The organism is Tunturiibacter gelidiferens (genome assembly GCF_014201335.1).
In the GTDB taxonomy this organism is placed as follows: Bacteria; Acidobacteriota; Terriglobia; order Terriglobales; family Acidobacteriaceae; genus Edaphobacter; species Edaphobacter lichenicola_E.
Genome location: NZ_JACHEB010000004.1, coordinates 112,775 through 228,117, shown reverse-complemented (window position 1 = coordinate 228,117; position 115,343 = coordinate 112,775). Strand labels below are relative to the sequence as shown.

General features: G+C 57.0%; 98 protein-coding genes and 2 tRNA genes (2 of these 100 running past the window's edge). 50 read left to right on the top strand and 50 right to left on the bottom strand.

Annotated features, from left to right (window positions below):
- The 3 genes from HDF14_RS09785 to HDF14_RS09775 form a co-directional block, all read right to left on the bottom strand.
- A protein-coding gene (locus tag HDF14_RS09785) for a carboxypeptidase-like regulatory domain-containing protein (protein WP_183975953.1) crosses the window boundary here: on the bottom strand, positions 1-1,743 show its 5' end (the start). The gene continues 2,187 nt to the left of window position 1, outside the view; 1,743 of the gene's 3,930 nt are visible here — the first part of the coding sequence; its start codon is at positions 1,741-1,743; its stop codon lies beyond the left edge, outside the window.
- 355 nt (positions 1,744-2,098) lie between these two features.
- Complete coding sequence (gene dcp, locus HDF14_RS09780) at positions 2,099-4,264, bottom strand: peptidyl-dipeptidase Dcp (RefSeq protein ID WP_183975951.1); 2,166 nt, start codon at positions 4,262-4,264, stop codon at positions 2,099-2,101.
- A gap of 241 nt (positions 4,265-4,505) precedes the next feature.
- On the bottom strand, positions 4,506-5,762 hold the full coding sequence (locus HDF14_RS09775) for a cytochrome c3 family protein (RefSeq protein WP_183975949.1): 1,257 nt from the start codon (positions 5,760-5,762) through the stop codon (positions 4,506-4,508).
- Positions 5,763-6,277: 515 nt separating this feature from the next.
- Here HDF14_RS09775 and HDF14_RS09770 point away from each other — a divergent pair.
- The 6 genes from HDF14_RS09770 (at position 6,278) to HDF14_RS09745 (ending at position 11,591) form a co-directional block, all read left to right on the top strand.
- On the top strand, positions 6,278-6,667 hold the full coding sequence (locus tag HDF14_RS09770) for a YidH family protein (RefSeq protein ID WP_183975947.1): 390 nt from the start codon (positions 6,278-6,280) through the stop codon (positions 6,665-6,667).
- 212 nt (positions 6,668-6,879) lie between these two features.
- On the top strand, positions 6,880-7,176 hold the full coding sequence (locus HDF14_RS09765) for a DUF503 domain-containing protein (RefSeq protein ID WP_183975945.1): 297 nt from the start codon (positions 6,880-6,882) through the stop codon (positions 7,174-7,176).
- Positions 7,173-7,685 (top strand): 30S ribosome-binding factor RbfA, encoded by a 513-nt coding sequence (gene rbfA, locus HDF14_RS09760; protein WP_260698155.1) that lies wholly within the window; start codon positions 7,173-7,175, stop codon positions 7,683-7,685. The genes HDF14_RS09765 and rbfA overlap by 4 nt, the downstream gene beginning before the upstream one ends.
- Positions 7,682-8,680, top strand: a complete 999-nt coding sequence (locus tag HDF14_RS09755) for a DHH family phosphoesterase (RefSeq protein WP_183975943.1) — start codon at positions 7,682-7,684, stop codon at positions 8,678-8,680. Before rbfA ends, HDF14_RS09755 begins: the two co-directional genes overlap by 4 nt.
- Positions 8,681-8,707: 27 nt before the next feature.
- Positions 8,708-10,540: an ArnT family glycosyltransferase gene (locus HDF14_RS09750; protein WP_183975941.1), complete on the top strand. Its 1,833-nt coding sequence runs from the start codon at positions 8,708-8,710 to the stop codon at positions 10,538-10,540.
- A gap of 61 nt (positions 10,541-10,601) precedes the next feature.
- On the top strand, positions 10,602-11,591 hold the full coding sequence (locus tag HDF14_RS09745) for a GNAT family N-acetyltransferase (protein ID WP_183975939.1): 990 nt from the start codon (positions 10,602-10,604) through the stop codon (positions 11,589-11,591).
- 37 nt (positions 11,592-11,628) lie between these two features.
- Here the strand turns inward: HDF14_RS09745 and HDF14_RS09740 are convergent, their stop codons facing one another.
- A complete protein-coding gene (locus HDF14_RS09740; protein WP_183975937.1) occupies positions 11,629-11,898 on the bottom strand; it encodes a DUF2277 domain-containing protein in 270 nt (89 codons plus the stop codon).
- A 36-nt stretch (positions 11,899-11,934) separates the two neighbouring features.
- Positions 11,935-13,461, bottom strand: a complete 1,527-nt coding sequence (gene guaB / locus HDF14_RS09735) for an IMP dehydrogenase (protein WP_183975935.1) — start codon at positions 13,459-13,461, stop codon at positions 11,935-11,937.
- Between the two features lie 347 nt (positions 13,462-13,808).
- Between guaB and rimP the strand changes: the two genes are divergently transcribed.
- The 4 genes from rimP to HDF14_RS09715 all read left to right on the top strand — a co-directional run bounded on the left by rimP (position 13,809) and on the right by HDF14_RS09715 (position 20,934).
- Positions 13,809-14,390 carry a ribosome maturation factor RimP gene (gene rimP / locus HDF14_RS09730; protein WP_183975934.1) on the top strand — a complete coding sequence of 194 codons (582 nt, stop codon included), beginning with the start codon at positions 13,809-13,811 and terminating at the stop codon, positions 14,388-14,390.
- Between the two features lie 92 nt (positions 14,391-14,482).
- Positions 14,483-16,078, top strand: a complete 1,596-nt coding sequence (nusA, locus tag HDF14_RS09725; RefSeq protein WP_183975931.1) for a transcription termination factor NusA — start codon at positions 14,483-14,485, stop codon at positions 16,076-16,078.
- Between the two features lie 136 nt (positions 16,079-16,214).
- Entirely contained in the window at positions 16,215-19,409 is a 3,195-nt protein-coding gene (gene infB / locus HDF14_RS09720) for a translation initiation factor IF-2 (protein WP_183975929.1), read from the top strand.
- Between the two features lie 352 nt (positions 19,410-19,761).
- Positions 19,762-20,934, top strand: a complete 1,173-nt coding sequence (locus tag HDF14_RS09715; RefSeq protein ID WP_183975927.1) for a M24 family metallopeptidase — start codon at positions 19,762-19,764, stop codon at positions 20,932-20,934.
- Positions 20,935-20,981: 47 nt separating this feature from the next.
- Here HDF14_RS09715 and HDF14_RS09710 read toward each other — a convergent pair whose 3' ends face one another.
- Positions 20,982-22,616, bottom strand: coding sequence for a tetratricopeptide repeat protein (locus HDF14_RS09710; RefSeq protein ID WP_260698154.1), 1,635 nt, complete (start codon positions 22,614-22,616; stop codon positions 20,982-20,984).
- 189 nt (positions 22,617-22,805) lie between these two features.
- On the opposite strand from HDF14_RS09710, the gene HDF14_RS09705 reads away from it, so the two are divergent.
- The 5 genes from HDF14_RS09705 (at position 22,806) to HDF14_RS09685 (ending at position 25,638) form a co-directional block, all read left to right on the top strand.
- Positions 22,806-23,219, top strand: coding sequence for a DUF6677 family protein (locus HDF14_RS09705; protein ID WP_183975925.1), 414 nt, complete (start codon positions 22,806-22,808; stop codon positions 23,217-23,219).
- Positions 23,216-23,392, top strand: a complete 177-nt coding sequence (locus HDF14_RS09700; RefSeq protein WP_183975923.1) for a hypothetical protein — start codon at positions 23,216-23,218, stop codon at positions 23,390-23,392. The genes HDF14_RS09705 and HDF14_RS09700 overlap by 4 nt, the downstream gene beginning before the upstream one ends.
- Positions 23,393-23,496: 104 nt before the next feature.
- Positions 23,497-23,580 (top strand) — tRNA-Leu (locus HDF14_RS09695).
- A gap of 42 nt (positions 23,581-23,622) precedes the next feature.
- Complete coding sequence (locus HDF14_RS09690) at positions 23,623-23,940, top strand: DUF3467 domain-containing protein (RefSeq protein ID WP_183975921.1); 318 nt, start codon at positions 23,623-23,625, stop codon at positions 23,938-23,940.
- Positions 23,941-23,943: 3 nt separating this feature from the next.
- Positions 23,944-25,638 carry an ArnT family glycosyltransferase gene (locus HDF14_RS09685; RefSeq protein ID WP_313899535.1) on the top strand — a complete coding sequence of 565 codons (1,695 nt, stop codon included), beginning with the start codon at positions 23,944-23,946 and terminating at the stop codon, positions 25,636-25,638.
- Between the two features lie 109 nt (positions 25,639-25,747).
- Here the strand turns inward: HDF14_RS09685 and HDF14_RS09680 are convergent, their stop codons facing one another.
- The 4 genes from HDF14_RS09680 to HDF14_RS09665 all read right to left on the bottom strand — a co-directional run bounded on the left by HDF14_RS09680 (position 25,748) and on the right by HDF14_RS09665 (position 33,665).
- Complete coding sequence (locus HDF14_RS09680) at positions 25,748-28,918, bottom strand: NACHT domain-containing protein (RefSeq protein WP_183975919.1); 3,171 nt, start codon at positions 28,916-28,918, stop codon at positions 25,748-25,750.
- A 161-nt stretch (positions 28,919-29,079) separates the two neighbouring features.
- Complete coding sequence (locus HDF14_RS09675; protein WP_183975917.1) at positions 29,080-31,941, bottom strand: DNA polymerase; 2,862 nt, start codon at positions 31,939-31,941, stop codon at positions 29,080-29,082.
- Positions 31,942-32,245: 304 nt separating this feature from the next.
- Positions 32,246-32,827, bottom strand: a complete 582-nt coding sequence (locus tag HDF14_RS09670; RefSeq protein ID WP_183975915.1) for a hypothetical protein — start codon at positions 32,825-32,827, stop codon at positions 32,246-32,248.
- A 70-nt stretch (positions 32,828-32,897) separates the two neighbouring features.
- A complete protein-coding gene (locus HDF14_RS09665; protein WP_183975913.1) occupies positions 32,898-33,665 on the bottom strand; it encodes a hypothetical protein in 768 nt (255 codons plus the stop codon).
- Between the two features lie 149 nt (positions 33,666-33,814).
- Between HDF14_RS09665 and HDF14_RS09660 the strand changes: the two genes are divergently transcribed.
- The 8 genes from HDF14_RS09660 (at position 33,815) to HDF14_RS27180 (ending at position 44,709) form a co-directional block, all read left to right on the top strand.
- Positions 33,815-34,447 carry a CRISPR-associated endonuclease Cas1 gene (locus tag HDF14_RS09660; protein ID WP_183975911.1) on the top strand — a complete coding sequence of 211 codons (633 nt, stop codon included), beginning with the start codon at positions 33,815-33,817 and terminating at the stop codon, positions 34,445-34,447.
- The gene (locus HDF14_RS27515) at positions 34,437-35,384 is read left to right on the top strand and encodes a CRISPR-associated endonuclease Cas1 (RefSeq protein ID WP_406707209.1); all 948 of its coding nucleotides are present in this window, start codon (positions 34,437-34,439) and stop codon (positions 35,382-35,384) included. Before HDF14_RS09660 ends, HDF14_RS27515 begins: the two co-directional genes overlap by 11 nt.
- A 185-nt stretch (positions 35,385-35,569) precedes the next feature.
- The gene (locus HDF14_RS09650) at positions 35,570-39,226 is read left to right on the top strand and encodes an NACHT domain-containing protein (RefSeq protein ID WP_183975907.1); all 3,657 of its coding nucleotides are present in this window, start codon (positions 35,570-35,572) and stop codon (positions 39,224-39,226) included.
- A 155-nt stretch (positions 39,227-39,381) separates the two neighbouring features.
- Positions 39,382-41,103, top strand: coding sequence for a tetratricopeptide repeat protein (locus HDF14_RS09645; protein ID WP_183975905.1), 1,722 nt, complete (start codon positions 39,382-39,384; stop codon positions 41,101-41,103).
- Positions 41,100-42,416 carry an NfeD family protein gene (locus HDF14_RS09640; protein WP_183975903.1) on the top strand — a complete coding sequence of 439 codons (1,317 nt, stop codon included), beginning with the start codon at positions 41,100-41,102 and terminating at the stop codon, positions 42,414-42,416. The genes HDF14_RS09645 and HDF14_RS09640 overlap by 4 nt, the downstream gene beginning before the upstream one ends.
- A gap of 78 nt (positions 42,417-42,494) precedes the next feature.
- Positions 42,495-43,178 (top strand): outer membrane beta-barrel protein, encoded by a 684-nt coding sequence (locus HDF14_RS09635; RefSeq protein ID WP_183975901.1) that lies wholly within the window; start codon positions 42,495-42,497, stop codon positions 43,176-43,178.
- Positions 43,179-43,255: 77 nt separating this feature from the next.
- A complete protein-coding gene (locus tag HDF14_RS09630; protein ID WP_183975899.1) occupies positions 43,256-44,035 on the top strand; it encodes a slipin family protein in 780 nt (259 codons plus the stop codon).
- A 2-nt stretch (positions 44,036-44,037) separates the two neighbouring features.
- Positions 44,038-44,709: an SPOR domain-containing protein gene (locus tag HDF14_RS27180; protein WP_183975897.1), complete on the top strand. Its 672-nt coding sequence runs from the start codon at positions 44,038-44,040 to the stop codon at positions 44,707-44,709.
- On the opposite strand, the gene HDF14_RS09620 is transcribed toward HDF14_RS27180, so the two are convergent.
- The 8 genes from HDF14_RS09620 to HDF14_RS09585 form a co-directional block, all read right to left on the bottom strand.
- A complete protein-coding gene (locus tag HDF14_RS09620) occupies positions 44,688-45,422 on the bottom strand; it encodes a lysophospholipid acyltransferase family protein (RefSeq protein WP_183975895.1) in 735 nt (244 codons plus the stop codon). The genes HDF14_RS27180 and HDF14_RS09620 overlap by 22 nt on opposite strands.
- 41 nt (positions 45,423-45,463) lie before the next feature.
- On the bottom strand, positions 45,464-46,897 hold the full coding sequence (mpl, locus tag HDF14_RS09615; RefSeq protein ID WP_183975893.1) for a UDP-N-acetylmuramate:L-alanyl-gamma-D-glutamyl-meso-diaminopimelate ligase: 1,434 nt from the start codon (positions 46,895-46,897) through the stop codon (positions 45,464-45,466).
- Between the two features lie 16 nt (positions 46,898-46,913).
- Positions 46,914-47,858: a S66 peptidase family protein gene (locus tag HDF14_RS09610; RefSeq protein WP_313899534.1), complete on the bottom strand. Its 945-nt coding sequence runs from the start codon at positions 47,856-47,858 to the stop codon at positions 46,914-46,916.
- Positions 47,855-48,658 carry a diaminopimelate epimerase gene (gene dapF, locus HDF14_RS09605; RefSeq protein ID WP_183975891.1) on the bottom strand — a complete coding sequence of 268 codons (804 nt, stop codon included), beginning with the start codon at positions 48,656-48,658 and terminating at the stop codon, positions 47,855-47,857. The genes HDF14_RS09610 and dapF overlap by 4 nt, the downstream gene beginning before the upstream one ends.
- 45 nt (positions 48,659-48,703) lie before the next feature.
- The gene (locus tag HDF14_RS09600) at positions 48,704-50,323 is read right to left on the bottom strand and encodes a glycosyltransferase family 39 protein (protein WP_313899533.1); all 1,620 of its coding nucleotides are present in this window, start codon (positions 50,321-50,323) and stop codon (positions 48,704-48,706) included.
- 73 nt (positions 50,324-50,396) lie between these two features.
- Positions 50,397-51,341: a PfkB family carbohydrate kinase gene (locus HDF14_RS09595; protein ID WP_183975889.1), complete on the bottom strand. Its 945-nt coding sequence runs from the start codon at positions 51,339-51,341 to the stop codon at positions 50,397-50,399.
- A gap of 74 nt (positions 51,342-51,415) precedes the next feature.
- Positions 51,416-52,282: an S-methyl-5'-thioadenosine phosphorylase gene (gene mtnP / locus HDF14_RS09590; RefSeq protein WP_183975887.1), complete on the bottom strand. Its 867-nt coding sequence runs from the start codon at positions 52,280-52,282 to the stop codon at positions 51,416-51,418.
- A 36-nt stretch (positions 52,283-52,318) separates the two neighbouring features.
- Complete coding sequence (locus HDF14_RS09585; RefSeq protein WP_183975879.1) at positions 52,319-53,851, bottom strand: hypothetical protein; 1,533 nt, start codon at positions 53,849-53,851, stop codon at positions 52,319-52,321.
- A 97-nt stretch (positions 53,852-53,948) separates the two neighbouring features.
- Between HDF14_RS09585 and HDF14_RS09580 the strand changes: the two genes are divergently transcribed.
- The 4 genes from HDF14_RS09580 to ribF are packed head-to-tail and all read left to right on the top strand — an operon-like array spanning position 53,949 to position 57,413.
- Complete coding sequence (locus HDF14_RS09580; protein WP_183975877.1) at positions 53,949-55,013, top strand: YgfZ/GcvT domain-containing protein; 1,065 nt, start codon at positions 53,949-53,951, stop codon at positions 55,011-55,013.
- 2 nt (positions 55,014-55,015) lie between these two features.
- Positions 55,016-55,630, top strand: coding sequence for a DUF1844 domain-containing protein (locus tag HDF14_RS09575; RefSeq protein ID WP_183975875.1), 615 nt, complete (start codon positions 55,016-55,018; stop codon positions 55,628-55,630).
- A 2-nt stretch (positions 55,631-55,632) separates the two neighbouring features.
- A complete protein-coding gene (locus HDF14_RS09570; protein WP_183975873.1) occupies positions 55,633-56,433 on the top strand; it encodes an MBL fold metallo-hydrolase in 801 nt (266 codons plus the stop codon).
- Positions 56,433-57,413: a riboflavin biosynthesis protein RibF gene (gene ribF / locus HDF14_RS09565; RefSeq protein ID WP_183975871.1), complete on the top strand. Its 981-nt coding sequence runs from the start codon at positions 56,433-56,435 to the stop codon at positions 57,411-57,413. The genes HDF14_RS09570 and ribF overlap by 1 nt, the downstream gene beginning before the upstream one ends.
- Here the strand turns inward: ribF and HDF14_RS09560 are convergent.
- From HDF14_RS09560 to HDF14_RS09550, 3 genes are all read right to left on the bottom strand, one after another.
- Positions 57,364-59,979 (bottom strand): penicillin-binding protein 1A, encoded by a 2,616-nt coding sequence (locus HDF14_RS09560; RefSeq protein ID WP_313899532.1) that lies wholly within the window; start codon positions 59,977-59,979, stop codon positions 57,364-57,366. The two genes, ribF and HDF14_RS09560, sit on opposite strands and share 50 nt — an antisense overlap.
- A gap of 75 nt (positions 59,980-60,054) precedes the next feature.
- Positions 60,055-61,290: a S41 family peptidase gene (locus tag HDF14_RS09555; protein WP_183975869.1), complete on the bottom strand. Its 1,236-nt coding sequence runs from the start codon at positions 61,288-61,290 to the stop codon at positions 60,055-60,057.
- Positions 61,291-61,436: 146 nt separating this feature from the next.
- A tRNA-Met gene (locus HDF14_RS09550) sits at positions 61,437-61,513 on the bottom strand.
- 120 nt (positions 61,514-61,633) lie between these two features.
- Here HDF14_RS09550 and kdsB point away from each other — a divergent pair.
- The 4 genes from kdsB (at position 61,634) to HDF14_RS09530 (ending at position 63,610) form a co-directional block, all read left to right on the top strand.
- Complete coding sequence (kdsB, locus tag HDF14_RS09545; RefSeq protein WP_313899531.1) at positions 61,634-62,356, top strand: 3-deoxy-manno-octulosonate cytidylyltransferase; 723 nt, start codon at positions 61,634-61,636, stop codon at positions 62,354-62,356.
- A gap of 63 nt (positions 62,357-62,419) precedes the next feature.
- On the top strand, positions 62,420-62,782 hold the full coding sequence (locus HDF14_RS09540) for a VOC family protein (RefSeq protein ID WP_183975867.1): 363 nt from the start codon (positions 62,420-62,422) through the stop codon (positions 62,780-62,782).
- Between the two features lie 18 nt (positions 62,783-62,800).
- Positions 62,801-63,220, top strand: coding sequence for a VOC family protein (locus tag HDF14_RS09535; protein ID WP_183975865.1), 420 nt, complete (start codon positions 62,801-62,803; stop codon positions 63,218-63,220).
- Between the two features lie 39 nt (positions 63,221-63,259).
- On the top strand, positions 63,260-63,610 hold the full coding sequence (locus HDF14_RS09530; protein WP_183975863.1) for a hypothetical protein: 351 nt from the start codon (positions 63,260-63,262) through the stop codon (positions 63,608-63,610).
- Between the two features lie 352 nt (positions 63,611-63,962).
- On the opposite strand, the gene HDF14_RS09525 is transcribed toward HDF14_RS09530, so the two are convergent.
- From HDF14_RS09525 to coaD, 5 genes are all read right to left on the bottom strand, one after another.
- Positions 63,963-64,628 (bottom strand): HAD-IA family hydrolase, encoded by a 666-nt coding sequence (locus tag HDF14_RS09525; protein WP_183975861.1) that lies wholly within the window; start codon positions 64,626-64,628, stop codon positions 63,963-63,965.
- Positions 64,625-66,076: a phosphoglucomutase/phosphomannomutase family protein gene (locus HDF14_RS09520; protein WP_183975859.1), complete on the bottom strand. Its 1,452-nt coding sequence runs from the start codon at positions 66,074-66,076 to the stop codon at positions 64,625-64,627. The genes HDF14_RS09525 and HDF14_RS09520 overlap by 4 nt, the downstream gene beginning before the upstream one ends.
- A 57-nt stretch (positions 66,077-66,133) precedes the next feature.
- Positions 66,134-67,297 carry a mannose-1-phosphate guanylyltransferase gene (locus HDF14_RS09515; protein ID WP_183975857.1) on the bottom strand — a complete coding sequence of 388 codons (1,164 nt, stop codon included), beginning with the start codon at positions 67,295-67,297 and terminating at the stop codon, positions 66,134-66,136.
- A 67-nt stretch (positions 67,298-67,364) separates the two neighbouring features.
- On the bottom strand, positions 67,365-68,561 hold the full coding sequence (locus HDF14_RS09510; protein ID WP_183975855.1) for a pyridoxal phosphate-dependent aminotransferase: 1,197 nt from the start codon (positions 68,559-68,561) through the stop codon (positions 67,365-67,367).
- A 58-nt stretch (positions 68,562-68,619) separates the two neighbouring features.
- The gene (gene coaD / locus HDF14_RS09505) at positions 68,620-69,114 is read right to left on the bottom strand and encodes a pantetheine-phosphate adenylyltransferase (protein WP_183975853.1); all 495 of its coding nucleotides are present in this window, start codon (positions 69,112-69,114) and stop codon (positions 68,620-68,622) included.
- Positions 69,115-69,241: 127 nt separating this feature from the next.
- On the opposite strand from coaD, the gene HDF14_RS09500 reads away from it, so the two are divergent.
- From HDF14_RS09500 to HDF14_RS09490, 3 genes are read left to right on the top strand one after another with little or no spacing between them, the layout of a single operon-like run.
- Positions 69,242-69,853 carry an RNA polymerase sigma factor gene (locus tag HDF14_RS09500; RefSeq protein ID WP_183975851.1) on the top strand — a complete coding sequence of 204 codons (612 nt, stop codon included), beginning with the start codon at positions 69,242-69,244 and terminating at the stop codon, positions 69,851-69,853.
- Entirely contained in the window at positions 69,850-70,362 is a 513-nt protein-coding gene (locus tag HDF14_RS09495) for a hypothetical protein (RefSeq protein WP_183975849.1), read from the top strand. The genes HDF14_RS09500 and HDF14_RS09495 overlap by 4 nt, the downstream gene beginning before the upstream one ends.
- 1 nt (position 70,363) lies before the next feature.
- Entirely contained in the window at positions 70,364-70,951 is a 588-nt protein-coding gene (locus HDF14_RS09490; protein WP_183975847.1) for a Spy/CpxP family protein refolding chaperone, read from the top strand.
- A gap of 398 nt (positions 70,952-71,349) precedes the next feature.
- On the opposite strand, the gene recA is transcribed toward HDF14_RS09490, so the two are convergent.
- The gene (gene recA / locus HDF14_RS09485; RefSeq protein WP_183975845.1) at positions 71,350-72,417 is read right to left on the bottom strand and encodes a recombinase RecA; all 1,068 of its coding nucleotides are present in this window, start codon (positions 72,415-72,417) and stop codon (positions 71,350-71,352) included.
- A gap of 116 nt (positions 72,418-72,533) precedes the next feature.
- Positions 72,534-73,991 (bottom strand): DUF5666 domain-containing protein, encoded by a 1,458-nt coding sequence (locus tag HDF14_RS09480; protein ID WP_183975843.1) that lies wholly within the window; start codon positions 73,989-73,991, stop codon positions 72,534-72,536.
- Positions 73,992-74,272: 281 nt separating this feature from the next.
- Between HDF14_RS09480 and HDF14_RS09475 the strand changes: the two genes are divergently transcribed.
- Entirely contained in the window at positions 74,273-74,569 is a 297-nt protein-coding gene (locus tag HDF14_RS09475) for an RcnB family protein (protein ID WP_183975841.1), read from the top strand.
- A gap of 101 nt (positions 74,570-74,670) precedes the next feature.
- On the opposite strand, the gene HDF14_RS09470 is transcribed toward HDF14_RS09475, so the two are convergent.
- Positions 74,671-75,579, bottom strand: a complete 909-nt coding sequence (locus tag HDF14_RS09470; RefSeq protein ID WP_183975839.1) for an alpha/beta fold hydrolase — start codon at positions 75,577-75,579, stop codon at positions 74,671-74,673.
- Positions 75,580-75,758: 179 nt separating this feature from the next.
- Between HDF14_RS09470 and HDF14_RS09465 the strand changes: the two genes are divergently transcribed.
- Entirely contained in the window at positions 75,759-76,691 is a 933-nt protein-coding gene (locus tag HDF14_RS09465; protein WP_183975837.1) for a LysR family transcriptional regulator, read from the top strand.
- A gap of 25 nt (positions 76,692-76,716) precedes the next feature.
- Here the strand turns inward: HDF14_RS09465 and HDF14_RS09460 are convergent, their stop codons facing one another.
- Positions 76,717-78,291 carry an FAD-dependent thymidylate synthase gene (locus HDF14_RS09460; RefSeq protein ID WP_183975835.1) on the bottom strand — a complete coding sequence of 525 codons (1,575 nt, stop codon included), beginning with the start codon at positions 78,289-78,291 and terminating at the stop codon, positions 76,717-76,719.
- A gap of 74 nt (positions 78,292-78,365) precedes the next feature.
- Here HDF14_RS09460 and HDF14_RS09455 point away from each other — a divergent pair, with 74 nt between their 5' ends.
- The 7 genes from HDF14_RS09455 (at position 78,366) to HDF14_RS09425 (ending at position 87,589) form a co-directional block, all read left to right on the top strand.
- Complete coding sequence (locus HDF14_RS09455; RefSeq protein WP_183975826.1) at positions 78,366-79,127, top strand: YqjF family protein; 762 nt, start codon at positions 78,366-78,368, stop codon at positions 79,125-79,127.
- A gap of 62 nt (positions 79,128-79,189) precedes the next feature.
- Positions 79,190-79,936: a 3-oxoacyl-[acyl-carrier-protein] reductase gene (gene fabG / locus HDF14_RS09450; protein WP_183975825.1), complete on the top strand. Its 747-nt coding sequence runs from the start codon at positions 79,190-79,192 to the stop codon at positions 79,934-79,936.
- Between the two features lie 391 nt (positions 79,937-80,327).
- Positions 80,328-81,479 carry a hypothetical protein gene (locus HDF14_RS09445; protein ID WP_183975823.1) on the top strand — a complete coding sequence of 384 codons (1,152 nt, stop codon included), beginning with the start codon at positions 80,328-80,330 and terminating at the stop codon, positions 81,477-81,479.
- A 62-nt stretch (positions 81,480-81,541) separates the two neighbouring features.
- Positions 81,542-82,327, top strand: a complete 786-nt coding sequence (locus HDF14_RS09440) for a class I SAM-dependent methyltransferase (protein WP_183975821.1) — start codon at positions 81,542-81,544, stop codon at positions 82,325-82,327.
- Between the two features lie 257 nt (positions 82,328-82,584).
- Complete coding sequence (locus HDF14_RS09435; RefSeq protein WP_260698189.1) at positions 82,585-82,932, top strand: helix-turn-helix domain-containing protein; 348 nt, start codon at positions 82,585-82,587, stop codon at positions 82,930-82,932.
- A gap of 72 nt (positions 82,933-83,004) precedes the next feature.
- On the top strand, positions 83,005-83,472 hold the full coding sequence (locus tag HDF14_RS09430) for a GAF domain-containing protein (protein WP_183975819.1): 468 nt from the start codon (positions 83,005-83,007) through the stop codon (positions 83,470-83,472).
- 535 nt (positions 83,473-84,007) lie between these two features.
- Entirely contained in the window at positions 84,008-87,589 is a 3,582-nt protein-coding gene (locus HDF14_RS09425) for a TonB-dependent receptor (protein WP_183975817.1), read from the top strand.
- A gap of 102 nt (positions 87,590-87,691) precedes the next feature.
- On the opposite strand, the gene HDF14_RS09420 is transcribed toward HDF14_RS09425, so the two are convergent.
- The 8 genes from HDF14_RS09420 to HDF14_RS09385 form a co-directional block, all read right to left on the bottom strand.
- Positions 87,692-88,519 carry a rhomboid family intramembrane serine protease gene (locus HDF14_RS09420; protein WP_183975815.1) on the bottom strand — a complete coding sequence of 276 codons (828 nt, stop codon included), beginning with the start codon at positions 88,517-88,519 and terminating at the stop codon, positions 87,692-87,694.
- 125 nt (positions 88,520-88,644) lie between these two features.
- A complete protein-coding gene (locus HDF14_RS09415) occupies positions 88,645-89,109 on the bottom strand; it encodes a hypothetical protein (RefSeq protein ID WP_313899530.1) in 465 nt (154 codons plus the stop codon).
- A gap of 133 nt (positions 89,110-89,242) precedes the next feature.
- A complete protein-coding gene (locus tag HDF14_RS09410; protein WP_183975810.1) occupies positions 89,243-90,310 on the bottom strand; it encodes an MBL fold metallo-hydrolase in 1,068 nt (355 codons plus the stop codon).
- Positions 90,311-90,381: 71 nt separating this feature from the next.
- Positions 90,382-90,621 carry a hypothetical protein gene (locus tag HDF14_RS09405; protein ID WP_183975809.1) on the bottom strand — a complete coding sequence of 80 codons (240 nt, stop codon included), beginning with the start codon at positions 90,619-90,621 and terminating at the stop codon, positions 90,382-90,384.
- A 20-nt stretch (positions 90,622-90,641) separates the two neighbouring features.
- Positions 90,642-91,097, bottom strand: coding sequence for a MaoC family dehydratase (locus HDF14_RS09400; protein ID WP_183975807.1), 456 nt, complete (start codon positions 91,095-91,097; stop codon positions 90,642-90,644).
- A gap of 27 nt (positions 91,098-91,124) precedes the next feature.
- Entirely contained in the window at positions 91,125-91,979 is an 855-nt protein-coding gene (locus tag HDF14_RS09395) for a hypothetical protein (RefSeq protein WP_183975805.1), read from the bottom strand.
- Positions 91,980-92,004: 25 nt separating this feature from the next.
- Positions 92,005-92,865 carry a 3-hydroxybutyryl-CoA dehydrogenase gene (locus HDF14_RS09390; RefSeq protein ID WP_183975803.1) on the bottom strand — a complete coding sequence of 287 codons (861 nt, stop codon included), beginning with the start codon at positions 92,863-92,865 and terminating at the stop codon, positions 92,005-92,007.
- Between the two features lie 9 nt (positions 92,866-92,874).
- On the bottom strand, positions 92,875-93,789 hold the full coding sequence (locus HDF14_RS09385; RefSeq protein ID WP_183975801.1) for a PP2C family protein-serine/threonine phosphatase: 915 nt from the start codon (positions 93,787-93,789) through the stop codon (positions 92,875-92,877).
- A gap of 101 nt (positions 93,790-93,890) precedes the next feature.
- Between HDF14_RS09385 and HDF14_RS09380 the strand changes: the two genes are divergently transcribed.
- On the top strand, positions 93,891-94,793 hold the full coding sequence (locus HDF14_RS09380; RefSeq protein ID WP_183975799.1) for a DNA-methyltransferase: 903 nt from the start codon (positions 93,891-93,893) through the stop codon (positions 94,791-94,793).
- Here the strand turns inward: HDF14_RS09380 and HDF14_RS09375 are convergent.
- From HDF14_RS09375 to HDF14_RS09355, 5 genes are all read right to left on the bottom strand, one after another.
- On the bottom strand, positions 94,753-95,319 hold the full coding sequence (locus HDF14_RS09375) for a DUF4870 domain-containing protein (RefSeq protein ID WP_183975797.1): 567 nt from the start codon (positions 95,317-95,319) through the stop codon (positions 94,753-94,755). The two genes, HDF14_RS09380 and HDF14_RS09375, sit on opposite strands and share 41 nt — an antisense overlap.
- Before the next feature lie 174 nt (positions 95,320-95,493).
- Positions 95,494-96,045: a hypothetical protein gene (locus HDF14_RS09370; RefSeq protein WP_183975795.1), complete on the bottom strand. Its 552-nt coding sequence runs from the start codon at positions 96,043-96,045 to the stop codon at positions 95,494-95,496.
- On the bottom strand, positions 96,042-96,305 hold the full coding sequence (locus HDF14_RS09365; RefSeq protein ID WP_183975793.1) for a hypothetical protein: 264 nt from the start codon (positions 96,303-96,305) through the stop codon (positions 96,042-96,044). Before HDF14_RS09365 ends, HDF14_RS09370 begins: the two co-directional genes overlap by 4 nt.
- 70 nt (positions 96,306-96,375) lie before the next feature.
- Positions 96,376-97,101 (bottom strand): hypothetical protein, encoded by a 726-nt coding sequence (locus tag HDF14_RS09360; protein ID WP_183975791.1) that lies wholly within the window; start codon positions 97,099-97,101, stop codon positions 96,376-96,378.
- Between the two features lie 24 nt (positions 97,102-97,125).
- Complete coding sequence (locus tag HDF14_RS09355) at positions 97,126-98,067, bottom strand: metallophosphoesterase family protein (protein WP_183975789.1); 942 nt, start codon at positions 98,065-98,067, stop codon at positions 97,126-97,128.
- Between the two features lie 117 nt (positions 98,068-98,184).
- Here HDF14_RS09355 and HDF14_RS09350 point away from each other — a divergent pair, with 117 nt between their 5' ends.
- From HDF14_RS09350 to HDF14_RS09330, 5 genes are all read left to right on the top strand, one after another.
- Complete coding sequence (locus tag HDF14_RS09350; protein WP_183975787.1) at positions 98,185-98,643, top strand: vitamin K epoxide reductase family protein; 459 nt, start codon at positions 98,185-98,187, stop codon at positions 98,641-98,643.
- Between the two features lie 114 nt (positions 98,644-98,757).
- Positions 98,758-99,156: a hypothetical protein gene (locus HDF14_RS09345; protein WP_183975785.1), complete on the top strand. Its 399-nt coding sequence runs from the start codon at positions 98,758-98,760 to the stop codon at positions 99,154-99,156.
- Positions 99,157-99,376: 220 nt separating this feature from the next.
- Positions 99,377-100,330, top strand: coding sequence for a radical SAM protein (locus tag HDF14_RS09340; RefSeq protein ID WP_183975782.1), 954 nt, complete (start codon positions 99,377-99,379; stop codon positions 100,328-100,330).
- 334 nt (positions 100,331-100,664) lie between these two features.
- Positions 100,665-102,167 carry a glycosyltransferase gene (locus HDF14_RS09335; RefSeq protein WP_260698187.1) on the top strand — a complete coding sequence of 501 codons (1,503 nt, stop codon included), beginning with the start codon at positions 100,665-100,667 and terminating at the stop codon, positions 102,165-102,167.
- A gap of 83 nt (positions 102,168-102,250) precedes the next feature.
- Entirely contained in the window at positions 102,251-102,631 is a 381-nt protein-coding gene (locus tag HDF14_RS09330; protein WP_183975781.1) for a hypothetical protein, read from the top strand.
- 117 nt (positions 102,632-102,748) lie between these two features.
- On the opposite strand, the gene HDF14_RS09325 is transcribed toward HDF14_RS09330, so the two are convergent.
- The 7 genes from HDF14_RS09325 to HDF14_RS09295 all read right to left on the bottom strand — a co-directional run bounded on the left by HDF14_RS09325 (position 102,749) and on the right by HDF14_RS09295 (position 114,656).
- Complete coding sequence (locus HDF14_RS09325; protein ID WP_183975780.1) at positions 102,749-103,741, bottom strand: hypothetical protein; 993 nt, start codon at positions 103,739-103,741, stop codon at positions 102,749-102,751.
- 265 nt (positions 103,742-104,006) lie between these two features.
- Positions 104,007-107,741 carry an Rne/Rng family ribonuclease gene (locus HDF14_RS09320; protein WP_183975779.1) on the bottom strand — a complete coding sequence of 1,245 codons (3,735 nt, stop codon included), beginning with the start codon at positions 107,739-107,741 and terminating at the stop codon, positions 104,007-104,009.
- Between the two features lie 588 nt (positions 107,742-108,329).
- A complete protein-coding gene (gene rodA, locus HDF14_RS09315; RefSeq protein ID WP_183975778.1) occupies positions 108,330-109,430 on the bottom strand; it encodes a rod shape-determining protein RodA in 1,101 nt (366 codons plus the stop codon).
- 15 nt (positions 109,431-109,445) lie between these two features.
- Complete coding sequence (gene mrdA, locus HDF14_RS09310) at positions 109,446-111,377, bottom strand: penicillin-binding protein 2 (RefSeq protein ID WP_183975777.1); 1,932 nt, start codon at positions 111,375-111,377, stop codon at positions 109,446-109,448.
- Between the two features lie 81 nt (positions 111,378-111,458).
- Positions 111,459-111,983 carry a rod shape-determining protein MreD gene (gene mreD / locus HDF14_RS09305; protein ID WP_183975776.1) on the bottom strand — a complete coding sequence of 175 codons (525 nt, stop codon included), beginning with the start codon at positions 111,981-111,983 and terminating at the stop codon, positions 111,459-111,461.
- Between the two features lie 25 nt (positions 111,984-112,008).
- Positions 112,009-113,298 (bottom strand): rod shape-determining protein MreC, encoded by a 1,290-nt coding sequence (mreC, locus tag HDF14_RS09300; protein ID WP_183975775.1) that lies wholly within the window; start codon positions 113,296-113,298, stop codon positions 112,009-112,011.
- A 197-nt stretch (positions 113,299-113,495) separates the two neighbouring features.
- Positions 113,496-114,656, bottom strand: coding sequence for an alpha/beta hydrolase (locus tag HDF14_RS09295; RefSeq protein ID WP_183975773.1), 1,161 nt, complete (start codon positions 114,654-114,656; stop codon positions 113,496-113,498).
- 60 nt (positions 114,657-114,716) lie between these two features.
- On the opposite strand from HDF14_RS09295, the gene era reads away from it, so the two are divergent.
- A protein-coding gene (era, locus tag HDF14_RS09290) for a GTPase Era (protein WP_183975771.1) crosses the window boundary here: on the top strand, positions 114,717-115,343 show its 5' portion. The gene runs 423 nt beyond the window's last position; 627 of the gene's 1,050 nt are visible here — the first part of the coding sequence; its start codon is at positions 114,717-114,719; its stop codon lies off the right edge, out of view.

Here is a 115,343-nt window from a genome sequence, read left to right as displayed (position 1 = left end):
GATGCCCGTGCTGACTAGCCCATGTTGTTCTCGAACGCTCTCGCCAAGCACATCGACTATCGACACACCAGGAAAATAACTCGACCCAAACTCATTGATCGAAACCGTTCCCAGCGAACCTCCCGGAATCGCATCCGGCCCAAATGGCTGCTCGTTATCCACCCACGTCTTCTCCCGAATGAACCCCAGGCTCTCCGTCGTACTCAAATTCGACTTCACCAGATAAGTGTTGATGATCGAAAAAACCTGCGCGCCGGAGTCGAGATGTTCCGTAAATCCCGGCACGCTCGAGTAGGCATAAGGAGCAAGCGTAGGATCGTGCTGATAGAAATACTTCAGCGACAGCGTGTCTTTGCTATTGATGTTGTAGTCAAGATTAGCCACCGCCATATCAGCCTTGAAGCGACCAGTGCCCGGAATGAAAGCATTGTAAGGATGCGAGGCGGACATGCTCGACGATCCCGTGTCATTCGGCACAAGCCACTTGCCCGGCTGACCAGGCAGCGAAGGCGAGTTGAACAAAGCCAGCGCAGTCCGGTCAATATTCGCAGCGGTAAGAGTCGTCCCAAACGGGCCATTGATCATATTCGCAAAGCCAGCCGCATCGCGATTGGTATCAGAAAGCCCAACCGGTACATTGATGAAGTTGTCCCCGATCTCCTGATCCGAAACCTGCAGATGCTGGTACGACACAAACCCAAAGAGCTTGTTCTTAATAATCGGGCCACCAAAAGTCCCGCCCGCGATATAGCGGTGCAGCTCAGGATTCTCGTCCTTCGGATCATTCGCAAGCAGTGGATTGTTCTTGAAGAAGAACGGCGCCGCATTGATCCAGTTCGTTCCACGACGTGCATACGCCGTACCGTGATAAGCATTCGTGCCCGAAGCTGTATTCACATCGATGTGCGCACCCGAAGTAGAGCCTTGCTGCGCGTCATACATCGACGCGTTCACCCGCACCTCCTGGATCGTCTCCGGCGCAGGCGTAGGAATCGCATTACCGATCGAAAGATAAACCGATGCGACCGTCTGAATCACCCCGGCCCCGCCCTGCGTAGTCGAAGCGCCCGTACTGTTAATCACGCGCTGAGAGCCAACCTGGCTTGTGCTCTTCCCATTGAAAAGACTGCTGGCATCCACGCCGTTGATCGAGAAGCTATTACTCGTATCGCGTTGTCCATTCGCCCAGATCGGCAGATTCCCCAAGCCGGACTGAGCCCCAGTACCACCCGACAACTCCGCATTCACACCCGGCGACAGAATCGCCAACCCCGTGAAACTCCCCGTCGGTTGCGGTATCGACTCGATCTGCGCTTTATCCAGAACATATCCATTCGTCGTGTCCACTGCGTTCATCAGCGGCACCGCGTCCACGCTCACCACGGTGTTCACCGCTCCCACGCTCAACTGAGCATTCACCGTCCCCGTCCGGTCGCTTTGCACAGGAATCCCCTGCATCTTCTGCGACTGAAACCCGTCCTTCGTAAACGTCAGCGTGTAAGTCCCAATCGGCAGATTCGCAAAATCATAAAATCCATTGCTTCCCGCCGTCTGAGTCCGCGTCAACCCCGTCTGATCCCCCACCACGGTCACAACGGTCCCAGCCAGAATCCCGCCTTGGGCATCGGTCACCACCCCCGTCAGGCCGCCGAGCGTCTGCTGCCCAAACACGGGACACACCAGAAGCAGACACGCCATCTGGCACACAACGACAAAGAAGAAGGAACGGAAACACCTACTCATAATCTTGCTCCTAAGTGTTGCAGCGCATTACTTAAAACAAGTCGTCCTTTGCCTGAAAGTAGGCATTTGCAAAGACACAGATGCAGCACGGCCAATCCGCGGGGACGACGCCGAGGCAACTGCGAACTTAAACTTCGGAACAGGTGAAATTCAGTTTGCTATGTGAACTTGGAATGAAAATGAGCATATCTGAAGTTGTCAAAATTGCGAAGAGAATTCGACGTCTGCACGCAACTTCTCATCGACGCTTTTGCAGCCACGTAAACCGCGCAGTCGACCCATAGGAAAAAGCCGCCTGCATCACCCACGCAAGCGGCTCATTCCCTAACCTCGTTTTATTCTTCGCTGACGCGGCCTACTTCGCCGTCTTCACCAGTCCGCGATACTTCAGCATCGGCTCGACGTTCGGCGCGCTCCCCAGCCACGCCTCATACATCTTCGCCAGATCCTCCGTATTCCCACGCGACAGAACCATCTTCCGGAACCGGTCCCCATTCGCCCGAGTCAGCCCGCCATGATCCTGGAACCACTGGAACGCATCATCATCCAGCATCTCGCTCCAAAGATACGCATAGTACCCGGCCGCATATCCCCCGCCCCAAATATGCGAAAAGTAGCTCGACCGGTACCGTGGCGGAACATAGCTCAACGTGAATCCCTTCTTCGCCAACGCCGCCTTCTCAAACGCATCCGGCTCCTGCAGCCCATCGCTCACCGGCAATGTGTGCCATTGCATATCCAGTTCAGCCGCAGCCACCAGTTCCGTCAGCAGATAGCCCTGATTGAAATCCGCTGCCTTCTTGATCTTCGTAGCCAACTCCTCCGGCATCGCAGCGCCCGTCTTATAATGCTTCGCATAGTGCGCGAACACCGCCGGATACGTCGCCCAGTGCTCATTGAATTGCGACGGAAACTCCACAAAGTCCCGCGGTACCGATGTCCCCGACAAGCTCGGATACTCTGTATCGGCCAGCATCCCATGCAGCGCATGCCCAAACTCGTGGAACATCGTAACCACATCACTAAAGCTGATCAGCGCCGGCTCACCCGCAGCAGGCTTCGGCAGATTCGCAACGTTATAAATCACCGGCAGCGTGCCCATCAGCTTCGACTGATCGACGAAGCTGCTCATCCACGCCCCACCGTTCTTGTTATCGCGCTTGTAGTAGTCGCAATAGAACAACGCCAGCGGCTTCTCATTCCCGTCGAACACCTCGAACACGCGAACATCCGGATTCCAAACTGGAATATCCTTCCGCTCCTTGAAGCTCAGACCATACAACTGACCCGCCGCATAGAACACGCCATTCTCAAGCACATTGTTCAGCTCGAAGTAAGGCCGCACCTGCGCGTCGTCGATGTCATACTTCGCCTTCCTCACCTGCTCCGAATAAAACTCCCAGTCCCACGGCTCAACCGAAAACCCACCCTTCTGCGCGTCGATCACACCCTTAATATCCTTCGCCTCATCCGCCGCATTCGCCGTCGCAGGAGCCACCAGCGCATCCATAAACTTCAGCGCATTCTCCGGCGTCTTCGCCATCTGGTCTTCCAGCTTCCAGCCTGCGTAGGTGTCATGCCCCAGCAGCTTGCCCTTCTCCGCACGCAACTCCGCCAGCCTCGCAATCGTCGAACGCGTGTCATTCGCATCGCCGCGCTCAGTCCGCGTCCAGGAGTTCTCAAATATCGCCTGCCGCGTACCCCGCACACTCAACGAAGAAAGAACGGGCTGCTGCGTCGTGTTCTGCAGCGGAAGCACATACCCATCCTTCTTTCGCTCCTTTGCCGCCGCCTGCGCCCCGCCCAAATCTCCCGCCGTCAAACCCGCGAGCGCTCCTTTATCCGTCGTCGCATACGCCGAGTCTTTGGTCGCCGCCAGCACTTTGCTACGGAAGCCGTTCGACAACGTCGACTCCTCCGCATTGAGCTTCTTCAGCTTCTCTTTATCCGCATCCGACAGGTTCGCACCGGCGTGCACAAAATCCCTGTACCTCACCTCCACCAGCCTCAGGCCCTCCGGACTCAGGTTCAGCGAAGCCCTCGCCTCGTACACCGCTGCCACACGACGAAACAACTTCTCATTCAGAAAAATCGCATCCCGGTGCGCTGCCAGCTTCGGAGCCAGCACCTCCTGCAACTTCTCCAGCTCAGGATTCGTGTTCGCTCCCGTCACGCCATCGAACGCAGCCTGCGCCCGCTGAAACAGCTGACCGGTCTTCTCCATCGCGACAATCGTGTTCTCAAACGTAGGCGCAGCCGGATTGTCCGCAATGGCCTGAATCTCCTTCAACTCCTCCGCCATCCCCGCTTCAATCGCCGGCTCGTAGTCGCTGTCCTTGATCTTGTCGAACGGCGGCGCCTCAAACGGCAGCGTACTCTTCGCATAAAACGGGTTCGACGGCCCAAACCCGGCATCCTTCGCGCTCATCGCCGCGCCCTGTACACTACTCACACTCACCCCCACCAACGCTCCGAAACTCACCGCCAAAGACACACGCCGCACCACATCCGCTCGCCTCATCCATATCTCCGTACTTCCTCAATCGCAATCCAAACCCAAATTGTAGAGGATTTCCCCTCCTCCAACATTCGCAACTCCGCGCACCCCCCTGCCGTTGCCGTTGCATTTCTAGTTGTCATCCCCGCAGGGGATCTGCTGTTGCTGTTGCCTTTCTCGTTGTCATCTCCGCAGGGGATCTGCTGTTGCTGTTGTTCTTGCCGCTGCATTTCTTCTTGCATCCAACCGGCGACCCCCTCAACAACTAATTCGCCACCCGCCACGGCGAAGTAGTCTTCCACCCCCTCAACTCCTTCGTAGCCCAAGCAGTCGACTTATCCGTATGGCAAGAAGTACAAGGATTCGGAATCCCCGACTGCTCCGTCTCAACCGGACTAATAAACCGAAACGTATGCGCACTCACGGCATTGTCCTTGATCGTCTGCTCAATCTTCGGCATATGGCACGCCACACACTCGCTCCCTTTGCTCCCCGCCGCATGATGGGTATGTTCGCTCACCGTCCCCTTCAATCCCGCAGGATTATCTTTCGTGTGGCACGTCAAACAAACCGCATTCCCCCTCGCAATCAGGTTCGACGCATTCTCGTTACTGTGAACCTGATGGCAGTCAAAGCATCGAATCTGCCGGTGATACATATTGCTCTGCACAAAATCATTCCCCTGCATCCTGTTCTTGTGCGCCGTCAGGTCCGCGTACTGGAAGAAGTTCGTCGCCCCCGGCTTCAACTCCTCCAGCCTCCAAAAATCGGCCAGCCTCTCTCCCGGCACAAATCCCACCGGCCAGTCGAAGTACTTCCGTTTAATCGGATTCGCAAGCGGCCGCCCCTGACTGTGGCATTGAATACAGGTGTCATTGCCCCGCGCGTAATCAAGCGTCCCTGGGTTCACAATGTTCTGCGTCGTCGGATGCGCCACATGTAGACTGCCCGGCCCATGGCACTTCTCGCACCCCACATTCCACTCCGTCACCTGCTTGGTTTCCACGTTGTAGTTCACCGAGTGGCATCCATCGCATGTCGGTCCCGTCGGACGATCGAAGTTACTCGGCCCGTAAAACGGCAGCCACCAGTCTGTGCCCGTCTCCGCGTGATACGGCAGCCATCGGCCCTTCTTCACATCCCACTGCGCCGGCTCCGGATAGTAGTCATCTCCCCGCTTGGTGAAATACCTCTGCTTCCATCGGCTCCCATACACAAAGGCCACATCTCCGATCCCGAACGTAACCAGCGGATCAGCATGGCTGAAATCCCCAAGCACCGCATCCGGATGTACCTTCGGATCACGCACCACATTCGCCATTCGCGTCTGCTTCCAGCTGTTGTACGTCGCAGCGTGACACTTTTCACAACTCTGCGACCCCACAAAATGAGCCGCTGGCCCCTCCGCCCGAGCCGCCTCAGGCAGCAAAACTGCACAGAGAAGTCCGAAGACTATCAACCCAACGGCCGCCGCCCATCTCCTCGCGCAAACCTCAACTCTTCGCCGATCAAATTCCCGCATGGTCTGCAAATATAGGCAAAGAATGCAAGAAAGTTGTCACAGACTTTCCGCACCCGGTTCCGACGAGATAAAAAAAGGCCCCTCGCATGAGGGGCCAAGCTGCCTTGGTTCTCTCTGGTTAGGAGAGTTTTTTATGAGAGCGATCTTTGTCGCATCCCAACAAAACTTGTGGGCGGGCGGCACCTTGAGCGACTTCGCTGAGCCCATGCCGCCGCGGGGGAGGGCTTGTTTCACCCGATTCAGAGAATTAGTGATTCGCAACTCTCTGATCCGTCTTCTGTGCTCGATACTGCTGAAGTGAATATGAAGGAAGACTCGGAGGATTGCATCCCGCGAAGGAAGGTATTTTCAATGCTAGTGACTGGTGTGCTTCCGATACCACTATTGGGGGGATCTGATGCCCACATTCCCCTCCGTCACCACAAACCGACCACAACTTACCACCAAGAAAACCACAACTTGCGACACCCTGCGCCACTGACCTGAACTCGCTGCCGCTGCCTTACAATCCCACCATGCCCAATCCAGCCCAGCCCGCCGAACAGGACCCTCGCGTCTACTTCGCCGCCGAGCGAACTTTCCTGGCCTGGATCCGCACCGGCCTCGGCCTCATGGGTATCGGATTCGCTGTCAGCCGCTTCGGCCTCTTCCTCCGCCAGATCACCGCCGCCGAGTCCCACCTGCCCCCCCGCACCACTGGACTCTCCCTGTGGTCCGGCGTCCTTCTGGTAGCGCTCGGAGTCATCGTCAACCTCAGCGCCGTCTACCGTCACTTCCAGCTAATCCAGGAGCTAAGCTCCGGCACCTGGCGCCCTGGCCGCGTCTCGCGCGACGCCGTCGTCCTCGGTCTCCTGCTAGCCGCTGCCGGAGTAGCCATGGCCATCTACCTGATGCTCATCCGCTAAAGAAAAGAGGGGGGACTGGACAAAAACGATCGCCAGAAAACGGTCAAAAAACAGCAACCAAAATCAAACATCCGCACCAAACCGTTTATTTTCAATATTTTGCACGTAAACCCTTTAGATGGAATATTTTGCAACCACTAACCCTCCGCAGATATAACAAAACAAAAGACTTCCATGCAAAATACACTAAAGGGGGGAGGGGTACCAAGAACATGCCCGTAGCCAAACTCACCATCGAACTCGAAATTCCCCACGCCCAGTCCCTAAAAGACCGCCGCCAGGTCCTACGCTCCATGAAAGATAAACTCCGCCACAGCTTCAACTTATCCATCGCCGAGCTGGACGACGGCATGGTCTGGAACCGCGCCACACTCGGAATCGCCACCATCTCCTCCTCCACCAGCTATCTCACCGGCCAACTCCACCAGATCGACCACGCAGTCCACCGCATAGCCGCCGCCCTAAGTGCTGAAATCACAGACTCTTACGCCGAAATCCTCCCCGAATGAAGCACAATCCACAGGAAATCCTGCCGGAATCCTCCTCAAGCACTAGGTGGAACAACCCAACTCTGATATCCTCAACCGTTCGCCCCAGTCAAAACCATATGCCCGAGCAGCGCGCCAGAACCTACCATCGCAACCGTGTCGCCAACACCTTCTCCGAGGAGATCGGAGCCATGCTCGAAGGAGAACTCTCCGATCCACGAATCGCCCCCAGCTACGTCACCGAAGTCGTGCTCGCGCCAGGCGGCAAGTCTGCCCGCATCTTCGTAGCCGTCCACGGTAACGAGGAGGAGGAGGCCTCCACCCTCGAAGGTCTCACCACCGCCCGGGCCTACATCCGCTCCCAGCTCCGCGACCGCATGGGCGTACGCCACGTCCCAGAGCTGACCTTTGCCATCGACCGATCCGAGAAGATGACTGGGCGCATGGACGAGCTTCTCGCCCGTACCCGCAAGCGTGAGCAGAAGCGCACCGCCTCCGAACCGGTCTCAGGGGCGCCTCCCAAATCATGACCCCTCACGCACAGCTCCTCGAGCCCAAGCCCCACGTAGCCCGGATTGACGATCTTCTGACGATCTTCCGTTCCCATCCCCGCTTCCTCCTCGCCTCGCACACCCGCCCCGACGGTGACGCCATCGGCTCCGTCCTAGCCCTCGCCGAGGTGCTCGACCAACTCGGTTGCCAGGCCGATATCGTCTTCGCCGACCCCATTCCCTCCTCCTACAGCACCCTCCCCAACATCGGACGAATCCATCACACTCCCTCCGCGAACGATGTAGACCCCTCCGGCGCCACCCCCGCCATCCTCCTCGAATGCGACGGCATCGTCCGCACTGGTCTTCTCGGTCTCGAAGGCCGAACTCTTATCAACATCGATCACCACGCCAGCGGCCGTCCCTTTGCATCAGTCAACTGGATCGATGAGCACGCCTGCGCCGTCGCCGCCATGGTTTACCACATCGCCGTCGCTGCAAACGTCGAGATCACGCCTTCAATGGCCACTTGCCTCTACGCGGGCATCCTCTCGGACACCGGAACCTTTACCTACTCCAGCACGAACGCCGACACCTTCGCCCTGGTTCATCATCTCGCCGCCTGCGGAGCCGATCCCAGCCAGATAGCTCGCGACATCTACCTCTCGAACCCCGCCAGCAAGATCCGCCTGCTCGGCACCGCCCTCTCCAATCTCCAGTGCGACGACGATCTTGCCTGGACCTGGGTCACCAGTGAAGACATGGACTGCGTCGGCGCCACCGCCGAGGACTGCGAGGGAGTCGTCAACTACCTCATCAGCATCGCCGGCGTCGAATCAGCAGTCTTCCTCAGGGAGGTCCCTAACGCCGACCAATTTCGCCTCAGCATCCGCAGCAAAGGTAAAACAGACGTCGCCCGTATCGCCGAACTCTTTGGCGGTGGCGGCCATCGCAACGCCAGCGGATGCACCCTCGATGGCCCCCTCCCGGTCGCTCTCGAGCAGATCCTAACCCAGCTTCGGACAGGACTCTGATAGCCTTGTCTCGCTCCTCTTAGGAAAATGGACGATATTCAACAGCCCGCCGAGTCCGGCGCAAGGAATGGCAGCGCCACTGCGATGTGGCTCCGGCAGTATCTTCAGCTACCCTCCGCCACAACGGTTCGCGAATTCGTCATCCTCTTCATCGTCACAATTTTTCTTTTGCTCTTCGGTCTGGTCCCCGGGTTCGGAGGCGACCAACTCGGCCTGGTAGGCGCGGATGAGCCACGGTATGCCCAGGTAGCCCGCGAAATGCTCACCGCCCACTCCCAGGCCTGCCACGACGTCGACGCCAAGATGGTCCCGCGCAGCCTCCGCCTGGAAGACATTCGCAACTCGTTCCACTGCATTGCCGGCGGAACGGTCACTCCCATCCTCTACGGCAAACCATGGCTTGAAAAACCCGCCCTCTACTACTGGCGCGCCATGAGCTTCTTCAAAGAGTTCGGCGTCTCCGACTGGACCGCACGCCTCCCCTCCTCCTCGGGAGCACTTGCCCTTGTCGTGCTCATCTTCCTCCACATGCGGCGCTTCCGCCCTGGAGGGCACCTCGACGCAGCCTTGATCACCGCCTCCTGCGTCGCCATCGTCAGCTTCGCCCGTGGCGCCTCCACCGACATGCAGCTGGCAGCACCCTTCTGCATCGGGATGCTCGGCTGGTACGCCTGGTACGAAACCGGAAAAAAATTCTGGCTCTTCGATCTCTACTTCTTCGGAGCAGCCGCAACACTCGCAAAAGGCCCCGTAGCCCCCTTCCTCGCGTTGGCAATCATCCTTCTCTTCGTCGGCCTTCGTCGCGAGTGGTCGGTCCTCCGCCGCACCATTTGGATCCCAGGTGTCATCCTCTACCTGATCATGGTGCTGCCCTGGTACATCGCCGTCCAAAAGCGCAACCCAACCTTCTACCGCCTCTTTTTTCTCGAACATAATCTCGAGCGCTTCGCCACCAACCGTTACCAACACCACCAGCCGTTCTGGTACTACGTCGCAATTGCTCTCGTTGGCCTGATGCCCTGGACCGTGATGGCCATTCGAGCCTTCGTCGACTCGATCGAAGTCTCTATTGCCGAATGGAAGGTACGCCACAATCCGCAGCGATACCTGGGACACACTCGCGCCGGCGACGCCTTTCCCGAGTTCCTCGTCCTCTGGGCCCTCTTCCCCATCGTCTTCTTCTCGTTCTCCGGCTCAAAGCTTCCCGGCTACATCCTTCCGTCGATTCCGCCGCTGACCATCCTCACAGCCGACTATCTCAACCGAAACCGCCGCACCGGCCTGCCGCAATGGCTTATCTGGGCGCACGCTGCCACCTGCGCTCTCCTTATCTTCGTGCTCGCCCTCGCGCCCCAGCACATGAAGTACGAGACCCTCGTACCCTCCACGCAATGGCTGCTCATCGCAGCTACCGCGGCCATCGCTTTCGGAGCCGTCGTCTTCCTCACCATCCGTCGCTGGGGTATCCCGCAGGTCTGCAACGTAACCCTGCTTCCCATCCTCGCGGCCCTCGTCTTCCTCCTCGGCTTCTATGGCAAAGAGCTAGACGTAAACTACTCCGCCCGTCCACTCGCCCGCGAAATTCAACAGCAGGCGCCCGACGTGAAGCTCGTCGCAACTGACATCAAGCGCGACATGGACTACGGCCTCGCCTTCTATCGCAACCAGCCCATGATCCACTACAGCACCGACGGCGTTCCAGACGCGGAACACATCCTGGTCATTCGCGCCAGCGATGCCGCAGACCTCGACCATTGGCTCTCCGGGCGAGTCTACAAACCCCTATTCCTCTACGAATCGCAGGGCATCGAAGTTTACCGCGTCTACGCCAACCCCCAGGCAAGCACAATTCAGCCCTGACCGGGTGCCCGACCTAACACTCACCCATCCCTCGAAAATTCCTATAAGCTCGACGAAAGGTATGGCCGTCGCAACCCAACTCGAGATACTGGACCTTCGCCACTTCTCGGCGCGCCAGCTTCGTCCTCTGCTCGAAACCGAGTCACGCGTATGGGAGCAGCGCCTTCGCTGGAACTATCAAAGCTCCACCGAACTCCTCCTGCAATATCTCGACTCTCGCATCCTGCCCGGCTTTGTTGCGCTTGACCGCGGCCGCATCTGTGGTTTCACCTTCTGCGTCTACGAAGGCCAGAAAGCTGTCGTCGGTGATGCCTTCGCCGTCGGAAACGATACCGCGCAGATGCTTCAAACAACACAGACGCTGCTCCACCAGCTACTGCAGCTCCTGCAACACTCCCCCGGAATCCAGCGCATCGAGTCGCAGCTACTCCTCTACGACGCTGGTTCAATCAACGACGCCTTTCTCGCCGCAGGTTTCTCCATGTATCCCCGCCTCTTCATGGAATACGACCTCGATAAGACTTCAAATTCGCCACAGACGCGAAACGAACTCAATCTCCCACCAAACATCGATCTGCTGCGCTGGTCTGCAGATCACTATCAGGCCGCAGCCGAACTAATCCACGAGTGCTATCTAGGCCACATCGACGCCCGCATCAACGATCAATACTGCTCTCTGCACGGCTCACTTCGCTTCCTGCATAACATCGTCCGATTCCCCGGCTGCGGCGTCTTCGAGCCAGATGCCTCATGGGTCCTCCGCGATCGCAGCAACGGTGCCCTGGTCGGAATGTTGTTATGTTCCCGCGTAGCCAGCGATGTCGCCCACATCACCCAACTATGCATCGCACCAGGCTGGCGCGGACACGGGCTTGGCCGAGCCGTGCTCGATTACTGCTCCAACCATCTCGCCCGCGCCGGCTTTGCCGCCATCACGTTGACAGTCACCGAGGCCAATCAGCAGGCGGTCAAGCTATACCAGACTCGTGGATTCTTCATCCGTCATCGCTTCGACGCCATGGTCTTTGACCGGACCAACCCGACACCTTAAGTCTGGCGCACAAGCGTCATGGACAAGCACACAGGGATCAAACAGCAAATCTCTCAGCAGAGCGAGCCTTCTTCTTGGCTGCCTCTTCCTCTCGATCCTTCGGTGGCGCATTGGTCTCAAGTGATGCCAGAAGGCGCGCCGAAATCAGCGATATCTCATGCACAGCAGCATGAAAAGGAATTTCATTCGCTTTCGACGGTTTAGTAAAGCCGCTGATCTTTCTCGCAAACTGGAGCGACGCGTCGCGGATCTCATCTTCCGTAACAGGCGGATCGAAGTTGAACAGGTTTTTGATATTCCTGCACATAAGCTCACCTCAAAATAGGCACCCACCAGTCGAATCCTACTCGACATGATAGTTCGGCGCCTCACGCGTGATGATCACATCATGAACATGGCTCTCTCGCAAACCGGCATTTGAAATCCGGATGAATCGAGCATTGGCCTGCAGTTCCGCGATCGACCCGCATCCCAGATAACCCATCCCCGAACGCAACCCGCCGACCAGTTGATACACCATCCCCTCAAGCGGTCCACGATGCGGCACCCGCCCCTCAATTCCCTCCGGCACAAACTTCGCCAGCCGATTCGAGCCGCCGTTCTCCCGAGACGTCAGCGACTGACGCTCCGTACTCGCAGCATCCTCCATATCGCCTTTGCCCTGGAAGTAACGCTCGCCAGACCCCTGCGCCATCGCCGACAGCGAACCCATCCCGCGATACGCCTTGAACGAGCGCCCTTGATAAAGAATCGTCTCCCCCGGACTCTCGTCCACGCCGGCAAACAACGATCCCATCATCACCACGCTCGCGCCCGCAGCAATCGCCTTGGTCACGTCACCCGAGTACTTAATCCCACCATCCGCAATAATTGGAATCCCCCGCTCCTGCCCCGCACGGAAAGCCTCCGAGATAGCCGTAATCTGCGGCATCCCGGCGCCCGTCACCATACGCGTAGTGCAGATCGAACCCGGCCCAATCCCAACCTTCACCGCATCGGCTCCCGCATCCATCAGCGCGATAGCACCGTCGTACGTGGCGATATTTCCCGCCAACAAATCAATCTGCGGAAACGCCTTCTTCACCGCAGCAACCGCCTCCAGTACCCGCGAAGAGTGTCCATGCGCCGAATCAATCGCGAGCGCATCCACCCTCGCCGCCACCAACGCCGCGGCCCGCTCCAGAAAATCCCCCGTAGCTCCAATCGCGCCCGCCACCCGCAGCCGCCCCTGGCTATCCTTCGACGCATTCGGATACTTCAACTTCTTCTGAATATCCTTGACCGTAATCAGGCCCTTCAACTCATAGTCGTCATTGACCACCAGCAGCTTTTCGACGCGATGCTGATGCAGAATCTGCTCGGCCTGCTCCAGCGTCGTGCCCACCGGCACCGTAATCAGGTTCGCTTTCGTCATCACAGAATCAATCGTCAGATCGGTCCGCGATACAAACCGCAGGTCGCGATTCGTCAAAATTCCCACCAGCTTCTTGTTCTTCGTTACTGGCACGCCGGAGATCTTGTACCGCCGCATCACCTCAAGCGCATCTGCAATCGTCTGATCGGGCACCACGGTCACCGGGTCCACAATCATCCCGCTCTCCGACCGCTTCACCTTGTCGATCTCGCCCGCCTGCTGCTCGATCGTCAAATTCCGGTGCACTACACCCAAACCACCCTGCTGTGCCATCGCAATCGCCAGCCGAGCCTCGGTCACGGTATCCATCGCCGCCGACATCAGCGGCGTACTCAGCGTGATATTGCGTGTCAGCTGCGTCTGCGTGCTCACCTGGGTCGGAACAACGTCGCTATAAGCAGGCACAAGGAGAACATCATCAAACGTAAGGGCTTCAGGAATCGGGGAGATAATCATAGTTTTTGGGTTCCAGGCGACCAGCCGGGCTTACAAGGAAGCCTGAATTTCGCGGGATTTCATTGATTGTAGAGTCGCATTCGACCCATAGCAAATTAGATGGCCTGATTTCACCAAAGTTTCGCGGCTACTCGACTCTCCCCCCTATGCCACCAGCCAACAAGGCCATTGAATTACCGGAAAGGTAGATGTATCATCGGAGGTGCAGACGATTTTGTTCCGTCGTAAGAATGAGAGCCGTGACCTCACCGGTGATTTGACGGAAGAGATGAGTGGGCTAAAGCCCACTTTTTATTTGCTCTAAAGACGTCTGTGCATACGGGACCATTGCACCGGAAATAAGGCTTATGGCAGTCCAGCTAGACCAAATTCGAGCAACCGCGGAGCGCGTCGCCGCCTCACACAACCTGGAACTCGTTGATGTGGAGTTTCAGGGCGGCGTCAAATTTCGCACCTTGCGCGTCTTTGTAGAAAAAAATGCGGTAGAACGGGCGAAACTTGCCGAACTCGCCGCCAGTGAAGCTGAATCGAATCTCCCGAAAGGTGTTCCGGTAGAACAACTCTCCGGTGTCACCCACGAGGATTGCGCTGTATTTGCACAGGATTTTGGCACGGTACTTGACGTAGAGGATCTCATCCCAGGGGCCGAGTACACCCTGGAGGTCTCCTCGCCAGGACTCGAACGGAAGCTGTTTTGCCCCGAGGACTTTACCCGGTTTCAAGGCAGCCTGGTCAAACTCCAGACCTTCACACCGGTGAACAAGAATAGGCAGTGGCAAGGCCGTCTGACCAAATTTTCAGACGGAGTACTTACGATCGACCTTTCTGCCGTCAAGCAGAAGGGCAAGGCAAAGAAAGCTGTGACCGAATCGACCGTCGACATCGCATTAGCAAACGTCGAAAAGGCAAATTTGGTCGCGGAGATTTAGAACTGTTTGCACAAACAGTAGCTCCAAATTGTCACACCAACAAACAAGAAACAAACCCCGGAACTCGGGGGAAGAGCAAGGAAGAGTGAGCGATGGCAAGTGTTCTGTATCAATCGATTGAGACGTTAAGCCGCGATAAGGGAATCGAACCAGCCGTAGTGGTAGGCGCCGTCGAAGACGCCATCGCGCTCGCAACACGCAAGTACTACAAGACCCAGGAAAACATGCGCGCCGAGATGGACCGCGAAACCGGCGAGATCCGCGCCTACGTCTTCAAGACCGTAGTCGAGACTCCCGAACAGGTCGAAGACGACGTAAACCAGATGACCCTAGAACAAGCGCGCGAACTCGCCCCCGAGGTCGAAGTCGGCGGCGAACTGCGCTTCTACAAAGACACTACCCCCCTCGGCCGCATCGCCGCCCAGATGGCCAAGCAGGTCATCTTCCAAAAGGTTCGCGAAGCTGAGCGCGACACCGTCTTCAACGAGTACAACCACCGCGCCGGCGAGGTCCTCAACGCCACCGTGAAGCGCCTCGAGCCCATGGACGTCATCTTCGACCTCGGCAAAGCCGAAGCCCGCATGCCCAAACGCGAACAGTCCCGCCTCGAGCAATTCGCCGTAGGCGAACGCGTCCGCGTCGTCCTCCTCCGCGTCGATCGCGCCGCCAAGGGCCCACAGGTTATCGTCTCCCGCGCCGCCCCGGGTCTGGTTCAGAACCTCTTCCAATCCGAGGTCCCCGAGATCTACGACGGCACCGTCAGCATCAAGGCCATCGCCCGCGAAGCCGGCGAACGCACCAAGATCGCCGTGATGAGCCGCGACAAAGATGTCGACCCGGTCGGCGCCTGCGTCGGCATGAAGGGCATGCGCGTCCAGTCCATCATCCGCGAGCTGCGCGGCGAGAAGATCGACATCATCGAGTACTCGGAGGAGATCACCACCTTCGCCGAGAAGGCCCTGCAGCCCGCAAAAGTCAGCCGCGTCTCCATCACCGACCTCGCCGATAAACAAATCGAGGTCATCGTCGACGACACCCAGCTTTCGCTCGCCATCGGCAAGAAGGGCCAGAACGTCCGTCTCGCTGCCAAACTCCTCCAGTGGAAGATCGACATCAAGAGCGAAGAGGAGAAGCGTCAGGAGGTCGAGAGCCAGATGCAGGCTATGAGCGGCGGCCCGACCACCCCGATCGAGCAGGTCTCCGATCTTGGCGAAGCCATCCTCGAGAAGCTCATCGCGGCCGGCATCACCACCGTCGAAGCCCTCGCCGACATGACCCCCGAGCAGCTCGAAGAGGTCCCCGGGATCGGCGAAAAGACCGTCGAAAAGATCTCCGTCGCCGTTCGCCACTACTTTGGCCAGTACGAAGAAGGCGAAGAGCGTCCAGCCCCCGCTATCTCCGCTGTATTTGAAACCGAAGCTGCAGAAGCAGAGGAGACATCAATGGAAAAGACACCTGAGGCGCTTCTCGCAGAAGAAGCCGGCGTTGGCACTGCACACGAAGTCAACAACCTCTCCGCGGAAGACATCGCCGACGCCGAAGAGGCAGAATCGGCCAGCGACGCCTTCAGCGACAACGACGCACGCGAAGAACAAATCGAGTTGGATAACGACACCGTAGACAGCCTGGTTGACGAAGCCCAGGAGCACTCCGATGAAGGTATCGACGATGGAAACGATCGTGGTTAGTCAGCACAACCACGCGCCACAGCATTCTCTGGATCGTGAAGTCTCGAAATCCAGTGAGAGCACTTACAATAAAGACTCCTGCAACGATGAGGCTGCTATGAAGAGCTAACCGCGCAGGGCAAGCGAAAAGGGACGGATGAGCAAAGTTCGAATTAACGATCTGGCACGTGAACTGGAAGTAAAGAGCAGGCCTATTCTGGACGCCCTCGAAGCAATCGGCGTGTCTGGAAAGACCCATTCCAGCTCCATTGAAGCCGATCAGGCCGAAAAGGTCCGGGAATACTTCAAAAACGGCGGAAGAAGCGGTGCAAGCCGGCAGCAACAGGCCGACAACAAGCCCAAGTTCGACCTCTCCAAGGTCTCTAAGCCCGGCGACGCACTCAAGGCCATCCTCGAGCGGAAACAAGCCGAGGCAACCGCGAAAGCCGCGCCACCACCGCGCCCCACTGCCGTCGTTGCCGCTCCACCGGTAACCGTCGCCCCAGCCGCGACCACGCCGCCACGTGTTGTTGCAGCGCCAGCGCCGCCTTCTACGCCGCCGGTCTCCTCAGCAGCGCAGCCTCAGGCAGCACCGCCCCGTCGCATCGTCGTTCCTCTACCTCGCCAGGGCGCAAACATCGTCGCGCCTGCACCCGCCATCGCGAGCAGGCCACCCGCTGGTCCTGTCATCGCGCGCCCACCAGTGGCTTCTTCGTCTGCGGTTCCACCGGCCGACAGGTCGGTCGTAGCTGCCGCCGCTCCAGTAATTGTCGCTCCGCCGGTTGCGAAACCCGTACCTCCGCCCCCCTCGGCCTCCGAAGTCACACCGGCACCGAAACCTCCAGTCCTGGCAACTCCGGTAGTAGAAGCCGCGCCCCACGCACCGGCCGCAGAAACCCCAGCGCCCGCCGCGGCAGCTGAAACTGAGACCGAAACCGCACCTGCAGCACCGGCGACACCTCCCGCACCCCCAGCACGTCGTGTCATCATGCCGCAGACCGGCCCGCGTCCCATCTACACCGCACCTCCTGTCGCTCCCGGCACCCCACAGCGCGGCCGTCCCATCTTTGAACGTCCCCGTCCTCAGTCGCCCGGCGCTCCCGGCTCCCGTCCGATGTCCTCGACGGCTCCCGGCGCACGCCGTCCGATGCATCCCACCCGCACTTTCCCCGGCGGTCCAGGAGGCCCCGGCGGTGCACCAGGCCGTCCCGGCTTCACTCCCGGAGCACGTCCAGGCTTCCCTGCTCGTCCCGGATTCGGTGCCCGTCCCGGAGGCGCACCAGGCGGTGCCCCTCCCGGCGTAATGCCTGGCCCTGGCGAAAAGCCAGGAATGCGTCCCGCAGCACGCCCCGCATCACGCCGCGGTGGACAGCGCTACGAAAAGACCAAGGAAGGCCCGATGAAGGGCTTCCAGCCGCCACCACGTTTCGGCGGCGCTCAGATCTCTCGCGAGCCGGTGCCGATCACCCGCACCATCACGGTCACCGAAGGCATCAGCGTTAAAGATCTCGCCGAGAAGCTAGATGTTCGTGGCAAGGATCTCATCGCGACCCTCCTGATGAAGGGCGTCTTCGTCACCGTCAACCAGTCTCTCGAAGGCGAATTGGTCAAAGACGTCGCCCGCCAGTTCGGCGCCGACGCAACCATCATCTCCGTCGAAGAGCAGCTCGAAAACGAAGCCATCGAAGGCTTCCTCGAAGACACCACCGGCATGGTCGAAGTCGTCCGCTCGCCTGTGGTCACCGTCATGGGCCACGTCGACCACGGTAAGACCTCGCTCCTCGACGCCATCCGCTCCACCGACGTCGCAGGCGGCGAAGCCGGAGGCATCACCCAGCACATCGGCGCCTACAAGGTCAAAATCACCAAGCCCGACTCTCCCGCCTTCGGTCGCGAGATCGTCTTCCTCGACACCCCTGGTCACGAAGCCTTCACCCGCATGCGTGCCCGTGGAGCCAAGGTCACCGACATCGTCGTCATCGTCGTCGCAGCAGACGACGGCGTTATGCCCCAGACCCTCGAGGCCATCGACCACGCCCGCGCTGCCAACGTGCCGATCATCGTCGCAGTCAACAAGATCGACAAGCCCGAGGCCAACCCCTCCAAGGTCATCCAGCAGCTCACCGCGCGCGGCCTTCAACCCTCCAACATGGGCGGCGACACCGAGTTCGTCGAAGTCTCTGCGAAGAAGCACATCAACCTCGACAAGCTCGAGGAGATGATCTGCCTCGTAGCCGACGTCAACGAACAGAAAGCCCAGCCTGACCGTCCCGCCGTCGGAACCGTCATCGAAGCCAAGCTCGATCGTGGTCGCGGCGCCGTCGCCAGCATCCTCGTACAGAACGGAACCCTCCGCACCGGAGACAGCTACATCGTCGGCAACACTTTCGGCAAGATTCGCGCGATGTTCGATGACCGTGGTCGCCCCATCACCGAAGCCGGTCCCTCAACACCAGTCGAAATCCTCGGCCTCGAAGGCATGCCCGATGCAGGAGACACATTCCTCGTCATGGCAGACCGCGACAAGGCCAAGGGCATCGCCCAGTATCGCAAGATGAAGGAGCGCGAAGCTCAACTCGCCAAGAGCTCCCGCGTCTCGCTCGAAGGCCTCGCCGAGCAGATCAAGCAGGCCGGCATGAAGGACCTCAACCTCATCCTCAAGGGCGACGTGCAAGGTTCGGTCGAGGTCCTCGCAGACTCGCTCCAGCGCATGTCCACCGAGAAGGTTCGCGTTCGCGTCCTCCACTCCGGTGTCGGCGCTATCACCGAGTCGGATGTCCTGCTCGCCTCTGCTTCGAACGCCGTCGTCATCGGCTTCAACGTCCGGCCTGATCGCAAGGCCGGTGAAGTTGCCGAGCGCGAAAACGTCGAGATTCGTCTGCACTCCATCATCTACGAGCTGCAGGATGAGATCACCAAGGCGATGTACGGCCTCCTCGAACCAGTCTTCAAGGAGAACTACGCCGGCCGCGCCGAAGTGCTCAACGTCTTCAAGATCACCAAGGTCGGCCAGATCGCCGGCTGCCGTGTCACCGACGGGCTCATCAAACGCGATCAGCAGGTACGTCTGCTCCGCGAAGGCGCTGAAGTATGGAAGGGCAAGATTGCCTCCCTCAAGCGCTTCAAAGACGATGTCTCCGAGGTCCGTCAAGGCGTCGAGTGCGGTATCGATCTCGCAGGACACAAGGACATTCGTGTCGGCGACGTTATCGAGTCCTTCACCACCGAAACCCTCGCTGCTGAACTTGGCCAGAACTCTGCCGCAGCCCGGAAAGCAGAGAAGGCCGAGAAGGAACGCGAAGCCGCGGCGACCGCAGCAGCAGCCACCGCTGAAAACTCAGTCAACGCATAACTCATCGCTTCAAACAACGAAGAGGCCGGGAGCAATCCCGGCCTCTTCTGCTTTTGAGGTCGAGAAAAACCTGTTTGCTTACGAACTATTTTTTCCTGTGGTGGTGAATTGACGTTTTTACAGGGGGGTTTTACGTAATTGGGGTGTTTTAACGTGGTGTTTTTTGGTGTAAGTGTGGTGGATTGCGTGGTAAACGTGGTGTTGTGACACCGCATTTTTGCGAGACATAAAATGCGCCACGGATTTGAACTTTATTTTTGGCCGCTCTAATTTTTGCGTGGATTTTGTCCCTGCGTGTCTCTGGGCAAGCGGCGCTCCACTGCCGCGGGCTCGACGGATTAGGATTGAGGGCATGAACCTTACGGCAATTCAGTCTGCCCTGCGCGACGCCGACCTCAACGGCTGGCTCTTCTACGACCACCACCACCGCGACCCCCTCGCCTACAGCATCCTCGGTCTCGACCCGAACGCGCACGTCACCCGCCGCTGGTTCTACTTCATCCCCGCTCAGGGCGAACCAAAGAAACTCGTCCACCGCATTGAAGCTGGCCGTCTCGACACACTGCCCGGCACCAAGTCCGTCTACTCTTCCTGGCAGGAGCTTGAATCGCAACTCGAAACGCTCCTCACCGGCCAGACGAAGATTGCCATGCAGTACTCCCCACGCAACGCCATCATGTACGTTTCGATGGTGGACGCGGGCACCATCGAACTCCTTCGCAGTCTCGGAAAAGAGATCGTCACCTCCGCAGATCTGGTCAGCCACTTCGAAGCTGTTCTTACCGATGACCAGCTCGCCACACACTACATCGCTCAGCGACACATCGACGAGATCCTCGCCGCCGGCTGGAGTGAGATAGGCACGCGCGCCCGCTCTGGCGGCACCGACGAACACGCCATGGTTGAATACCTACAGGAGGCCATGGATCGCGCGGGTCTCATCTGGGAGCACGGCCCCAACGTCAGCGCCGGTCCCAACTCCGCCGACTCGCACTACGAACCCACCGCCGCCAACTCCCGTCCCATACGCAAAGGCGACTTCGTCCTCATCGACATCTGGGCCAAACTCAAAGACAACCCCGCTGCCGTCTGGTATGACATCACCTGGACCGGCGTAGTAGACCGCGAGCCTACCGAGCGCGAGCACCTCATCTTCAACACGGTCCGCGACGCGCGTGACGCCTCCATCAAAGTCGTTCAACAGGCCTTCACCGCCAACCAGCCCATCGCCGGCTGGCAAGCCGACGACGCCTCACGCAACGTCATCCGCACAGCTGGCTTTGGCGAGTGGTTCACGCACCGCACCGGCCACAACATCGGCACCGTCCTCCACGGCAACGGAGCACACCTGGACAATCTTGAAACCCACGACGAACGTCTCCTCCTGCCCAACACCTGCTTCTCCGTCGAGCCTGGCCTCTACTTCCCCGGCGAGTTCGGCATCCGCAGCGAGGTCGACATGATCGCCCGCAGAGGCAAAGCCGAAGTAACAGGCCGCATCCAAACCGAACTCGTTCGAGTTTGAATGCGGCTGCTTCACACATTCGTTGGGACAATTGGCAGTCGGGTGCATTACATCGCGCCAGATGATGCTTTCAGCAGAAAGTTTCTGGCATAGATGACTTCCGAGCGCTCTGAATGCTCGCCACGATCGGTTGTCTTCATCAGCTGCTGGAAATAGGTCCTGGCTTCCTCCGGCTTCCCTGCTTCCTCAGCCGCGCGGCCAGCGTTGTAGAGCGCGTTGAACCGATTGGGGCTAAGCTTCAAGGCCGTGCGGTACTGTACGAGAGCTTCAGCGGGACGGTTGTCTGTAAGCAGCATGTCCGCGTACATCTCCCGTGCGGGGATGTCGACTTCGGCCTGACCGACGCGGTCCTGGCTGTCGGCTGCGGCGCTAATCAGACGAAGAGCTTCCTCGTCATTTTTGTGCGCGAAGCTCTGCCACGCTTTGATGGTGCCCTCGGCAGCCTCTCTTTCCGCCGCAATCGGGCTGTTATCGCTCGCCATTTGATCGTAGAGAGCCTGGGCGCCGGCGGCGGCTTTATCTGCAGCGGCGGCATCTCGCAGACGTCCCGCGGCGATGGCCTGCTCCCAGAAGCGATAGTATCTGGCGGCAAGGATAGATCCCGCAGGCTCCTGAATGGCGAGAACAGACTTCCATTCGTGGAGTTCCATGTAATAGATCCCGGGCATCTCCACCTGGAAGTAAGTGATGAAGAGAGCCATGCCGTCATCCTGAATGCCCGGCAGTGAACGAAGATGTACGACCAGGGGTTCCAGGCGATCCAAAACCTGCCGGGCATCGGCATCTTTGCCCTGCTGGAGATAGGCGTAAAGAAGAAACTCGTCGGCGTGCAGTTGATGCCCCACCCCACCCAGGTTGTGCTCTTCGGCATACTCCGATGCGCGCACGGAGGCCAGATTGGAGTCGACATCCTCCTGCCACATTCCGCGCCGGGCGAAGAGATGTCCGGGCATGTGCAGAGCATGGGCGGAGTCTGGCGCGATAGCGGCATATTTTTCAGCAGCCGGTAGGCCCTCCTCAGCGTATTGCGGGCTATCGGCCGCGTGAATGATGTAGTGTGCGAATCCGGGATGATCGGGATGCGCCTTGAAGCCTGGTTCGAGCACGTCGAGCGCCTTGCGTGGTTCGTTACTGGCAACGAGAGCAAGGCCGTAGAAGGCAGTCGCCTCGACGTCGTCGGGATAGGCGGCGTGCAGGGCACCGATTGCGTCGGCATAGGCGCGCGTGGCCTTGTCATTCTGCGCAGGATCGGAGTGGAGATAGTCGCTGAGAGCAGCAATATAGCGGCGCTCCCGGTCGGTCCTGGCGTGAAGGGCCGTCGCCTTGTCGATCTCCGCGATACCGGCGAGCCGTCGGTTTTCCGGCATCCCATCCCATAGAGGACGCCACTCGGTCATCGCGATTCCCCAGTGAGCCATAGCGCATTGGGGATCGGCCGTAGTTACAGCCTGGAACTGCTTTTTAGCCTCTTCAAACCAGAAGGAGTGAAGCAACGCGACACCGCGTTCGAAGGGAGCTTGCACGGATGCCTGACAGGAGACCGGCATATGAACGGTGCCCAGCTTCGCGTTGATGGCGTTGGGGTCGCCGCCTTCGGCATCGTGACGATGATGTTGCGCAACAAGCGTTGACGCTGAGAGAACAAGAATGAGGAGCGAGGATATTTTTGAGATTGCTTTCATACTGACTTCTATTTTCCCATTTCATTTTTTGAAAGTTGCGAATGGCTCAGGAGCCGGTTTGGGTGCGGAGACGAAGCCATACCTCTATAACAACGAAGCTTCCGATATATTCCTGACTGATTCTGGCGACGTTGCTCTCAGCCGTTCAAGATCTCAAGGCAGAGGAAACTGATATCATGACAAGTGACAATGACGACCAACGTACAGGCGCAGACGCGAGTTACTGGCAAATCTTCTTCAATGCCGACGATGATCTTGATCGCGGGCTGGCTGATCCCCGGCGCAGGGCACCTGATGCAACGCAAATGGATCCGTGGCGGCCTTCTGATGGTCTCGATCGTTGCCATGTTCACCATCGGCCTTGCGCTTAAAGGCAAAATCTACTCGCCCAATACCGGCGATCTGCTCGACATCCTTAACTTCGCCGGCGACCTCGGCAACGGCTTGCTCTACATCCTTGCCCGCATGTTCGATCTCGGCCAGGTCACGGTACAGGTTGCCACCGCCGACTACGGAACAAAGTTCATGGTCGTCGCCGGCCTGCTCAATATCATCTCCGCCGTAGACGCGCACTCTCTGGCTACCGGGAGGAAGCGCTCGTGACCATCTCTCACTTCGGAGCAGTTCTGCTCTTCTCCCTCTTCACCTCGATCGTCTTCGGCATCACCCAGCGCTCCGAACCACGCACGATGATCCGCTTCGGAGCCTTCTGCTTCGTCCTCTTCGTTGGCGGCACCGTCGCGGCCAGCTGGATCATGTGGCTCATCAAGCACTGACCGTTTTTCATCACTCAGAACGTTGCAAACAACACCCCTTTGCCATAGGCTGGTGGTGGCACTTTAGTTCTTCGCACACCATCACGGTGTCGCCCTCGAAGAATGCGGGAGTGGCGAAATGGCAGACGCACTTGGTTTAGGTCCAAGCGGAGAAATCCGTGGGGGTTCGAGTCCCTTCTCCCGCACCAGATTCCAGTAATTGACAGCAATCCAAACCCGAAAGAGATTCGATGAGCCAGCAGAACCCCAATCAGCCGCAAGACAAGCAGCCCCAGCTCAAGCTCAGCAACGTCGAAAACTATCGCGACGGCTACGCCAACAGTGTTCAGGTCCGCATGAGTGTCTGGGACTTCTTCCTCGTCTTCGGCACCATGACCCAGGACGTCCCCGACGAGTTGAACGTGAAGAACTTTCAGGGCATCTACCTCAGCCCTCAGCAGGCAAAGGCTCTCTGGAACGTGCTCGGCCACAATCTGGCGCAGTATGAGCAGACGTTCGGCTCGATCACGCTCGAGCAGCTCCCCCAGACCGAAGGCCCCATCAACTAAAGCGTGCAACCCCATCGCAGCATCGACGAAGACCGCCAGCCGTTCGAGAATATTCCTCTCTGGATGCTCTATCCGCTCTTCTTCGTTGCGGTCTATCTCTCTCACTTCCGCCTCCTTCGCCTGCCCTACTTCTGGGACGAAGGAGGCTATTACATTCCTGCCGCGTGGGACTTCTTCCGCACGGGCACACTCATCCCGCAGAGCACGGTAACCAATGCACACCCTCCGCTGCCTTCGATCCTTCTCGCGGGCTGGTGGCATCTCTCGGGATACGTCGTCAGCGGGACCCGTACCCTGGTCTGCATGGTCGCAGCGGCCGCTCTGCTGGGCGTCTACAAAATTGCAAGAGATCTCACCAACTCAGCCGTAGCCGCAGTCACGGTCGTACTCACTGCCCTCTACCCAATCTGGTTTGCGCAAAGCACCCTCGCCCACGCCGACATCTTCGCCGCAGCGTTCACGCTCTGGGGGCTTGGTTTTTACTTCGACCGCGCAGATGCCGCAGACCCACGCTCGAAGCCCACGCTAAATCCACTCTTCGCAGCGCTCATGTTTTCTCTCGCCGCACTCTCGAAAGAGACAGCGATCGTCACTCCCGTAGCTCTTGCGCTCTGGGAAGCAATTCTCTTCACAAAAAGTCGAAGCGAACCTCTATCCCGCAAACTCCACTCCAGCTGGATCGTCGCTCTTCTCGCACCCATCGTGCCGCTCGTCGGGTGGTATGCGTATCACTATCACCGAACCGGCTTCGTATTCGGCAATCCTGAGTTCCTTCGCTACAACGCAACCGCAAACCTCGACGCCTATCGCATCCTCCTTTGCCTCTGGCATCGCCTGCTACATCTCTTCGCGCACATGAACATGTTTGCTCCTGTGGTGTGTATGGTGGCTGCAGCCTTCATCCCGGTCGCTGACTTGAATAAGCGCCCCCCTATTCCTCGGCAAGCACTCTATGCGATCGGCGTCATCCTTCTCGCGAACTGGATCGCGTTCTCCATCCTCGGCGGCGCACTTCTGACGCGTTATCTGCTGCCGATGTATCCGCTCATCCTCCTGGTCTGCGTCAACACCTGGCGTCGCCGCATCCCTCAGCGCTGGCTCGTCATCGCCATGCTCAGCGCCGCAGCTTTCCTCTCTGCCATCTGGATCAACCCGCCCTACGCCTTTGCGCCTGAGGACAATCTCACCTACCGCGACTTCGTTGTCCTGCATCAGCAGGCAGTTCGTTTCATCGACCTTCACTACCCCGAAGCCATAGTCCTCACCGCCTGGCCCGCAGTCTCCGAGCTGAACCGCCCCGAACTCGGCTACACCAACCGCCCCATCAAAACCACTCCGATCCTGAACTTCTCGCTCGAGCAGATCCAGAGAGCCGCAGCCGACCCAGGAAGCTACGACGTCGCCCTCATCTTCTCCACGAAATGGGCGCCTTTGGCAAAGCAGATCAACCTCGGCCGCCAGAACGAGTCCGCAGACACGAAATACTTCGACTTCCATCGCGACCTCTCGCCCTCTGAAGTCGCAACGCTGCTTCATGGCGAAGTCATCTGGGAAGCACACCGAAAAGGCGAGTGGGCCGCTGTTCTCCACTTCCCTCGTATCGTCGAAGCCACACTCCTACTGCCGCAAAGGCCCGGGGATAGCTATATGGAGGGGAAAATTCACCCCCTGCAATTAAAAACTGCCTTGGGTAGATGATTTTTTTTGTGATTTAAGGGCGACTCTTCCATCGATTTGTGGCAAGCATCCCCTTGAAGTATGAGGGTGGACTCTGTGTTGTAAAGTTTCGTCCAGCGAGCCAATGGAGTTACGTCTTCGCCCGGCGCAATTCCATCAGTCGCTGCTCCAGGGTAACTAACTCATCAAGAACTTTTTTTCCCCAAAACGACAAGCCGAATCGTCTAGTTCGTTTCCGGCGCGCAACATAGTTGGACCTCCACTCATCAACCTCTACGCAACCCGTAGCAGCCACCTCTTCATTGGTCCGGGAAAGATCACGCTCAAGGGCGAGAGCCAAGTTCCGCACAATATCGAGTGATCTGTCAGTATTCGGCAATAGCGCGTTGCCGCTTACAAAGCGAATTAAGCGGGCTCGAAAAGAATTAAGGCTATACAACTCCAGCGTCCTTAGAAAGTCCGCTGGCGCTAGTTCCTGAGGGACACTTTCAAACCTTCGAAGCCGGTTCCAATCTCTGCACCATCTAAAGGCGGCCCACCCAATACCTCCGCCATAAAACAGAACGCCAGCCACAAATATAGGATCTATCGGCACTGTATATGCTTGGTGGCCCCTCCCAAAACTAGCGAACAACCACACGGCGAGTGACTCAATCGCCAAAAAGCCATAAAAAAAAGCGTACCTAGCAATATGCTGGCTCACAGCACGAAGTGAGGCGGCAGGTCTTGAAACTAACTGAAGGAGAGGATAGAAGGTTAACCACGGCCACCACCTGAGCGCGGTAAAACGATCAACCAGCACTGCTACGGTAGCCATTGGAGCCCATAGAGAAATAATGATCGCCACCCCGAGCGCATAGTAACCGAGATTGTTGTCGGATGGGAAATCGAAAAAAACTGCAGGCATGCTGATTATGTAAGATCTCAACAGGAGCGGAGTTCCGACTGCAAATGTATAACAGATTGTTAGTCTCTGACTCTCGTTTGAAGTAATCGTAGGTATTATCCACCTTCGCCACCCGGCCCTTTTCCGCGGAATAGTAACGGTGTTTCCCACGAACCGTCCGATTAGCAGCCAGCCGAGGCGCAGTGATAAATGTGAAAGAAGCGCGGCTGTAGCCAACCCTAGTCGCACGGGGACCCTTAAGCTGAGATCCGCCATGGCAGCCATAGCTAATATCGCATACCCTATTGAGTCGATGAGACAGATCCTTGAGAGCAAAGTGGCTGCGTTCAAAAGTCGCCCATCATCGGGAACGCGACTTAGAAATGCGAAGATCATTCGGCGGTCTCGGACCATCTGTCCGAGTCCTGCTCGACGCAGAAGAGTAATGCGAATCCACAGAGAAACGTCATTAGGAATTGAGCGTAGGCTACGCAACTGCCGAAAGGCGATGTCGTCCAAAACCCTGCTTCCGAAAGAAATGGCAGCGCGTAGAAGAGGAATTAGCTCTTCATCGGGAAGAGTGCCCGCAACTTCCAGCGCTACGCGGCGGTCTTCCAGACGCCCACGCCAGAATCCCGAACGAACGATTGAAGAAACTTTAGTCCGGATTTCTGATGGGAGCCGACCTGAGTCATCAGCAAATCCATCCTGGAGAATAGATAGGAGATGCAAGGAGGCAGGAGGCCACTCAAAAAAGGCAGGGATGATGGCCTCTTCTTCGTTTGTACCTTCCTTAGTGAGCTTCTCCAGCTGTCCATTCTTTTGGATGGCGACGAGAAAATCATCGAGAAACATCTGAGACAGTGAGAGCAAAGGAAGAACGCGGTCTTCATTCTCGGAACCGAGAAGTACGCTCGCGGTCTCCCGCCAACGGGCATCAAGTAAAAGCTGATTATTACTCACCGATTCATGCACTCGAACTACATAACAAGTGGCGAAATACTCCTGAAATCGACGGTGCGAAAATGTGAATCGGTTCCCTTTGTCAACGACATCCCCTTCCCCGCGAGAGATCCGTAACGTTTCTAACAGATCGAGCATGTTCCCAGCCGACTGCCACGTTGGGTAGGAAATTCCTATCCTGGCCAAGAGAGCTTCACGAGTGGGATTTAGGCTCAGGCTGGAATCCTCAACGATGAAAAAAGCTGCAGTTTCGGCAAATTTTCCTAGAGAGAGAGAATCTATCCCAACCTGACGTAGAACGTCTTTCTTTTCGTCGAATTTGGATCGCACAAAACTCGCAAACAACTCATGAGGACTGCTAGGAACGTTTGAACCTTGCCTAACGAATTCAATCAGAAGGCCAAGATACATTGGGTTTTCACAAATGTACCGGAGGCTGGGTCCAGGAGCAGCTATGCCTTTGTACAGTCGTTCTGCTGCTGACTCTGTGAGTGCTGCACGTTGGATCAGGTCGTTTCGCTGCTTATCTGAGAGGGGGAGAATACGGAATTTGGGAAGAGAGCTATTCTTTGGGCGTCTGAAATGCCGTGTAGCAAGAAGCGTCCGGCAGCTATTAAAGTCTGTGGCAAAGTCGACGATTGCTTGAGAATATTGATCGATTGTATCGCTAAGATCGTCCGCGCTGAGCACCTCAGGTATCTCGTCGAAAGAGTCCAGCAAAAAGAGCCACCACCCGTTCTGAAGACCTTCGTCGAAGTACTTTTCGAGAAAGCTAGCGAGGTCTGAATTTGCAGATCGTTTTGTCTGATCAATTATGAATTGACGAATGAGCCCAGCATCAATCTGTTGATCGGAGTTTCGGTCCAACATTTTCAAGTTAAAGTAGACAGCAACAGGCGAGTCGCGCTTCCAGGATTTAGCCGTACGAGAACAAACCCGATTCGCTACCTCACGCAGCAACACGCTCTTACCCGATCCTGGATCGCCCTCGACTAGTGCAATACGGTCATTCGAGTTCCCTAAGCTATGAGCAATCGCCTTGACTCTTCTCGGTCCAAATGCAAACGAGGACCGGGCTCGCATCCAGACACTAGCTCCGGGAATATTTCCGGAGTAGTATTCCGCTTCCAATTCGGTGAAGCGCCTGGGATCCCATAATTCCTGTTCATTCACCTTCCTGCTGCTTGACAGTATGTGGTCAACAAAGCGGGTTCGGGCGGCGATCCGCTCGCGTTCCGCGGGCGTAGCCTTAATCTGGTCGAGCGCCTTAAACAGCGCTGCGATTGGCTCGCTTAGGTTTTTCCAGATGAAGCCAATTATGGCAACGAGTATGAGCACAATCAAAGTCGGCTGGAGGCCGACTAGATACCAGTGCGGAGGCGTGCCTCCAAACAGCGTTTTGAAAAATGAAGGGTTTGAAAGTAACTCCCAGAGCTGTTTAATCAGATCCATGTGATTGATCCTGTTGGGGTCTAGCGAATTGTAACCCACATACGGAAATCTTTAGCCACTTTCAGATCATTGCATCAGGATGATCAAGGACAATACTTCGGGATCGAGTGTGTGCAACTTAGGAATCGACACAGTTCTTCAAGAACGAGTTCAAAAAAAAATCACACCGACAATCGCGTGAAGATTGCAGCAATTCGCTGAAGAGTGCCAGGTCGAACAGGCAATCCTCGCATGATCTTCCTGATTGTGTTGCGGTCCACGTTCGCTTTTCGAGCTACCGCCTTTATTGGCAAAGGTGCGAGCTGTTCGATTAACGTTGGGGATGCTTTTACAATCTTGCCCAAGTCATCAAATTCAGTTGGTTTGAACGCGAGCAGTGAGAAGTCTTCGCCATGTTCCCACTTTCGATCTGTCTCCTTACCAATGAAGCGCGTGCGCATGGCAGTGACATGAATCCGTTGTAAAACCCCTCGTGTATCTGCAGTGCACGGCGACCCGTCGGGTGCAAGTGATTTAGATTCGGGATGAAACGGATAGAGCCTCAATATGTAGCTGAAAGTTTGCGGGATCACCTTGTCAAATCGAGGTGTTTGTGTGAATGAAAGTGAATGATGGCTTCCATCGTGAATATTGATACAGTCGGCTTTCATCCAAGCATCACGATTCTTTGTGAATGACGTTAGCAATGCAAATCGGTCTCGATCGATACCTGCCGGATAACCGACAAGCGTGTCAATCAAAGGGCACAAGACAAAATTAAACGGCCTCAACATTTTGTCGACGCATTTCAGCACGTTAGGGGTGCTTACTCTAACCCGCATCATCGCGGGAAGGTCCAGCCATTCCGGATCGATGTTCGTTAGGCCTAATTGATTACGTAGTAGCCATTCCCAAGCTGCAAACGTCCAATCGCGATTATCTGCTCCCGAGTCTGCAGGCGGATATAAATATCCCAGGCCATGAGCTTTGGGATCGATGATATTTAATTCCTCACCGACGCGTTCGAAAAGCGCGTATCGTTTAGCGGAAATTGCATATCCCAATAATCGTCTTTGCTGTTTGTCAGAATTGAAATTTACATTTTCGATCTTCAATAAATCGGAAACTATATTGCGATCGTAGGGGCTGAGCAGCCTGAATCTATTACAAATCGACTCTACTTCTTTCCAGGAGAGTGTATGGATCTGATCTGATCCTTCAGCTCCATCGCAGTCGATGGAACCTCCAGATTCGGTCGCCACAATACACATTGAATCGGTGTCGCAGAACAAATAAGTTCCGTTTAGCTCTGACACTGATTTTTCGAGCATCGCAAGCAAAAGTCGTCCTCCAGCGGTGATGAGTGAAGCGAGCGGAGGGAAATACCAAGCTCCGTGGTTCTCGACGGATAATCCTTGCTGCTCAAAAAGCGTGTCCCCGGAGAACACTTTCACTGCGGTTGGCTTCTGTATCGTATCAGGCGTGACTTCGACAAACAGTCCATAGCTTCCGGAATTTGCGAGCACCTTGAGAAAACCCGCGAGACCGCGATTTGAACTGCTATTTCGCTCGCGTTGTTCGATTACATAGCGAAAAAAGTCGTCTTTGTGCGGATCGATGTCTATTGTGCCGTAGAGGGAAATCCTATTAAGTCCCTTTTGCGTACCGTGCGGCACCATGCGAATAGCTTTTATGATGCGCGGAGACTTTCCTGTCAGTAAGGCTGAAGCAACAAGGTCAGGTCCAGCAAACCAAATCGGGGTATCCGAGCTGAGTTTGTTGATTCCTATGTTCTGGGTCTGACCGTTGTAAACGGTTCGAATCGGGAGAACGTCTTCATCGGGTTCTACAAGAGCGAAGAAACTTAGTTCTTTCCAGAACGCAGGATCGAAAGTCTTGCTTAGTGTGACGGTCTTCAGCAGTTTGCGTACCTGCAGGGATGCGGGTTCAAAAGAAACAGAATCCGCCGTCAGAACTTTCCAATTCCCAAGCAGCGTATTTACCGTTGGATATTGACTCTTGAAATCCGTGTGGGCTACCGGGACAGTCGTTTTCCGGATACGGCATTCTGCCCTGCCACCGTAATATGCTTGCATTGCTATTCCATTTATATGTTCCGAAAGCGCGAACTTTTCCTTAGGCGGAATAACTCCCATCTTCCGCAGATGGGCCTTAGCCAGTGATGCCGGGGAATAGGCTTGGTCCGGTCGAAGGTCTAATTCATAGCGATCAAATTCTTGTTTCAGTGCGTTCAGCCCCGTAACAGTCGCCCGAACGTCGCCACGGCAGTAGTCGATTTCTTCGGACGTGACTCTTCCCGTTGGCTCGTGATTAAGCTTGCCCGTAACTTTGAGGCTGCGGCACAGTGCATCCAAGCTAAAAGATTGGCCGAATAGTGAGAATGCCAAAGTGTGAACATCGAGGAAGCGACTTCTCGGTGGCCATTCGTCAGGCTTCTGGGGTTTCGTTAGCGAAATAAAAGCGGATTTGCTATCTTTTGCGGTAATTCGCACCCGTGGCCGATACGGATTAGCTTCCCACAATCCGGTTTGTTTAGAGCAGCGCTGCGAAAGAATGAGAGACCATCCGCCGTCATCTGCCTTCGCCCACTCCACAGCGAGGCGCGACAGATCGAACGGTAGATTGAATCCAACAATCATCCGTTCATTTTTGATGGCTTTCCAAAAGATCTTTTCTAAGAATTCCCAACGTGGATATAGCTTTAAGTCCAGCCGTGGAGGAAATGACTTCACTTCAATCTGGGCCGATTGCGTTTCAACATATTTCTTCAGCGCCGTCAGCTGCCGTTCGTCAAGATCATCATCGTGAAACAACCCTTCTTCGGAGCAGATATATTTTCCACTCTTAAGTTCGCAAAGCCAATACACCCCAAAGGTCAACTCCTGTCGAGCATCGATCGTTGTTTCCGTATCGAAGACGAGTATTCGTTCAGGCCAAATCGGCAATGAGAGCGCGTTACCGCCCGTTTTCTTTTTGCCTGTCTGAGCAACCGTATGTGCGCGCAAATAGATTTCTTGTGTCATTCCTGAGTTTCCTTCCGTTCGAACTCGTCCAAGCGTTCCTCTAACATCCACGAAAAAACTGCAATAGCCTTTCGTGCCCGAGCAAGTCGCTCTCTCGTGTTCGGCGCATAGCTCATATCGATTCCGGCTTGCCGAAGCGCTGCCGTAACGCGCAGATGATCCTTTCGACAAAGTGGGGTCGTGAACCAAGCAACGTGGTTCCGTCCTCCAAGATGATGGTTTTCTACGTCATCGGTGCCACCGCACAATACACAGTGTGGCTTTTTGACCTTCGAAGGCGACCGACGAATTATGACGCCAGCATTCATCCGCGCCCCGTTGCCGATGCATATAGCTGATCGAAGTGGAGTACGTCCGCCTCTGCAAGCGGTAATAGCATGGCAGGATCAGTGATCAACTCGACGTTCTTTCCATTGACCTTCACGGTCTTCCCTTTGAATGAGTCGAGTTTTTCGCGCTTGCCGGTCCTTAGGTATTCAGAAACGGCGTTGAGATAGTTCGAGATGAACCGAGCGTTTTTGCTGCCGTACACCTGAATGACGGTCGGTCCATCCACAGTCGGAATTTGCAAATCGCGCCGGAACGTGTCGCCCGAAGTAGCTCGAAAGCGTCCACCAAGTTTGTCCTGCCGAATCGCGCTGCCCACATAACGTCGGACTGTTGAAGGCTTGATGTGCTCCAGACGGCACGCCTCCGATAGTGAAACATGTCCCCTTCGCATCTGCCCAAGAGCTGCAAGAGCCCGGTTGCGGGTCTCGGATGTGCGGGGGATATCCTTCTTAGAATTTTCTGTGACCAGGGTGGGCGTCCGGCGCTTACTTTGCTTTTGAGAGGCTTTCGTGCCGCCGGTTGTGCTTTGGAATGCTCTCTTCTTCTGGCTATGCATTTCGCAATTGAACGACGAACACCGCATAGGTGACAGAACGCCAAATGCTGATTGGTGCAATCAGCGTTACTTAGCCCGACACTTTACCGAAATCAACTAGTAAATCCGCAAAAGAGCCAAGACTCTCGTTGAGTCGTTGGTAGTTTCTTTTGCGCCACATCTTGTGTGCTTGTGCATCGTAGACATCGTCTCGACCTGCAGCGATCAAACTCGACACTTCTTCATCATGAAAATCACCAGTTGCCCTCCATACATAAGCAGAGATCAAATACCTTGCAAACATGTCAGGAGAGGTAACAGTCGTGTATTTCAGGATTGAAGCATATGTCCTTAATGCGCTGATCGTAATTGCCGGATCCTGCACATGGCTATATATAGCGGGCCTTAAACTATTCTGATCGGGAGTGATTAGTGCTCTCCGAATTGCCTTAATGCTTTCAGGGTTCATCGATCCGACAAAATCCAGGGTGAGCACATCCACGACTGAGCTGAGCACCTCTTCTAATGCATCTGCAGCTTTTTCCAGAGCCTTTATCTTTTGCTCGCGTTGTCTTGTTGGGCCCATAATCTTTTGCCATTTCTCACCAAATGATCGCACCGGTTCTTTCATCCCGACGACGATGGCAAGTGGGAGTTTTTTGCAGCCATATCTGCAAAGATCGTCAAAACTGCCCATGGCGCCATCTCTCTTAAACGCCAGCCTTTTCTGTTCGGCCCATTTAGCGAAAAAGTCTGCAATATCCAAACGACGCGCAATGTCAGATCGACTAGCAAATGTTGAACGATAGACGTCCCAGAGATTCTGTAAGGCTGCGAGTTTTTTCGCTGAATTCGTCATTGGGAAACAGAAACAAAGGGCGCTCGAATAGCAAAAACGTCAATTATATCAGAGAGTTAGGCCTTATAATGTGAAAGACAAACGAAACGGGCTTCCCGTCTGTTACTAGCAGGCGGAAAGCCCTAACCACCGACGGAGAGGTGACTCCAATGGCAGCTACTCAAACCGTAGCGCAGCTTTCTCTGCTGCGCAAATCAGCTCACAATGCTTTAGAGCTAAAGCCTAGATGCGGAGTGGTGACGCTCTCCGGCTACGGCATCAGCGTTAGGGTAGATCGCGGACATCTGCTCCTCGAAGACGGCTTTGGCGAAAAGCGAAGAAGCTCTCGAATCTCACGTGTCGATCGTGGGCTTCGGCATCTCGTTGTGATCGGATCAGACGGCATGGTATCGCTGTCAGCTCTGCGTTGGCTTGCGGACCGCGATGCTTCCTTCGCGATGCTGGATCGTGACGGATCCGTCTTGGCAGCCACAGGTCCAGTCCACTCCTCCGACGTCAGACTGCGGCGAGCCCAGGCTTTGGCTCTTCAAAACGGAACAGCGCTGACGATCAGTCGCGAACTTATAGATAGAAAATTGGCGGCGCAAGAGCGGGCAGTAAGGGACGGATTTCGCAGCGAATCGGCCGCCCTGGCAATTCGGAAATGGAGGTCTGAACTTGCCGAAGCTTCGTCTATTGAGGCAGTTCGGTCAGTCGAAGCGCAAGGGGCGAAAATCTATTGGGCTACGTGGCGTGGATTAGAGGTCATGTTTCCTCGTCAAGATTTGCAGCGTGGTGCCTGAACATTGGCGCACCTTTGGATCGCGGATCTCATCGCTCACAGCCTCACCACGCCGTGCCACGAATCCAGTCAATGCCATCCTGAATTACCTCTACGCACTCCTTGAAGTACAAGCACGACTAGCAGCTGCAAAGCTGGGGCTCGATCCGGGGCTCGGGGTTCTTCATGTTGATACCCAGTACCGTGAAAGCTTGGCCTGTGATTTGATGGAGCCGATCAGACCTGAAGTGGACGCATTTGTACTCGATTGGCTGCAACGTGAACCCTTGCTACGTAGTTATTTCTTTGAAGAGCGCGATGGAAATTGTCGGCTAACGTCGTCCTTCGCATCGAAGCTGTCAGAGACAGCACCAATGTGGGCTCGCCTAGTTGCGCCGGTTGCCGAATGGTTCACACAACAGATCCATAAATCTAGAACTTCTCAGAGCCGGTCTCGCCTGCCGGTCCAACTCACGCCTGCCACTCGTCAGGAAAAGAAGGTAACCTCCAATGTCGAACGGGAACTCAGTTTCAGGCGAGCTAACGTATGCGTCAGTTGTGGGAAGAAAATTCACAGTCGTTCTACCAACTGCGACGAGTGTGCAAAGGAGAAACGTCCTGAACGGATGATCGAAGTTGCACGTCTTGGGCGTGTTGTCACGCTTCTTCCCGAAGCGCAGGCCAAAAGATCGGCCACTCAAAAGGTCAATACACAGGCAGTATGGGATTGGAATCCCACAGATTATCCGACTTGGCTCACTAGCGATCTCTATTCAGCCAAGATTCAGCCTCGCCTTGTGTCATTGTCCTGTTCCTCAGTAGCAAAGCGCCTCGGAGTTTCAGTCAGCTACGCAGACCAGATTAGAAAGGGGCGAGTGCCGCATCCAAGGCACTGGCAAACGCTGGCGAAGCTTGTTGGATGGAGTAGAAATTCGAAACCCTGCTGTCGCAATAGATAGGTTTGTTGGAAGCGCAGCAGTCTGACAAGTGACCGAGTACACGTTTTGAAGACAGGCAGACTGGCGTATACTCGCTCGGACGGACAACCACTCGGACTTAACTAATTTTCATTTTTGAACGTCACTGGCTGTGGCCAGAATCTTGATCTGCCAATCGATGAGCACCCAGAAAGAACAAGGTAATAATGCCAGCACAGTATTATTTTGATGAGCTTGATCCAATCTCGTTTCAGCGTCTTGTGAACGCATTACTGGTCCTGCGGTATGGAGAAGGAATCCGTTTATTACCGATCCGCGGTGCGGATGGTGGGCGCGATGCCGAAACACCTCCGAATTCAGTCTTTTTCGCAGTGGACGTCCCCCCTCCGCTCGATAAGCGAGATAGAGCGATCGTCAACCCTGGACGTTACCTATTTCAAGTTAAACATCACAGAATGGCTGATCAACCCGCATCTGCGATGCGGGCCAGAGTTGTCCAAGATTTCGCAGATGAGCTATCAACGAATGTCGTAACGCGCGAGGGAGACAGCAAGGTAGACTTTTTTTTTCTGATAACGAACGTGCCTTCGAGCCGTGACACCTTTCAAAAGGTTGATGAAAAGCGAAAGGAATATTTGAAGAACCGAAGCGATCTTCACGCGGAGGTTCTTTGGCAGGATCACCTCACAGCTTGGCTTGATCAGGCAGCATCAGTTTGGTCTGCATTCCCCGAGATCTTTGCCGGGCGGATCGTTCCGACGGTAGGCCAAATAGCGGCCGACCCATCTGGTGGTATATTGCTTTCGATCAAGCTAGCGCTAAAGGCTCAGCTTTTGCGAGACTCTGTAATTCGCTTCAGGCAGGTGAATTTGGAGCAACGGCTAGTTCTGAACCTTATGCCCGAGCAGTATTTTAGGCTGAGCGCGCTAAGCCTATTGCTCTCAAGCGAGAATCGTCATTTTTCAAAAATTATTTTAGAAGGTGGCCCAGGTCAAGGTAAAAGCACGGTCACGCAAATGGTCGCCCAAATCTACAGATCTCTACTTACTGGGTCTGATTCAGAGTATTTGCGATATTCATCGCAGGTGCGACGTGTGCACCTCCCAATCCGTGTAGAGCTGAGATTATTTGCTGAGTGGCTTGGAACAAGTGATCGGAGTGTGGAACAGTATTTAGCCGAATCATTCAGCAAAGATTCGGGGGGCGCTGTAATCACAGTTGAAGATATTCATCAGATTGTTCGCAAACAAAACGTTCTGCTGATTTTCGACGGCCTCGACGAAGTTGGAAGTGACACCTTGCGAGATGTCGTGGTTGCAAAAATCGTTGATACCGTAACTCGATTGGAAACCGCCGCGGAGGCTGAACTCCGAGTAATAGTGACATCACGACCACCTGCCATAGCAGGAAGGCTCGATGCCCTCAGTGGATTTAACAGAATTCAGCTTCAACCACTTAGCGATAACAGAGTAAATCTGTATGTCGAGCGGTGGACGGAAGTCCAATGCGTCGATCTGGCCGACAGAGAACGTGTCACGGCTTCGTTTTCCAAACGGAGAGGCGAAGATCATGTGGCCGCCCTTGTGAAAAATCCGATGCAACTTTCAGTCTTGCTTCACTTTATTCGTCTAAAGGGTGAAGCATTTCCTGATAAGAGAGCAGAGCTCTACCGCGAATATTTCAAAACGGTCATTGACCGTGATGTCGAGAAGAGCCCCGAGCTTCGCAAGAATCGGGACGACATCGAAACTCTACACGAAGTTATCGGCTTCACCATCCATAGTAGAGCAGAAGGCACAAATTCCGCGGCCCGATTGCCGCGCACCGAATTGATCCAGCTGGTCAGAGATTGGTTCCAATCTGAAGGACGAAAAACTGATCTTGGGGAAGGGTTATTTCGAATTGGGGAAGAGAGACTTGGCTTGATAGTGGCGCTCTCTGGAGAAGGAGAGCTCACACAATATGGATTCGAGATACAGCCCATCCGTGAATATTTTGCAGCTGCGTTCATAAATGACAAGTGTGAAGTCAATGCTCACGATCTCTTCGAATTAATGATCAGGAGGCCGTTTTGGAAAGAGGTAGCGCGTTTTTTTGCTGGATTGCGACGTGTCAACGAACGGGCCGACCTACTCTCTCGTGCACGCCAACTCGATTTAGACGGTGATGATGGTTGGAGATCAGACGGAGCCACGATTATTCATCAACTGCTGCTGGAAGGCGTACTGAACGCTCCTGGACATGTTCATAGAGAAGCGCTTTCGTTTTTGATTAGCTCTCTCGATCCAAAAAATGGAGGCGTGCGGGTTCATCCGAAGGATTTGGTAATGAATCTTCCTCATCTGATCGCGGTCTGTGACAGCGATCGACCTAGGCAAGAGCTTAGCGTTCTTTTGGGAACTTCCAGGACCTGGGCGGACTACTCGGATTTGGAACGGCTTTGGTCGGTTTGCAATCGAGTACTCTCTTCGGAGGAACTATTCAAGGGCCTCGACGAGTACTCTGGGGATTCAAAAATAGAAGCAACAATGAAGCTACGCTGGCCTCTCAAAGCGGAGAGAAGCTTTGCAGAAGAACTTGAACATGCAGGAAAGCTAAATGATATTCCGGCGGAGATCATCGTCCGACCATGGTATTGGGCCGCATCTACGGACAAAGACCTCAGGAACCTGGAATCTACCAAGAAGCATCATGAACTTCTGATAGAACAGTTCGCCTTCAAGGGGATATTTGATTGCCTACCTATTGAGATAGACTCATCTCCATTCGCTGTCTGGCAGCTGAGCGGACTGCTTCACTCGGCGGGAATGGTTTTCCAAAACGAGAGCTCGCCTTCGAAGGGTATGAATATTGAGACTGACTTCTCTGGAATTTCAGATGAACTAATTCCCCAAATAAAATCACTCTTGGTTGGACTCGATTTGATTGTTCGCTCTTCAGGAAAGGACAGAAGGAAGACTACGATTGAATTTATCAACAGACTCACTGAGATGACCTTTTCTGAAGGACTCATTTCATTGGTAGCTGGTCGGTGCACGACGACACTATCGGGATATGTGTATGGACACCAAAGAGTGATTAGGGATGGGCGATCTCTCTGGAGGCACCGTTCTCGGGAATCCAGAATACCGACATATATGCAATGGAAAGAGCTCAGATCCGCCATTCTTCCCCTGTTCCGAGCGGCCTTTCCCGAAGATTACGACAAGCATGGTCGGTCAATGAGTACTCAGTTGATCGGCAGAGATTTTCATCGATCCATGCAAAGCCACGTTATGTGGGATGGCAAGCTAACACCTCTAATCGCCTTGGTGACGAACAAAAATTCTGCTAAAGGACAGCGAGCTTCCGAATGGCTGACAAGAATTCCCATTCAACAATATTGGCTGCAAAGTTTTGTCACAGAAGCCAACGTTCTGGACGTCCTCGAGATGATGGTCATACACCCGCTCAACGGTTCGGGCAATAAACTACCCCTGACATCAGACCAGGTAATTTTAATCTCGGAAATAGTGGAAAAATCCAAAGACGATCGATCCATTTCCGGTGTTTTGTTTGCGTTCCAAGGCTTGAAGAAATGGGGCAGAATCAGGGGGAAGACGGTAGGTAAAATACTTGAGAGCAGTCCAAACAATTCGTTGCGAGGCACTCATTTATTTCAGCGCCATGAGTACCACAATGCGCGGTTCCCAACGGTATTAGCAAATTCAGCCGACAAAATAGTTGAGAAGTCGCTAAAGGTATCGTCAGCGCTTTCATCGGCGGCTGCCAAATATGTGAGCGAAAACAGACCAAGTAAGTTACCTCCGCTCAGAGAGGCAGCTGGGATTACTGCTCAACCGTTCCGTATTGACTTGAAGTGAGTGCATGTGCAGTTCACATTCTTATTGGGTGTGATATCTGGTCCACGGACAGTAGTGCTGAACTCAGCGTTTGCCCCCTGATTTAGGCATTTAAGTGGGCTCCTCGCGACCAGCATGAATATGCTGAGAGGCAGAGGCGCACTCTCCGAAGTACGATGAGCATCCTTGCTCAATGGGGGGTGAATTTTGCCTGCTCTATAGCTATCCCCTGCCGCAAAGGCCCTGACCCCTCTATACTCATATCTGTGACGAAGCGCCTTCTAGTTCGCTCGATCCTTCAACGGCCCTGGCTCCTCCCGCTGCTCCTGCTATGCAGCATCCCCGCAATCTCGCAGTCTTCAGAACCATCTGAGACCGGCGGCCGCGTCGTCCTCGTCCTGCCCTTCGACAATCGTTCCGGCCAGGCAGCCTTGGCGTGGGTCGGCGACTCCTTTCCCGACACGCTCAATCAGCGCCTCTCCTCAGCCGGCTTCCTCACCATCACCCGCGAAGACCGGCAGTACGCGCTCGACCATCTCGGCCTCCCCGTCGATTTCAGGCCCTCTCGCGCTACCACCATACGCATCGCCCAAAATCTCGACGCCGACTTCGTCATCGTAGGCAGTTACAACGTCACCAACGGGCGCATCTCCGTGCAGGCGCAGGTGCTTCAGGTCAATCAGCTGAAGCTATCCCCACCGCTGCAGGATTCGAGCGAACTCAACCGACTCTTCGACGTCGAAAATGCCATCGCGTGGAAAGTAGCCCGCCAGATCGATCCGCACTTCAACGTAGCCCAGCAGACCTTTATCGCGGCGTCCGGTGGAGTCCAGCTCAGCGCCTTTGAGAATTACATTCGCGGCACCGATGCTGCGAACTCGCAGGAGAGAATCAAGCGCCTTCAGGCGGCCATCGTGGCCGATCCTAACTATCCCGCAGCCCTACTCGCTCTCGGCAAAGCGCAATACACGGAGCGCGAGTACGATCAGGCCGCAGCGACGCTTGCAAAGATCGCTCCAACTGATCGACGCGCGCTTGAAGCCAGCTTCTACATCGGCCTGGCGCGCTTCAACACCGCGAAGTATGCCGAGGCTGAGTCTGCCTTCGCCTTTGTTGCTAGCCGGCTCCCTCTCCCCGAGGTGGTTAACAATCAGGCCGTCGCCTCCAGTCGCCAGGGCCACAACGCCGTTCCGTTATTTCAGCGCGCCTCAACCGCCGATCCTAACGACGCGGATTACCACTACAACCTCGCCGTCGCGATGTATCGTCAGGGTGACTTCGCAGGAGCCAAACGCGAGGTTGACCTGGCTTTGAAGCTCAGACCAGCAGATATCGAAGCGGCACGGCTCAAGACCAGTATCGCAGCGGGACGCACACCACCTGCCGCTAATGCCGCAGCCACCACCGAGACTACTTCCGACTTCGATCCGCTCGAGCGCATTCGCCGCACCTACTCTGAAGCCTCCTTCCGGCAGGCGGCCTTTCAACTCGACCAGATGCGTGCGATCCGGCTGGCCACTTTGCCACCCGCTGAACAGGCGGCCGAGTACACCAAGCAAGGTCACGAGTATCTCGCGCAGGGATTGGTTCCTGAAGCCGAACAGGAGTTCCAGACCGCAATCGCCGCCGATGGGTCCAGTGCAGAGGCGCACGCCGGTCTTGCCCAGGTGCGTGAGCGTAGTGGAAACTCAGCCGAGGCCCGCGCAGAGGCAGAGAGCTCAATCAAACTCCACCCCAACGCCCCCGCCTACCTTGTTCTCGCCCGGCTCGATCTCCAGACCAACGACACAACCGCCTCCGCCGCCAATGTCAACAAAGCACTCCAGCTCGAGCCGAAGGATACCGCCGCGCAAGGCATGCGGCAGGCCCTGCTGGCGCGCGGACAGAACTTGCAATGACCCGCATATCCAGATTCGCCCTCACCCTGTTGATGGCGATCTGCTGTGCTCTTCCAGCAACGCTCTCCGCCGCCTCTGACCCTCCCGGCACCGTCGTCAAACTCACGATCCACGACACCATCCAGCCCATCACCGCGGACTATCTTCAGCGCGGCCTCCGCGAAGCCGCACGCATCCACGCCCAGGCAGTCTTGATCTCCATGGGCACACCCGGCGGTCTACTCGAATCCACTCGCGTCATGGTTCAGGCCATCGAGAACTCGCCCGTCCCAGTCATCATCTTCATCTCACCAACAGGCAGCAGAGCGGGATCCGCTGGCTTCTTCCTCCTCGAATCAGCCGACATCGCCGCCATGGCACCAGGAACCAACGCTGGCGCGGCCCACCCCATCGTCGAAGGCACCAAGCTCGATCCCATCCTCAAACAAAAGATCGAGAATGACGCCGCAGCCTTCCTGCGCTCCTACACATCCCGCCGTGGCCGCAACGTAGAAGCCGCCGAAGACGCCGTCCGCAACTCGAAGTCCTACAGCGACGAAGAGGCCCTTAAACTAAAGCTCATCGACCTCGTCTCACTCGACGACGGCTCCCTGCTGAAAGCTCTCGACGGCCGCGAGATCCATCGCTTCGACGGCACCACCCAAACCCTGCATCTCCAGGGAGCCACCATCGTCGCCACGGCTCCTTCCCTGCGCGAACGCTTGCTTAGCAAACTCACCAACCCCGACATCGCCGTTCTCCTGCTCGTCCTCGGCGGCCTTCTCATCTATTTGGAGTTCAATGTTCCCGGCACGGTCGTCCCTGGCTCTATTGGCACACTCTTCGTTCTCCTCGGTCTCTTCGGCCTGAATCTCCTCCCTGTCCGCCATACGGCCATCGTTCTTCTGATCGCAGCCGTCGTCATGATGCTCCTCGAAGCAAAGTTCGGCAGCCACGGCGTCCTCGCAATCGCAGGCATCGCATCGCTCGTCTTTGGCCTGGCCACCCTGGTCGACGGCCCCATCCCCGAGCTTCGCGTTCATCTCGGGACGGCCCTGGGCGCAGGCCTTGGCTTCGGAGCGATCTCTTTCGGTCTGGCCTGGATAGCCCTCCGCGCCCGCCGCAGCAAGGTCCTGACTGGACCGCAAGCCATGATCGGGGGCACTGCCGTCGTCCGCACCCCGCTCTGTCCCACTGGCCAGGTGGAGATCCGGGGCGAGCTCTGGCAGGCCTCCCTGCGCGGCCCGGAATCACTTGCCGTCGGTTCTTTGGTCTCCGTCCGCGATCTGGATGGCCTCGTTCTCGTCGTGGAACCCGCGCAAAAGCCGGTTTGACGGGTCCTCCAAGCCCCCATCCACCCCCACGCCAGAGTAGACTGGAAGGATAGAAAGTTTCGATAAGGGAGTTTTTGCTTGATTTTGAATGTGTCCCGCTCGTCCTGTGTTCGGAGTGTTTTGTTTTGCCTGCTGCTCACCCTGGCAGGATCAACGGCCAAAGCTCAGGCCACCCAACCAAGCTCGGGTCTGGACCGTCAACTCCAGCGTCTCGACATCGGAGTAGCCGCCTCCGCCATCATCAACACAGACTCCAACGGAACCGTTGTCATCAACACTGTTCCAACCGCAGTCAACCTTCATCCCGGAAACACGGTAGGCCCGCTCGTCACCATTCGTTACACCGTCTCCCCCTACGTCGGCTTCGAATTCAACTACGCCTACGCCCGCTACACCCAGACCTTTACTCCCTTCGGTGCTACGCCGGTAGGAGGAGTCCAGCAAAACGCCTCCGAATACAGCTTTGGCTACGTCGTTCACCCCAAGCGTCAGTTCCACGGCGTCAATCCCTTCATCGGTGGGGGTGCCGGCACAACTGACTTCCGCCCCACCCCCGGCGGCGGCGAAGGCCTGGGGCCCCAAGCGCGTGCGACTTACTACTACAACGTCGGAGGCGACTACATGTTGAACAAGCACTTCGGCGCACGCGCTGAGTTTCGTGAGACGTTCTTCAAGGCTCCCGACTTCGAGACCAACTACCTGACCATCGATAAGCACACCACCGAGTTCCAGCCCGGATTCGGCTTTTTCTACCGCTTCTAGCCAGCAATATGAGCCGCTGCTGCGCCTGCTTTACAATCGCAGCGGCGGCAGCAGTCTGGCCGACAGAGGTCTCACCCATGATGTCTCTCCCGCTTCTCTTTGCCATCGTCATCGTCGTTCTCTACCTGGCCAACTCCCTCAACATCCTCAAAGAATACGAGCGAGGCGTCATCTTCCGCCTCGGCCGGGTCAAGCAGGCGGCTGCCGGACCGGGTCTCATCTGGATCTTCCGCCCCCTCGATCAGATCGTTCGCGTCAGCCTCCGCCAGGAAGCGATGGAAGTCCCCCCGCAGGACGTCATCACCCGCGACAACGTGACCCTCAAGGTGAACGCCGTCATCACCCTCCGCGTCGTCGATCCCACCAAAGCAGTCATCGAAGTCGCCAACTACATCTACCAAACCTCGCAGTTCGCACAAACCACGCTGCGCTCGGTCCTCGGCGAAGTCGACCTCGACGGTCTTCTCGCTCATCGCGAAGCCCTAAACATCCGCATCCAGACCATCATCGACGGCCACACCGCGCCCTTCGGCGTCAAAGTCGTCTCCGTTGAGGTCAAGCAAGTCGATATGCCCGAGTCCATGCTCCGCGCCATGGCCAAGCAGGCCGAAGCCGAACGCGAACGCAGAGCGAAGATCATCCACGCTGAAGGTGAGTTCAACGCCGCTGCCAAGCTCGTCGAAGCCGCCCAGCTCATGGCCACCCAGCCCATGACCCTGCAACTCCGCTACCTCCAAACCCTCACCGAGATAGGTGTCGAGAAAAATACCACCATCGTCTTTCCCCTTCCAATGGAGCTGATGAACCTGTTCAATAAGACAATGACGCCTGACCCGGCGCTGGAGAAGAAGGTCTGACCGTGAACAGCCGCTACCAGAACGACGATGACTTGCAGGATCTTCGCGACTCTCGCGGACAGGACCGTGAGATCTCGCTTGGCACCACCACTATCCTTGGTATCTTCTTCGCGCTTGCTCTGCTCTGCGCGGTTTTCTTCGGATTCGGATACTCCCTCGGCAAGCGGTCGACCCCGCCTGTCGTCAGCGCAGCGGAGCTCCCCACCGTAAGCTCGGAGTCCAGCGCCCCCAAGCCCGCGCCCGGCAGCCCCCTGACTCACGCCGTATCCACTTTGCCTGCAGCACCAGCCGATGATGCAGCCCCGACCACGATCGTCACGGACGCGTCGACAACAACCCAACCCGCTCCTGCCCTCACCCGGGTCAAGGCCGTCGCCGCAGACTTTCGTACTGATCCTCCCAACAGGCCTGCCACCCTGAAGCCCGCAGCGGTCACCTCCATCACCGCCGCCACACCGGGAGCACCTGTAGTCCAGGTAGCCGCCGTCTCGCACCAGGAAGACGCCGACGTCCTCATCAAGGCTCTCCAGCACCGAGGCTACAACGTCGCCGTCCATCACGAACCGCAGGACAAGCTGCTCCACGTCCAGATCGGCCCCTTTCCCACCAAGAAAGATGCCGATGCCATGAAACAGCGCCTTCAGACAGACGGCTACAACGCCATCGTCAAATAATCCGCCGGCTTCATCTCCGGCGGTAGCGCCTCTGCAATCGCGTTCCTGACCGCCTGCATCAGTTGCTCCCGCGTCGCATAGTCCGCTGGCTCAATCGGGGGCAGTAGCTGAATCCGCGCCACCCCCGGCACAATCGCATTGCTTCCCTTCCGCATCATCGTCTGCGTACCCGAGACCGCGATAGGAACAATCGGCGCCTTCGTCTCCAGCGCCAGAAAAAAAGGCCCCTTCTTGAAGGTCGAAAGTCTTCCGTCGAGAGAGCGCGTTCCCTCCGGATACACCAGGATATGCAGCCCTGACCGAACCGCATCGACTGCAGCCGCCACACTGGCCTGCGCAGCATCGCGGCGGCTGCCACGCTCCACCGGCACAAACTTCGCCATCCGCATCGCCCTGCCCAGAATCGGTATATTCATCAACTCCTTCTTCAGCAGCACAGAGCTACGTCCAGGCAGAAGTGGAATCGTCACCGGCGGATCAAGGTTCGAGACATGATTGCTCATGAAGATGCAGCTGCGGCCCGGCGGGATATTTTCGAATCCACCGATGTCGATCGTAATTCCAGCTGCGCGCACGCCTGCATTCGTGATCCACATCGCAACCCGATAAAGCCACGTGATGTCCCCAACCAGCAGCGTGTAAGGAATTCCGATGATCCCTGAGATGGGACCTAGAGCGAGATAGACAAAGACGAGCTTGAGGGTCGCGAACATGCCATCTTCAAGGATACCGTAGAGGCAGGAAATCACCCGGTTTACGCCCTCGTCGTTCGGCCCGCAATCGCCTTCGGGAGTTTCCCGTAGATGTTCCCGAACCCGCCATTCGAGAGGATCGCAACCACGTCGCCCTCGTGCAACTGCGGCACAACTGCTTCGACGATCGCATCCGCATCGGCTAACAAACTTGCAGGCACCCCCCGGGTATTCAAAGCACTCACCACGTTCTCAGGGTGCAATCGCTCGTTCGCCGGGATGTTCTCGGATTTGAAGACAGAAGCAACCACAACACGATCCGCCAACGCCAAACTGTCCACCAGGTCGAGCTCGAACACATTCCGTCGCAACGTATTCGATCGTGGCTCGAGCACCGCCCAAAGTCGCCGGTTCGGATAAGACTCACGCAGCGCACGAAGCGTCTCACGAATCGCCGTGGGATGGTGCGCAAAATCATCAATAATCGTTACGCCGCCGACAATGGCGCGAACCTCGAGCCGGCGCTTCACACTCTTGAACGTTGCCAACGCCTCGACAATCGCCTCCGTCGAAACGCCCTGCCCTGCCGCCAGAGCAGCCGCAGCAGTAGCGTTCAGCGCATTATGCGCACCCGCCATCGGCAGGCTCAAATCAGCAAACGGAACGCCTGCACGCGTCACCGTCCACCGGGTCAACGCTCCTTCATGCCCCAGATCCGCAAGCCGCCAGTGCGACAAGGGATCGAAACCATATCGTTCCACGGCACAGAAGGCTTTCTCGACACAGTCGCTCACGTTCTCGCTGCCATCAAACGCAACGATCCGCCCCCGACCAGGCACAAGATTCACCAGCCGCTTGAAAGCCGTCTTCACCGCCGGAAGGTCGGCATAGATATCCGCGTGATCGAACTCCACGTGCGTCAAAATCAACGCGTCCGGAAAATAATGAAGAAACTTCGGACCCTTATCGAAGAACGCGGTATCGTACTCATCGCCCTCAAGCAAAAACGGCTTGGTCGGACGGACCTTGAAACTGGTGCCAAAGTTCTCCGCGACCCCGCCAATCAGAAACGACGGTGCCAGCGCAGGGTTTTGCCGCGACGCGACCTCATAGATCCAGGCCAGCATGCTCGTAGTGGTTGTCTTGCCATGTGTTCCGGCAACCACCAGCGACTCCCGCCCCGGCAAAAACTCATCATGCAAAATCGCAGCCATTGAACAGAATGGAATCCGCGTATCCAAAACATACTCGAGCTCAACATTGCCCCGCGAGATCGCATTCCCAACCACGACCAGGTCCGGCCTGGGCTTCAAATTGCTCTCCGCAAAGGGCTCATGAATCGGAATGCCGAGCGACGCCAGCAGATCGCTCATTGGAGGATAGGCTGCCGTATCGGAACCCGTCACGCGATGTCCCTGAAGCTGCAGCATCCCGGCGAGCGACGCCATCGCCGTGCCGCAGATACCGATCAGATGAATATGTTTGGAAGTTTGCATGTCGCGAGATTCCAGCCTAACCGCTCACCGCTGCTTCGAGAAGGTGCATCTGCGGATTCCTCGGCTCAGTCAGATCCAGCCGCGCAGACACGCCGAGCGGCAGCGTGACGTTGTATGTGCTCACATGCCCACACCGCAGGCCTATACCGATCGGGCCATCAAACTGGCCAAGCGAGTGAAGAATCGCTCGCTCGAGATACTCAGTCTCCTCAGGCGACACATTTTGCCCCATATCCCCAAAGACAATTCCCGTCACTTTCTCAAGAATTCCCGCATAGCGAAGATGAAGCAGCATCCGATCCCATTGATACGGCTTGGTCCCAATGTCTTCGAGAAAAAGGATGCTGTCCTTCTCGATACGTGGCGCATACGGCGTGCCAAGCGCCTCCGCAAAGATGGAAAGACATCCCCCCGTCACCACCCCTTCCGCCCGCCCAGCCCGCAGAACACGAAGCCCCTCCGCTGTCCTGAGCGACCACGCGGTATCGCCTGTCAGGCTATGCTGCCAACTCGGTAACTCCGGGCCATCGTCCCGCGAGAAATCGGCCGCCGCCATCGGACCATAAAAAGTAACAAGATTAGCCTCCCTGTGAAGCCAGCAATGAAGCGAGGTGTGGTCGCTGTATCCGATAAACGGCTTGGGATTCGAATGAATCAGGGCTGCATCAAGATAAGGAAGCAACTCCGCTGAACCCCAGCCACCACGCGTGCAAATGACCCCATCAACTTCAGGATTCGCGAATGCCGCATGAAAGTCTTGCAGACGATCTTCAAGCTTCCCCGCATAGTACAGTGGTCCACTATCCAGTGCATGCGATCCAAGCACGGTCTTGTACCCAAGTCGCCGGAGATGCGCCACGCCGCGTTCGACCAACTCCGGCTTAGTCGCACTGGCAGGTGACACAATCGCAAGAGTCGCTCCCGGACGCAATGCGCGAGGCTTGATGAGTGGCGGTGTCACAGTGCAGAGACCTCGCCTCGGCAGATTATCTCCGCCGGCCCCGTCAGCCGCATCACATCACCGCTCGCAGGCCACACGGTACGCTGTGGCCCACCTTCAGCTACCGCAGTCAATGCACGATCCGCGCCACGCAGTACCATCGCCGCCGCAGACGAAGCACAGGTCCCAGTCCCGGACGAGGTAGTGGGCCCGCATCCTCGCTCAAAGATACGGAACGCAATCTCAGACGGCGACACAACGCGAACAAACTCAACGTTTGTCCCATGTGGGAAAAGAGGACTAACGCTGATCTGCGCCCCAAGCTCCTGCCAGCTCAGCTCATGCGCACTGAAGTCATCACTGTCGACAAAGAGAACGAAGTGAGGGTTGCCAACATTCACCATCGCCCCGGGGACCTCGCCAACACCCGGCAGCACAATCGTGCGCTGCATCACACGCGGAATACCCATCTCGCTTTCGATCAGGTACAGCGGATCGTTCGACTCAATTACATGACAGGTACGCAGTCCGCCATGAGTCCCCAGCGCCACATCCGTTCTGCCTTCACTGCTGGCCAGCCACGCCGCCACGCAGCGCGTGCCGTTGCCGGAAAGCTCTGCCTCGCTACCATCCGCATTGAAGAGCCGCAGAAAAAACTCGCCGTCGGACTTTCGCTCCAGAAATTCAATTCCATCTGCCCCAACGCTGGTGTTCCGTGCGCAGAGTTTGCGAGCGAGGTCGGCATGGCGACGCTGCGCCAGTGGCTCCTCGATGATCAGAAAATCATTGCCGCAGGCGTGCGCTTTGACGAAGGGAATCATTTGCTCCTATTGTGCCTCAAGGCTTTCTCGGATAACAGACGGCTTTCACTTCTGCAAAGCGCTATTCGCTCGATCGGATCTATAAATACGGGCGCAAGGCTGACCCGTCGTGCACAGAATCGTCATCTCAGTAAGCCCTTCTGGATGCGCGGCAACAGCCTCGGCCACCGGATCCCCGGCAATCGCGACAACATACACAGCATGCTCGGCAGGCGCAGCCAGCGCAGCCCGAAAACTGTCGCTGTCCCCTTCGTTGACTGTCATCCGAAGAGGAATCCCAGCATCCTGAAGCGCCCCAACGTGATCGGAGTTGTACATCAGGATCGTCGACCCGTACGGGAACCCTCCCAATTGACGAGCGAGCGCTGTTTCAAAGCCGACGCGAGTCGTCGAATTGACCAGCGCCTCCTTCAGCACCAGCGGCGTGCGATACATCATCCCCACCGTATTGAGCGCAATCAGCAAAAGTGCGATTGGCTGCATCAGTCTCTTGGCCATCGGCTGCGTCTCACTCCATCGCCGCTCAATCCACTGCACAGCCAGAAACGCAAAGACCGCAAGCGCAGGCAGTAACTCCATCCCATAACGTGAATTGTAGTAAGAGTGTGGCCAAAGCTGCGGAATGAAGATCGGCACCGAGCCATACGCAACCGAGTAGATATAAAAAGGCAGCGGCATCCACAGCAACAGCGTCGACAGAACGAAGCGTCGACGTATTATCAAAATCAATCCGCCCACCGCAGCACCCATCAAGACAAAGCCCGTCTCCCAAAACGCTGCGTCGACCTGTGCGGTGCGAGTGTAAAAGAGCAATGCCCATGCGGGATTGTGCCATCCGCGATGATGATGGCCATTGGGTGGCATCGTCTTCTTTTCGATGGCTGCCGCCGAATAAGGCCCACGCATAAAGTCCAGAGGGTCATGAAAAAAATGTTGATTGTAAGCGAGCCAGCTAATCGGCCCGGCAATCACTAGAAGTGTGAAAATGACAAACGAAGGACCGACACTACGCCACACCTCACGCGCGCGCGCCAAACAGAAAGTAACAACACACCAAACCGCCGCCCCCAGGATCCAGCCGTCGTATCGGGTGAACACCGCAGCCAGAATGAAGATTCCGAGCAGAAGCAGACGGCTGCTGACCACACTCCGCCGAGAGCTCTTGATGGCGGCAACACACTCGACCGTCAGCAGCGTCGTCCAGATCAGAAGCATCAAGAACAGCGGTTCCGTCATCGCTGTCGTCGAGAGATAAAGGAGGTTGGGATTCAGTGCGTAAAGAGCCGTTGCAGCAAGCGCCCAGCGAGGAATCACCATCCAACGCGCAAGCCGATAGACACCCGCTACGCTGGCGATGTAGCAGATCAGCGAAGGCCATGCCCCTGCAAGCCCGTTCTGCCACCACTCCATCTTCTGCACAAATGGCAGCATCAGAAGATGCGGCAGCGGCAACCACACTCCGCCAAGTTGGACCAGCCCAGGATTGTGTGAATCCAGAATGCGTCTTGCGATTCCAAGATGCGCGACCGCATCGCCGGACAACAGCAAATAGCCGTGCGAATAAGACAGAAGCAAAGCGATGAAAGACAACAGCACAGCAGCTAACGCGACAGGAAACGTCTCCTGCCGCGTCGCCGGTGTTACCGCTTCGGGGTCCAACTTCACCGAGCCAGAATCAGCGACACGTCCTGCGGAGCCAGATGCCGCCGATCGGCCGGGCCGAGAAGTTCGAGACGATTTAGACGCCCGCATGTTCAAGGTGCGAGATCTCCAAAAAGAGCTTGAATCGTTCATCGATCTCTTCGCGAGAGACATTCTGCAGACGCTCGGTTCCAAAACGCTCCACGGCAAACGAACCCATCACCCCGCCATAAAACATCGCAGTACGAAAAACCGCCGGAGTTAACGCAGGCTGCGATGCGAGGTATCCATAGAAGCCGCCAGCGAAAGAATCGCCAGCGCCCGTTGGATCGACAACCTCTGCGAGCGGAAGCGCAGGTGCCCGGAACGGACGCAACGCCTTGCCGCCACCTGGAAACGAACGGTCACTGAAGAAAGCAGTCGCACCGTACTCGCCATGTTTGACGATGAGGGTCTTCGGCCCCATCGCGAGTACCTTATTGGCGGCAACAACCAAATTGCGTTCGCCGGCCAGCATGCGCGCCTCGCCATCGTTGATCAGCAGTACATCCAACTCGCGCAGCACCTTGGCAAGATTCGCCGAATGATCGGCAATCCAATAATTCATCGTGTCGCCGCACACCATGCGAACCTTCGGCATCTGGCTACGCACACGGGCCTGCAAGACGGGATCAATATTTGCCAGAAAAAGGTACTCGCTGTCTTTATACGCATCCGGAATCTTCGGCTCGAAAGTCTCGAAAACGTTCAGGTCGGTACCGAGGGTCTTAGCTTCATCCATATTGCCCGAGTAGGAGCCGGTCCAGTGAAAGCTAAGCCCCTCAGAGCGCTCGATCCCCTTGGTATCGATGCCGCGACGCGTAAAGATCGCCTCATGTTCAGCGGTGAAGTCATTCCCAACCACACCAATGACGCGTACCTGGGTAAAGTAGCTCGCAGCAAGTGAGAAATGTGTCGCCGCGCCGCCCAGGCAATCCTTCACGGCACCGTGAGGACTTTCAATGTTATCGAATGCCACCGAACCTACAACGAGAATTGACATAGACTCCTTATGGATCACTTTTTAATTAGTAACTGTTCTTGCTACATAAATGCTGAGCACGAAAACGATACGACTCAGAGATATTTATCAATCAGCAACGAAAGCTTCTGCTTCGTCTCTTCTGGAATAGCCTTCCGATCAGTGAGGATGGCATACTTCAACGCATCGACACAGGCACAGCCCTTAGTCATCTCCGCCGGCATCGCCGCAACGGCCGCTCGCACCACCTTTGATGCGTTGTCTGCGTTCTGATGCATCACTGCCACAATCTGATCCACGGTGACATCATCGTGGCCTTCACGCCAGCAATCGTAATCTGTGACCATCGCCACGGTTGCGTAGCAAAGCTCGGCCTCGCGAGCCAGCTTTGCCTCCTGCAGATTGGTCATCCCAATCACGTCCGCACCCCAGCTCCGATAAAGATTTGATTCGGCTCGCGTAGAGAACTGCGGCCCTTCCATACATACATAAGTCCCACCGAGCTTGCCTACCACGCCAACAGTATTGCAAGCCTGTTTCAGCACCTTGGCAAGAGGCGCGCAGACCGGATCGCCGAACGCGACGTGAGCGACGATGCCGTCGCCGAAAAACGTAGAGGCTCTCGCAAAGGTGCGGTCGATAAACTGATCTGGAATCACAAAGTCCGTCGGCTTGTGCTCCTCTTTCAACGAGCCCACCGCCGAGACCGAAAGAATGCTATCGACGCCAAGCATCTTCATCGCGAAGATGTTCGCGCGGAAGTTCAACTCGCTTGGCAGAATACGATGGCCACGCCCATGCCGAGCAAGAAACGCGACATTGCGGCCTTCAAGTTCACCCAACACAAATGCATCGGACGGCTCGCCGAATGGAGTCGTCACGCGCTCCTCACGCACATTTGTAAGTCCAGGCATACCGTACAGACCGCTGCCCCCGATAATTCCAATCTCTGCCTTCTTCAAAATACTGTTGCTCCCTTTGCGAACGTCGTCCGGCGGTTACTTCGCCCCTCTGAAAGTATAACGTTGCAGGCTGCTTTCACTCACCGCACCAAACGACGCCAGAATGTGTGACATCGAAAAAGCCGGCTCCAACATTGGCGCGCCAGCCTGCTGCATCGGCCCCTCTGGCTGCATGCTCACGATTGTGTCGCGCAGCTTTCGCGCTAACGCAAGGTTGAAACCCTCACCGATAAATACCCCATCTCCTACCCGCGAGATCAAAACATCTCCCTCATTCGTGGAATAAACAAGCTCGGTATCATCAGTCTCATCCTTCTTCCGCTCCGCGACGTTGGAATACTTCCTCGGAATCTGTGCCGCGTAGACACGCAGGAAGGATCGCGCCGAGTCCGTATTCTTCCAGCGCGAGTAATACAGCAGCCCGATAGAGGCCGTCGACTCTTTTTCCGTCTCGGTCACCGCCGACTTGCGTTGCGCCGCATAGTACACTCCGCCATTCCACTCCGGCGTCAGTGCCTTTGCGATCTCTCTCCCACCGAACAGCTCGGCAAGGATGCGAACGTCGAGCTCCCCCATCACGCCAATGTCGTACGGCGTGTACTCCGGATCGATCAGCGGATGAATATCCGGCAATCTAATCACCGGCACCGGTGCGTGAGCCATGTAGGCGTCCGGATGCATAATCTCGAAGCTTGAGGATGGCGGATTCGCAAGCACACCACCGAAAGCCGCCTCCTTGCCCGCTTTCACAAGAATCGCCTGCTCAAAGCTCAAACCCTCGCTATATGGAAATAGCAGAGACTCCTGCAGCAGCAGCGGCGCCCGCGCCATCACTGGCGAGCCGCCAGTATCCGTCACCTGCTCCTTCAGCCGGTCCGCAAGATCCGGCGCGTCGGCGATCGTCTTGCCCGAAGATCGCAGCGTGTAGTCGATGAAAACGGCCATCGCCTGTCCCTCCGCCACTGCGGTGCGCGCGGTGTCAGCCTCATCCACCTGCAGGTGATGATTATCTTCCTGCACATTGTGGGCGGTATTTTCCAGACTCACGTCAGACCACTTCGTCAGATCGATCTTCTGATCTTGCAGTGCATGCGTCAGTTCATGCGCCAGCACGGGCTTTTGCTCGTCGGGCTCGATCCAGTCCAGCAGGTTTACTGTCTTCGTCTTGTTGTCATAAAAACCAGCGATCTGCTCAGTCAGCAAAGACAGCAAAAACGTTCGAAGATGAAAGTCGCGATCCAGCAGCCCAAATTTCTTGAGCACAATCTCCGATCGCTCCATGCGTTTGGCGCCTTCATCCTCATCGAACTTCTCTTTCAGGTAACGATTCACCTGATCCCGTGAGATGAGTCTGCGCTTCACGGCATGTTCAATCGGCAATTTGGTATCGCTACTGACGAAGCCAAGAATCTCATCCACCGAGCGAAAAAGCTCTTTCGCCTGCTGCTTCGTCATAGGCTGTTGGTTTGCGGCAGGTGCGTTACTCTGAGGTGCACTGGGAGTCGCCGTCTGCGCCCCGTAAGCTATAAAACTGACCGACAACAGCGCAACGCCCGCGACCAACCCCATCGAACTCCGGCTCCCGCCACAAAGCACACCCCGCAACATAACCCTCTCGATCCACCGCTATAATCAAGTGTACGCAAGTTTTATGCATCGTTCCTCCATGAGTTCGCCAGCACAATCCGACATCGCCGCTTCGCCAACCCTGGGCTCGGCCCCGCAGCTCGCCGCACTCCTGCAGAACGTTGGCCTGTCTCACCTCCACAACATCGGCTGGATTCGGGTCACCGGAGAAGACCGCGTTCGGTGGTTGAACGGCATGGTCACCAACTCGATCCAGGACTTGCAACCCGGTCAGGGCACCTACAACTTCTTCCTCAGCGTTCAGGGCCGTATCCAGGGCGACGCCACTATCTTCGCCAGCCATGAAGATCTACTCATGGAGACAAGCTCCGATCAGCTCGCGGGCTTAATCACCCTCCTCGATCGCTTCATCATCATGGACGATGTCGAGCTCGCAGACGTCAGCAACACACGCTCCGGTCTACAGGTAGTCGGTCCAAAAGCAGCCGCGCTCCTGCATCAGATCGGCCTCGCAGCCGATGATCTCGATACCCTTTCCACCCGCACAATCCCCTGGAACAACGGCGAAGTGGCTCTCATTCACGCATACAGCCCTTTCGTGCCGCGATACGAGCTCTGGGCTGACAAGGCGACCACTGCATCCCTCTCCCGTGCGCTGCAAGCCGCCGGCGCGATCGTCTGCGAAGATCAAAGCCTCGAGTGGCTCCGCATCCTCGAAGGAACTCCCCGAATCGGAACCGACATCCGCGACCGCGAACTCCCGCAGGAGACCAACCAAACTCGCGCCCTGCACTTTGCCAAAGGCTGCTACCTCGGCCAGGAAATCGTCGAACGAATCCGTTCCCGCGGCAACGTCCACCGCACCTTCACCGGCTTCCGTCTAGACGGTGACCTCCCCGCCACCGGAGCGTCCCTCGCAGCGGACGGCAAGCAAGTGGGCGAGTTGACCAGTATCGCCGCCATCCCCCTACCCGGCGAGCCCCACCCCGTTCATCTCGGGCTGGGCTACGTCCGCCGCGAAGCCTTGGACCGCGGTCTTCCCATCAACTACCCCGGCGGAGTCGTAAGCCCCGTTGTGCTTCCCTTTTCTCTCTCTGCAGCCTCCGCAACACAGGCCGCATCTGAACCTTCTGAAAGAGTGTGATCATGCCTGAACAGAACAAGCCCTTCGTTGTCACCGACCGCCGCAAATTCACCATGGACGGTGAGTTGCGCCCCGACGCCGATCCTTCGCCAGAAAAAGAAGAGCGCGTGGTCACGTCTTCCGAACCCGCACCAGCAACACCGCCTCAAGCCGCTTCCCCTGACGCACCCGCAGAACCAGAACTCCCGCCAGCTCTAACCGCCGAGCAAACCGATCAGGCAAAGCGCGCCTACGAGATGACGGCAGATCGCCTCGACACCGCCATCCGCTCCGCCAACCCCGGCCTGGACCATCCGCCCGCGATGAGCTTCGATCAACTCGTCCAGTCCGTTTACATGACCTCAATCATGCAGCTCGGCGGCACCACGCAGGAAGGCCAACAGCCTCAGGTTGACATCCTCGGAGCCCGCCAGAGCATCGACATGCTCTCGGTCCTCGAAGAGAAGACCAAAGGCAATCTCTCCACCGAAGAGTCCCGTCTGCTCGAGAGCGCGTTATTCGAGCTCCGCATGGCCTTCCTTGAAGTCACGCAGGCGCTAGCCCGATCCGCAGCTTCCAAGGCACCCGGCGGCGCAGGTCGTCCCGGCCCCATCGGCGGCCCCAGCATCGTCCGCTAACGATGGAGGCAACCCTCACCTTCCTCGGCACCGGCACCTCCATGGGGGTGCCGACCCTTGGCTGCGACTGCGCCGTCTGCACCTCCGCCGTCTCTCCCGACGGAGACCCCCGCAATCGCCGCACCCGTCCATCCATCCGACTCGACTACAACAACCACACCGTTCTCGTCGACACAGGCCCCGACTTCCACGCGCAGGCCATCCGCGAAAGCATTCGCCGTGTCGACGCAGTCCTCTACACCCACGGCCACGCCGACCACGTCCTCGGCTTCGACGACCTCCGCCCCCTCAGCTTCCGTCATAACCATCACCTGCCTATCTACGCGGACGACCCCACCGCAAAAACGCTGGAGCGCATCTTCGAGTACACCTTTCGCAAAGAAGACCGCTATCCCACCAGCGCTCGCGTCGAAGTCCATCGCATCGACCCGACTCCCGGCTCAGGCTTCGATCTCTTCGGAGCATGTTTTCGCAGAGTCCCCGTCACCCACGGCCGCGAGCAGATCACCGGCTACCGCTTCGGCAATGCAGCCTACCTCACCGACATGAGCGACATCCCCGAAGAGAGCATCCCGCTGTTGAAGGATCTCGACGTCCTCATTCTCGACGCGCTTCGACGTGACCCACATCCCAGCCACTCGCATCTCGACAAATCAGTCGCACTCGTCGAACAATTGAAGCCTCGCCGCGCCTTCTTCACCCACATGAGCCACGAACTCGATCACAGCACCACCGAAGCCGAACTCCCGCCCCACATCCGCCTCGCCTACGACGGACTCAAGATCACCTTCGAGATCGCCTGATGCAGATATTCCGCCAACTCGCAGACGTGCCATCGGACTTCGGACCATCCATTGCCACCATCGGCAACTTCGACGGCGTCCATTGCGGGCATCAGTGGGTTATCGCCGAAGTGGTAGCGCAGGCACGCTCTCTCGGCATCCGCTCAGTAGCCATTACCTTCGATCCGCATCCTGCACGAGTCGTGCGGCCCGATTCGATTCAGCCTCTCATCACACCCCTCCCGCAAAAACTGCAGCTGCTCGCAGCCACAGGCGTCGACGCAGTCCTTGTGATTCCCTTCACTTATGAGCTCTCCCGCATGACCGCACGTACCTTCGCCACCGAAGTCCTCGCGCACACCTTGCACGTCACCCAGCTGCACGAAGGTGAAAACTTCCGCTTCGGCTATCAGGCCGAGGCAGGCGTCGAAAGCCTCGAAGCTCTGGGCCGCGAACTCGGCTTTGGAGTGCGCGTCTACGCACCTCGTCACCTGCGCGGAGAGACCATCTCATCAAGTCGTGTCCGCCAGATAATCGCGGAGGGCGACATGAATCATGTTCGTGCTCTGCTCGGCCGCAGCTTCGCCATCTGCAGCACACCCGCATCGGGCCGCGGCTACGGCACACGCTACACCGTCCCCACCATCAATCTCGCTCCATACACCGAGCTGCTTCCCGCAAACGGCGTCTACATCACCACACTCACCGTAGGTGAGGGCGCCTCAAGCGAGACCTTCGACGCCGTGACCAACGTAGGCAATCGCCCCACATTCGGCGCCGACTCTTTCACCGTCGAGTCGCACTTGCTCAACTTCCATCCCATCGATCTCAACGAAGACACACCACTCACCCTGACGTTCCTGCGTCGTCTACGCGCTGAGATGCGCTGGCCCAATCCCGAAGCCCTCAAAGAACAGATCGGCCGCGACGTCGCGAAGGCGAAACGTTACTTCAATATATGTCGGGTGGTGGGTTCGAAACTCCACTCCGCTCGTCCGTAGGCTTCTGAGACAGCCCCATAGCCGCACGAGGTGGAACCGCAACCGCCTGCGGCGCCGGACGAGATGCTTCAGGCACCTTTGGTCTCTGTTCCGCCGGCGCTGGCGTAGCAAACGTCGGAGTTGTTCGCGTCGGAACAGTAGTCGCTCTCGGCACAGAATGAGATGCTTCAGGCACCCTAGGCCTCTCTTCTGCAGGCGCTGGCGCAGCAGCAGTCAGGGCGATATGCTTGGAACCCTCGCCGCGAGACGCATCAGGATCCTCCGCCTGCTTCGGTACCAAGGGCACTACCGGCTTAGCCGCATCCGCCACCCCACTCAACGGCACCTCTAGCTTCTTCTTCGGTGCTCCCGCAGTCGGAAACGCTTCATCCGGCTTATTCGCAATCGCCGCGCGCATGAAGTCCATCCACATCGGCAGCGCTGCTCGTGCGCCAGTCTCTTTCTCCCCCAGCGACTCGCGGTCGTCAAACCCAATCCACGTCCCACACGTAATCGACGGCGAAAATCCAATGAACCACGCATCCGTAAAGTCGTTCGTCGTTCCCGTTTTGCCACCCAGAGGATGCTTCAACTGCGAAGCCGAGGCCCCCGTTCCCTGACGCACAACCGCCTGTAGAAACTGCATCATCGTGCGCGCAGTCTCCACCGATATCACCTCGGATACCTGCGTTGGCGTAGCATCCAGCGGCAACCCATCCGCCTGCGTCACCTTGCGAATGTATCGCGGCTCGATCCGAATGCCGTCATTAGGGAAAACGCTATACGCGCTTACCTGCTCGGCCAGCGTAATATCAGCCGAACCAATTGCAACCGGAAGAAACACTGGAATATTGCTCGTGATTCCAAAATTGTGCGCTGTCTCGATTACCTTGCGAATTCCATACCGGTCCGCCAGCTTCAACGCCGGAATATTTCTCGACTCCGCAAACGCATTCAGCAAGGTCATCGCGCCCTTATAGTCCGCCTCGTAGTTATGCGGCGTATAAGGCCCATTCGGCGTGGGAAACGTCGTTGGTCCATCCACAATAATGTCCGTAGGCTTCGCGCCTGCCTCAACCGCCGTCGTGTAGACATACGGCTTGAACGACGAACCTACCTGCCGCTGCGCCTGGGTCGCACGATTGAACTGCGACAGCGCAAAGTCTCTTCCCCCAACCATCGCCAGCACTTCGCCGGTAGAGTTATCCAGTGCCATCATCGAAGCCTGCGCTCCCGAATCCTGCTGCAGTGACGCGCGCAGCGTACCATCTGCCGCGACGTTCTCGACCTTCACATAAACAACATCGCCCGAACGCAGGAAGCTATCGCCGTCGGGATTCTGCGTCCATTTCCAGTCTTCAGGCGTCAGCTCTGCCTGTTGCGCACCGAGCTTTACCGTCACCTTCTTCGCGGAGACCGTCGTCACCACGCCATGAACATAGCTGCCCTTCTCGATCGGCTGCGCCCAATCAGGATGACGATAGCTCGCAACATCCGCTCCATCGAGCACCACGTTCGGCAACTTTCCCTTCCACCCGCGTCGCCGCTCATAGGTCGCGGTGCCATCAAGGATCGCTTTATTCGCCACCTGCTGCAGATCCAGATCAAGCGTCGTATAAACGCGAAGCCCCGCACCATGAACCTGCTCCACCCCGTACTGCTTCTCTAGTTGCCTCCGTACCTCTTCCACGAAATACGGCGCAATGCTATTCGCCGGAGCCTCTAGGTGCAGCCCTAGCGGCGCTGTCTCCGCTGCCTCTGCCTGCCGCTTCGTGATCTTGCCATCGGCTAGCATCTCGCTCAGCACAAGATTCCTGCGCTTCATCGCACGATCCGGATATTTGATCGGAGAATAGGCCTCCGGCCCCTTCGGCAACGCAGCCAGCAGAGCGGCCTCCGGCAGCGTCAGTTCACGGACATGCTTGCTGAAGAAAAACTCTGACCCCGCCTCGAACCCATAGGTCCCATGCCCCAGGTAAATCTGGTTGGCATACAACTCGAAGATCTGCTGCTTCGTAAATCGCCGCTCAATCTGCATCGAGAGAAATACCTCTTGCAATTTGCGGCCATACGTCTTCTCCGACGAGAGAAAAAGATTGCGTGCCAGCTGCATCGTCAGCGTCGACGCACCCTGCGCCTTCCCGCTCGAATGCAGATCCCGGTACGCGGCCCCCACAGCCCGCACCAGGTTCACACCCCAGTTGCTCTCAAAACTCTTGTCTTCAATCGAGATGATCGCCTCTCGCAGAACAGGCGGAAACTCCGCATACGGCAATACCACGCGACGCTCCAGCGCAAAGGAGCCGAACGCCTTCCCATGAACATCCAGCAGCTCAGTCGTGGTGTTGGGGTGATAGCGCGCCAGATCATCCATCTGCGGCAGATCGATCGAGTACACCACCATCAGCCCGCAAAGCGCGCCGAAGACAGCCGACAGCCCCAGCAGCACATAAAATGCCACCCGCCTCGCAATACGGCGACTCGGATAATCGGGTCCATTCAACGTGGCACGACGAAGCGCTCGTTGCCAGTCAGGAACTTCCTCAGGCGCCGGAGTCTTCGGATCGCGGCTGTGTAGGATCTGCACGCATCTTCACCTTAGCATGGTCCCACACGCCGTCATCCACCCAAAAAGTCGTAGTCGCAGCGCCCCAAAAGAGGCCTAAGCAGCCTTGCTCTTCAGCAGATCAAGCGCCTTCGTCAGCTGTTCATCCACCGTCACAGCAGGCTTCTGCAGTGGTGTCTGCTGCTGCTTCTCCGACGGAGTAGCCGTATCCTCTTCGGCCACAGCCTCTTCGGTGTTCGAAGCCACCAGCACACCCGGCGTCACGCCGTCATCCTGCAGCTTCTTCCCCGAAGGCGACTCGTACTTCGCGATCGACAGAATCAGCGCCGCTCCATCCGGCAGCTCAAACGTCTTCTGCTGAGCTCCTTCACCGAACGTCTTCTCCCCCACCAGGTCCGCCCGCTTGTTATCGAGCAGCGCCGCAGCCACCAGCTCTGCCGGCCCCGCCGTCCCACGATTCACCAGCACCACCACTGGCGCCGTCGGATTGATCGCCTTCGAGGCCTCCGCCGTAAACGTCTGCTTGGCGACCTTCTGCCCCTCCAGCATCGCAATCGTGCCGTCCTTCAGGAAGAAGTTCGCCAACCGCGTCGCCTCCGCCATATCGCCCGCAGCAACGTCTCGCAGATCCAGCAGAATCTTCTTATTCCCCGCCTTCGACATAGCCTTCAGCTTGGTTTCGATCTGCTGTACGTGATCGTGATCCAGCACCCCGGGCTTCAAATAAAGAATCGACGCGTTCTCATACATCGTCTCCGCGACCGGCGGTGGCGGTGTCGAAACCCGCGTCATTACAATCTTGTCCGGCGCAGCCTTCCGCGGCCGCACTACCGACACCGTCAACTCGCTCCCCGGCTGGCCCTCCAGCAACAGCTGAATCATAGCCAGCGAGATATCCCGCGTATCCTGCGGCCCAATCGCCTCGATAATATCGCCGTCAGTCAGATTCGCCTTGTCCGCCGGGCTTCCCGGCACCACCGAAACCACGGTCGCGTATCCAAACCGCTTCGAAACATTGATCCCTACCTGCGCCTTGCCGCCCTTGTCTTCCTTGAACGCCTTATAGTCCTCGGGCGTCAGATAGCTCGAGTCCGCATCGAGCGACTCGAGCAGCCCACGCAGCGCGCCATTGGTCACCGCATTGATGTTCGGCTCTTCCACATAGTCCGTCTGAATATGCCGCAGCACTTCGCTATACACATTGATCTGCCGATAAGCACCATCCTGCGGCTCACTCGCAGCGCTCACTGGGTTTGAGTTCACCCCTAAAAACACGGTGACCACAAGAACAACCGAAACAGCAAGCAATAGAATCTTCGAGATCTTAGGCATAGTTCAGTGCGACTCCAAAAGGGGTGTTCCCGGCACAATACCGGTTAGACGCATCCCGCAGGCAAAAGCTCCCCGCAGGCGATACTACATAGACAAAATGATACTCTCGATCCATAGAGAGTGCGCCTGCAGTCGCTATAACACTTTGGTGGCGGTGGGCAGAATCGAACTGCCGACCTACGGGTTATGAGTCCGTCGCTCTAACCATCTGAGCTACACCGCCATGTGTTCAAGGGGTATGCCGGCACAAACATCTCTGTAGTCAGAGAGAACGATCGCCACGGCACAGCCATCTCCAATCATACTTGATTCCGGCCACAGCGAAAAGCCGACCGGCAGCGAGGTGAAGCCGACCATCCTCGGCGTAATCCCCGCCCGCCTAGCCTCCACGCGCCTCCCACGCAAAGTCCTCCGTACCATCGCCGGACGCCCCATGCTCGCCTGGGTCTACGATGCCGCCAGCGCCTGCCCCCAGCTCGACCGCGTCCTCATCGCCACCGACTCCGACGAGGTCGCCGAGCTCTGCCACCGCAATCAATGGCCCGTCCAGCTCACCTCGCCCGACCTCCCCAGCGGCACCGACCGCGTCCACGCCGTCGCCCGCCACCACCACGCCGACATCTACGTCAACATCCAGGGCGACGAACCCCTGCTCAAACCCGAGCACCTCACCGCCCTCCTCCGCCCCTTCACCCAGCAGCACGTCGTAGTCTCCACCCTCAAAGTCCTCTGCACGCCCGAAAACATCATCAACCCCAACGCCGTAAAGGTAGTCACCGCCACCGACGGCTGCGCCCTCTACTTCTCCCGATCCACCATCCCTTATGATCGCGACGGCCTATCCCCCCAATACTGGAAGCACATCGGCCTCTACGCCTACCGCAAAGCCATCCTCGAGCGCTTCCCCACCCTACCCCCCAGCCTCCTCGAACAAACCGAGCGCCTCGAACAACTCCGCTTCCTCGAAAACAACATCCCCATCCACGTCGAGCCCACCGAACACGACACCATCGGAGTCGACACCGAAGAAGACCTTCACCGCGTCGAAGCCCTCCTCCAACGCTGATGCACTCTCCCAATTTGACGCCAAATCGGTCTTGGTCCATAAAGGAGTGCAAGGAGAGCTTCCATGGGCGCAAAAGAGAAGACGAACTCGATTGGTCATCCAGTGCCGGAGCTGCCCGTCGCCGATGTCGAACGGGCACAGCAGCACTACAGAGACGCACTCGGCTTTCAGATCGGGTGGCTTTACCCCGACAAAGAGATTGGCGCAGTCTCACGCGATAACGTGGCAATATTCTTTCGCAAAAGAGAACCGCCATTCGAACCCACCGTTCACTGGGTATTCGCTGAAGACGTCGATGCCTCGTTCCAGGAATTAACCGCGTTAGGCGCGAACATCGTGGATCCTCTGGAAAGAAAACCCTGGGGACTGCGCCAGTTCACGGTGAAGGATCTGGACGGAAATCTCTTTTACTTCCATCACGACTAAGCTGCTGGAGCGAGCGCCATGACCCATCAAGCCGAACAGACTCTACTTCGCCCTGTTCTCAGTTCAACCGAAGCGCAACTGTTTGTTGCAGACATCAAAGCATCCTGCGATTTCTATACCGATAAGCTCGGCTTCACGGTTGCCTTCGTCTACGGCGATCCACCCCACTTCGGCCAAGTCACCCGAGACCATGCGCGGCTCAATCTGCGGATGATCGATGAACCCGTGTTCGTTGGCGATATTCGCGAGCGAGAGCAGTTGCTCTCTGCTTCGCTCACCCTCGCAACCGCAGACGACATCCAACAGCTCTTTTTGAGCTACCAGGCCGCAGGAGTACGCTTTCGTCAAACATTAAAGAAGGAACCCTGGGGCGCCAGTACCTTCATCGTGATCGATCCCGACGGGAATCTCATCCTCTTCGCCGGTCCAGCGAATTAACCGGATGGCTGTGCAGTAAACTACAAGCGGAGCCGGAGCATGCTGCTCGAACTCGCCAAACCCGTAGCTCTTCTCCTCTGCCTGCTCTCCCTCTTCGCTGTCTTCCACACCATCTTCTTCACCCTCGAAGACCCCCAGCTCCTACTCCAGCCTCACCAAGCAATTCGAGACCGCGTCATCGACTCGCTTCTCCTCCTGGCCCTTTCGGCAGGCATCTCCCTCGTCGGCGCCTTCATCTTCCGCGAAGCCGAACCTTACCCCCACCCCTCCCTCTCCGCCACCCTCCCCCTGCAGCTCTTCTACTGGGCCACCGCCATCATGCTGATCCTCTTCCCGCTCGCATCATTCCTCGAAACCCACTACATCTTCAGCCCCTCCATTCACTGGTAGACGGAAAAACCTTGTCAAGCCCCGAAAGCCCATAACAAGCTCATAATCACCTATATACGCGTGGCGTATGAGTTCCATTCAATTCGCTATAGTTGACTCAGACTAAGAAAAGCCCCGGCAACCCCGGGGCTTTTTCGCGTCTCAAGGCAGACTCTGGCCGTAACTCCTTTGGCTGGAGGAATTTAGCCGTAAGACTTTTGTAATGAAGAATTTGCAAGGAACGATGTCTCGCAAGTAGTTGATACAAAGCAACTTACGCCAAGGTAATGGGGGGGGACCCTCGAGTCGAAGAGAGGAATCACAAGTGTCGGTCAAGAGAACCCACCATCTATCGACGCGAACTCTCTCTAACTCAGGTCAGAGGAGTGAATCGAAGCTCCAGCCCCTCTGCACTTACGGTCACCTTTACGCCCTCAAGCGACCCTACAATCCACTGGGCACCTACCAATTCTTCAGCGCTGTGCGTCCCCACCACGCCAAGCACGCGAGCACCAGCAGCCAAACCTGCACCTACACCCGAAGGCGCATCTTCCACCACCAGACAATCCTCTGGCCGCAATCCCAACAGCTCCGCACCACGCCGATACGGTTCTGGATCGGGCTTGCCTCGCTCCACCATGTCCGCGCTGATAATCCGCTCCGGGATCGGCAGACCCGCCACCTTCAGCCGGGCCAGCATAAGTCTCTTCGTCGCCGAGGTCACAATCGCCCACCGCTCCACCGGCAGGCTCTCCAGCAGAGCCTTGGCCCCCGGCAACACCACCAGGTCAGCCATATCATCCATCTCCAAGTCCTCGATATACCGAAGCCCCTCCTCCGGATCGATATCCGGGCGCAGCGCCTTCACAACCTCGATAGCGCGCATCCCATGCGGCACCTCGTAGACCTCCGCATTCGGAATCTCATAGTGCTCCGCCCACTGCCGCCAGCAACGCACCACAGCACCAATGGAGCTGATCAACACTCCATCCATATCGAACAAAATGCCCTTCGCCTTCACGCGGACGTCGTCGCTCAAGCGCCACGACCCTGTAGCACAAACGTCTTCGCCGCCGCCAGCACCCGGTCCACCGACTCTACAGAACAGCTCTCGCAGTACACCCGCAGCAAAGGCTCAGTCCCCGAAGCCCGAAGCAACAGCCACGTCTCCGCCGCATTTGGCTTCCGCGCGCAGTCAGGATTCTCCAGAAAGAATTTAATTCCATCCAGCGTCTCCACCCGCAGTACCTTCAACCCCGCAAAGTCCGCCGCTCCCACCGACTCCTTCAAAGCCTTGGCTCTTGCAATCGCCGACTGCTTCAGCTCCTCATCGATGTGCATATCGATGCGCCCATACTGGTGTTCGCCGAACTCCTCCTGTAACGCCGCGACAAGCTGCCCCAGCGTCTTCTTCTCATCCGCCATCACATTGGCCAGCAGCAGCGAGTTCAGCATTCCATCGCGCTCCGGCAGATGCCTGCTGATGCCAATGCCGCCCGACTCTTCGCCGCCGATTAGAATCTCCTGCTCGAGCATCAGGTCGCACACATACTTGAAGCCGATCCCGTGCTCATGCAACCGCCGCCCATACCTCGCGCAGATCCGGTCCAGCATCTTCGTCGTATTGAAGGCGCGTGTAACATCGCCGGGCCACTTCTTGCGTTCGAGCAACCACTTCAACAGCACCGCAAAGATCTTGTGCGCATCCACCACGTTGCCATGCTCATCCACGGCACCAATCCGGTCCGCATCTCCATCCGTGATCAGCCCCGCATCGCACTTCTCCGCAACCACAGCAACCTGCGAAGCCTTGATATGCGGCAGAATCGGCTCCGGATTGATCCCTGGAAACGCTGGATTGATCTCATTGCGAATCTCGACGAAAGGGACCCCCGCCCGCGAAAAGATGCCCGCAACCACCCCCCGGCCCGCGCCATACATGCAATCGATCAAAAACTTGTACCCAGAGGAGCGAATGGCATCGAGATCGACAAACCGCGCAATCGCAGCAACGTAATCCGTGTTGAAATCGACCGTCTCGACAGGCGCAGGCTTCGCCGCCTTCGCCAGCGGCTTATCCAGATAGCTCTCGATCTCAGACATGATCGAAGGCTTGCCCGAACCGCCATAGCTGGCCTTGTACTTCACGCCATTCCACTCGGCTGGATTATGGCTCGAGGTGATCATCACGCCGCCTGCAGCCTTGCGCTCGCGCACCGCGTACGAAAGCGCAGGCGTCGGTGTAATCTCCGAGGCCATAGCCACCGGAATGCCCGCCCCCGCCAGCACTTCGGCAACAACCTTGGCGAAAGAGTGCGAGCCGAACCGCGTATCGTAAGCGATACACACCCCGGCCGCCGCATCTTCCTTCGCTAAAACATAGTTCGCAATCGCAGCCGCCGCGACCCGCACATTCGCATATGTGAAGTCATCAGCAATGATGCCCCGCCAGCCGTCAGTGCCAAACTTTACAACTGTCTCCGCCATAGTTTGTTCAATTTTCCTGAATGAATTGATGCCACGACCGCAGATTAGAGATCAGTGCTAGATGAGATCTTCCCGCCCAGCACTCTTCAACTCCGCAACGACCTTGCCAACATCCTGCGATCGTTCACGAGTCGTAATCAGCAAGGCATCTTTCGTCTGAACCACAACAAGATTCGTCACGCCAACCAGCGCAATCACCTTACCTGGAGCGTGAATGTAGTTCCCACTCGAGTCGATCGAGATGCAAAGCGGATCTTCGCCTTCGAACACATTCACCAGCGAAACGTTCTCCGGCGGACAGCCAGACGCATGCTCATGCAGCGCCGACCAGCAGCCCAGATCATTCCACTCGAAGTCGCCTGGAAGACTGTAGATCTCAGCGCCTGCTTCGCCTTTAGCCGAGCGCGGCTCTAGAACCGCATAGTCGATGCTGATGTTGTCGCACAGCGGATAAACCTCGGTGAAGACGCGCTCGAACTCCTCCTTCGACGTGCGATGAGCCACAGCAATCCGCTCCAGCAACGGAGCCATCGCAGGACAATGCTCGCGAATCGCGTTAGCCAGAGTTCGCGCACTCCAGAGGAAGATGCCTCCATTCCACGCATAGTTCCCCGACGCAACAAACTGCTCCGCAACCTCGGCATTAGGCTTCTCGGTGAACCTCTTCACACGACGAACCGCAACTGAGCCAGGAACCTGCGAAGGCTTCACAACCTCGCCCAGTTCGATGTAGCCATAACCAGTCTCAGCGCGCGTCGGAGGAACGCCAAGAACGACAATCTTCTCCCCACTCGCAGCAAGGGCAATCCCAGCGCGAATCACCTCCGCAAACCGAGCTATATTCTTCACCACATGATCGGACGGAAAGATGCCAATCACCGTCTCTGGTGAACTCGGCTCCAGCAGGAACGCAGCAAGAGCACACGCAGGCGCAGTATTCCTCGCCGCAGGTTCGCTCAGGATATGCTCGCGAGACACCTCAGGAAGTTGCTCGGCGATAAGGTCATCCAGCAGGCTGTTCGTAATCACCCAGACTTCGGCGGGATCAACCAGCGGAGTCAGACGCTCAACCGTCTGCTGAATCATGGTGCGCTCTCCATCCAGAGCCAACACCTGCTTCGCACGCGCCTTTCGGCTACGAGGCCAGAACCGTGTTCCGCTGCCGCCTGCAAGAATTACCGGAGCGAACTTCAGCTCCGTCTTACTGCCTTCAATGGGCATAAGCCTCCATCTTAGTAAAAAGACCGCACTGTAAACGAGCAGTGCGGTCCAGACGTAAGATCAACAGCTAACTCAACGATGCGAAGTACTCTCGCATGCGCTTTACCCCTTCATCCACAACGTCGTGCGAAACGGCGTAGGAGAGCCGAATATGTTCTGAGGTACCAAAGGCTTCTCCGGGTACGACAACAACATGGGCCTCGCTCAACAGCTTCGCGGCCAAATCAGATGCCGACGTAATACCGCCCTTGCCAAGGAACTTGCTGATATTGGGATACAGATAAAAGGCTCCTTGCGGAACAGTGCAGGTAAGGCCTGGTATGGTCTTGAAGCCTGCCAGAGCCTGATCACGCAGTTTGATGTAGTCGGCGCGCATCTCCGAGACGCATTCCTGCGACCCAGTGAGCGCAGCAATTGACGCTCGCTGCACCATACTGGCGGTGTTTGAAGTGCTCTGAGACTGCAGCTTGCTCATAGCCGCGATGATCGGCTTTGGACCAAGAGCAAAACCCGCTCTCCAACCTGTCATCGCATAGGTCTTCGAGAGCGAACCTAGTACAACGATGTGCTCTTTGCAGTCAGTGAATGAGCCTCCGCTGACAACGTCTCCCGTGAACGTCAGGTAGACGTAGCACTCATCGAGCAAAACATAAATGCCATGCTTATGAGCCAAGCGGACGATAGCTTCCAGATCCTCGGGAGCGACCACAGCACCAGAAGGATTCGATGGGGTGTTAAGGATGATTGCCTTGGTCTTCGGCGTGATCGCAGTCTCAATCATCTTTGCGGTGATGCGGAAGTTCTCTGCTTCTTTGCTCTCGACCAAAACAACCTTGCCACCCGCGTACTGAATGATGTCCTTGAAAGAGACCCAATAAGGGACGGGAAGAATAACTTCATCGCCGTGGTCAACCAAAACCTGAATAGCATTGAAAAGAGCTAGCTTGCCGCCTGTGGTGAAGACGCACTCGTCAGGCGTGTAGTTTGAGCCGAAGTCGCAGGCGTGGCGATCCACGATCGCTTTGCGCACTTCGGGAATGCCAGCCACGTTCGTATAGCGCGTGAAGTTCTTCTCGATCGCCTCGATGGCTGCGTCCTTGATGTGACGCGGGGTGGAGAAGTGAGGTTCTCCCGCACCGAAGTCTGCAAGATTCACGCCTTCAGACTTGAGCTTCAACGCTGCGGCTGTGATCGCCATGGTTGCGGAAACTTCGATTCGGCCGATGCGGTCGGCAAATATCTTCGTGGCTGTCGCGGTGGTCATATCTCTAGTTTGGCAGATTTAGTCCACGAGATAAAGGGAGCAAGTCTTCTCATGGCCTTTAGAGCCGGTTTGGAACCTTGGCCTTAAGGCGCTCGACGACTAGTGGCGGCACAAGTGCGCTGACGTCGCCGCCAAGCTGAAAGACACCCTTAATCAGCCTTGAACTGACGTAAGTGTACTTTTCTGCAGGCATCATGAAGAGCGTTTCGAGCTCAGGATCGAGCTTCCGATTCATCATCGCCATCTGGAACTCATACTCGTAGTCGCTGATGGCCCGAATACCTCGCAGGACGGCCTTAGCTCCTTGTTGCCGGGCAAAGTCGACCAGAAGACCGTCGAATGTGGTAACTGAGACATTGCCAAAGCTGCGGGTCGCCTCAGTGATCATCTCTTCGCGCTCGGGAACGGTGAACAGAGGCGTCCCCTTTTCGGAGTTACGAAGGATCGCAACCACTAACTGATCCACAATCTTCGATCCTCGGGCGATCAGGTCGAGGTGCCCGTTGGTCAGTGGATCGAAGGTCCCGGGGTAGATCGCTTTTACGGTATGCATGCATGAGCAGCATACCTTGCTTTCTCCATAAAAAATAAATCCACGCTTTTCTGTAGTCTTGCGAGTACCCTCAGGCGTCTCTTCCAATAGCCAAAACATTCGGCGGTAACACGACCACGGTTCCTTCATGCCATCACAAGCTCTCAGTTCCGACAGTCTCTCCACCGAGCGGCCGACGCTCGTCGCACAAAAGGCGCCGGCTACTCCGCTCGACGACATGGATTCGATCGTTGCTACCTATGAACAGCGAATCTTCAGGTTTCATCTGGTCTCAATCAGAGATCGCGATGTTGCGCAGACTCTGACCCAGGACACCTTCGTCCGGGCCTGGTCGGCGCGCAGCAACTTCCGCGGCGATTGCTCGATATCAACATGGCTCATGCGCATCGCTCTGAACCTGGTTCGCGATCACACCCGTACAGACCGATTCAAGTTCTGGAAGAAGGTCTCTGATACCGCCGTCGATGTATCCGATATCTCAGCCCATGTTCCGCATCGCGACAGCTCGCTCGAATCGCGCCTGATCGCCAGCGAGCAGATGGCCTTGGTTTGGGAGAGTGTTGCGCAGCTCTCGGAGCGTCAGCGAAGCATCTTCCTTCTCCGCTTTCTTGAGGAGCTTGAGCTCTCCGAGATTGCCAGTATTACCGGTTTGCCGATCAGCACTGTCAAGACACATCTCTACCGCGCCCTCGCGACCATTCGGGCTCGCCATACCGCTGCTCTCAAGGACTCTCTATGAACCTCCACCTTACTCACGAGCAACTCTGCGATGTTCTTCTCGCCGACTCGTCCCAACAGTCTGTCGACGATCGCGACACCGATGTCGTCGGACAGCATCTTCAGGCTTGCCTGATCTGCTCAGCTGAGTTGAAGAGCCTACGCGATTCGCTCTCTCACTTCCGTGATGCGTCGGTCGCTTACTCGCGGCAGCAGTTCGCGCAGAGCTACGCACAGCGATCGTCGATTGCGCCTCCACACAGCGTGCTCTCGCAACCCCTTTACTGGGCTGCAGCGGGGGTGATCTTCGTCGCTGCCCTTTTTCCCATCACATTGCACCGGCAATCGGCTGCTCGCGAGGCGGTGAAGGCTGCTGCGGTGGCTGCTCAGAGCGCTGAGTCGGATGAGGCTTTGCTCTCCGATATCGACCAGAAGGTTTCTGCCGATGTGCCTTCGCCGATGCAGCCGCTGGCCGACCCAACCGACGAGACCACCTCGACGACTTCTACTTCAGACCAAAGGACAAACTGATATGCGCTTGAAACCTGTACTTTCGATTGTTTTATTCGCGACTCTTTCTGCAACTTTGTTGCCGGCACAACCACCCGCAGGAGGCCCTCCGCAGCCCGGCGGAGGGATGGATCGCAGCCGCGGGGGTTGGGGAGGAGGCGAAGGGATGCATGGCGGTCTTCGCATCGGACCTCCGGGAATCTGGTGGCATAACGCCGACCTGATCCAGAAGCTGGCGCTGACGCCGGACCAGCAGAAGAAGATGGATGACATCCTGCAGCAGAGCAGGCTGCAGTTGATCGATCTCAGAGCCAATGTCGAGAAGCAGGAGGTTCTGATGGAGCCGATGCTGGCAGCGAACCCTCCGGATACGAACAAGATCCTGGCGCAGATCGATCAGGCGGCTCAGGCTCGCGCAGAGCTTGAAAAAGCGAACGCAAAGATGTTGCTGGGCATTCGCAATGTGCTGACGCCCGACCAGTGGACCAAGCTGCAGGCCGAGCAGCGCGAACATCGCCGCACGAGAATGGGGGGCGGCAATAACGGTCCCGGTGGTCAGGGTGCGCCTCCTCCTCCAGGTGGTCCCGGTGGCGGCGAGGGGATGGAGTAGGAACGCTCCAGCTCCGGGTTGGTTTTCTCCTGATTCTGAAGGTACCCCCCCCCGGTTGCCTTCGTGTAAACTATTTATTTTGAATAACTTACAGGCATTAGATGTGCGCAAAATCTTCATTCTAAAAGACTTGCAGCCAAAATCGTCCAAGCAAAGGGGTTATTGCCGTTGGCTGGCTTGATCGCATAAAAAAGCCCCGAATAAACTCGGGGCTTTTTTGATTCTGTTTCCAGTATAAATTGTTTGGCATAACTCATACGCCACGGACATGTGGTTTGTTTGCAATCGTTTGGGATTGCATGGGGCTTGACAGCGTTTTTCCTGATAGTTTGTCGAACGAAGAAACGCCGGCGATTGGGTCGCCGGCGTTTCTTGTTGTGATCCCCTGCTTTTGCAGACTACTTTTTAGCGCGGACGGCTTCCTTGGCCTGAACGGGACCGTCGGCAGGAACCGGCGGGACGTCGGCAGAGGCCACGCCTGAGATGCCGAGCTTCTTGCGGAGTTCGGCGTCTACGCGGGCGAAGACGTCCTTGTTGTCCTTCATGAAGGTGCGGACGTTTTCGCGTCCCTGGCCGATGCGCTCGCCCTGATAGCTGTACCAGGCTCCGCTCTTGTCGACGATGTTGTGGAGTACGGCGAGGTCGAGGACGTCGCCCTCACGAGAGATGCCTTCGCCGTAGAGAATGTCGAACTCCGCGTCGCGGAAGGGGGCGGCGACCTTGTTCTTGACGATCTTGACCTTGGTGCGGGAGCCGACAACCGAATCGCCGTCCTTGACTGCGCCGATGCGGCGAATGTCGATGCGGACGGACGAGTAGAACTTGAGGGCCTTGCCGCCGGTGGTGGTTTCAGGGTTGCCGAACATGACACCGATCTTCTCGCGGATCTGGTTGATGAAGATGAGGCAGGTGCGGGACTTGGAGACCGTTCCGGTGAGCTTGCGGAGGGCCTGCGACATGAGACGCGCCTGGAGGCCCATGTGGGAGTCGCCCATCTCGCCGTCGAGTTCGGCCTTGGGGACCAGAGCGGCGACGGAGTCGACCACGAGGACGTCGATGGCGTTTGAGCGGACGAGGGCTTCGACGATCTCAAGGGCCTGTTCGCCGTAGTCGGGCTGGCTGACGAGGAGGTTATCGATGTCTACGCCAAGCTTTGCGGCGTATGCGGGGTCGAGCGCGTGTTCGGCGTCGACAAAGGCTGCGAGGCCGCCGGACTTCTGAGCTTCGGCAATGATCTGGAGGGTGATGGTGGTTTTGCCCGAGGACTCAGGACCGAAGATTTCGATGACGCGTCCACGTGGGACGCCGCCTACACCGAGGGCTGCGTCGAAAGAGATGGAGCCGGTAGAGATGACCGAAATCGGCACGACGTCCTTCGAGCCGAGCCGCATGATGGAACCTTTGCCAAACTGCTTTTCCAGCCCAGAAAGGGCCAGTTCTATTGCCTTGCTGCGGTCATCTGCCACGATATTTCGCTCCTGAGCGGTGGGTGAGAGGGAGGTTGATGTTTCAATTTGGGATTCTAGCATTCAAAACGGGAAAAGCAAATAAAAGGCGAACATAAAATGTTACGGAAGAGGTCCTAAAATGGGATACCAGCTCCGTAACCGGGGACGCCGTCTTCGATCTCGGTTGCGACCATGCGGAGTGTGCCTCCGTCGTCGAAGAGAAGTCCACGCACACGTGCAACCGAACCGACTGACAGAGGTGAAGTTGTAATGGTATGGGTTTCGGCGGTGGAGTAGGCTGCAACGGTTTGCGTCGAACCGAACAATGCAATGAGATCGTCGTTGAACAAGGTGATCTGGTACGAGGTCTGGCCGCTCACATTCGAGATTGCTGCGACCGTACCATTGATGGTCTGGGGCTCCAGCGTGACAATGTTCGGCACGGGATAGACATTGCCGACAGATTGCAGCGATTCGATTGGCGTAGCGATATTTTGCCCCGGAAGAATGGATTCGGCGTTCAGAGTCGGCGTGAATGGAAGGCCCGCTGGCGCGGTGCCACCGGGCCACGAGATCTCGAACTGCGTAGACATGTCGATCTGGAGGTAGTTGCTGTAGAACTCATTAACGAGATTGGGACCTTGTTGCTCGCGGCCCGAGCTTGCGATGTAGGTTTGAGATGTGTAATCGATGACCTGGCCAATCATGTCGTACTGCAATGAAGTCGCTTCCGTTTGGATGTGAGTAGCGAGCATGGAGCCGTCCGCCTCAAGTGCGGCGTCCACATCGACGTAGCTGCCAATCGGCGGTGTGGCGCCACTCACGCCTGTAAAGACCGTGGAAGAAGGGGTGTCGAAGGTGAAAGAACTACCGCTGTCAGTCGCGATCGTAAGGGCGCTGTCGGAGTTGGCAGTGACCTGACCATGTACATCTTCCACCTTGCCATCTTGAAGCGTGCTGGGATTTGCGGCAAGCGTAACGGCCGAGATTGAAAAGACAGGGTTGAAGGTGGTGTCGCCCCCGCCTGGAGCCAACGTAGATGAACCATCGAAAAATGGAGTGTATGTCGTCGACTGCGGAATATTAAGATTGAGCAGCATGCCCATTGCGCTCCCGGTGATCACCAGCGGAGTCTTCAACAAAAATTTCACTGCGATAGTCGGAGCCGTTTGAGGAGCTAATTTGTAGGTGGCCGTGTCGATATTTCCGGGACCAGCACTTCGATCGATTACAACGAAGTTCGATGGGCCGTAAGCCAGATTGACGGAGACATAGGTTTTCTGAGGAATATCTATGGTGACAAGGGGACGTGCGACTCCATTGATGGAGCCGAGCTCCACGAGTTGTGGCGTGGTGAGTATGGGGACAGATGTTCCGTCGTCGGCCAGAAGCGTAAGAGTTTGAATATTGAATTTGAAGATTGGGATCTTCGCGTTGTTTGTCGCTGTGATGAGCAGTGTGGCGTGGGTATCTGCAGGCAGCGAGCCTGATCCGCCACCAGAAGCGCACCCTGCAGAAAAGAGCAGAACAGACGAGGCAAGACACACAGCCGTCAGCACGCGGCTGCGGGATTCATACATCAACTTTCCCATTGAACAGACCTCTGCATTGTGTTCAAGAGTGATTCGGATAACAGTTTACTTTCTGAGAAAGAATAGTCGACTAGTAACGTTGCGGCTATTCGGTGACGAATTATCAATCGACAAAATAAATATGATCTTTGTCTTGAAGATGCCACTCGGCGCAGACGTTTTCAATGAGCCAGAAGTTGCACGCAGCGAAGCAATTTTAACGATGATTTGGCTTCGCAGTCTGGTGGTCCAGGCAAGCAACGCGACATGTTTTATGCGAATCGAATTGTCCAGGAGCGTATATGAGACTACTTCGCAAAGCTTTAGCCTTTACAACTTTGGCCGCAACTCTTAGTGCGGGCCTCGCATTCGCTGAAGATCATGACCACGATCACTATGTTCGTCATGACGAATGGAAGAAAGGTGCCCAGATTCATCACGAAGATTGGGATAGGGGCCAGCGGGTCGACTATCGTCACTATCACCTGCAGGAACCGCCGCGTGGCTATGAATGGCGTGATGTCGATGGAAACTACGTTCTTGCAGCAGCCGCTACAGGTGTAATTGCTACCGCCATTGTCGCTTCGACGGTTCACTAATTTTGAGTTTTGAGGAACATAATTCTAGAAAACACCCCATCGCGGCTTGTGTTTCGCGCTGGGGTGTTTTTATGCGATGAGGTTGAGATATCTATTGTCCGCTACTTCTTCGCGGCGACGTTGGCGTCATAGAAACGATGGATGTGCTGAGCGATGTGGGGCAAACAATCCTCTACTGCGAAGTGTCCTGCACTGAGGCGATGGATCTCCGCATTGGGGAGCTCGTTGAGGTAGGCTTCGCCGCCGGCCGGCGTGAAGAAGATGTCGCCCTGTCCCCAGAAGATGATTGTTTTCGGCTGGCGCTCTTTGAGGAAGGCCTGCCACTTTGAATAGAGTGTGACGTTGGTGCGATAGTCGTAGAAGAGGTCGAGCTGAATCTGTCTGCCGTGTGGACGCTGCAGGGTTAGAAGGTAGTCGGAGTTCCAGTTGTCGGGACTGATGAGTTCTGGTTTCGTCGAACCTGTCAGGTATACGGCCTTTACGGTGTCGAGTTCGAGGAGGCCTGCAACTGCTGCCTCGTTCTCGGGGCTGCGATCCTTCCATAGTGCGTTGCGCAGTCCACCCCATGCATCCGTGAAGCCGACTTCGTAGGCGTTTGTGTTCTGGATGACGAGCCACTCCAACTGCTCCGGCTTTTTCGTGGCGATACGAAATCCTACCGGGCCGCCGTAGTCCTGGAGGAACATTCCGAATCGCTTGAAACCCTTTTTGTCCAGAAAGCGGTCGATGACTTCGGAGAACTTGTCAAAGGTGTAGGGAAAGGTGGAAGGATCTGGTGTGTCGCTGTTTCCGAAGCCGGGGTAGTCGGGCGAGATGACGTGGAAGCGGTCAGCGAGCGCAGGGATAAGGTTTCGATACTGATGGGAAGAAGACGGGAAGCCGTGCAGTAGAACGAGCTTCGGGTGTGAGGGATCGCCCGCTTCTCGATACGCGATGCTGATGCCATCCACAGAGAGTGTTTCGTACCTCACCGTGTTCGCTGAGATAGCTGGGGAATAGGTCGATGTCATGTTTTTCTCCTTCGATTAAGCGCCGGGGTTGAATTGCATGGAATCATTCCGCCAGCGCTTGCGGAACGAGTCTTGCGGATTGGAGCGTAGCGCTGGTTAGAAGTAACACTGTTTGTTTTACTAACTGTCATCGATAAGACTGATAACTGTACAAGGAGAACGGTGATAGGCTGCTTGCCATGGAACTGCGTCACCTTAGATACTTCTGCGCTGTTGCCGAGAACCGAAGTTTCACCCTCGCCGCAAGGCGGTTGAATGTCTCGCAGTCGGGAGTGAGCGGTCAGGTTCGTGATCTCGAGCGTGAGTTGGGTGCTACGCTGCTGCATCGAAATCAGCGCGAGGTTTGGCTGACACCGGAGGGGACGATTTTCTGGGAGGAGGCACGTGAGATACTGCTGCGGGCAGAACGCGCGATTGAACTGACAAAGAAATCGTCGCTGGGAACTACCGGCAAATTGACGGTTGGCCTTTGTGGCCCTGTAACGGCTTCGTTTCTTCCTCGACTGATCCGCAAGTTTCGTCGGCAATCTCCTGCTATAACTCTCGCACTGAGGGAGCGGGTACCGTCTGAGCAGATCGACGCGCTTCTCAACGGGCAGATCGATATTGGCTTCACGCGGAGCGTTTCGGCAGAGGCGAAACATCTGGTGAATCAAATAAAACTTTTTCGCGAGCCTGTCGTGGTCGCATTGCCGAAGGATCATCCTCTTGCGGCAAACGCGGAGGTTGCGCCTTCAGCACTCGCGTCGAACAAACTAGTGCTTTACTACCGCGATGGCGCACCGGAGATCTTCGACGGGATCGTGTCGATGTGCCAAACTGCGAAGTTCTCCCCGAAGATTGGAGATACGCCGCCGTCATGGCAATCCGTTCTGACGATGGTTGAAGCCGGCGAGGGAGTTTCGCTGGTACCCAAGTGTGTCCAACATCTTCACAGCAACGATGTGGTCTTTCGACCATTGCAGGGCAAAGGCATTCAACTGGACGCCATCGTGATCTGGCGTGGCAGCGAAACAAATATTGTCGTACAGAAGTTTTTGGATCTTCTTCGGTCGGGCGATATAAATCCCGGAGACAAAAAACGGCGACGACCGCGGACAGGGGCGTCCTAGTTTGGTTTCGCTGGTTGTTGTTGCACTATCGCCGGAGTAGATCTACCGGTTCGTTGACGTCTTCGATGCGGAAATATTGGGCGAGCGATGGGTGTTTGTGGGCGATGGCCTTGTACATCTCCCAGGCTACGCGGCGGTAGCTGAAGTGGCCGGCAACGCCGGAGCGGAGTTCGGAGATGTAGAGGGCTTCGGCGAAGTCCATCTTGAAGAGTGAACGGCAACGAGTTGCCAGTGGGAGAAGGTACTGCGCCGATTGCGCAGCCTCGGGAACATCGCTGTCGCGCAGGGTGCGGTAGGTGGTGGAGATGGCGGCGAGAGCTTCGCTGTAAACGGTGGCGAGGCCCGCTTCGGCGAGCGTGGGCTGACCGGGGCAGATGGGCTCGTCGTAGCCGTGGAGGTCGGTGTAGGGCTGGAGGAGCTGGACGCAGCGGCGATGGCGGTGCATGTCGCGGAAGCCGCCGATGTCCATGAGGATGTCGAAGCGAAGGCTGTGGCCGGAGGAGAAGCTGCGGAGGAGTTCGTCGTGACGGCCTCGATGTTTGGTGCCGAGGGAGACGATCTCACCGCGTTGGTTGGCGCTGAGAGCCGCGACGTTATGCCTGATCTGGCGGTAGGGGTGGTGGCAGTGCGGGTAGAGGAGCGAGGTGGCGAGTTCGACCTCGAGGGGCTCGTCGCCGTCGAGGAGATCGACCGCGGGCGAGGGGGCGATGGGCTGGGTGCCCATGAGGACGCGTGCAGCGTGGGCTAGTTCGCTGCGGGTTTCGCGTTGGTAGTCGTTGGGGGTTGCGTACTTGACCAGCGTGGGCGCGGTTTTGACGGGGCGCAGGAAGGCCTCATGAGCGCGTCGGCCGCAGTCGGCGTCGAGGGAGGCAATCTCTTCGCAGAGAACCTCGCCGGCTCCGTGCTGGACGTTCCAGGCTGGCTCGGAGGCGGCGGTGCGGAGCTTTTCGCCGAGTTGGCGGACCTCGGCGAAGTTGCTCGTGAGCAGGCGGGAGACCTGGGTTTCAAGGGTGCGAGCGTTGACGATCTGGCCGAGGGAAGTGTTCGTTGCGAGCGGCAGGAGGTAGCGGGCGACATCGAAGGCGCGGGCCTTGAGCGTGCGCTCGTAAGCGTCGGGCTTCATGGATTCGGGCTGCGGAATGGCGGCCTTGAGCGCGGTGAGCATGCCGACGCTGATCTTGTCGTAGGTGGTGAAGAGTCGCCCGACGGCGGCGGTGAAGGCGGGGGTTTCGGAGCCGAGGTCTGGTGTGAACCAGCCGGAGAGGCGGAAGTTTTGATAACGGGTGGAGCGCTCCTGGCCGTCCCAGCGTGTCTCGTCGACGAGTTCGATGGCGGCGAGAAGGGAGAGGCGCTCGATGGCGAAGGGGATGTGGGCGAGGTCGGCGATGGAGCGATGGCCGTAGGCGAAGTAGAAGGTGTTGAGGAACTGCTCGGCGCGTTGGGAGCTGATTTCGGCGAGCGACTCCTTCATGGTGAGAGCGGAGCGGGAGTACTTGGCCATGGCGTAGGCGAGCACCTCGGGGTCGGCACCATGGATGGCGTAGACGTCGGTCTCGGTGGCGGGAGGAGGGAGGAAGGTGTTTTTCTGGCTGTCGGACATGGTGATGCTCAGGATACTTGATCCTGTCGAAGTGGATTTCCGAAGAGTAATTCGATGACGACTATGCTGGAGTAATGGATGTTCTGAGCTCCCTCGCGCATCGGCCTTACCTATTGCCGGCCGGGCGGTGGAGGATGGCACAGCGATGGAACGATCTACTATTTGCGCATTGGCCGATTGCCCCGGAGGCGATGGCGCGGCTGGTACCGGCAGGACTTGAAGTGGACAGCTTCGACGGATGGGCGTGGGTCGGTGTGGTGCCGTTCTGGATGGATCGGGTGCGGACACGTGCGTTTGGGCAGAGATGCGTCACCGTTCCGAGCACGGGGGAGTTTTGCGAGTTGAATCTGCGGACGTATGTTCGATCGCGGATTACAGGGTTGCGTGGGGTATATTTTTTTTCGCTCGATGCAGCGAGTGCGCTGGCTGTTGCCGGTGCGCGGGCGCTGTTTCATCTGCCATATTTTCCGGCCAGCATGCAGCGAGAGATTTCGGCGGATGGGGCAATCGAGTACATGAGCAGAAGGTTGATGACGAGGGAGAGCGTTCGGTTTGAAGCGAACTATCGCGGACTGGGCGAGGTTGCGGGGCCTAGTGTCGACGGTACGCTGGAATATTTTTTGACGGAGCGATACTGTCTGTTTACTCCGCACGGAGGGCGGGTGCTGGTGGGACACATTCATCATCCTCCCTGGCCGTTGGAGCGAGCCGAAGCGGAGATTCGCGTGAATGAGCTGCCTGCTGCGCACGGAATCGCGCTGCCGGAACGCGCGCCAGTGCTGCACTTCGCGCGGGAGTTGAGCGTGTACATCTGGTCGCTGCGGGAAGACCGCTAGTCTGGCTCGCGGAGTTCCGAGCTGCGCTTCGTATAATGGGTGAGTTCGGTTCGAGGAGGTTCATGAGCATTAACGCTGGTCGTATTGCATTGGTTACCGGGGCGTCTCAGGGGATTGGTCGCGCATGTGCGCTGGAGTTGGCACGGGCGGGAGCGACGGTGGCGCTGGCAGCGAGAAATCTCGACAAGCTGGCGGGGGTTGCTGCGGAGATTACGGCTGCGGGCGGTAAGGCACATGCGTTTGCGCTGGATGTCGCGAACGAAGAGTCGATCAAGGAGTGCGCCAAGGCGGTGATTGCGCACTTCGGCGCAGTGAATATCCTGGTGAACAACGCTGGAATCACGCGGGACATTCTGGCGCTGCGGATGAAGCGGAAGGATTGGGACGATGTTCTGACGACGAACCTGACGGGCGCATTTCTGATGACGCAGGCGGTGATGTCGCAGATGGTGAAGGGCCGGTGGGGACGGATCATCAATGTGACCTCTGTGGTGGGAGAGACTGGGCAAGCGGGCCAGGCGAACTATGCGGCTTCAAAGGCAGGGCTGATTGGGTTGACCAAGTCGCTGGCTCGCGAGCTGGCGAGCCGGACGATTACGGTAAATGCAGTGGCACCTGGATTTATCGAGACGGCGATGACAGAGGTGTTGACCGAAGATCAAAAGGCGATGAACGCGCAGTTCATTCCGCTGGGTCGAGTTGGGACCGATGTCGAGGTCGCGCATGCGGTTGCGTTTCTTGCCTCGGAGGAGGCAGCCTACATCACGGGCCACACATTGGACGTCAACGGCGGCATGTACATGGGGTAACTGGTGTCGAGTTACCAGTTGGAGGAACTTTTTAAGTTTCGGTCTCGTGCTTGACTTGCTGTAAAGTCTTTCTAGCACTCGATTTATGGTTTGGATTTTCGTATGTCGAGGTCTATCTTTTGTGCCCGTTCAGAGCTATTTTGGGATTACTTCTTATAGACGCAGGGGGTAGGCATTGAAAAATCCGCTCCAGAAACACTGCAGTAACAGTTGAACTGGGAAGATCCGGATTGATGAATTTGGCGTACGCTTTTTAGCCGCCATGTAACACATCTGCCAAAGATCTTTATTTTCTTCGCCCCATGACCGGCCATAGAGCTGGCGAGATGCATCAGAAGCAGTAGCCCAGCAAAAAAACACCCGCATCATTTTCAGCGATCTTCGGTTCACTATGCTTTCGACCAGTCATGAAGTGAAGGATTTACTGGGGAACGATCTGGACACCGTGCACTTTTTCGTTCTGCGCGGACGAGCCGCGATTCTGCGGATTCAGCCTGTGCTGGTGCGTCTGAGTTCTCTCTGCGAACAGACCGGGGCAATGGACTACCTAGAATACTTCCTTACCGGACCTGACAACCTGAAGAAGATCCCCTATCTCGTGCTTGTAGGGAAGCGCTCGGATTTAAACCTGACCGAACTGCGGGCCGAAGATTTGAAGGGCGCGGTCCTGGTCTATGAGTACAAGGTGCTCGGGATGCCGTCGCGCGTCTTCACTACGAGCGACTTCAATGGCAGTAGAGCTGTGATAGCACCCCCTACCGAACGGACGAAGATCTCGGCAAGTGTGGGTCGCTACCTGATGGCGCATAGCGCGCAGGTTGTGATGCTCAGCTATGCAGGCGAAGGCAACGAGAAATGGTCGGAGTGCTTCGACGGCTCGGAGGGAGATAAGAAGCGTCTGTGGACGACACAGACACGCGAAGTTGGGGCAACTATTGTGCTGGAGAAGACGGGCGATGAGACCCTGGCAGCTATGGGCAAGCACACGCGGCGTAATCTGAGGTACTACCGCCGAAAGGCCGAAGCGGAGTTGGGATGCACCTTCGAGGGCGATGTGAAGAGTGTGCTGAACAAGGCTCAGCTGATCGAATTGAACGCGGCGTCGACACATCCTGTCTCGGAGGTCGTTCTCGAGAGGCGATACCGCACGATGAAGGAGCTGGACGGGCTGTTTTGCGTTGGAGTGAAGACGCCGGACGGCCAGTGGATGGGCCTGCTCGGCGGCAGGAGACATCATGGAGTGTCCGAGATTGACTGGCAGATGAATCGCGGGGGTCTCGAGAAGTACTCTGTCGGGACGGTGATTCGTGCCTACCTGATCGAACATGAGATTGCGATTGGAACGGACAGACTGTTCTTCGAGGGCGGAACACCACACTCGATGCGGAATGCATTTATTTCCGAGAAGGCAGTCGATATTGTGGTGGCGCAACGTTCGCTCTTTGTCTCGCTGCTGCGCCGGTTGGCCCACTGGTCGCCGCCAAAAAATAACTTTTTGCTGCAGACGCTTGTCGATCCTGCACTACGGTGGGAACTGCATTGAGTTTTCTGCGAAGGGATGAAAGATGGGCGGGGCTTCGTTCCTGACGCAGACAAGATAACGCAATGACGAGAATCAACACGGCATGGTCGAAGCTGCGATGGTCGCTCGCCCAGCGTGGGCTGCGCGGCACGATGCGGACCGCACTGGGGCGGCTGCATCACCAGGACAAGGCACCCGGTGGGGAAAAGCCTCTGCTGCATCCGTTCGACCGGCGCTATGGCGTCGATACGAGTGGGCTGATCGGTGGCGGCGACCTGCGCTCGGGACATAAAAACGATGTGTTCAACACCGCGTACTACGGAATGGCTCCGTCGCGGTTTCGGCGGGTGATGGAGGACTGGATTGCCGACTCGGGCCATGCAGCGATCTCTCAGTACAGTTTTGTCGATCTGGGTTGCGGGAAGGGGCGTCCGGTCATGATGGCCTCCGAGTTTCAGTTTCGGCAGGCGATCGGTGTGGAACTGAACGCATCGTTGGCCAAAACTGCCGAGGCGAATCTCACAGTGTGGACCGGCGCGGGACGAGCGGTGTGTCCAGTCCAGATTCTTTGTCAGGATGCGACGGAGTTTTCGTTTCCCGAGGGACCTTGCCTGCTCTATCTCTTCAACCCGTTCGCGGCGCCGGTGGTGAAGCGTTTGATCGAGCGGTTGGAGAGCGAATTTGCAGATCGGCCAGGTCTGCTGGACGTGATCTACTTCAACCCGGAGGCAGGCGAGGTGTTCGACGCCCATGCAGGTTTCAAGCTTCTCTGGACCGGGACTGTGGAAATGTCGGAGGAAGATGCGGCGGCCGACCACGTAGCCTCACCGGAGGATCTGTGCAGCGTCTACCGGTGGATTGGGGTATAACCCGGGATTACTTCGGAGTTAGTAATTGATCCGTTAATGATGGGCTCGGTTCCATATCTGAGCAGGGTTCAAGTAAGGCTTCAGGGTTTGGCCGGTAACTCCCTCTGCATGAACCTGGGATGGTTCGGGATTCACACGGTCACCTAAGATAGTCATTGACCAAGTCGTTGCGGGTGTTTACTTTGTGGCTAATGGCTGACATGCAAACTATCCCTGTAGATGTGGCGAACGAGTCGATTGAGGCTCTTTCGATCTCGATGAATATCGGTACGACAATTCGCGGATACCGTCTGCAAAAGGGCATGTCGCAGGGCGACATCGAGAAGCGAACCGGACTTCTGCGGTGTTACCTCTCGCGCGTGGAGAACGGCCACACAGTGCCCTCCCTTGAGACGCTGCAGAAGATCGCACGGGCTCTTGACCTGCAGCTCTCGGAGTTCTTCGCCGAGGAGGCGATGGCCAAGGAGATGTCGGGGCTGAACCTTGGCGAAGAGGAGATTCGATTCTTGACCCAGGTGCAGCGGTACTCGGCCCACCTGTCGGAGAGCGACCGAAGACTGCTCCTCGCTATGGTGCGGAAGTTCGCCCAGACGACGCTCAGCTAACGGGACTTCCCTTCCCCATAATTTGCCGCGAAAGACAACCCTCTTCCCTGACGAAGACCGGAGGATCGACTGGTGCCGGATAGCGAACTGCTGGGTACGCTCAGGAACATTACTGCCGAAGACTCAGACCGCGCAATCAAAGCGAAACGAATCGTGGATGCGATTCGGAAGGAAGGCTCCTGGCGCTGGGTGGGGATCTACGATGTCGACTTTCAGCGCGGTCTGGTGGTGAATATCGCGTGGAGTGGATACTCCGCTCCCTCTCATCAGGCGTTTCCGATTACCCAGGGTCTCACTTCAAGGGCGATCGCTGGAAGAAGAACCATCAATGCGGGGAATGTGGCCGATGACTCAGGCTACATGACTACGTTCGACAGTACCCGTGCGGAGATTATCGTTCCGATTCTCGGCCATGGCGAGCGCGTAATCGGTACGCTGGATGTGGAGAGCGAACATCTGAACGCATTTGATGTAGAGGCGCAGGCGCTACTGGAAGAGAGTGCGCGCGTGCTGGAAGAGTTCTGGGCCAAGGGCGAATAAGACCGGGCTGCGATAGGGCTCTGTACTCCTGATTGGCGAATACCCTATCATGCCAGCGTCGAGCATCGCGTGCTGCATTCAGCAAAAAATCCGCGATTCTCGCGAACTCAACTCTCTCGCCGAACGTATGCGCATGTATTCCAAGTGAGAGCACGCAGACGTCACGTTCGATGTATTGATTACCTTTTTGATGGCTCTCTCAATGTGGTTTTAGATTGACTTCAGAAATTTTCTGTGTAGGTTAGTCGTACCTCCGATTTTTTAAAGTTTGTAAAATCATCGCGTTACGCGGACCCGGGACTCAATTGCTTCACATTGGGCCACAGCTTCTCGTTATTTGCGAGGAGCAGGATAGCCTATTCAAAATCGTTCAGTTCTTTGTCGAATTTCGTTGTCTCAGTAGTGCCCTGCTCTATAAGCTGCAATCTTCCCTACACGCAAGAACCACCTTTAGCCGAAGTTATCGAAAGGGGTTGTGATGAAACGCATAATCAGGAATGGCCAGTGTCCGAACCTTATAGAAGGTTTGACGAACATGATTTCGCTCAAAACCTCATTTTTTGTTGTCGCCTTCGCTCTCGCGTTTGCCATCTGTCCGGCCATGTATGGCCAGGCCACCGGTAGTTTTTCCGGAAATGTCCACGATAAATCCGGATCGGCCATAGCAGGAGCTACGGTCACGGTCACCGGCGAAGGCACCGGCCTGACTCGCGAAGCCAAAACGGACAGCGCCGGTCACTATCTGGTTCCTTTGATCCCCGTCGGCAATTACACTGTGCGCGTCGACTTCACCGGCTTTCAAAGCACCGAAGCGAAAGGTCTCAATCTCGACGTTGACCAGGCCCGCGAACTCGATTTCTCCATTCTTCCTGCAACCGTCGTCTCTACCGTGACGGTCTCCGGTGACGCCGTAACTACCGAGACCACGAACGCTTCTCTCGGCCAGGTCATTACCTCGCAGCAGGTGTCGCAGCTTCCCTTGAACGGTCGCGACTTCGTCCAACTCGCCACGCTCACCGCAGGTGCTACGGCAGAGACCAACACCGGCAGCTTTTTTAACGCCAGTGCAGACAGCGAGGTGGCCGCGCGCGGTGGGTTCTCTCTGTCGGTCGGCGGTTCCCGTCCTAACAGCACCGATTGGCTCCTCGATGGAATCGACAATAACGAACTGACGGCAGGCGGTTATGGCGTCTTAACTTCCATCGACGATATCGCGGAATTCAAGGTGCTCACCTACAGCTATTCCGCGGAATACGGTACCCGCGCCGGCCCTACCGTGCTGGTCACAACCAAGTCGGGTACAAATAACTTCCACGGATCTCTCTTCGAGTTCGTCCGCAACACCTCCTTCGACGCGAAAGGCCCTTTTGCCACTACAACCCCGAAGTTCAATCTGAATCAATTTGGTGGCTCTATCGGAGGGCCCATCATCCACAATAAAACGTTCTTCTTCGTGGATGGCGAGCAAAAGTATCAACGCCAGGGAATCACCTTCACCGGTCTGGTTCCTTCATCGGCAATGCACAATGGCGACTTTTCTGCCGACCCCTTCGGTCAACCCGTCTCAGGTTTAGCCATTGCCAACCCTAATATGGCTGGCTCATCCACCAACCCGGCCAACTACCCAAACGTCTACTTCCAATGCGACGGCGCAGGCAATCCGATACCCGCGAACCCCGACGGCAGCCAGTCACAGGGAACCCCCTGCAGCAAGATCCCCAGAAACCTGATTAACAGTGCTGGCCAGGGACTGCTCAATATCTATCCTGCGCCCAACGCTTCCGGCGGAAGTTACAACTATGTCAACGAGCCCGTCCGCATCCTGAACGAAACCAAATTCGATATTCGACTGGACCATACGCTCACGGCCAAGGACAACCTGTTTGGCCGTTTCAGCTACGACCAGGCATTCTCTTTTGCGCCCGGCGGCGCTCCCACCCTTGCCGAAGCCAACGCCTTCGGCAGCAATGAAAACCTCATCAATCACGCACGCAATACCGGCATCGGCTGGAGTCACGTGTTCGCGGCTAACACACTCAACCAGGCCACCTTCGGGTACGACCGCATCTTCAACTACATTGACTCACAGGGTAACTTCACCTGCGGATCGGCCCTTCTGGGCATTCCCAATGCCAATACTGGCTGCTCGCCGGACGGTACCCCACTTCCCGGAGGCTCCTACAGTCAAGGTATAGTTTCCGTTGAGCCCACCAGTGGATATTGGTCACTTGGCGATCGCGGCTACTCCCCCTTTCAAGGTGGAACCAATATCTACTCCTTCAGAGACGATCTCGACCTGATCCGCGGCAAACACGATATTCACGTCGGCATCGATCTCCGGGCCAATCAGATGAATGTGGGCACAGAAGCCTTTGGATCCGGCTTTCTGCTCCCTGGTGTCACCGGAAACTTTACCGGGGGAGGTACAGCCGGCGGCAATCCCATGGCCGACCTGCTGATGGGGATTAGCGGCGGCGCCATCCACGACCAGACATTCAATGGCGCTGTCACCGGCCGCCGCTGGAAGATCATAAGGCCCTTCGTCGAGGATGACTGGCGGATCATCCCGTCGCTGACGCTCAATCTGGGCCTGGCGTGGGGCATTACGAGTCCGATCACCGAGGTCCATGACCGGATGGCGAACTACATTCCTTCGACGAGAGAGCTTCTCATCGCAGGTCAGAACGGGGTGAGCCGTTCGGCGGGCATCGACAGGTTCGGTGGTGCGTACGAACCACGCTTAGGCTTCGCCTGGAAGGTTGCGGGAAGCGACAAGACCGTGCTCCGCGCCGGCTTCGGCATCTACCACGACTCGGTCTGGAGCCAGGGCGCGCAGGGCCTGTGGCAAAATCCACCCAACCTCGGCGAGACGGATCAATTCGCCGGGGCGGGCTGCGCCTTTGCGACTTCATTCTGCGCCCTTAACGGCCAGACACCTTCGGGAACCTTTTTCCTCTCCGACGGCTTTCCGATTCCGCCCACGCCGGGGACTGTGGACAATTTCCAAGGCACGTTCTACTACCAGCCGCCCCACTTCCAGCCCGGCAGGGTTCATCAATATAACGTCAACGTGGAACGCGAGCTACCAGGCAATGTTCTGCTCACCGCTGGCTACGCGGGCGCGGTCGCCGGCCACATTCTGGTAAGCGGCAATGCCATCAACGTCAACAGCCCCTCTGCTTGCGGAGTCGACTCTACCTATACGATCGGTTGCCTGCCCGGCGGCGCACCCTACGTCTTTCCCTTCCCCACCGAGAACTTCAACTCGATCATTCTCTTTGGCGATGTAGGCAAAACACATTACAACTCGCTGCAGATTAAAGCAGAGACCAAGGCGCCTAAGCACGGTCTTTACGGGCTGATCGCCTACACCTACTCCCGGACATACGACAACGGTCTAAGCGACGGCCTGGGCTCGTTGTTGAGCGCGGTGTATTTCCCACTCCCCAACTGGCAAAATCTCGACTGGGGCCTGTCGCAGATCAACCTGAATCACAGCTTCACTGCAAGCATCATCTATGATCTGCCATTCGGTAAGGGCAAAGCGTTCGGAAGCACCTGGGGCCCTGTGACCGACAGTCTTCTTGGCAACTGGCAGGTGACGCTGATTGAGAGGATCTCTTCCGGGTTCCCGGTTCCACTCATCGACAGCAATAACCAGTCCGGCACTACCTTCAATGAAGGCGGCAACAGCTTTAACTACAACCGGCCCGACCAGGTTCCCGGCTGCGATACGCACTCAGCAAGTCATAGCCACTACCAGTGGATCAACTCTGCTTGCTTTACCCCGCCTCAGGCCCAACAAATTGACAGCACCACCGGCGCGTTGATCACCCCCGGCAAACTCGGCAACGCCAATCGTGTCCCCGCCACGGGACCCGACTTCGTCAACTCCGACTTCTCACTCATCAAGCAATTTCGCCTGCCTCGTGAGATGGGCTTGAACTTCCGCGCTGAATTCTTCAACCTCTTCAATCACCCACAGTACGGATCGCCAATCGCCGACATCAACTTCAATTCACCGGCTGCGGGCACAGTGTCCCCGTTCTTCGGCTCAGTGAATTCAATCGTCAACAACCCGCGCTTAATACAACTTGCCCTCAAACTGACGTTCTGAGTACGTTCATCTTGCGGGTCAGCGGGAGTTCAGCGAGTTCGCAAGTCGGCGAGAAGTTCGCTGGCTTGCTAACTCGCTGACTTGCTAGTTCGCTAAGCAAACCTACCTGAGCTTGGTGATGAAGTACGCGAAGAGGAACAGCAGAAACGCGGCGGCGGCGAAGGTGATCTTCTGCCGCGCAAGGTAGCGGGCACGGCCGGAGGTCATGCGCGGCACCAGCGGGACACCCAACGCCAATCCGCTGAGAAAGCCGCCGATATGAGCGTGATTATCGATGCGCACAATGCTGGTAAAGTTGGCGCCGATGCCGATGATCAGATTCAACACTGCGAACTGGATAACGGACCGTCGAAGGCGATTAAGTTCGAACGCCGGGATCGGGAGGTTTTTGTTCGAAAGCAGTACGATCAGGATGCCGGCGATGCCGAAGACCGCACCCGAAGCTCCTGCGCCAACCGAGGTGTAGTCCCGAAACACCACGTTGGAACACAGACCCAGCAGATTACCAGCGACGCCGGTGATGACGTAGACAGCGATCAGCCCGAAGGGACCCAGCAGGGGTTCGCCCAGCAGCCCAAGGTTCCACAGGCACCACATATTGGTCGCGATGTGAAGCAGACCGACGTGAACGAAGGTAGCCGTGAGCAGGCGATACCACTGGCCATGCAGAATGAACTCTGTGTTTGTGGCGCCGAAGTAGAGCAGTTGGCCCGGAGTGGGGCTGCTGGGCGAGACCCCCCGAAAAATCATGTAGCAGAAGACGGCGATATTGATGCCCAGCAGGATGTACGTGCCAGGCGTGGCGAGGAAGTTCCAGCCGCGTTCGCGGGAATTTGGGCGCGACACCTCTCGCTCATAGTCGGGGATCGGATGATCGGTCGTTGCGCCGGTGTGCGGAGGAAGGACTTCGCCTTCAGGAGCGGGGGACATGGTTTCTCTACGCTATCAAATGCAGGGAGACATCGGTGAGTTGTCGTCAGCAGCGGAAAGCTAACGCGATTCTAGGAAGACGAGCCAGGCTCCCGCTGCTGACAACTCAACAATTCACAACTGTCTCAGGCAGCGTTTTTGGTGAAGCGGTCGCGAAGATCTGCGGGAATGCGCTCCTGGACGATGCCCCCGATAAAGCCCGGAAGCGGAGTCGCGACGGCAACCAGAACCCAGAGAAGCGTCGAGAAGACAAGACCGGCAATCGCGACAGCCTCAAGCGAGACGGCGACGGCATGTGCCTGATTCAAATGGACCCTGACGGTATTGATGTGGGTGACAAGCTCAACTCTGTGAATGACGACGGCCGCCAGCAGGAATGCCACAATGGAGAGCGTGCTGACACTGATCAGGAGAACATCGATGGTGCGGGCAACACGTTGGCGGCGACGGCAATGGGTGCAGTCGGACAAGTGCTGATCGTAGTCCGTACGCATGGCGGGAGAGAGACCAGAGATGTCATAGCGCCAACCGGAAAGGATATCCCCCACCACCTGATCGATGCAGCCGGAGGCATGGGTTCTACGGTTCACTGGAAATGCTAACGCTGTTTTTTTCATCACTTTATAGTCACCATTCTACCTGTTAGACAGCCGGAGGGAAAGAAAGGATTCATCGAACAGTAACCGTAAAAGGCACCCCGGGTAAACATTGGTAACACAAGAGTTATAGGCAGATTGGATCAAGAGGGGCAGATTGTCCCGCCAAAAGAATCCGGTTACCGAGCAAAGTCGGCTGATCGCACAGAGCCTGTTCCGCCGCAAGCCGCGCCAGCTCAGGAGCGTTATTGGACTCGGAGAGATGGCCGAGAACGATCCAGGCAGCGCCACCGTCGTAGTCCTTCTGCAGAAACTCCGCAGTCGCATGATTCGACAAGTGGCCGACCCGCGACAGAACCCGCTGCTTGACCGACCAGGGATACGGCCCATCGCGGAGCATCTCGAGGTCATGGTTGGACTCGAGCAACAGAACATCGATGCGCTTCAGGGCGGATTTGACGTTGGGTGGCATGTAGCCCAGGTCCGTCGCGAGCGCCATGCGAATTCCTTCGGATTCGAAGACGAAGCCGCAGGGGTCCGCCGCATCGTGCGGAATGGTGAAGGGAGTGATGTCGATGTCCCCGATGGAAAACCGTGTGCCGGAGTGGAAGTACTCGACAGCAGGCAAGTGAGTGGGATCGCTCTTCAAGGCAGCTTTTTGTGCGGCAGCAGACTCGAGTTCAGCGCCGCAGAGCTCTTCATCGTCAGGATCGATGGGAAGCTCAAGAGGCGCGTTGGGGTCGTCTGAGCGGTTGAGCGCGGCAGCCTCGGCGGAGATGCTTGCGATCGCCTCGGACTCCGCGGCTAACTGGGCGGCGAGACCAGCGGTCGAGGTGCTTGCGGTTATGGTGGCAGCGCGGGCTTCCTTTTCGCGCTGTACATGATCGAGCCACTTGGCGTAGGTCATCGTACTGCGAGGGGTGAGCATACGCACCCAGGCGCGGTGGGTCGGCTCGGTGAAGAAGACGGGTATTTGGAGGCGGCGGGCAAGCACCGCCAGGCCAGCAACGTGGTCCTGATGCTCATGCGTGATGAGAATGGCATCGAGTGCGGTAGGGTCTTCTCCGGCGATGGCCATGCGCTTCAGTAGCTCGCGGCAGGAGAGGCCCGCATCGACCAGGACGCGTGTCCGGGAGCTGGCGATGACGGTGCTATTGCCTTTGGAGCCGGAGGCGAGCACTGTCATACGCATCATTGGGTAAGAATACGCCGATTGGTTGTGAGTATCCGGCCAAGGTAACCAGATTGGTTCGCGCTGCTGCAGCTTCAGGACTCCAGTCGATGAACCGCAGCGATATCGGCGAGAAGCGTCGAACGGCCGCCGCTTCCTATCGGGACAAAATTGCCATCGGGACCCGGTTCGACCTTCAGGTAGAAGACGTCGGGAGTATCCCCGTCATCGAAGACGAAGAGGATTTGAGCGAGGAACTGCTCGCCCTCGACGGTCTCCAGCGTAACCACGCCGTCGATGCTGGATTTGAGAAGAGCGAGATCTTCACTAGTCATTGCAATCGGCTCGTTCGCGGCTAGGTGGTCGGTCTGACAGGAGCGAGGAAGTTGACCGTCGAGCGCATGACCACCTGGTCGCGCTGGTTGAAGGCGAGTGTGCGGGTGCGAACCACGCCGTACTCCTTGCGGGAGTTTGATTGGCGGACACCTACGACCTCAATCTCGGTGCGGAGTGAATCACCGGGCCGAACGGGCTCAGTCCAGCGCATCTCTTCGACGCCCGCGCCGATCATGCCGCCAGCAACCGTGATCGACTGAACGCGAAGACGCATAACGATGGCAGCAGTAAGCCAGCCCGATGCTGCTAGACCCTTGAAGAAGGAGTTTTCGCCGGCAGCCTCGTCCAGGTGGAAGGGTTGCGGATCATACTTGGTGCCGAACTCTTTGATCTCTTCGGCGGTCACCTTGGCCTGGCCAAGCGAATGGAACTTCTGGCCTACGTAAAAGTCTTCGTAATAAAACTCCTGCGGCATGTCCTCTCCCTCTTCTATTTATATCTTTCAGTGTATCCCCGGAATCGCCGTGTCGGCCTGTGGGCTTGCTCGGAGGGCGTACCCTGCTGCCTGACGGACGTGCTCGTTCTCGCTCAGATTCGCCTCTAGAGCGAGCAGTGTATTGTGCTCCCTTTCCATAGCGTGTTCGCCAAGCTTTTGCGATATCTGAATGATCTGTAACTTCAGCTCATCGTTCTTGGTCTTCGACAAGAGCTCGGCCACAGCATCCAGCACCTGATCCGAAAGCGGCATGTTTTGCAGACTGAAGATCGCCTTCGCCTTAACTGTATCCGGTAGTCTCGGACTACTGAAAAAGTCTGCGAGAACGGTATCGGCATTCACAATGTGCCGCCTGGTCGCGAGCAGTCCCAGTCCAACCGCCAGTGCCGGATAGGCGGTTCCATCTGCAATCTTCCGGTCCGCTGCATCTTTGAATTGGGCGAGGATGGACATTGGTATGCCATAGTCTGTCACGAGGCTAACGCATACATTCTGTGAAGATTCCTTGCTCCTGTCGATGCAGGTGAACAAAGTAGACCCTAAAATCTGCCGGTCACTATCCGAATTGCTCTTCCGACGCATCAGGTTACCCAGCGAAGCAAATGCCCAGAAGTTCACCGTTGAATTCGAGTCCGCGAGATCAGCTTCGAGAAGACGGCAGGCGGCGGCCACATCGAGATTCGCGTCTGCCAAGGCCTCAGCCTGTGACGCGTCGAATGCTTGTTGGTCAAAGGTTCCCCCCCGAACTTGTGAGGGCATCTTCTGTAGAGCGGTGAGAAACGAAGCAGGCTGCGGAGCCGGCGACTGAGCGAAACAGCTGACAGAAGCTAACGCGATGGCTAGAAACGTCGAGTGTCCCATAAAACCTCAAAATTGAATCTAGGTACTACCCTGTCGGATAGGTGTAAAAGCCGCGACCTGATTTTCTACCTAGCCAGCCGGCATCGACCATGCGAACCAGCAACGGACAGGGATTGTACTTCGGACTTCCAAGACCTTCTGCGAGAACGCGCATGATGTCAGCACAGACGTCGAGACCAATGAAGTCGGCGAGGGTAAGCGGCCCCATGGGATGCGCCATGCCAAGCACGAAGACCTGATCGACAGCTTCGGCTGTGGCCACACCCTCCATCACGGAGTAGATAGCCTCGTTGATGAGCGGCATCAGAACGCGATTTGAGATAAATCCGGCAGCATCATTCACCTCGACAGCAGTCTTGCCGAGCTGTTTGGAGAGTGCGTGAACGGCATCGAAGGTGGCCTGTGAAGTCGCGAGGCCACGAATAACCTCGACGAGCTGCATAACAGGCACCGGATTGAAGAAGTGCATGCCGATCACGTTTTCAGGGCGCTTCGTCACAGCGGCAAGCTTCGTGATTGAGATGGAACTGGTGTTGGTCGCGAGGATAGCGTCTGCCGGGAGAATGCGGTCGAGATCGCGAAAGATCTCTGACTTGATCGCGAACTTCTCGGTAGCCGCCTCGATTGCCAGGCTGCAACTGCCAAGCGCTTCGCGGTCGAGCGTAGGGTTGATGCGCGCTCTTGCCACGTCGGCTTGCTGCTGGGTGAGCTTGTTCTTCGCGACTTCGCGAGCAAGGTTTTTTTCGATAGCGGCAAGCCCGCGATCAAGAAACGGCTGCTGCAGCTCGTAAAGGATTACGTTGAAGCCGGAGCGGGCGCAGACGTGCGCGATGCCGTTGCCCATGGTGCCGGCGCCGAGAATTGCAATCGTTTTCAAGTCGGACATAAGGGAGTTTCAGACGACTTCGCAGTGTAGCAGTTTGCGAGGGGTCTGCGAACTGTGGGTCGCATAGACCAGGCGGGGAAGATCAGGAACAACGGCGACCAGCAGCACCGTGATGTTGTCATGGCCGCCGTTGCGATTTGCGACCGTGATGAGCACTTCGCACGCCTTGGTGAGCGCGTCTTTGGTCTGCGGCTTAGGGATGGCGGCCAGAATCTCCGCAATCTCTTCATCGCTGACCTCATGGGTCAACCCGTCGGAGGCGAGCATGTAGACATCGTTCGGCTGTGGGCGGTGGCTCTGAATCTCCGCCTCAACGGTGGGCTGCGAACCTACCGCGCGTGTGATGAGGTTGCGCATGGGCGATCTCGCCGCCTGGGCCATGGTGATCTGCCCGGCGCGAAGTTGTTCTTCGACCAGCGAGTGATCAATGGTGAGCTGCTCGAGCTTGCCCCGCCTTTGCCGGTAGCAGCGACTGTCGCCGACGTGGCCAAGCCAGAGCGTCGGAGGATCGGTGAAGCGGGAGTTGATGTGGTTGGTCGACGAGCGGCGGGCAGCGCTTGCCTTGCCATTTTCTCCATTGACTACAGGAGTGTGCAGCAGTGAGACCAGAGTCGTTCCCATGCCGTTGTACTGTCGCGACTGGCGGGACTGCTGGTAGACGGCGTGATTTGCTGCCTGAATGGCCGCGTTGAGACGAGCCTGCGGCCTCTGCATCTCTTCCCCGCTACTCGGCTGTGGCCTGAGATTGGCCAAAAACGTATCCGCAGCCAGATTGCTCGCGACCTCTCCCGCTGCCGCGCCGCCCATACCATCGCAGACGACGAACGCCCCAATCTCAGGCGCCGCAGCACAGGTGTCTTCGTTACCATGACGGACGCGGCCCCGGTGGGTCAGCATAGCGTAGATGAGGTGATTGGGAGACATAATCAAAACTTGGCCGATGCAGCCAGGCCTTCGAAGAGAACGATACACGTCGCAGCAGAAGAGACCAAGGGTACGTTAGTGTTAGGAGCGGAGACGATGGTATGAACCGGATCGTGCATGGAGACAATCTCAACATTTTGCAGGCGATGGCCGCCGCGTCCGTAGATCTGATCTACGTCGATCCCCCTTTCAACACAGGAAAACGGCAGGCCCGCAAACAGATAAAGACCATTCGCGACGAAGCGGGCGACCGCATAGGATTCGGCGGTTTCCGCTACCGCACCGAAGTACTGGAGCAGCAGGACGGCGGTCAGGGCTACGGCGACAGCTTCGACGACTTCCTCGGCTTCCTGCGACCGCGCCTGGTCGAAGCACACCGCATCCTCTCCGCCACCGGCTCCCTCTTCTTCCACATCGATTACCGCGAAGTCCACTATTGCAAGGTCATGCTCGACGAGATCTTCGGGCGCGAGTGTTTCCAGAACGAGATCATCTGGGCCTACGACTACGGCGCGCGCGCGACCAAACGCTGGCCCGCCAAGCACGACAACATTCTTTGGTACACCAAGGACCCGAAACAATACACCTTCAACCTGAATGAGAGCGACCGCATCCCCTACATGGCTCCCGGACTGGTGGGTGCGAAGAAAGCAGCGCGAGGCAAGACACCGACCGACGTCTGGTGGCACACGATCGTCTCGCCCACCGGCAAAGAGAAGACCGGATACGCCACCCAGAAACCATTGGGAGTTCTTGAGCGGATCGTGCGCGTCCACTCAAACGCCGGTGATACTGTGCTGGATTTCTTTGCCGGCAGCGGTACCACCGGCGCAGCCGCAGCGAAACATGGGCGCAGCTTCGTCATGATCGACGAGAGCACCACCGCCATAGCCGTGATGGAAAAACGACTCGCAGCCTTCAGCCCGCGGAGAGAGGACCCCCCCCCCCCCGCGGCAAAGAACGCTAAACGGCGCGCGCCTGCTTCTCAGCGAAGTCGCCAATAATCGGCAGCTTGTACCACTCGCCCTTGCTGGCTTTCAAAATGATGAAGAGCCACACCAGGAAGAGGCCTAAGCCGATCACAAGATGAATCAACGAAAATAGCAGGACAATTCCGGGAATGAAGTGCATGGCTACCTCCCCGATCGTGATGAGCACCTGCAACACAGTCGCTGCAACGCATAGCCCAATCGACTGCCACGAGTGAAATTTCACCAGCGGCATCTTGTTGTAGGGTTCAAGCACCAGGAAGATGATCGCAGGAATGATCGTAAGGTACGCGATAGCCGCAGCCGCATTCTCCGAGAGCCCGGTGCTGGTCGCAGCCGGCGGAGCCGCAGTGTACGCAGGAGGAACCGCTGAATAGGCTGGCGGAACATTTGTGTAGGCCGGTGGGACATTTGTGTAAGCTGGTGGAGGAGGCGCACTGGAACCTTCGGCAGCGCCGCCCGCCGCAGCCAGGGGCGCACCGCAGCTGCTGCAAAATGCACTTTGGGAGGAGACTTCGTGGTGGCAGACAGGACACTGCATGGCATCACTCCTGAGAGATGAAATTAGCATCTGGACACAGAACACAGCTCAGCTCGAGACAGCTCTGGAAGTTTGACCTCGTCTGAAGTGCTACCAAGCATACCGCTGAATCGGCAAGGTTCAATCCACTTTTTTCAAATCTCTACGCGATTTGATACGGTCACACGCCGCTGATTACTGGTGTTCATGCCTTTGCTCCGTGGCTAGGCAGTCCTCGATCGCCTTCTGCCACTCCGGCCCGCTCCCTGCGTCACGCTTCCCCATAGCGAGCACGTCTTCATTTGCGGCTGCGTCGAGAGCGGTCCGGACATAGATCACCTCGACCTTCGTCGTCGAGGAAGTGAGATTGGAGAGGCGCACGTCAATCGTAGAGACAAGCGTATCGGGGATAAACGACACGTACTGCATCCGGCCGCCCACCGGATCGAAGACCGTATTGACCCACACGCTTTTGTGCGGGCCGTGCTGCACCGTGAAGACGGCTCCTTCGATATCCTGAGCCGGTTGGGGATACAGAAACTCCGGATTCCAGTGCGGGCCCGCCCAGCACCGCTCTCCCTCCGGCCCGAAGAGTCCCGCTGCACGACCGAGCGGGGCCGCGACAACGAACTGGAAGCTGTTGCGGACATGCGCCGGCGAGGCCGCAGCCTGCGCACTCGCAGCGGACTGTCCTAAACCTGCTGCGCCTGTTGCAAGTGCGAAAGAAAGTAGCTTCGTTGCGTTCATCTTCTCTCCTTCAATCGATGGCTGTCCGACGCACGCAGCGTCAGGCCATAGATTCCCTTCAATTTTTCGATCTCCTTCAGCGTCTGCGGTGAAAACGGAGCCTTGCCTTCAAACGCATGAAGCACAATTCCCTCCAGCAGATCGCCGAGACTCATGTCCTTCAACTCAGCTACGGCCTTCAGCACTTTCAACAGCCGTTTCTCCATGCGGACCCCTGTCTGCATCCGTTCAATCTCAACCAGGTTCTTCGGTTCCGTCATATGTACCAATGTACCATGGTAGCAATATCAAGACTAATCATTTTTGTTGCCCAGGCTGTTGGGACGACGCTCAGCAATATCCGAGAATTTCAAGAATTCGTTGAGCATCTGCCAGCGGGAACGCGGAGGTCTTCACGCAGCGGCTGCAGATCTCATGGACGTCGGTCGAGTAGACAGGATCGACCAGCAACTCCGGTCGCACCGCCACCAACCTTCGAATCTCCGCCGCCACACTTGCGAAGCTCTCCGGACGGTGCGTTTGCCTGTGCTCCTGCCAAGCCGATTCAACATCCTCGTGCGTTGAAAGATCCAGTAGCCGGAGAAAATCTCTCGCGTACTTCGGAGCAATAGGACGGTGTTCGTGCAAATCCAAACACAGTCTTGCCGCTCTCGCTGTCAGGTCTTCGTGAGAGATCATTCGGAGGCTTTGAGACATTTCCTCAATTGGCAGAGTCCGATCCATCACTGAACCGTAAGCGCGGAAGACATCGATTCTGACTCCTGTCTCTTCGTCAACGCCCTGCAAGAGCGTCTTTCCTGGCGGATCGTTCGGATGGACGTGTCGGAACAAAAAGTCTTCAGCCAGACCCGTAGGAATGCAATCAAAAGACGGCACGATGAAATCGATATCGTGCAGAGTACGAATCGACGCTAGCCCCACGCGTTTTTTAATGTGGAGTTCAGTGACAAATCCCCCGGCCAGCGCCCACCGCGATACATCGTGCCGGAATAGTTTGCCTAATGTCCGCTCAGCTCGAAGCTTATCGGATTCAGTGAGAACATCCTCGAAGATCATGCGCCCTTCAAGTAAGTCTGATCTCTAGGTATTTTGTGGTGCGACCGACTGGAAGCCGGAGGGCTCGTAGTGTGTGGTGAGTTTGTTGTTTGCGACGGTAACGACCGTAAATCCTTCGGGTGTGCCGAGACGTGTGCCGTGCCACCAGTTACCGCAGACAGCTCCGCTGGTGATGTACGGGACGCCCTTCCACAGGACTGTTTCGTTGATGTGAGTGTGGCCTTGCAGGACGCCGAGAACGTTGTGTCCGGCGAAGAGATCGAGTACCTGGTTGGCGTTGGCAACACTCAAGCCGTGATGAGCCGGAGCTACTGCCGTCTCCGGGATATACGCCCCAAAGGCCGTGACCAGGGGAATGTGGATCGAGACGATGACGGGGGTCTCAGGACGCAGCGCAGTGAGATCGGCGGCGAGCCACTGGAGTTGGACCGCATCAACGCGGCCCTCGTAGGCGCGGTCCGGCGTAATACCGATCGAGTCCAGCACGATGAAGTGGTGGCCTTTGTGATCGAAAGAGTAATACAGCTTGCCGAAACGCTGTTCGAAGAGCTTTTTGCCGTAGAGCGGATCGTCCTGCGCGACACTGCTCGCCGGGTAAATGCCGAGAACGTCGTGATTGCCGATCGTGTGATACACCTTCACACCGAGATCCTGCTCAGTCTTGTCATAGAGATCGAAGAGCGTTAGGGCGCGCTGCTTTGGCACACCAAGAGCGTCGAAGACGTGGTCGCCGCCGTTGATGGCGAAGTCCGCTTTGACCGCACGGGCCTTCTTGAAGGCCATATCGGTGCCGACCACACCATTGAGCTCAGGCTGGATATGTGCATCGGTGACAAAGAGAAAAGTGAATGGCTCCTGCGCATGTACTGAAGGGGTGGATGCGGAGAGGATCGATGGTGCAACAGCCGCGGACACACCGGTGGCTCCAAGCAGGCTGAGGAAACGGCGGCGGCTAAGAGAGGACATCACAAGGCCATGATAATCCGCACAATCGCTCAGTTTGATGAAGGCAGGATGACCAAAGAATTTTGGCTCCCCAAACGCCCGCACACGAAGTCAAACGACGGCAAGTAAAATTAAACTATGAAGTATCTGATTGCCCTGTTAGCGGTTGCTGGAATCGTAGTTTCGACAATGGCGCTTCACGTCCACTATATTGATCCCGGTCTCGCGCCACCCTGTGCGGTCACCGAAAAATTTGACTGCGGTGCCGTGAATCACAGCCGGTTCGCAGTCTTCCCTCCCCGCACCTTCGACGAAGATCCGAAGGCGGGGTCGCACATTCCCGTCGCGATGCTCGGCATCGTAGGCTACGCAGTGATTGGCGTGCTCGCTCTGATGGGCCGCTGGTGGCTGGTCTTCGAGTTCGCCCAGATTGGGTTTCTGTTCGCAGCCTTTCTCAGCTACATCGAGGCCTATGTCCTACAGAAGTGGTGTATCTACTGTCTGTGGTCGCAGGGGATCGTGACGGCTATTCTGCTGGTAACGGTCGTTGCGCTCGTGATGAGATGGCGTCAGGGGCGCGCAAAGTTGACCCCATAGAAACCTGAAAATAAAAGATTCGGCATGAACCGGCAAAATGGGTGTCTGGGCTAGGATTAGGCATCGGTTTGAGCTGCTGTCTCCACCAATCAAACAAGAAAACAGGAGTAGCGTATGTGGCCGAAGGTAATCGCACAGTTGTTCGAGCTGCTCCCTCACATATCCCGGCTGTTGCCGTTGGCCGACAAGTTCTTCACGTCCAAGGTCGCCTCTGAGAAGGCGAGCGAGGCGGCTATGGTGGCAATGGCCGAGGGGGTTCGCGGCGACTTGGGGCAAGTCACCAAGGCGCACCTGGGGCTCTATCGTCAGTTGCAGGACCAGAGCGCACAGATCACCGCAGTAGGCGAAGAGGTAAAGCGGGCGCGGCTTTCGATGGAGCAACACGAACACAGGATGGCAATGCTGGAGAAGGGCGTGGCATCGTTTGGCCTGTGGCTGAAGGCAGGGGTCTCGCTGCTGCTCGTACTGGCAGTGGTGGTGATTGTTCTGCTGGTTGAGTTGCTCCACCGGTAGCCGTCCGGGATTTGACGGCCGCTGAAAATAAAGTTCAAAAACGTGGCGCATTGTTCAGCGCCGAAAAGGTGACGGTTAAAACGCCACGTTAGCCACACATTTCACCACAATCTCACCACGTTTTCACCACAGCAAAACACCCCAAAAACGCAAAATCCCCCTACAATTAGGCACTTTTCCCCATCCAGATTTTTTTCTGCCAAAAACGTAGAATTGAAGCATGGGAATTAGCCGGAACGAAGCTCTGGACTGCTTTCGCAGCGACGACTTGATTGGAATTGGAATGGAAGCCGATGCGGTACGCCGCCGGCTGCACCCCGAAGGCGTAGTAAGTTATGTCATCGACGGGAGAGTCACCTACACAGAATCCGCAACTGGCGCGGGTTTTGATCCACTCTGCGAGAAGATCTCCGACATCGTTGCAAGGGGCGGCCATGGCGTGATGCTGCAGGGTGAGGTAACCCCGGCACTCACAATCTCCTGGTTTGACGGGCTTTTTCGCAGTATCAAAAAGCGCTTTCCTGCCATCTGGCTACACTCCCTCTCTGCCAGCGAAATCTTGTCGATCGCGGAACACTCGGGAACTACAGTGCCGGACACGATTGCCCGCCTCCGCGACGCCGGACTCGACTCAATCCCCGGTGATGACGCGGGTATTCTCGATGAAGAGGTGCAACAGGGCGCTCGCCAAAAGTGGACAACTGCGGATTGGCTTGCTGTCCACCGCGCCGCACACAAGCTCGGCATGCAGACTACCGCGACGATGACCTTCGGCTGCGGCGAGACGATGGAGCATCGCGTAAATCATTTGGAAGCAGTACGTAGTTTGCAGGAGGAGACGAACGGCTTTGCCTCGTTCACACCGTGGAGCTTCGCGCCAAAATCCTCGTCAGTGCAGGGGTTCGAGGAGGCGACGGCGGTTGAGTATTTGAGGACGCTTGCGATCTCGCGCATGTATCTCGATAACGTCCGGAACGTTCAATCGAATCTCGAGACCCAGGGTCTGAAGGTTCTGCAGGTTGGATTACGATTCGGAGGCAACGACGTGGGCAGTGTGATGCTCGCCGAAGGCTCAAATGCCGCGACTGAAGAACAGCTGCGGCAGGTGATTCGCGACGCGGGTTTCAAGCCGGTTCAGCGCGATACGGTTTATCGAACGATGTTTTTGAACTAGGCAGCTGCCGCCCTTGCTTTCGGGATACCTCGAAGCAGTTGCCATGGACTGGCTCGACTATCCGGTATCAATGGGATTCTGATTGAGCCGTCTGAGTGCGTTTGAATCAGATTTCAAGCGGCGATTCGCGTAGAATCGGTTGGGTACTCGAACCTTCGGTGGAGCAACGATCCTGCACTTTTCTCTTCGATTATTGGCGTCTCAACTCGGGTTTCTGGTCGGTCCAAAGGGCTTCGGTCACTATTGGAAGACTCACTACGCGGATAAGACGTTTGAGCATCTCTATCGATGGAATGCATTCGATACGGCGCTGCTAATTCCCTACTTTATCGTCATGATTATTCTGGCGTTTTATGGGATTCACCGCTATCAGCTGGTATGGCTCTACTTCAGAAACAAAAAGAACGCGGCGAAGTGGACTGAGCCGCCGATGCGGTTCGCCGAGGGCCAGTTGCCATTCGTGACGATTCAACTGCCGATCTTCAATGAACAGTTTGTAATCGAACGGTTGATTGAGGCTGTGTGCAGGCTGGATTATCCGCGAGACCGGTTCGAGGTGCAGGTACTAGACGATTCCACCGATGAGACGACCGGCGTGGCACGGGATATCGTTGAGCGGTATGCGCAGGGGTTTGTCGGAATGGAACCGCAGCCGATTGTGTATCTGCACCGCAGCAACCGCCATGGATATAAGGCCGGAGCGCTGGACAAAGGACTCGACGTGGCGCGGGGCGAATTTGTGGCAATCTTCGACGCCGATTTTGTACCGCCGCGGCAGTGGGTGATGCAGGTGATCCATCACTTCGCACAGCCGGAGATCGGCATGGTGCAGACGCGGTGGACACACCTGAACAGGAACTACAGCTTCCTGACACAGGTTGAGGCCATCCTGCTCGACGGACACTTTGTGCTCGAACATGGAGGACGAAGCCGGGCTGGAGTTTTCTTTAATTTCAATGGTACGGCGGGGATGTGGCGCCGAGAGACAATCTCGACTGCCGGCGGCTGGCAGCACGACACGCTGACGGAAGATACCGATCTGAGCTACAGGGCGCAGTTGGTAGGATGGCAGTTCAAGTATCTGCAGGATGTGGAGTGTCCAGCGGAGTTGCCGATCGAGATGACTGCGTTCAAGACACAGCAGGCGCGATGGGCGAAGGGGTTGATCCAGACTGGGAAGAAGATTTTGCCGCGTGTGCTGAAAAGCGATGCGCCATGGCATACGAAGCTTGAGGCGTGGTATCACCTGACGGCAAATATCAGTTACCCGCTGATGATCGTGCTGAGTGTGTTGCTGATGCCGGCGATGATTATCCGCAGCTGGCAGGGCTACATTCAGATGCTGCTGATCGATTTTCCTTTGTTCATCGCGAGCACGATGTCGGTTTCGACGTTCTACATGGTGAGCCAGAAGGAGCTTTATCCGAAGAGCTGGTACAAATCCATCGTCTACGTCCCGTTCGTCATGGCGCTGGGGGGAGTAGGGCTGACGATCACCAATACCAAAGCCGTGATGGAAGCGCTGTTCGGAGTGAAGAGCGCCTTTGCGAGGACGCCGAAGTATAGCGTGAAGAAGAAGGGTGAGAAGAGTCAGGCAAAGGTCTATCGCAAGCGACTGGGAGTAATTCCCTGGATTGAGATGGCGATTGGATGTTATTTTGCATGGACGGTTTACTACGCAATCTCAACGGAGAACTTCTTTACAGTGCCGTTCCTGGTGCTGTTTGTGTTCGGGTACTGGTATACCGGTCTGTTGAGCCTGTTGCAGGGGCGGTTTGAACGGAGCCGCGATCCGGATCAGGAGATGCACGAGAAGCCATATCCAGTGGGAATTTAGGAGAATCGGGCTGATAGACTTGAATTCTATGTCTCGAGAAAAGTCGCCAGAGGACCGCGGCGCAGGGGCACTGGAATAGGCAGATGATTACTGGCAGTTTTCTTGTACTTGCAGTCGTTCTTGGGTACCTGGTGACGGTCGGACTGTCGATGGCGGCGACCTTTGGCATTACTGCGGCTTCGCCCGATCTAGTCGCGCAGGGCCACCGGATCACGCAAAGATACAGGTTTCTCCAGGATGGAGTATGGCTTATGTGCACGATGGTGGGTGCGTATGTGATGGCTCTGATTCTCGGGAGAGAACACTCTCCGTGGTTGGGAGCAGCGGCTTTGGTTACGGTTTTAGTAGGGGTGCTGTGGACGAATGCCTGGGAGAGACGACAGCGTGGGATCGGACATCAGATCCTGATAAGTCTTGCGACAGTAGTCGGGGTGGGCGTGGGATTCTTCTTTCGGCTTCATTAGTCATCCTTTGGCGGTAAGCATGGATTCGCATTTTAGCCATCGATCTATCTAGTGAAAGCACAAAAGAAGAGAGACCGATGGTCTCTCTTCTTTGTGCTTTCATCGTGGCAGGCAAGGTTAGAAGCGAAGACCGAAGGTGACCGGGATGTAACTCGTCTTCGCGCTGTTCTGAGGAAACACATTGAAGCCGTTGCCATTCGCGTCTCCGAGAGAGAAGTCTCTTTGTGAGTTGAAGGTGTAAACGTAGCGACCTTCCACATAGAGACGCGTTGAAGCGAACCGAGACATTTTGTAAGTGAAACCAAGACCTGCATTCACACCGAATGCATTGCTGGTGTACTTGTCGATGGTTGAGTTGGCGTTAAACTGGAAGCAGCCGAAGAAATCACAGGCAGTACCGATCGTTGGCACGGTGAAGTTTGCGGTCTTGTGATAAAAACCCGCTCCACCGACCACATACGCGCCCATGGTATCGGAGGTGTAGTAGTTGACGATTGGATTGAGAGTAAAGGACCAGTCGTGGCTATTTCCTCCCAACTGAGTGAGCGGATTGCCATTCTGATCAGTTGCCCCAAGAGCGTTATAGATTGCCAACAAATTGTTGAGGGTTGAAGTGTTGACGCCGAAGTTGTCGTAGTCGAATTGGGCGATGACACCGAAGGTCTTGTTGAAGTTGCGGCCTACGCCGGCCTGAATCTTCCAGCTGGTATCGAGTGCGCCGTGAGTCGGTCCGGTGGGTATGGTGAAGCCACCGCCGACAAGGAAGGTGTACTTCGATGAGCCGTCAGAGTTGGTCCGGCTGTCGTTGTAGTTTGGATGGCTGTAGCGACGACGAGGCGGTGGCTGGCTGGCATCGCTATTCAGGTTGAAATCCAGAGCGTTGGCAGTCTCGGCGCTGCCAGTGCTGCTGCTGTATCCGAGGTCGTCTGGAGCAGAAAGATTGAGTGGTGCTGCGAAACTCGTCTTAAGGTTGACTGGCGGCAGAGATGCTGCAGTGCCGGCGGACTGCTGCGCGTGAAGGCCCATGGTCCCTGCTGCGGCGAGAAAAGTGACGGCCGCGGTGTGGCCAAGGATTCGGTGTAGGCGATTCCCAGTGATCTTCGTTTGCATCTTCGTGTAGCTCCCTTGGTGCTGCGAGGTTCTTCATTGGCTTGAACCCAACTGTAACGCGCTTGTTGTGTATGACGCAGGAAATGTCGTTTGGGATGACACTTAGGACAGAGTTTTTACTTTTGGGCGCGGTGCAAGCTAATGAAGAAAGCGTAGTTACGGGCGTCCAGAGGATCGGACGCCCGTGTGTTTTGTGGCTGAATCTTGATCTATTTCGGAGATTTTATCACTAAACTTTAGCCCGACTAAGGCTCCGAAGAAGGATCTAGTGAATATCGAACTGCTCGGGGTGGAGGCTAGGATCGGATTTGACGAGGATGGTTTTGCCGACCATCTCTTCCATCTCCTGAAGCCATTTCGTGCCCGGTGCTTTGAGCTGTTTGACGACATCGGGATTCACGCGAAGCATGACATCGCCGCGGTCGAGATGCTTCTGCATCTTGCGCATCTCGATGTAGATGTCGTTGCAGACGGTGACGGGTGATTTGACCATTCCAGTGCCGGTGCAGATGTTGCAGGTAGTGGATAGCGTGCGCTCGAGCGACTGCTTGACGCGCTTGCGGGTAATGGCGACCAAACCAAAATCGTTGAACTGAAGAACCTTCGAAGGAGCACGATCGTTCTTCAGCTCTTCTTCGAGCGCGGCCATAACCTTGTTGCGGTTCTTGCGCTCGTCCATGTCGATGAAGTCGATGATGATGATGCCTCCGAGGTCGCGCAGACGAATCTGGCGAACGATCTCAGGGATGGCATCGAGATTTGTTTTCACGATGGTGTCTTCGAGGCGAGCGGTCTTGCCGACGAACTTACCGGTGTTGATGTCGATCGCGACGAGGGCTTCGGTCTGGTTGATGACGATCGAGCCGCCGGACTTGAGCCAGACTTTAGAGCGCAGAGCCTTGTTGATCTCTTCGGTGATGCCGAATTGCTCGAAGAGCGGGGTTTCTTTGGTGTAGAGCTTGACGCGGCGAATGAGTGACGGCTGGAATCGCTGAAGGAACCGTAGAACGCGCTCGTATTCGCTCTCGCTGTCGACCCAAATAGCGGAGAAGTTGTCGGTGACCTGGTCACGAAGGATGCGCTCGACGAGATTGAGGTCGTGGTAGATGAGGGCTGGGGATTTCGAGGATTCGGAGCGCTGCTTGATATCGGCCCAGAGGTTGAGGAGGAAGCGGAGGTCGGAGCGGAGTTCCTCTTCGGTGGCTCCTGATGCGGCGGTGCGGACAATAAAGCCGCCGGCAGCCTCGCCCTTTTCGCTGAGCAGAATCTCCTTCAGGCGGCGGCGCTCGCTATCGGAGTCGATCTTGCGAGAGACACCTGTGTGGTTGACCGTGGGCATGAAGACGAGGAAGCGGCCAGGAAGGGCAATGTGCGATGTGATGCGTGCTCCCTTTTTGGCAATGGGCTCCTTGGCGATCTGAACGAGAATCTCCTGGCCAGGCTTGAGCAGTTCGCTGATAGCGGGAAGGTTGGTTGACTGCATCGAACTGCGGCCACCACGACGGTCGCGGCCGCCGTTGTTGGCACGCTCGCGGTCGCCAGCCCCTCCGGTGTTGCGAGGACGATCGCTACGGTCTCCGCGATCACTGCGGCCATAACGGTCTCCGCGGCGGCCATCACGACGACCATCACGGCGGCCACGGCCACGATCCTGGTCGCGATTGCGGTCGAGCGAAGGAGCGGCTGCCCCGGCCTGGGCCTGGTCGAAGCCGTTGGCGGGTGATACTTCATCGCCCCCAACCATCTCTTCGTGGAGGACGTCTTCTTCGGTGTCGGATTCGTCGAGATCTTCTTCGTCGTCGGTCTCTTCGAGATCGCCGATGAGAGGATCGTAGACTGCATCCTCTTCTTCGAGGTCGTCCTCCTCTTCTTCGTCTATGTTGCCAGAGCGGGTGATCTGGTCGATGGACATCTCGCGGAGCATGGTGCCGAGGTCGGCGGCCCCTTCGAGCGTCTCTTCTTCTTCGAAATCGTCCATCTCTTCGATGGAGCTGGCGTGAAGAGTGGTGTTGAAGTCCTCCTCGTCGAGAGTCTCCTCTTCGAAAGTGCCGATGCCAGGTGCGAAGTGCTGAGGAGTTGCCTCGTCGGCGATGACGTATTCGGCTGGATTTGCGATCGCCGTCTCGTGTTCAATCGGAGAGACCGTCTCAGTTGCATGTTCGGGAGTGAAGGCAGCGACTGGAGCTTCGGAGTGCATCTCGCCGGTGGCATGAAGGGTGGTCAGCTCATGAGGTGCGGGGGCCGTTTCGCCCGGTTCAACGTGAGTTGGTGCAGGTGTCTGCCAGTCGAATGGCTCGTAGTCTGTGTGTGCGGGCTCGGCTCGGAGTTGGGCAACGGATTCGCCGGGGCCGGGAGTGATGCTGTGAGTTGCGTTGTGATCCTGAACTTGCGACTCGATGACGGTCTCTGACTGGACCTCTTCAGGTGCCTCCAGGACGGGCGCGCTTTGGCGGTACTCGCTGGGCGCTGCGGGATCGATGCGATAGGACGCGGAAGCGTCGGTCGGCTCGTATTCGGCCGGTTCTGCAAGAACCTCTGGCAGCGTCTCGTCCATGGGGATAGGAGCGACGGTGAGGGCAACTTCTGGCTGTTCTTCGATGATATCTGTGACACTGAATCCGTCGGCTTCGCGAATGACTTCAGCGTGGGGCAGAGGAGTCGCTGAACTGTCATTGCGGTAGTCAGCCGTGGTTTCCTGGCGATGCTCGGCGCGGGGCTCGTTACGATTTTCCTGGCGACGACGGCGAGAGAGAGTTTCACCGGGCAGAATAGCTCCGCCATCCCAGCCTTCAGGAATGTTGAACCCCGGAGCTGACGGGATGATTACATTGATGTCGACAGGCTTGGAAACTGCAGCGACCGACTCTTCTCCTCCTTTGCGGTACTTGGAGAGAGATTCGCCTGGGAGAATGATGGGCTCGGGCGCGTTCGCATCGAGTTCGGGAGCCTGATCGTAGGCAGGTGAATCGTCGACGCCGTAGAGTGAGGTTTTGGGGGCAAAACCGCGGGGGATGCGGGGTTCGCGATCACGGCCACCGCGATCGCCACGGTTGCCGCGGTCTCCACGATTTCGATCTCCACGGTTGTTGCGGTCACGACGGTCGTTGTCTCTTCCGTCTCTTCCGCGGTTGCCGCGATCTATATTTTCCTGAGGCGTGCCGGCTGTTTCGACCGCGTTGTAGACAGGTGGGACGTGGGCCGCGGCGGTTGGAGTGGAGATAGGCGCAGCGGCTCCGTCGATGTCGAAAGAATCTTCATCATAAGCGGATTCGCTCGGAGCAGTGCCCAGGACTGCGCCAGCGATGTCCGGAGACTCGTCGCGCTGACCTGGGCCACGGCCACGACGACGGCCGCGACGGCCACGCCAGCGGCGGCTGCCGTCGGCACCAGGGGCGCCTTCGCCAATCTCTCCACCGTCAGTGCGGTCGGTGATGATGTTGTCTGTTGGCTGGTCGGCGGCGAAGTAGTCCGCAACCGGGGCGTTGAACGTGTCATTTTGCGATGTGGGCGCAAGGGGGTCGGCGGTGGGCTGACGATCGCGGTTACCGCCGCGGTCGCGGCGTCCTCGTCCACCACGGCCACGGTCACCACGGCCATTGCGGTCGCCGCGATCGGTCCGCTCAGAGGAACGGAGGCCGGAGTCAGTGGTTTGGTCTAAGCGATCCGGGGGGCTGGCGACGGTGCCCTCGAGGATGGGAGCGTTTCCGTTGCGACGGCCTTCGGAGCGACGGCCAGAGTCGCTGTTGGTGTCGAAGTCGGCTGAATCGCCAGCCTCCTCCATGAAGTCGGTGATGTAAAGAAAAGCGTCGCGCTCGAGGCCGATGTCGACGAATGAGGACTGCATGCCCGGCAGAACGCGGGTAACTTTTCCGTTATAGATGGATCCGGCGAGAGTGTATTCGTTCTCGCGCTCGTAATAGATTTCGGTTAGTTCGTCGTTTTCGACGATGGCGAGACGAGTCTCGTGGGGGGTACTGGAGATGTATATTTCTTTCGACATTCGCTGTGCTCTTTCTGCCCGACCTGGTTGAGGTTCGAGCGGCAGACGCGACAGAGAACAATCGGGAGTCAACCTGGCTTACGGCCGGGTTGGGCTCACCGTGGAGCGGACAGATTACGGGCTGCGGAAGCGCGTGAACGAAACTCGACGACCGGTGCGAGGTGGGAATACAACTCTGCCGTGGGCGCACTCGCTGAGAGGGCGGATTGGGCGATACCGGGTAGATCGGGAACACGGGGGGATGCTTCGAGCAATTCGAGACATGCGGAGTTTGTGACCAGAACAACCTCAAAATCAGAGATTTGAGGCGGGGCCGTTCGCCATCCGGATGCAATCATTCCCTAAAACCTGTCCGGCCAACGGATCGATGTCTCTGGCTGGCCGGCCTTTTCTTCTAAAAAGTCTTTTGTTGCCGCTGACTGGCGACCGTGCGCCCGAGTAGCGGGGTACACTGAGCGGCATCTACAGCCGAACAGGTGTTGCTAACAGTATTGCACTAAAGCCGCTACAACGGGAAATTTACCTCTCTGTAATACTGACAATTGTTCCCTTTCGAGGAACTTTTGAGGCGATTCCGGTAATGCACCTCTAGTTGACGAAGCGACGCATGCGGATGTTCATGACAATGCCAAGGGAAAGAAAGGTGAACAGGACCGAGGAACCGCCGTAGCTCAGCAAGGGCAGAGGAATCCCTGTAACGGGCATGAGGCCGACGACCATGCCGACGTTAACGGCAATCTGGAAGACGATAACCGCGACCACCCCCATGATGATGAAGCTGCCGGGCAGATCGGAAGCGGTCTGAGCGTTTTGAATCAGGCGCATGAGGATGAGGAAATATAAGAGCAGGACGCCGAGAGCCCCGACGAAGCCGTGCTCTTCGCAAAATGCGGCGAAGATGAAGTCGGTATAGGGGATGGGAAGAAAATCGCCCTGAGTTTGGGTCCCCTTGTTGGCACCTTTGCCCCAGATGCCACCGGAGCCGACCGCAATGAGGGATTGGCGGATCTGATAACCCGAGCCGCGTGGGTCGGAGTCGGGATTAATGAAGGCGTCGATGCGTGCCTGCTGGTACGGCTTGAGGTGTTTGCCGCTCTTCCAGGCAACACCCCCGATCATCGCCAGCGCAAGCAGCACGAGACCCACTTGTTTGAAGCGGATACCTCCGAGGAAGAGGCCGCAGATCAGAATGGGTAGGTACGTCAGAGCAGTGCCGAGGTCGGGCTGTTTCAGCACGAGAGCCATCGGGACGACGACCATAACGGCCGCCTTTCCAATGTCGCCCCAGGTTAGTTCCTTTCCTGCCAGTCCCCAGAAGTACCGGGCGACGGCGACGATGAGGACGAGTTTGACCCATTCGGATGGCTGAAAGTGAATACCGCCTGGAAATTTGATCCAGCGGCGTCCGCCGAGGACTTTGGTGCCAACGGCCAGAACGGCGATCAACGAAAGGATGCTGATGCCGTATGCCCAGTGAACGATGTCGATCAGGCGGTGGTAGTCGATGAGCGAGACGATGAACATCAGGATCAAGCCGACGGCGAGGAACTGGATCTGCTTGTGATCGAAGCCGTGGAACTTGGTGTGGAGCGTCGCTGATTTGATCTCGAGGACAGAGATGAGCGAGAGCAGAAGCACGAATCCGAGAAGGACCCAGTCGAAGTCGCGGTAGGAGGAGAGGCGGGGCATGGTGGCTGGTCCGTCCTATTCGGCGCTCGGCACGGTGGGTGTTGCGCTGGCAGTGGTCTCGGGCTTGGCAGGCTCGGGGGTGGTGGCGACGCGGATGTTGTTGTCGCGTTTGCGCTGCTTGTTGACGAAGGCGTCGATAATCTGGGAGGCGAGCTTGGCGGAGTTGTTGCCCCAGTTGCCATGCTCCCAGAGGACGGCGACGACGATGTCTGGATTGCGCCGTGGAGCCATGCCCACGAACCATGCGTTGGGTTCAGTGTTGTGGCCTTTGTTAGTCTTGGCGAGAGCATCGTGGCCGATGACCTGCGCGGTGCCGGTCTTGCCGGCGAAGTCGACACCTTCAAGATGCGCGGCGTAGGCGGTGCCGATGGGGCTACTGGTGACGTTGGCCATGGCGTCGGTGATGAGCTGCCAGTTCTCCGTGGTCAGCGGAATGGTCGCGTCTCCGGAGCCCGGAAAGGACTCGCGGATGGCTTGAAGCATGTCGGGTGGAATCTCGTCAGCGAAGACGACATGCGGACGACGAAGAACACCCCCGTTAGCGACGCCACTGAGGGCGCGTGCGAGCTGGATGGGGGTCGCGGTGACTGCGCCTTGGCCAATACCGACCGAGATGGTTTCGCCGGCGAACCACTTGTCATGCTGCGTTTTCAGCTTCCAAGCTGTGGAGGGCATAGTGCCGGCGACCTCGTCGGGCAGGTCGATGCCGGTCTTTTGACCAAGGCCGAGAGAGGTCGCGTACTTCGCGATGGTGTCGATACCGAGACGGTTGGCGAGTGTGTAGTAGAAGGTGTCGCAGGAGTACGGAATGGCGTTGTTGATGTCGACTGCGCCGTGGTGTTTGTCACAGGCGTAGAAGTGGCCGTAGAACTCGGCGCCACCGTTGCAGCTGACGTGCATGGTCTGGGCGACATTTTCCTGGAGGCCAGCGACCGACATGATGATCTTGAAGGTGCTTCCTGGGGCGAGCTGCGCCTGAAGGCTCTTGTTGAGCAACGGATGGTCGGGATTGTTGATGATCTCGTTCCAGTAGTTTTTGGTGAGGCGGACGGAGAATTGGTTGGGGTCGTATGTAGGGCGAGAGACCATCGCGAGAATCTCACCGGTATGCGGGTCCATCGCAACGATCGCGCCGTTTTTGCCATCGAGCGCCTTCTCGGCGGCAATCTGGAGGTCGAGATCGATGGTGAGTTTGAGGTCTTTGCCTGGGACGGCAAGCTCTTGGCCAAGGTGGCCTAGTTCTTTACCGTGGCTGTTAACGATGACGTCTCGGCTGCCGTCTTTGCCACGTAGCAAGGCATCATAGGTCTGCTCGACGCCGGAGCGGCCGACGACATCGCCGGGCGAGTAGAAGGCGTAGCGGGGGTCGTCGAGCATCTGCTCGGAGACTTCTCCGACGTAGCCGATAAGATGGGCGGCGAATCCGTCACGAGGGTAGAGGCGGCGCTGTTCGTCGAGGGTTTCGAGCTCGGGAAGCTCGTCACGGTGAGCTGCGATAAAGGCCTGTTCGTCGGGCGAGATGTCCTGCTTTAGAGGGATTGGCTGATAATTTGGGGCGATCTGGTAGCGGCGCAGTGTGGACTGGATCTGCTCAACCGGAATGTGGAGGCCTTGAGCGATGAGAGGAAGGTCGGCTTCGAGATCCTTGACTTGTTCGCGGAGAAGGTAGCAGGAGACAGAGGGATAGTTATCGACCAGCAGACGACCTTCGCGATCGAAGAGGCGGCCGCGAGGGGCCAGAATCGGGACTTTGCGTATGCGGTTGGCTTCGGCGAGTGCGCGAAAGTTATCAGCGCCGAGGACCTGAAGTCTCCAGAGGCCAGTGATCAGAATGACGAGAATGAATGCGACGATGTACTGAGCCGCGTGAAGCTTACCCGCAGAGACTTTTTCGGCTTTGCCGCTGGGGCCGACGTCGTTCGGGTCGATATGGTGAGTGAGTTCCATGCTATTTCAGTCTACGACTGGAGTTGATGATCCGGGTCTACCACTGTTGTGTTGTACGTTTTAGACGATTGGATTTGGGCTTTACTCGTTCCTCTTTGTGTTATCGAGCAGAAAAAAGATAGGGAGGGCAACCGCCGTATTGATCGCGGCGCGAATGAGTTCGTGGCCCCAATAGATGTGGAAGTTCGTGAGTCCAAGGAGTCGACGGTTGATGAGGAAGAGCAGGAAGCTATTGATAAGAAAGAAGCCGAAGTTGATGAGAATGCGGGTAGTGAGGTTTTCTACGTCGATCTGAATACCTATGCTGGCGGCGATGTAGCCGATGACGGATTTCGCCATACCGTTAACGCCGATGGGCTGGGCGGTGAGGGCGTCCTGGAGGAGGCCAATAGCTGCTCCGGTGAGGGTGCCGGCGACGGGATTGCGGCGCGAGACGGCGAAGAAGACGGTGACGATCAGAGGGAGATCGAGGATGGCAAGCCGCGGAAAGGGTCTGGGAAGCAGCGCCTGCAAAAGGATGGCACCCAGCGGCACCAGGAGCGCAACGGCAGGGGGAAAGCTGTGCTGCTCTAGCTCTCGGCGGGATGTGAAACTGCGGGTGGCCATTTTTTATTTTGAGAGATTGCTACGGTTAAGGGTTTGGGGGCTGAGTTGGGTCTGATAGAGGTTGGGGTTTGCGGGGCTTTGGTTGCGCGGGCTTCGGTGTAGCCGGTTGAGTTGTTGCGTCCGGAGTGGGAGTCTGAGGTATTGACGGATTATTGGTCTCTGGAGCGCCGGGCTTGAGATCAGCTGCCGATGGAGTGGCTCCGGACGAGTAACGGTCGGAGTGGAGAGTGGGGAGCGGTTTCGGAACCACGCTGACCGGGGGCGTGGTGGTAGCAGGCGTTGTTGCGGTGCCGGCCTTAGCATCAGTCGCGTCGTCGTGAATGCTAGGCAGACGATCAGCTACGATCTGAGCGGCAGAACGAGCGGCAGCTTCCGCTGCCTGTTGGTCAGCAAGTTGTTTGTCGGCGGCCTGAGCCTCGGCGGTCGCGGCTCCAGTGACAAGATCCTTTTGAGCCTGATCAGAAAGTGTGGCTTGAGTCCCAGTGATGACCAGAACCTCTTCGAGCTGGTTCAGATTAGCGGCGGGACGAAGCTGGATCAGCGTGTAGGGCTGGTGATCGGGATCGACCTTGATGGACTCGATGATTCCGACGGGAAGACCTCGCGGATAAACTTGATCACCGCCGGAGCTGAGGACCTGCTCCCCGGGCTTGATGCGGTCGTCGGGCGTGAGGTTGTTGATCAGAATCTGACCGGTGGTGCTGCCCCGGAGGATGGCACGGATGCGCGTGGTGGCCAGGAGAACGCCGGCGCCTGAGGTCTGATCGTTTATCAGGAGCACCTGGGAGGTGTGCGGAAAGACATCGCGAATCTTTCCGACGATGCCGTCCGGCGTGATAACGGCCTGGTCGGCCTTGAGGCCGTCCTTTGCACCTTTGTCGATGTAGATGACGCGCGAAAGGTCGTTACCGCTGGTGCCGATCACCTGGGCAGCAACTGTGGCCGATACATAGTGCTGCTGGAAGTCCAGCAGTGCCTGCAGACGATGACCCTGCATGGCGTCTTCGGCGAACGAGGCCTGTTCTAGTCGGAGACGCGCGATCTGATCCTGAAGGTCGTGATTTTGTTGGCGAGTGTTGCGGAGGTCTACGTAGTTGGACCATCCGTAGCGAATAGTGTGGCCGATCCCGTGGAAGAATCGCTCAAACGGAGTGACGATGGAGACGGCCCAGTATCGAATAAGCGTGACCCTGCTGCTGTCAGGGGCGCCCGATTCGACGGGGCGGCGAACCTGGACGGCAAGGCCGATGGTCTGGGCTAAGAGGATGGCAACCAGGACCAGAACATTCTTGAAGCGTGTAAAGAAAGATTCCATGCGCTAGCACTGATTATCCGCGAAGTGACGCGCAGGCGGAGGTGGCGTGCTGGATGCGGCGTGCAACTTTTTCGTGATGCCGTCCACAATCGTATTCACCGGGACCCTGCGCCAGGGTGAAACTCTGATCATGATCTCGCATTGTGACGCTCATCCGCCCGTAGCCCTCACAGACAATGCTGGGAAGATCCAAACCGCTATTTTTGCTGGAATAACAGCGGAGCGAAGTGGATCAAGTTGTCGCGCCAGACCATCCACGTGTGGTAGCCGGGGGTTTCGATCTGCTGGACGGGCATACTCTTACTTTTAAGAAAATCAATGAGTTTGCGATTGGGCTCGATAAGCGAGTCTTCGGTTCCGCAGGCGACCCAGAGCAGGCGGAGGTTCGCAGCTTTGGGATCGAGCGACGCGAGTTTCTGGCTATATTCGAGGTTGTGAACGGCAGAACTGAATCCTCCGATCCACGCAAATTTATCCGGATGGGAGAGGCCGATCTCGAGGCTTTCAAGGCCGCCCATGGAGAGACCAGCGATGGCGCGGTCGTTGCGGTCCTTCGAGACATGATAGTCAGACTCGACACGCGGGAGAACCTCGGTGAGCAGCGCTTTGGCGAACAGATCGACGTTATGGTCGATGGCGGCTGGATCTTCCCATACATGGAACTGGTGAATGAAGGACATATCCCCGTAACCGAGCGGCATCACGACCACCATAGGCTTGATCTTGCCTTGCGCAAGCAGATTGTCGAGGATTAGTTCGGCGCGGCCGACAGCCGTCCAGCCTGAGTCCGAGTCACTCCACCCGTGAAGCAGATAGAGGACCGGATACGGCTGTGGAGCCTTCCGATCGTAGCCCGGCGGGGTGTAGACGTAATAACGGCTCTGGTTTTGAGGCAGCCCAAGGACGGTATCAGTGGTGTACGTGTAGTGGTGCAAGATGCCGTGCGGGACGTTGGTTACATCCCAGAGTTGGGGGGTGTCCCCGGGCACAATGAGTTCGTTCGCGGTATCAACCAGGTTGATCGTGGTATCGGGATTGGCCGGATCCAATCGGAGGTCACCGTCGGCTTCAAAGTGATATCCATATATTTCAGGCGGCAGCGACGGCGTTGTGACAGTCCATATACCGGCTGCATCCTTTTTCATAGCCAGCTTCTTCGGCAGTCCGCCGACGACCAGGTCGACCTTTGTAGCTACGCCGTCTTTGTAAGCGAAGGTTACGGTCCGGTCTGAGTGAACCTCGATCGAAGAAAAGGGATTGACGGCTTGAGCGGAGAGGAAAAGTGGTGCGGTGACGGATGATAACAGGGCCAGACCTCGAACGGTTCTGCGAAGAGCTCGCAGTTTGTTGGATTTCATAGGAGCCAGTTTAGCCGAGGTTCGCCAATTAGGGCACTGCGACAGCGCATAATAAAGAGAATGGCCTTTCGCTCCGGTTTCGTCTCCATCATCGGTCGCCCGAATGCGGGTAAATCCACCTTGCTCAACGCCCTGCTCGGGCAGAAACTTGCTATCGTCACGCACAAGCCGCAGACGACGCGCACACGGATTCATGGAGTGCTCGAAGTGTCGCTGAAGAAGAAGGCCAAAGGCGAGGCCGGACATCCTGCTGCGCAGGTGGTACTGGTCGACACGCCGGGGATTCACAAACCGGATACTCAGCTTGATAAGCGGATGATGCAGGAGGTTCATGATGCATTGGAGTCGCGCGACGCGGTGCTATTTATCGTCGATGTGACGCACCGTTTGCCAAAGACTCCCGGAGCAGGAGACAGCGGAAAGGCGACTGGGCGGATGGGAATGTCAGCTGCCGAAGATGACTTTGCTCTTTCTCTGATTAAGAAACTCGAATGCCCGGTGATTCTAGTGCTCAACAAGATGGATGCAATCCCGAAGAAAGACCTGCTTCCGCTGATAGCGCATTGGTCTACGCTCCATTCTTTTGCGGATGTGATTCCGATCTCGGCACGAAAGAAAGAAGGGCTTGAGCTGCTGTTGGAGAAGGTCATAGGCCAATTGAAGGAGGGTCAGCGTTATTTTCCGAAG

Excerpts from the sequence above, each read along its gene's own strand:
- HDF14_RS09540 (WP_183975867.1), top strand. The coding sequence starts at position 62,420 with ATGGGCGCAAAAGAGAAGACGAACTCGATTGGTCATCCAGTGCCGGAG.
- HDF14_RS09710 (WP_260698154.1), bottom strand. The coding sequence starts at position 22,616 with ATGAAAGCAATCTCAAAAATATCCTCGCTCCTCATTCTTGTTCTCTCA.
- HDF14_RS09555 (WP_183975869.1), bottom strand. The coding sequence starts at position 61,290 with ATGCCTAAGATCTCGAAGATTCTATTGCTTGCTGTTTCGGTTGTTCTT.
- HDF14_RS09660 (WP_183975911.1), top strand. The coding sequence starts at position 33,815 with ATGGCAGCTACTCAAACCGTAGCGCAGCTTTCTCTGCTGCGCAAATCA.
- dapF (WP_183975891.1), bottom strand. The coding sequence starts at position 48,658 with ATGATTCCCTTCGTCAAAGCGCACGCCTGCGGCAATGATTTTCTGATC.
- HDF14_RS09360 (WP_183975791.1), bottom strand. The coding sequence starts at position 97,101 with ATGATCTTCGAGGATGTTCTCACTGAATCCGATAAGCTTCGAGCTGAG.
- rbfA (WP_260698155.1), top strand. The coding sequence starts at position 7,173 with ATGAAGCACAATCCACAGGAAATCCTGCCGGAATCCTCCTCAAGCACT.
- HDF14_RS09495 (WP_183975849.1), top strand. The coding sequence starts at position 69,850 with ATGAACCTCCACCTTACTCACGAGCAACTCTGCGATGTTCTTCTCGCC.
- HDF14_RS09770 (WP_183975947.1), top strand. The coding sequence starts at position 6,278 with ATGCCCAATCCAGCCCAGCCCGCCGAACAGGACCCTCGCGTCTACTTC.
- HDF14_RS09420 (WP_183975815.1), bottom strand. The coding sequence starts at position 88,519 with ATGTCCCCCGCTCCTGAAGGCGAAGTCCTTCCTCCGCACACCGGCGCA.
- HDF14_RS09670 (WP_183975915.1), bottom strand. The coding sequence starts at position 32,827 with ATGCATAGCCAGAAGAAGAGAGCATTCCAAAGCACAACCGGCGGCACG.
- HDF14_RS09675 (WP_183975917.1), bottom strand. The coding sequence starts at position 31,941 with ATGACACAAGAAATCTATTTGCGCGCACATACGGTTGCTCAGACAGGC.
- HDF14_RS09380 (WP_183975799.1), top strand. The coding sequence starts at position 93,891 with ATGAACCGGATCGTGCATGGAGACAATCTCAACATTTTGCAGGCGATG.
- HDF14_RS09355 (WP_183975789.1), bottom strand. The coding sequence starts at position 98,067 with ATGTCCTCTCTTAGCCGCCGCCGTTTCCTCAGCCTGCTTGGAGCCACC.
- HDF14_RS09740 (WP_183975937.1), bottom strand. The coding sequence starts at position 11,898 with ATGTGCAGGAATATCAAAAACCTGTTCAACTTCGATCCGCCTGTTACG.
- HDF14_RS09340 (WP_183975782.1), top strand. The coding sequence starts at position 99,377 with ATGGGAATTAGCCGGAACGAAGCTCTGGACTGCTTTCGCAGCGACGAC.
- HDF14_RS09595 (WP_183975889.1), bottom strand. The coding sequence starts at position 51,341 with ATGTCAATTCTCGTTGTAGGTTCGGTGGCATTCGATAACATTGAAAGT.
- HDF14_RS09715 (WP_183975927.1), top strand. The coding sequence starts at position 19,762 with ATGAACCTTACGGCAATTCAGTCTGCCCTGCGCGACGCCGACCTCAAC.
- HDF14_RS09475 (WP_183975841.1), top strand. The coding sequence starts at position 74,273 with ATGAGACTACTTCGCAAAGCTTTAGCCTTTACAACTTTGGCCGCAACT.
- HDF14_RS09750 (WP_183975941.1), top strand. The coding sequence starts at position 8,708 with ATGGACGATATTCAACAGCCCGCCGAGTCCGGCGCAAGGAATGGCAGC.
- HDF14_RS09775 (WP_183975949.1), bottom strand. The coding sequence starts at position 5,762 with ATGCGGGAATTTGATCGGCGAAGAGTTGAGGTTTGCGCGAGGAGATGG.
- HDF14_RS09425 (WP_183975817.1), top strand. The coding sequence starts at position 84,008 with ATGATTTCGCTCAAAACCTCATTTTTTGTTGTCGCCTTCGCTCTCGCG.
- HDF14_RS09405 (WP_183975809.1), bottom strand. The coding sequence starts at position 90,621 with ATGACTAGTGAAGATCTCGCTCTTCTCAAATCCAGCATCGACGGCGTG.
- HDF14_RS09665 (WP_183975913.1), bottom strand. The coding sequence starts at position 33,665 with ATGACGAATTCAGCGAAAAAACTCGCAGCCTTACAGAATCTCTGGGAC.
- HDF14_RS09455 (WP_183975826.1), top strand. The coding sequence starts at position 78,366 with ATGGATGTTCTGAGCTCCCTCGCGCATCGGCCTTACCTATTGCCGGCC.
- HDF14_RS09440 (WP_183975821.1), top strand. The coding sequence starts at position 81,542 with ATGACGAGAATCAACACGGCATGGTCGAAGCTGCGATGGTCGCTCGCC.
- HDF14_RS09745 (WP_183975939.1), top strand. The coding sequence starts at position 10,602 with ATGGCCGTCGCAACCCAACTCGAGATACTGGACCTTCGCCACTTCTCG.
- HDF14_RS09460 (WP_183975835.1), bottom strand. The coding sequence starts at position 78,291 with ATGTCCGACAGCCAGAAAAACACCTTCCTCCCTCCTCCCGCCACCGAG.
- mrdA (WP_183975777.1), bottom strand. The coding sequence starts at position 111,377 with ATGGAACTCACTCACCATATCGACCCGAACGACGTCGGCCCCAGCGGC.
- HDF14_RS09520 (WP_183975859.1), bottom strand. The coding sequence starts at position 66,076 with ATGGCGGAGACAGTTGTAAAGTTTGGCACTGACGGCTGGCGGGGCATC.
- HDF14_RS09465 (WP_183975837.1), top strand. The coding sequence starts at position 75,759 with ATGGAACTGCGTCACCTTAGATACTTCTGCGCTGTTGCCGAGAACCGA.
- HDF14_RS09490 (WP_183975847.1), top strand. The coding sequence starts at position 70,364 with ATGCGCTTGAAACCTGTACTTTCGATTGTTTTATTCGCGACTCTTTCT.
- HDF14_RS09370 (WP_183975795.1), bottom strand. The coding sequence starts at position 96,045 with ATGAACGCAACGAAGCTACTTTCTTTCGCACTTGCAACAGGCGCAGCA.
- HDF14_RS09570 (WP_183975873.1), top strand. The coding sequence starts at position 55,633 with ATGGAGGCAACCCTCACCTTCCTCGGCACCGGCACCTCCATGGGGGTG.
- HDF14_RS09385 (WP_183975801.1), bottom strand. The coding sequence starts at position 93,789 with ATGTCTCCCAATCACCTCATCTACGCTATGCTGACCCACCGGGGCCGC.
- HDF14_RS09690 (WP_183975921.1), top strand. The coding sequence starts at position 23,623 with ATGAGCCAGCAGAACCCCAATCAGCCGCAAGACAAGCAGCCCCAGCTC.
- HDF14_RS09680 (WP_183975919.1), bottom strand. The coding sequence starts at position 28,918 with ATGGATCTGATTAAACAGCTCTGGGAGTTACTTTCAAACCCTTCATTT.
- HDF14_RS09630 (WP_183975899.1), top strand. The coding sequence starts at position 43,256 with ATGATGTCTCTCCCGCTTCTCTTTGCCATCGTCATCGTCGTTCTCTAC.
- HDF14_RS09395 (WP_183975805.1), bottom strand. The coding sequence starts at position 91,979 with ATGGGACACTCGACGTTTCTAGCCATCGCGTTAGCTTCTGTCAGCTGT.
- HDF14_RS09345 (WP_183975785.1), top strand. The coding sequence starts at position 98,758 with ATGTGGCCGAAGGTAATCGCACAGTTGTTCGAGCTGCTCCCTCACATA.
- HDF14_RS09400 (WP_183975807.1), bottom strand. The coding sequence starts at position 91,097 with ATGCCGCAGGAGTTTTATTACGAAGACTTTTACGTAGGCCAGAAGTTC.
- guaB (WP_183975935.1), bottom strand. The coding sequence starts at position 13,461 with ATGATTATCTCCCCGATTCCTGAAGCCCTTACGTTTGATGATGTTCTC.
- HDF14_RS09320 (WP_183975779.1), bottom strand. The coding sequence starts at position 107,741 with ATGTCGAAAGAAATATACATCTCCAGTACCCCCCACGAGACTCGTCTC.
- HDF14_RS09530 (WP_183975863.1), top strand. The coding sequence starts at position 63,260 with ATGCTGCTCGAACTCGCCAAACCCGTAGCTCTTCTCCTCTGCCTGCTC.
- HDF14_RS09645 (WP_183975905.1), top strand. The coding sequence starts at position 39,382 with ATGAGCATCCTTGCTCAATGGGGGGTGAATTTTGCCTGCTCTATAGCT.
- HDF14_RS09470 (WP_183975839.1), bottom strand. The coding sequence starts at position 75,579 with ATGACATCGACCTATTCCCCAGCTATCTCAGCGAACACGGTGAGGTAC.
- HDF14_RS09500 (WP_183975851.1), top strand. The coding sequence starts at position 69,242 with ATGCCATCACAAGCTCTCAGTTCCGACAGTCTCTCCACCGAGCGGCCG.
- HDF14_RS09445 (WP_183975823.1), top strand. The coding sequence starts at position 80,328 with ATGCTTTCGACCAGTCATGAAGTGAAGGATTTACTGGGGAACGATCTG.
- HDF14_RS09585 (WP_183975879.1), bottom strand. The coding sequence starts at position 53,851 with ATGGGGTTGGTCGCGGGCGTTGCGCTGTTGTCGGTCAGTTTTATAGCT.
- rimP (WP_183975934.1), top strand. The coding sequence starts at position 13,809 with ATGGCAGTCCAGCTAGACCAAATTCGAGCAACCGCGGAGCGCGTCGCC.
- ribF (WP_183975871.1), top strand. The coding sequence starts at position 56,433 with ATGCAGATATTCCGCCAACTCGCAGACGTGCCATCGGACTTCGGACCA.
- mreC (WP_183975775.1), bottom strand. The coding sequence starts at position 113,298 with ATGGAATCTTTCTTTACACGCTTCAAGAATGTTCTGGTCCTGGTTGCC.
- HDF14_RS09510 (WP_183975855.1), bottom strand. The coding sequence starts at position 68,561 with ATGACCACCGCGACAGCCACGAAGATATTTGCCGACCGCATCGGCCGA.
- fabG (WP_183975825.1), top strand. The coding sequence starts at position 79,190 with ATGAGCATTAACGCTGGTCGTATTGCATTGGTTACCGGGGCGTCTCAG.
- HDF14_RS09650 (WP_183975907.1), top strand. The coding sequence starts at position 35,570 with ATGCCAGCACAGTATTATTTTGATGAGCTTGATCCAATCTCGTTTCAG.
- HDF14_RS09390 (WP_183975803.1), bottom strand. The coding sequence starts at position 92,865 with ATGTCCGACTTGAAAACGATTGCAATTCTCGGCGCCGGCACCATGGGC.
- HDF14_RS09515 (WP_183975857.1), bottom strand. The coding sequence starts at position 67,297 with ATGCCCATTGAAGGCAGTAAGACGGAGCTGAAGTTCGCTCCGGTAATT.
- HDF14_RS09620 (WP_183975895.1), bottom strand. The coding sequence starts at position 45,422 with ATGTTCGCGACCCTCAAGCTCGTCTTTGTCTATCTCGCTCTAGGTCCC.
- HDF14_RS09535 (WP_183975865.1), top strand. The coding sequence starts at position 62,801 with ATGACCCATCAAGCCGAACAGACTCTACTTCGCCCTGTTCTCAGTTCA.
- HDF14_RS09365 (WP_183975793.1), bottom strand. The coding sequence starts at position 96,305 with ATGACGGAACCGAAGAACCTGGTTGAGATTGAACGGATGCAGACAGGG.
- HDF14_RS09330 (WP_183975781.1), top strand. The coding sequence starts at position 102,251 with ATGATTACTGGCAGTTTTCTTGTACTTGCAGTCGTTCTTGGGTACCTG.
- HDF14_RS09580 (WP_183975877.1), top strand. The coding sequence starts at position 53,949 with ATGAGTTCGCCAGCACAATCCGACATCGCCGCTTCGCCAACCCTGGGC.
- mreD (WP_183975776.1), bottom strand. The coding sequence starts at position 111,983 with ATGGCCACCCGCAGTTTCACATCCCGCCGAGAGCTAGAGCAGCACAGC.
- HDF14_RS09375 (WP_183975797.1), bottom strand. The coding sequence starts at position 95,319 with ATGCAGTGTCCTGTCTGCCACCACGAAGTCTCCTCCCAAAGTGCATTT.
- HDF14_RS09295 (WP_183975773.1), bottom strand. The coding sequence starts at position 114,656 with ATGAAATCCAACAAACTGCGAGCTCTTCGCAGAACCGTTCGAGGTCTG.
- HDF14_RS09705 (WP_183975925.1), top strand. The coding sequence starts at position 22,806 with ATGACGACCAACGTACAGGCGCAGACGCGAGTTACTGGCAAATCTTCT.
- HDF14_RS09335 (WP_260698187.1), top strand. The coding sequence starts at position 100,665 with ATGATTATTCTGGCGTTTTATGGGATTCACCGCTATCAGCTGGTATGG.
- nusA (WP_183975931.1), top strand. The coding sequence starts at position 14,483 with ATGGCAAGTGTTCTGTATCAATCGATTGAGACGTTAAGCCGCGATAAG.
- HDF14_RS09755 (WP_183975943.1), top strand. The coding sequence starts at position 7,682 with ATGACCCCTCACGCACAGCTCCTCGAGCCCAAGCCCCACGTAGCCCGG.
- HDF14_RS09435 (WP_260698189.1), top strand. The coding sequence starts at position 82,585 with ATGAATATCGGTACGACAATTCGCGGATACCGTCTGCAAAAGGGCATG.
- coaD (WP_183975853.1), bottom strand. The coding sequence starts at position 69,114 with ATGCATACCGTAAAAGCGATCTACCCCGGGACCTTCGATCCACTGACC.
- mpl (WP_183975893.1), bottom strand. The coding sequence starts at position 46,897 with ATGCAAACTTCCAAACATATTCATCTGATCGGTATCTGCGGCACGGCG.
- HDF14_RS09410 (WP_183975810.1), bottom strand. The coding sequence starts at position 90,310 with ATGATGCGTATGACAGTGCTCGCCTCCGGCTCCAAAGGCAATAGCACC.
- HDF14_RS09350 (WP_183975787.1), top strand. The coding sequence starts at position 98,185 with ATGAAGTATCTGATTGCCCTGTTAGCGGTTGCTGGAATCGTAGTTTCG.
- HDF14_RS09765 (WP_183975945.1), top strand. The coding sequence starts at position 6,880 with ATGCCCGTAGCCAAACTCACCATCGAACTCGAAATTCCCCACGCCCAG.
- HDF14_RS09640 (WP_183975903.1), top strand. The coding sequence starts at position 41,100 with ATGACCCGCATATCCAGATTCGCCCTCACCCTGTTGATGGCGATCTGC.
- HDF14_RS09480 (WP_183975843.1), bottom strand. The coding sequence starts at position 73,991 with ATGGGAAAGTTGATGTATGAATCCCGCAGCCGCGTGCTGACGGCTGTG.
- dcp (WP_183975951.1), bottom strand. The coding sequence starts at position 4,264 with ATGAGGCGAGCGGATGTGGTGCGGCGTGTGTCTTTGGCGGTGAGTTTC.
- HDF14_RS09325 (WP_183975780.1), bottom strand. The coding sequence starts at position 103,741 with ATGCAAACGAAGATCACTGGGAATCGCCTACACCGAATCCTTGGCCAC.
- rodA (WP_183975778.1), bottom strand. The coding sequence starts at position 109,430 with ATGCCCCGCCTCTCCTCCTACCGCGACTTCGACTGGGTCCTTCTCGGA.
- infB (WP_183975929.1), top strand. The coding sequence starts at position 16,215 with ATGAGCAAAGTTCGAATTAACGATCTGGCACGTGAACTGGAAGTAAAG.
- HDF14_RS09575 (WP_183975875.1), top strand. The coding sequence starts at position 55,016 with ATGCCTGAACAGAACAAGCCCTTCGTTGTCACCGACCGCCGCAAATTC.